The 114280-nt window shown below is 69.3% G+C and carries 98 protein-coding genes, 1 tRNA gene and 2 pseudogenes (1 of these 101 cut by a window edge); 53 read left to right on the top strand and 48 right to left on the bottom strand.

All coding sequences use genetic code 11. The features are described 5' to 3' along the window. The 4 genes from RAH40_RS00505 to RAH40_RS00490 form a co-directional block, all read right to left on the bottom strand. Window positions 1–2118, bottom strand: partial view of an acetate--CoA ligase family protein gene (locus RAH40_RS00505; RefSeq protein WP_306600081.1) — the 5' portion only. 21 nt of this gene lie to the left of the window's left edge; only the first 2118 of its 2139 coding nucleotides appear in the window; its start codon is at window positions 2116–2118; its stop codon lies beyond the left edge, outside the window. Between the two features lie 52 nt (window positions 2119–2170). Beyond that, window positions 2171–2629, bottom strand: a complete 459-nt coding sequence (locus tag RAH40_RS00500; protein ID WP_306600080.1) for a hypothetical protein — start codon at window positions 2627–2629, stop codon at window positions 2171–2173. A gap of 61 nt (window positions 2630–2690) precedes the next feature. After that, on the bottom strand, window positions 2691–3581 hold the full coding sequence (locus RAH40_RS00495) for a polysaccharide deacetylase family protein (RefSeq protein WP_306600079.1): 891 nt from the start codon (window positions 3579–3581) through the stop codon (window positions 2691–2693). A gap of 10 nt (window positions 3582–3591) precedes the next feature. Continuing rightward, a complete protein-coding gene (locus RAH40_RS00490) occupies window positions 3592–4032 on the bottom strand; it encodes an HNH endonuclease (protein ID WP_306600077.1) in 441 nt (146 codons plus the stop codon). Between the two features lie 215 nt (window positions 4033–4247). Between RAH40_RS00490 and pssA the strand changes: the two genes are divergently transcribed. Both pssA and RAH40_RS00480 read left to right on the top strand, forming a co-directional pair. Beyond that, the gene (pssA, locus tag RAH40_RS00485) at window positions 4248–5648 is read left to right on the top strand and encodes a CDP-diacylglycerol--serine O-phosphatidyltransferase (protein ID WP_306600076.1); all 1401 of its coding nucleotides are present in this window, start codon (window positions 4248–4250) and stop codon (window positions 5646–5648) included. 165 nt (window positions 5649–5813) lie between these two features. Beyond that, on the top strand, window positions 5814–6020 hold the full coding sequence (locus RAH40_RS00480; protein ID WP_306600075.1) for a Thivi_2564 family membrane protein: 207 nt from the start codon (window positions 5814–5816) through the stop codon (window positions 6018–6020). Window positions 6021–6090: 70 nt separating this feature from the next. Here RAH40_RS00480 and RAH40_RS00475 read toward each other — a convergent pair whose 3' ends face one another. Continuing rightward, entirely contained in the window at window positions 6091–6342 is a 252-nt protein-coding gene (locus RAH40_RS00475; RefSeq protein ID WP_306600074.1) for a hypothetical protein, read from the bottom strand. A gap of 291 nt (window positions 6343–6633) precedes the next feature. On the opposite strand from RAH40_RS00475, the gene RAH40_RS00470 reads away from it, so the two are divergent. Then, complete coding sequence (locus tag RAH40_RS00470; protein WP_306600073.1) at window positions 6634–6966, top strand: hypothetical protein; 333 nt, start codon at window positions 6634–6636, stop codon at window positions 6964–6966. A 109-nt stretch (window positions 6967–7075) separates the two neighbouring features. After that, window positions 7076–7834, top strand: coding sequence for a phosphatase PAP2 family protein (locus RAH40_RS00465; protein WP_306600072.1), 759 nt, complete (start codon window positions 7076–7078; stop codon window positions 7832–7834). Here RAH40_RS00465 and RAH40_RS00460 read toward each other — a convergent pair whose 3' ends face one another. The 3 genes from RAH40_RS00460 to RAH40_RS00450 form a co-directional block, all read right to left on the bottom strand. Further along, complete coding sequence (locus RAH40_RS00460; protein WP_306600071.1) at window positions 7835–9556, bottom strand: DUF3943 domain-containing protein; 1722 nt, start codon at window positions 9554–9556, stop codon at window positions 7835–7837. 130 nt (window positions 9557–9686) lie between these two features. Then, the gene (tsaE, locus tag RAH40_RS00455) at window positions 9687–10115 is read right to left on the bottom strand and encodes a tRNA (adenosine(37)-N6)-threonylcarbamoyltransferase complex ATPase subunit type 1 TsaE (protein ID WP_306600070.1); all 429 of its coding nucleotides are present in this window, start codon (window positions 10113–10115) and stop codon (window positions 9687–9689) included. After that, entirely contained in the window at window positions 10108–11520 is a 1413-nt protein-coding gene (locus RAH40_RS00450) for an NAD(P)H-hydrate dehydratase (RefSeq protein WP_306600069.1), read from the bottom strand. The genes tsaE and RAH40_RS00450 overlap by 8 nt, the downstream gene beginning before the upstream one ends. Before the next feature lie 51 nt (window positions 11521–11571). Between RAH40_RS00450 and RAH40_RS00445 the strand changes: the two genes are divergently transcribed. After that, the gene (locus tag RAH40_RS00445; protein WP_306600068.1) at window positions 11572–12141 is read left to right on the top strand and encodes a peptidylprolyl isomerase; all 570 of its coding nucleotides are present in this window, start codon (window positions 11572–11574) and stop codon (window positions 12139–12141) included. Between the two features lie 77 nt (window positions 12142–12218). Further along, complete coding sequence (locus tag RAH40_RS00440) at window positions 12219–12614, top strand: cobalamin B12-binding domain-containing protein (protein WP_306600067.1); 396 nt, start codon at window positions 12219–12221, stop codon at window positions 12612–12614. Here the strand turns inward: RAH40_RS00440 and RAH40_RS00435 are convergent. The 3 genes and pseudogenes from RAH40_RS00435 to lexA all read right to left on the bottom strand — a co-directional run bounded on the left by RAH40_RS00435 (window position 12611) and on the right by lexA (window position 15104). Continuing rightward, the gene (locus tag RAH40_RS00435) at window positions 12611–13201 is read right to left on the bottom strand and encodes an outer-membrane lipoprotein carrier protein LolA (protein ID WP_306600066.1); all 591 of its coding nucleotides are present in this window, start codon (window positions 13199–13201) and stop codon (window positions 12611–12613) included. The genes RAH40_RS00440 and RAH40_RS00435 overlap by 4 nt on opposite strands. A gap of 550 nt (window positions 13202–13751) precedes the next feature. Continuing rightward, a pseudogene (locus RAH40_RS22985) lies at window positions 13752–14327 on the bottom strand (ATP/GTP-binding protein); the annotation flags it as partial. A 126-nt stretch (window positions 14328–14453) separates the two neighbouring features. Further along, the gene (gene lexA / locus RAH40_RS00425; RefSeq protein WP_306600064.1) at window positions 14454–15104 is read right to left on the bottom strand and encodes a transcriptional repressor LexA; all 651 of its coding nucleotides are present in this window, start codon (window positions 15102–15104) and stop codon (window positions 14454–14456) included. 204 nt (window positions 15105–15308) lie between these two features. Here lexA and RAH40_RS00420 point away from each other — a divergent pair, with 204 nt between their 5' ends. Together RAH40_RS00420 and RAH40_RS00415 are read left to right on the top strand one after the other, a co-directional pair. After that, entirely contained in the window at window positions 15309–17129 is a 1821-nt protein-coding gene (locus RAH40_RS00420; protein ID WP_306600063.1) for a 2-oxoacid:acceptor oxidoreductase subunit alpha, read from the top strand. Between the two features lie 10 nt (window positions 17130–17139). Then, window positions 17140–18171 carry a 2-oxoacid:ferredoxin oxidoreductase subunit beta gene (locus RAH40_RS00415; protein ID WP_306600062.1) on the top strand — a complete coding sequence of 344 codons (1032 nt, stop codon included), beginning with the start codon at window positions 17140–17142 and terminating at the stop codon, window positions 18169–18171. 3 nt (window positions 18172–18174) lie between these two features. On the opposite strand, the gene RAH40_RS00410 is transcribed toward RAH40_RS00415, so the two are convergent. Further along, window positions 18175–18660: a hypothetical protein gene (locus RAH40_RS00410; protein ID WP_306600061.1), complete on the bottom strand. Its 486-nt coding sequence runs from the start codon at window positions 18658–18660 to the stop codon at window positions 18175–18177. A gap of 120 nt (window positions 18661–18780) precedes the next feature. Here RAH40_RS00410 and RAH40_RS00405 point away from each other — a divergent pair. Then, a tRNA-Ala gene (locus RAH40_RS00405) sits at window positions 18781–18856 on the top strand. Between the two features lie 257 nt (window positions 18857–19113). On the opposite strand, the gene RAH40_RS00400 is transcribed toward RAH40_RS00405, so the two are convergent. Then, complete coding sequence (locus RAH40_RS00400) at window positions 19114–20913, bottom strand: kelch repeat-containing protein (RefSeq protein ID WP_306600060.1); 1800 nt, start codon at window positions 20911–20913, stop codon at window positions 19114–19116. A gap of 275 nt (window positions 20914–21188) precedes the next feature. Here RAH40_RS00400 and RAH40_RS00395 point away from each other — a divergent pair, with 275 nt between their 5' ends. Beyond that, window positions 21189–21326 carry a hypothetical protein gene (locus RAH40_RS00395; RefSeq protein WP_306600059.1) on the top strand — a complete coding sequence of 46 codons (138 nt, stop codon included), beginning with the start codon at window positions 21189–21191 and terminating at the stop codon, window positions 21324–21326. A gap of 753 nt (window positions 21327–22079) precedes the next feature. On the opposite strand, the gene RAH40_RS00390 is transcribed toward RAH40_RS00395, so the two are convergent. From RAH40_RS00390 to RAH40_RS00380, 3 genes are all read right to left on the bottom strand, one after another. Continuing rightward, on the bottom strand, window positions 22080–23324 hold the full coding sequence (locus RAH40_RS00390) for an IS4 family transposase (protein WP_306600058.1): 1245 nt from the start codon (window positions 23322–23324) through the stop codon (window positions 22080–22082). Between the two features lie 389 nt (window positions 23325–23713). Further along, entirely contained in the window at window positions 23714–24700 is a 987-nt protein-coding gene (locus tag RAH40_RS00385; protein ID WP_306600057.1) for a hypothetical protein, read from the bottom strand. A 49-nt stretch (window positions 24701–24749) separates the two neighbouring features. Further along, complete coding sequence (locus RAH40_RS00380; protein WP_306600056.1) at window positions 24750–25376, bottom strand: hypothetical protein; 627 nt, start codon at window positions 25374–25376, stop codon at window positions 24750–24752. 147 nt (window positions 25377–25523) lie between these two features. On the opposite strand from RAH40_RS00380, the gene RAH40_RS00375 reads away from it, so the two are divergent. Together RAH40_RS00375 and hutU are read left to right on the top strand one after the other, a co-directional pair. Next, on the top strand, window positions 25524–25820 hold the full coding sequence (locus RAH40_RS00375; RefSeq protein WP_306600055.1) for a hypothetical protein: 297 nt from the start codon (window positions 25524–25526) through the stop codon (window positions 25818–25820). Window positions 25821–25883: 63 nt separating this feature from the next. Further along, window positions 25884–27545: a urocanate hydratase gene (hutU, locus tag RAH40_RS00370; RefSeq protein ID WP_306600054.1), complete on the top strand. Its 1662-nt coding sequence runs from the start codon at window positions 25884–25886 to the stop codon at window positions 27543–27545. 1 nt (window position 27546) lies between these two features. On the opposite strand, the gene RAH40_RS00365 is transcribed toward hutU, so the two are convergent. After that, on the bottom strand, window positions 27547–29040 hold the full coding sequence (locus RAH40_RS00365) for a metallophosphoesterase (RefSeq protein ID WP_306600053.1): 1494 nt from the start codon (window positions 29038–29040) through the stop codon (window positions 27547–27549). A gap of 421 nt (window positions 29041–29461) precedes the next feature. Between RAH40_RS00365 and RAH40_RS00360 the strand changes: the two genes are divergently transcribed. The 4 genes from RAH40_RS00360 to RAH40_RS00345 all read left to right on the top strand — a co-directional run bounded on the left by RAH40_RS00360 (window position 29462) and on the right by RAH40_RS00345 (window position 32700). Next, window positions 29462–29752, top strand: coding sequence for a hypothetical protein (locus tag RAH40_RS00360; RefSeq protein ID WP_306600052.1), 291 nt, complete (start codon window positions 29462–29464; stop codon window positions 29750–29752). Window positions 29753–29823: 71 nt separating this feature from the next. Continuing rightward, a complete protein-coding gene (locus tag RAH40_RS00355; RefSeq protein WP_306600050.1) occupies window positions 29824–31746 on the top strand; it encodes an ABC-F family ATP-binding cassette domain-containing protein in 1923 nt (640 codons plus the stop codon). A gap of 52 nt (window positions 31747–31798) precedes the next feature. Further along, window positions 31799–32194 carry an MbcA/ParS/Xre antitoxin family protein gene (locus RAH40_RS00350; protein ID WP_306600049.1) on the top strand — a complete coding sequence of 132 codons (396 nt, stop codon included), beginning with the start codon at window positions 31799–31801 and terminating at the stop codon, window positions 32192–32194. Further along, entirely contained in the window at window positions 32191–32700 is a 510-nt protein-coding gene (locus RAH40_RS00345) for a DUF1697 domain-containing protein (RefSeq protein WP_306600048.1), read from the top strand. Before RAH40_RS00350 ends, RAH40_RS00345 begins: the two co-directional genes overlap by 4 nt. On the opposite strand, the gene RAH40_RS00340 is transcribed toward RAH40_RS00345, so the two are convergent. Further along, on the bottom strand, window positions 32697–33788 hold the full coding sequence (locus tag RAH40_RS00340; RefSeq protein WP_306600047.1) for a PLP-dependent cysteine synthase family protein: 1092 nt from the start codon (window positions 33786–33788) through the stop codon (window positions 32697–32699). The two genes, RAH40_RS00345 and RAH40_RS00340, sit on opposite strands and share 4 nt — an antisense overlap. A gap of 131 nt (window positions 33789–33919) precedes the next feature. Between RAH40_RS00340 and RAH40_RS00335 the strand changes: the two genes are divergently transcribed. Genes RAH40_RS00335 through RAH40_RS00325 form a run of 3 tightly spaced genes read left to right on the top strand, consistent with a single transcriptional unit; the run spans window position 33920 to window position 38327 of the window. Beyond that, on the top strand, window positions 33920–35050 hold the full coding sequence (locus tag RAH40_RS00335; RefSeq protein WP_306602323.1) for a hypothetical protein: 1131 nt from the start codon (window positions 33920–33922) through the stop codon (window positions 35048–35050). Further along, the gene (locus tag RAH40_RS00330) at window positions 35047–37884 is read left to right on the top strand and encodes a hypothetical protein (RefSeq protein WP_306600046.1); all 2838 of its coding nucleotides are present in this window, start codon (window positions 35047–35049) and stop codon (window positions 37882–37884) included. Before RAH40_RS00335 ends, RAH40_RS00330 begins: the two co-directional genes overlap by 4 nt. A gap of 20 nt (window positions 37885–37904) precedes the next feature. Further along, window positions 37905–38327, top strand: a complete 423-nt coding sequence (locus tag RAH40_RS00325; protein ID WP_306600045.1) for a thioesterase family protein — start codon at window positions 37905–37907, stop codon at window positions 38325–38327. Window positions 38328–38337: 10 nt separating this feature from the next. Here the strand turns inward: RAH40_RS00325 and RAH40_RS00320 are convergent, their stop codons facing one another. Next, window positions 38338–39753 (bottom strand): caspase family protein, encoded by a 1416-nt coding sequence (locus tag RAH40_RS00320; protein WP_306600044.1) that lies wholly within the window; start codon window positions 39751–39753, stop codon window positions 38338–38340. 131 nt (window positions 39754–39884) lie between these two features. On the opposite strand from RAH40_RS00320, the gene RAH40_RS00315 reads away from it, so the two are divergent. From RAH40_RS00315 to RAH40_RS00305, 3 genes are read left to right on the top strand one after another with little or no spacing between them, the layout of a single operon-like run. After that, on the top strand, window positions 39885–40307 hold the full coding sequence (locus RAH40_RS00315; RefSeq protein ID WP_306600043.1) for a MarR family winged helix-turn-helix transcriptional regulator: 423 nt from the start codon (window positions 39885–39887) through the stop codon (window positions 40305–40307). 7 nt (window positions 40308–40314) lie between these two features. After that, a complete protein-coding gene (locus tag RAH40_RS00310; protein WP_306600042.1) occupies window positions 40315–43539 on the top strand; it encodes an efflux RND transporter permease subunit in 3225 nt (1074 codons plus the stop codon). Beyond that, on the top strand, window positions 43536–44654 hold the full coding sequence (locus tag RAH40_RS00305; protein WP_306600041.1) for an efflux RND transporter periplasmic adaptor subunit: 1119 nt from the start codon (window positions 43536–43538) through the stop codon (window positions 44652–44654). Before RAH40_RS00310 ends, RAH40_RS00305 begins: the two co-directional genes overlap by 4 nt. Here RAH40_RS00305 and RAH40_RS00300 read toward each other — a convergent pair. Together RAH40_RS00300 and RAH40_RS00295 are read right to left on the bottom strand one after the other, a co-directional pair. Then, window positions 44599–45669, bottom strand: coding sequence for an alpha/beta hydrolase (locus RAH40_RS00300; protein WP_306600040.1), 1071 nt, complete (start codon window positions 45667–45669; stop codon window positions 44599–44601). The two genes, RAH40_RS00305 and RAH40_RS00300, sit on opposite strands and share 56 nt — an antisense overlap. An 84-nt stretch (window positions 45670–45753) precedes the next feature. Continuing rightward, window positions 45754–46107, bottom strand: a complete 354-nt coding sequence (locus tag RAH40_RS00295; RefSeq protein ID WP_306600039.1) for an iron-sulfur cluster assembly scaffold protein — start codon at window positions 46105–46107, stop codon at window positions 45754–45756. A 132-nt stretch (window positions 46108–46239) separates the two neighbouring features. On the opposite strand from RAH40_RS00295, the gene RAH40_RS00290 reads away from it, so the two are divergent. Further along, on the top strand, window positions 46240–47889 hold the full coding sequence (locus RAH40_RS00290; protein ID WP_306600038.1) for an FAD-dependent oxidoreductase: 1650 nt from the start codon (window positions 46240–46242) through the stop codon (window positions 47887–47889). Between the two features lie 2 nt (window positions 47890–47891). Then, window positions 47892–48836 carry a YeiH family protein gene (locus RAH40_RS00285; protein WP_306600037.1) on the top strand — a complete coding sequence of 315 codons (945 nt, stop codon included), beginning with the start codon at window positions 47892–47894 and terminating at the stop codon, window positions 48834–48836. On the opposite strand, the gene RAH40_RS00280 is transcribed toward RAH40_RS00285, so the two are convergent. From RAH40_RS00280 to RAH40_RS00260, 5 genes are all read right to left on the bottom strand, one after another. Continuing rightward, complete coding sequence (locus tag RAH40_RS00280; RefSeq protein WP_306600036.1) at window positions 48837–49928, bottom strand: NADH:flavin oxidoreductase; 1092 nt, start codon at window positions 49926–49928, stop codon at window positions 48837–48839. Between the two features lie 25 nt (window positions 49929–49953). After that, window positions 49954–50328, bottom strand: a complete 375-nt coding sequence (locus RAH40_RS00275) for a pyridoxamine 5'-phosphate oxidase family protein (RefSeq protein WP_306600035.1) — start codon at window positions 50326–50328, stop codon at window positions 49954–49956. Between the two features lie 48 nt (window positions 50329–50376). After that, complete coding sequence (locus tag RAH40_RS00270; RefSeq protein WP_306600034.1) at window positions 50377–50895, bottom strand: Rrf2 family transcriptional regulator; 519 nt, start codon at window positions 50893–50895, stop codon at window positions 50377–50379. A gap of 71 nt (window positions 50896–50966) precedes the next feature. Then, window positions 50967–51680 carry a two-component system response regulator BtsR gene (gene btsR / locus RAH40_RS00265; protein ID WP_306600033.1) on the bottom strand — a complete coding sequence of 238 codons (714 nt, stop codon included), beginning with the start codon at window positions 51678–51680 and terminating at the stop codon, window positions 50967–50969. Continuing rightward, entirely contained in the window at window positions 51677–53356 is a 1680-nt protein-coding gene (locus tag RAH40_RS00260; protein ID WP_306600032.1) for a sensor histidine kinase, read from the bottom strand. Before RAH40_RS00260 ends, btsR begins: the two co-directional genes overlap by 4 nt. A gap of 153 nt (window positions 53357–53509) precedes the next feature. On the opposite strand from RAH40_RS00260, the gene RAH40_RS00255 reads away from it, so the two are divergent. From RAH40_RS00255 to RAH40_RS00235, 5 genes are all read left to right on the top strand, one after another. Then, on the top strand, window positions 53510–55321 hold the full coding sequence (locus tag RAH40_RS00255; protein ID WP_306600030.1) for a carbon starvation protein A: 1812 nt from the start codon (window positions 53510–53512) through the stop codon (window positions 55319–55321). A gap of 50 nt (window positions 55322–55371) precedes the next feature. Further along, window positions 55372–56310 carry a DUF535 family protein gene (locus RAH40_RS00250; protein WP_306600029.1) on the top strand — a complete coding sequence of 313 codons (939 nt, stop codon included), beginning with the start codon at window positions 55372–55374 and terminating at the stop codon, window positions 56308–56310. Window positions 56311–56369: 59 nt separating this feature from the next. After that, entirely contained in the window at window positions 56370–57782 is a 1413-nt protein-coding gene (locus RAH40_RS00245) for an OmpP1/FadL family transporter (RefSeq protein WP_306600028.1), read from the top strand. Then, a complete protein-coding gene (locus RAH40_RS00240) occupies window positions 57783–59276 on the top strand; it encodes a serine/threonine-protein kinase (RefSeq protein WP_306600027.1) in 1494 nt (497 codons plus the stop codon). A gap of 223 nt (window positions 59277–59499) precedes the next feature. Then, window positions 59500–59946, top strand: coding sequence for a helix-turn-helix domain-containing protein (locus RAH40_RS00235; RefSeq protein ID WP_306600026.1), 447 nt, complete (start codon window positions 59500–59502; stop codon window positions 59944–59946). A gap of 3 nt (window positions 59947–59949) precedes the next feature. Here RAH40_RS00235 and RAH40_RS00230 read toward each other — a convergent pair whose 3' ends face one another. The 4 genes from RAH40_RS00230 to RAH40_RS00215 all read right to left on the bottom strand — a co-directional run bounded on the left by RAH40_RS00230 (window position 59950) and on the right by RAH40_RS00215 (window position 63566). Next, window positions 59950–61062 (bottom strand): ABC transporter permease, encoded by a 1113-nt coding sequence (locus RAH40_RS00230; RefSeq protein ID WP_306600025.1) that lies wholly within the window; start codon window positions 61060–61062, stop codon window positions 59950–59952. After that, complete coding sequence (locus tag RAH40_RS00225; protein WP_306600024.1) at window positions 61059–61808, bottom strand: ABC transporter ATP-binding protein; 750 nt, start codon at window positions 61806–61808, stop codon at window positions 61059–61061. The genes RAH40_RS00230 and RAH40_RS00225 overlap by 4 nt, the downstream gene beginning before the upstream one ends. Then, window positions 61805–62869 (bottom strand): HlyD family secretion protein, encoded by a 1065-nt coding sequence (locus RAH40_RS00220; protein WP_306600023.1) that lies wholly within the window; start codon window positions 62867–62869, stop codon window positions 61805–61807. Before RAH40_RS00220 ends, RAH40_RS00225 begins: the two co-directional genes overlap by 4 nt. 67 nt (window positions 62870–62936) lie before the next feature. Further along, a complete protein-coding gene (locus RAH40_RS00215) occupies window positions 62937–63566 on the bottom strand; it encodes a TetR/AcrR family transcriptional regulator (protein WP_306600022.1) in 630 nt (209 codons plus the stop codon). Between the two features lie 123 nt (window positions 63567–63689). Between RAH40_RS00215 and RAH40_RS00210 the strand changes: the two genes are divergently transcribed. The 8 genes from RAH40_RS00210 (at window position 63690) to RAH40_RS00175 (ending at window position 70255) form a co-directional block, all read left to right on the top strand. Further along, on the top strand, window positions 63690–64022 hold the full coding sequence (locus tag RAH40_RS00210) for a helix-turn-helix transcriptional regulator (protein WP_306600021.1): 333 nt from the start codon (window positions 63690–63692) through the stop codon (window positions 64020–64022). Between the two features lie 12 nt (window positions 64023–64034). Beyond that, entirely contained in the window at window positions 64035–65336 is a 1302-nt protein-coding gene (locus tag RAH40_RS00205) for a TolC family protein (RefSeq protein WP_306600020.1), read from the top strand. 3 nt (window positions 65337–65339) lie between these two features. Beyond that, window positions 65340–66341 (top strand): efflux RND transporter periplasmic adaptor subunit, encoded by a 1002-nt coding sequence (locus tag RAH40_RS00200; RefSeq protein WP_306600019.1) that lies wholly within the window; start codon window positions 65340–65342, stop codon window positions 66339–66341. After that, a complete protein-coding gene (locus RAH40_RS00195) occupies window positions 66338–69082 on the top strand; it encodes an efflux RND transporter permease subunit (RefSeq protein ID WP_306600018.1) in 2745 nt (914 codons plus the stop codon). The genes RAH40_RS00200 and RAH40_RS00195 overlap by 4 nt, the downstream gene beginning before the upstream one ends. Further along, window positions 69079–69285, top strand: coding sequence for a DUF2892 domain-containing protein (locus tag RAH40_RS00190; RefSeq protein ID WP_306600017.1), 207 nt, complete (start codon window positions 69079–69081; stop codon window positions 69283–69285). The genes RAH40_RS00195 and RAH40_RS00190 overlap by 4 nt, the downstream gene beginning before the upstream one ends. Beyond that, window positions 69285–69476, top strand: coding sequence for a DUF6132 family protein (locus tag RAH40_RS00185; protein WP_306600016.1), 192 nt, complete (start codon window positions 69285–69287; stop codon window positions 69474–69476). The genes RAH40_RS00190 and RAH40_RS00185 overlap by 1 nt, the downstream gene beginning before the upstream one ends. A gap of 4 nt (window positions 69477–69480) precedes the next feature. Then, window positions 69481–69852, top strand: coding sequence for a rhodanese-like domain-containing protein (locus tag RAH40_RS00180; RefSeq protein WP_306600015.1), 372 nt, complete (start codon window positions 69481–69483; stop codon window positions 69850–69852). A gap of 70 nt (window positions 69853–69922) precedes the next feature. After that, a complete protein-coding gene (locus tag RAH40_RS00175) occupies window positions 69923–70255 on the top strand; it encodes a helix-turn-helix transcriptional regulator (RefSeq protein WP_306600014.1) in 333 nt (110 codons plus the stop codon). A gap of 685 nt (window positions 70256–70940) precedes the next feature. Here RAH40_RS00175 and RAH40_RS00170 read toward each other — a convergent pair. From RAH40_RS00170 to RAH40_RS00135, 8 genes are all read right to left on the bottom strand, one after another. Then, window positions 70941–71363, bottom strand: a complete 423-nt coding sequence (locus tag RAH40_RS00170) for an Rrf2 family transcriptional regulator (protein WP_306600013.1) — start codon at window positions 71361–71363, stop codon at window positions 70941–70943. Window positions 71364–71367: 4 nt separating this feature from the next. Beyond that, window positions 71368–71895, bottom strand: a complete 528-nt coding sequence (locus RAH40_RS00165) for a molecular chaperone TorD family protein (protein ID WP_306600012.1) — start codon at window positions 71893–71895, stop codon at window positions 71368–71370. Then, the gene (gene nrfD, locus RAH40_RS00160; protein WP_306600011.1) at window positions 71892–72860 is read right to left on the bottom strand and encodes an NrfD/PsrC family molybdoenzyme membrane anchor subunit; all 969 of its coding nucleotides are present in this window, start codon (window positions 72858–72860) and stop codon (window positions 71892–71894) included. Before nrfD ends, RAH40_RS00165 begins: the two co-directional genes overlap by 4 nt. 9 nt (window positions 72861–72869) lie before the next feature. Beyond that, window positions 72870–73424, bottom strand: a complete 555-nt coding sequence (locus RAH40_RS00155; RefSeq protein WP_306600010.1) for a 4Fe-4S dicluster domain-containing protein — start codon at window positions 73422–73424, stop codon at window positions 72870–72872. A 2-nt stretch (window positions 73425–73426) separates the two neighbouring features. Next, on the bottom strand, window positions 73427–75595 hold the full coding sequence (locus tag RAH40_RS00150; protein WP_306600009.1) for a molybdopterin-dependent oxidoreductase: 2169 nt from the start codon (window positions 75593–75595) through the stop codon (window positions 73427–73429). 61 nt (window positions 75596–75656) lie between these two features. Next, on the bottom strand, window positions 75657–77342 hold the full coding sequence (locus RAH40_RS00145; RefSeq protein WP_306600008.1) for a DUF3373 family protein: 1686 nt from the start codon (window positions 77340–77342) through the stop codon (window positions 75657–75659). Window positions 77343–77367: 25 nt separating this feature from the next. Then, window positions 77368–77745, bottom strand: a complete 378-nt coding sequence (locus RAH40_RS00140) for a c-type cytochrome (RefSeq protein WP_306600007.1) — start codon at window positions 77743–77745, stop codon at window positions 77368–77370. A 197-nt stretch (window positions 77746–77942) separates the two neighbouring features. Next, on the bottom strand, window positions 77943–80252 hold the full coding sequence (locus tag RAH40_RS00135; RefSeq protein ID WP_306600006.1) for a response regulator: 2310 nt from the start codon (window positions 80250–80252) through the stop codon (window positions 77943–77945). Between the two features lie 89 nt (window positions 80253–80341). Between RAH40_RS00135 and RAH40_RS00130 the strand changes: the two genes are divergently transcribed. The 3 genes from RAH40_RS00130 to RAH40_RS00120 are packed head-to-tail and all read left to right on the top strand — an operon-like array spanning window position 80342 to window position 82407. After that, on the top strand, window positions 80342–80965 hold the full coding sequence (locus RAH40_RS00130; protein ID WP_306600005.1) for an MBL fold metallo-hydrolase: 624 nt from the start codon (window positions 80342–80344) through the stop codon (window positions 80963–80965). 55 nt (window positions 80966–81020) lie between these two features. Continuing rightward, window positions 81021–81791 (top strand): slipin family protein, encoded by a 771-nt coding sequence (locus RAH40_RS00125; protein WP_306600004.1) that lies wholly within the window; start codon window positions 81021–81023, stop codon window positions 81789–81791. Between the two features lie 7 nt (window positions 81792–81798). Further along, entirely contained in the window at window positions 81799–82407 is a 609-nt protein-coding gene (locus RAH40_RS00120) for an exonuclease domain-containing protein (protein ID WP_306600003.1), read from the top strand. Between the two features lie 145 nt (window positions 82408–82552). On the opposite strand, the gene RAH40_RS00115 is transcribed toward RAH40_RS00120, so the two are convergent. Together RAH40_RS00115 and RAH40_RS00110 are read right to left on the bottom strand one after the other, a co-directional pair. Continuing rightward, window positions 82553–83998, bottom strand: a complete 1446-nt coding sequence (locus tag RAH40_RS00115; protein WP_306600002.1) for a type IV pilus twitching motility protein PilT — start codon at window positions 83996–83998, stop codon at window positions 82553–82555. A 39-nt stretch (window positions 83999–84037) separates the two neighbouring features. After that, a complete protein-coding gene (locus RAH40_RS00110) occupies window positions 84038–86329 on the bottom strand; it encodes a DNA topoisomerase 3 (protein WP_306600001.1) in 2292 nt (763 codons plus the stop codon). A 50-nt stretch (window positions 86330–86379) separates the two neighbouring features. Here RAH40_RS00110 and RAH40_RS00105 point away from each other — a divergent pair, with 50 nt between their 5' ends. Continuing rightward, on the top strand, window positions 86380–86814 hold the full coding sequence (locus RAH40_RS00105) for a biopolymer transporter ExbD (RefSeq protein ID WP_306600000.1): 435 nt from the start codon (window positions 86380–86382) through the stop codon (window positions 86812–86814). 7 nt (window positions 86815–86821) lie between these two features. Further along, window positions 86822–87637 (top strand): energy transducer TonB, encoded by an 816-nt coding sequence (locus tag RAH40_RS00100; RefSeq protein WP_306599999.1) that lies wholly within the window; start codon window positions 86822–86824, stop codon window positions 87635–87637. A 4-nt stretch (window positions 87638–87641) separates the two neighbouring features. Here RAH40_RS00100 and RAH40_RS00095 read toward each other — a convergent pair whose 3' ends face one another. Beyond that, the gene (locus RAH40_RS00095) at window positions 87642–88091 is read right to left on the bottom strand and encodes an ATP-binding protein (RefSeq protein ID WP_306599998.1); all 450 of its coding nucleotides are present in this window, start codon (window positions 88089–88091) and stop codon (window positions 87642–87644) included. 146 nt (window positions 88092–88237) lie between these two features. On the opposite strand from RAH40_RS00095, the gene ispH reads away from it, so the two are divergent. Together ispH and RAH40_RS00085 are read left to right on the top strand one after the other, a co-directional pair. After that, the gene (ispH, locus tag RAH40_RS00090) at window positions 88238–89956 is read left to right on the top strand and encodes a 4-hydroxy-3-methylbut-2-enyl diphosphate reductase (protein ID WP_306599997.1); all 1719 of its coding nucleotides are present in this window, start codon (window positions 88238–88240) and stop codon (window positions 89954–89956) included. Then, window positions 89956–90531 carry a hypothetical protein gene (locus tag RAH40_RS00085; protein ID WP_306599996.1) on the top strand — a complete coding sequence of 192 codons (576 nt, stop codon included), beginning with the start codon at window positions 89956–89958 and terminating at the stop codon, window positions 90529–90531. Before ispH ends, RAH40_RS00085 begins: the two co-directional genes overlap by 1 nt. A gap of 209 nt (window positions 90532–90740) precedes the next feature. Here the strand turns inward: RAH40_RS00085 and mddA are convergent, their stop codons facing one another. Continuing rightward, window positions 90741–91481: a methanethiol S-methyltransferase gene (gene mddA, locus RAH40_RS00080; protein WP_373432539.1), complete on the bottom strand. Its 741-nt coding sequence runs from the start codon at window positions 91479–91481 to the stop codon at window positions 90741–90743. 124 nt (window positions 91482–91605) lie between these two features. Here mddA and RAH40_RS00075 point away from each other — a divergent pair, with 124 nt between their 5' ends. The 5 genes from RAH40_RS00075 to RAH40_RS00055 all read left to right on the top strand — a co-directional run bounded on the left by RAH40_RS00075 (window position 91606) and on the right by RAH40_RS00055 (window position 100405). Beyond that, window positions 91606–92439 (top strand): SDR family oxidoreductase, encoded by an 834-nt coding sequence (locus tag RAH40_RS00075; protein WP_306599994.1) that lies wholly within the window; start codon window positions 91606–91608, stop codon window positions 92437–92439. Between the two features lie 44 nt (window positions 92440–92483). Beyond that, a complete protein-coding gene (gene polA / locus RAH40_RS00070) occupies window positions 92484–95288 on the top strand; it encodes a DNA polymerase I (protein WP_306599993.1) in 2805 nt (934 codons plus the stop codon). 26 nt (window positions 95289–95314) lie between these two features. Further along, window positions 95315–96469, top strand: coding sequence for an iron-containing alcohol dehydrogenase (locus RAH40_RS00065; RefSeq protein WP_306599992.1), 1155 nt, complete (start codon window positions 95315–95317; stop codon window positions 96467–96469). 144 nt (window positions 96470–96613) lie between these two features. Continuing rightward, on the top strand, window positions 96614–99631 hold the full coding sequence (locus tag RAH40_RS00060) for a ligand-binding sensor domain-containing diguanylate cyclase (protein ID WP_306599991.1): 3018 nt from the start codon (window positions 96614–96616) through the stop codon (window positions 99629–99631). A 342-nt stretch (window positions 99632–99973) separates the two neighbouring features. After that, entirely contained in the window at window positions 99974–100405 is a 432-nt protein-coding gene (locus RAH40_RS00055) for a transposase (RefSeq protein ID WP_306599990.1), read from the top strand. A gap of 450 nt (window positions 100406–100855) precedes the next feature. On the opposite strand, the gene RAH40_RS00050 is transcribed toward RAH40_RS00055, so the two are convergent. Beyond that, a complete protein-coding gene (locus tag RAH40_RS00050; RefSeq protein WP_306599989.1) occupies window positions 100856–102067 on the bottom strand; it encodes a pseudouridine synthase in 1212 nt (403 codons plus the stop codon). A 195-nt stretch (window positions 102068–102262) separates the two neighbouring features. Between RAH40_RS00050 and ppdK the strand changes: the two genes are divergently transcribed. Together ppdK and RAH40_RS00040 are read left to right on the top strand one after the other, a co-directional pair. Beyond that, window positions 102263–104986, top strand: a complete 2724-nt coding sequence (ppdK, locus tag RAH40_RS00045; RefSeq protein ID WP_306599988.1) for a pyruvate, phosphate dikinase — start codon at window positions 102263–102265, stop codon at window positions 104984–104986. Window positions 104987–105087: 101 nt separating this feature from the next. Then, window positions 105088–105687 (top strand): phosphorylase, encoded by a 600-nt coding sequence (locus RAH40_RS00040; RefSeq protein WP_306602322.1) that lies wholly within the window; start codon window positions 105088–105090, stop codon window positions 105685–105687. A gap of 168 nt (window positions 105688–105855) precedes the next feature. On the opposite strand, the pseudogene RAH40_RS00035 reads toward RAH40_RS00040, so the two are convergent. Next, a pseudogene (locus RAH40_RS00035) lies at window positions 105856–107985 on the bottom strand (ComEC/Rec2 family competence protein); the annotation flags it as partial. A gap of 61 nt (window positions 107986–108046) precedes the next feature. Here RAH40_RS00035 and RAH40_RS00030 point away from each other — a divergent pair. Next, window positions 108047–108736: a hypothetical protein gene (locus RAH40_RS00030; RefSeq protein ID WP_306599987.1), complete on the top strand. Its 690-nt coding sequence runs from the start codon at window positions 108047–108049 to the stop codon at window positions 108734–108736. Window positions 108737–108775: 39 nt separating this feature from the next. Beyond that, window positions 108776–110566, top strand: a complete 1791-nt coding sequence (locus tag RAH40_RS00025; RefSeq protein ID WP_306599986.1) for a hypothetical protein — start codon at window positions 108776–108778, stop codon at window positions 110564–110566. Here RAH40_RS00025 and RAH40_RS00020 read toward each other — a convergent pair whose 3' ends face one another. The 4 genes from RAH40_RS00020 to RAH40_RS00005 form a co-directional block, all read right to left on the bottom strand. Next, entirely contained in the window at window positions 110567–111499 is a 933-nt protein-coding gene (locus tag RAH40_RS00020) for a DUF2344 domain-containing protein (RefSeq protein WP_306599985.1), read from the bottom strand. It abuts the gene before it with no gap. Window positions 111500–111886: 387 nt separating this feature from the next. Further along, on the bottom strand, window positions 111887–112951 hold the full coding sequence (locus RAH40_RS00015; protein ID WP_306599984.1) for a hypothetical protein: 1065 nt from the start codon (window positions 112949–112951) through the stop codon (window positions 111887–111889). Between the two features lies 1 nt (window position 112952). Further along, the gene (locus tag RAH40_RS00010; RefSeq protein WP_306599983.1) at window positions 112953–113768 is read right to left on the bottom strand and encodes a RodZ family helix-turn-helix domain-containing protein; all 816 of its coding nucleotides are present in this window, start codon (window positions 113766–113768) and stop codon (window positions 112953–112955) included. After that, window positions 113765–114265 carry an AAA family ATPase gene (locus RAH40_RS00005; protein WP_373432594.1) on the bottom strand — a complete coding sequence of 167 codons (501 nt, stop codon included), beginning with the start codon at window positions 114263–114265 and terminating at the stop codon, window positions 113765–113767. Before RAH40_RS00005 ends, RAH40_RS00010 begins: the two co-directional genes overlap by 4 nt. Window positions 114266–114280: the final 15 nt, after the last annotated feature.

The raw sequence follows: 114280 nt of genomic DNA, 5'->3' as shown, positions 1-114280 counted from the left end.
GAGGCCCTGGAGAGCCTTTTCCATGGTCAGGAAGACCGGCAGGCCGGCCTTCATGAGCGCTTCGCGGTACGGTTCGTAGAGGGCCCCGCCCTCCACCGCCACGCCCACGCGCTTGCCCGATTCCCGCGCCAGGGTGGCCAGCGCCCCGGCGAAGGCATCCATGCCGGCGGGATCCGTGGTGTCCAGGCGCCGCGTGAAGGGCACCAGGCCGATCACCAGGGTGTCGGCGGCGGTGGCCGCCACCAGGCGCGCCGCGGCAAGGTACGCCGCCTCGTCGGCCATGGGCGTGACGTCCAGGGGGAGCCTGGGGTTCACCAGCTCCGAGAGCTTGTGGGCCTCCAGCAGGGCCTTCAGGGACACCACCTCGTTCTCCGCCAGGACGTGGCCCGTGACGGCCCCCTCCAGCAGGTCCGCGCTCGCCACGCTCTCGTAGCCGGCGTTGCTGATCACCGCCACCCGCGCGGGCTTGCCCGCGGGGAAGGCCGACACCCACGCCAGCGCGGCGTCGAAGACGCCCATGCTCTCGCACACGATGATCCCCGCGCGCTTGAGGAGGGCCTTCTGCAGGGCCCAGTCCCCGGCAAGGGCCCCGGTGTGGCTGCTGGCGGCCTTCTGGCCCTCGCTGCTGCGCCCGCCCTTGTAGAGCACCACCCACTTGCCCTTGGCGATCACCTCGCGCGCCGCCAGGGCCGTGGCCAGGAGATCGCCGGGCTGGAAGCCCTCCACGTAGGTGGCGATGACCCGGGTCTGTTCGTCCCCGCCCAGGGCCGCGATGAAGTCCGAGAGGCGCACGTCGATCTGGTTGCCGATGGACACCGCGTAGCGCAGCGGCAGCCCCGGCGCCGAGGACAGGCGCGAGATGAGGAAGGCCCCGCTCTGGCTCACCAGGGAGAGGGAACCGCCCCTGGCCTCCACGGGCAGCTTCTCCTGGGGGATGAACAGGGTGTTCACCCTGCCGTCGCTGCTGAGGAAGCCCAGGCCGTTGGGTCCCACCAGGGCCGGCGTCCACAGGCCCCGGGCCCGGCGCCGGGCCAGGAGGTCCGTGAGGAAGGCGCCGCGGCCTTCGGTGTCGGCGCCGTCGCCCACGCCGCCGGGGACCAGGTACACCACCTGGGCGCCCCCGCCCTGCTCGCAGAGCTGCTGGATGGCGGCCACCGTCTGGGCCGCGGGGAGGCAGAGGATGAGCATGTCCACGGGCCGCGCGGCCAGGTCCTCGATGCCCCCAAGGCAGGGAAGGCCGTCGATCTCGGCGGTGCCGGGCTTGATGGGGAGGATGGCGGCGCGGTCCAGGGTGGAGGTGAGGAGGTTGTCGAGGATCATGCGGCCCGGAGTGCCGGGCCGGGCGGAGATGCCGGCCAGGGCGACGGTGCGGGGCTTGACCAGCAGGTCCAGGAGCTGGGCGGGAGGCAGGCCCTTCGGGGCGGCCGGAGCGGCCTCGCCGAGGCTCCCCACGCCGTCCAGGGCCACGGGCCGGCCCTCGGGATCCAGGACCACGGGGTTCATCTCGAGGAGTTCGGCCCCGCGGCTGTCCAGGAGGTCCGCCAGCGTCCACAGGCCGCGCAGGTAGGCGAGCACGGCGCCCTCGGTGGTGAGCGCCTTGCCCTGGCGCAGGGTGCCCAGCCAGACCCGGCCCAGGTAGTGGGCCTTGAAGTCGGCCAGGGCCTGCTCGGGGGTGACCAGGGCCAGCGGCCACAGGCAGGGGCGGATCTCCTCGCCCCAGGCGTTGGTGTGGAGCCCGCCGATGCCCAGCACCACGGTCCACCCGGCCTCGGGGGTGCGGCGCAGGGCCACCAGGGCCTCCGTGGGCAGGCCCGGCACCTTGCGGAAGTCAACCATCTCCACCACCAGCATGCCCACCCAGGACCCCCCGGCGGTCTTCTCCATGGCCTGGGCGTGGGCCCACGCCGTCTCCGCGTCGAAGGCCTCGAACCGCACCAGGCCGATATCCGACTTGTGCCACACGTCCTGGGCGACGCCCTTGAGCACGACCTTCTCGCCGGCCTTGAAGGGCAGGCGGTCCACGTCCGCGCGGGTCCGGACCAGACCCCGCCGCAGCCCCGGCAGGCCTGCCAATTCCAGCAGGTCGTAGGCTTCCAGCTCGTGGATGAAGGTGCTCATGAAGACTCCGGGCAGCAAACGGGATTATCCCTGGCCCGGCAAGTGCAGGGGGTCACGAACGGGCCTGCGGCTTCGCCCCGGCTGTCCTCTGCTCCAGGTCGTCGAGGAGGTCCTTGTAGTAGCTCGCGTCGGTGTCCGTCTCAACCCCCGCGCCCGTGATGGAACCCGTCGTCGTATCCATCCATTCCTGGTGGATCAGCATCCGGACCACGGCGGTGCCGTCGGGCTGGGGCGTCACCAGCATGGATCCGCCCACCTTGACGATGTGCTTCGAATCGGAGGTCCGGCCTTGAAAGACCCGGGTGAAGCTGATGATGCCCAGGGAACTCTCGGCGGACCGGATGACGTACTGGTGGTCGAGGAGGACCTCGATGGCCCTGGTCATGAGCCCGGCCGCAGGCAGGGTCCGGCAATGGGCCTGCAGGGTGGGAGGCGGCGCCCCGGCCAGGGCGGCGGGGTGGGAAAGGGCGATTCCCAGGGCCAGGAAGGCGTGCAGGGGGAGGCGGGTCATGGGACACCTCGTTCCGGGAAGGATCGTTGAAGGGTAGACCCCCGCCGGCACTGAAGGTTGACTAGCCCCCGAAGCTGACCCACCCGGCCCGGCCCGGAATCTCGATGCGGGAGAGCTCCCGCGCGGGAGGATTCGCGGCCTTCAGCTCCGGCACCCAGTCCGCGTGCGTGCGCACCCGCACCTCCCGGTCCCGCAGGCCCTGGAGGAAGGCCTCGAAGGTGCCGGCCAGGGCGCCCCCTTCCACCTCGGTGTGGAGGGCGTAGACGTTGAGCGCGTCCTCCCGCAGCAGGGACCAGACCTTCTCGTTCACGTCGGCCGCGGTCATGCCGTCCAGGCCCAGGTACTCGTCCAGGGTGGGCAGCGTGGTGGGCACCTGGAGGGTGGCCAGGGTGCGGCCCTTCACCACGGGGTAGAAGGGCGACAGGCCCCGGCAGTCCCCGGCGTAGTCCAGCCCGTACTGCTCCTGGATCTCCAGGGTGGCGTCGTTGCAGCGCCAGGCGGGGCTCACCGCGCCCCGGGCGGCCTCGCCGAAGACCTCCCGGAAGGCGGCGTGGGCGTCCCGGAACCAGGCTTCCAGCCACGGCCGGGACTTGCGGTCCAGGAGGTCGTGGTACTGCACGTGGTCCCAGCCGTGGATGGCCACCTCGTGCCCGGCCTCGCGGGCGCTGCGGATCTCGGCGGCGGCGCGCTTCCAGATGATGGGGGCCGGCAGCAGGACCCCGTACATCATGGTCTTGAAGCCGTAGAGCTTCGCCCCGCCGGTGCGGCGCATCTTCTCCAGGAAGCCCTTGCGGAAGATGCGGCGCAGGGCCTTGCCGGAGTTGTCCGGCCCGAAGCTGAAGTAGAAGCTGGCCTGCATCTTCTGCTTGTCCAGCATCCGCAGCAGGGCGGGAATGCCCTTCAGGGAGCCCTCGAGGGTGTCCACGTCCACGCGCAGCGAAATCGTCTTCATGGGATCGATTCTACGCCGCCGAACCCTCTTTGAGGATCTCTTCGAAGCGCCGGAACAGGTGGGCCCGGGGGCCCTCGGGCACCTTCTTCAGGCGCATGCCGGCCTGGTCCGGGGTCCTGCCGCCCTTGTACTGGTTGCAGGGGAGGCAGCAGGCCACGAGGTTCTGCCAGGTGGAACGGCCACCTTGGCACAGGGGGACGATGTGGTCGATGGTGTCGGCGCGGTTGTGGCAGCCCTCGTACTGGCAGGTGTAGTGGTCCCGCCGCATCACCCTGCGGTCCAGGCGGCCCATGAGGAGCTTGCTCTCGGAACAGGCCTGGGCGTGGGGGAAGATGATCAGGAAGATGGCCCCGAACGGGTCCACGGAGCGGTCCAGGTTGGCGGGGTTGAGCACCTGGGCGCGGCCGGCGGCCACGGCCCGGATCGCCTTCCTGCGGGCAACCTCCATCATGGGCACGTAGTTCCTGTCCACGGCGATAATGGTGTTTGTAAGCGCTTTAGGCTGCAACGCTTGCCCCCGTTTCCTATCGTTTTATTCCTGGCCGGCTCCTGAACTAGTAATCCGATTACCCCGGTTGCCCGGGATGGTATGTGCCTGACCTAGTCTATCCAAAAGGGCACGGCCGGGATACGGCAGTCTTCCTGCGGGGGCGGTATGCTTCGGGAATGGGGATCTTCAATTTCATCTACCGGACCCGTCTCTCCCGAACCCTCCGCCTGATCCGGGTGGGAAGGCCGCCCACCGCGGACCCCCGCGGCCTTCCGGCCATCCCGGTCCCCGCCGCCCGGGTGCGGTGCCTCCTGGAGCCCGCGGCGCTGCGGACCGCGCTCCTGGAGGGCATCGCCGCGGCCCGGCGGCGCATCTACATCACGGCCCTGTACCTCCAGGACGACGCCGCGGGGCGGGAGATCATGGATGCCCTCCATGCCGCGGCCCGCGCCCACCCGGGCCTGGAGATCCGGGTCCTGGTGGACTGGCATCGCGCCCAGCGGGGCCTCATCGGCAAGGCCCGGAGCCGGGGCAACGCCGCCATGTACGAGGCGTATGCGGCCCGGGAGGGCTCCGGCGTGGCGGTCCTGGGGGTGCCCGTCCAGACGCGCGAGGTCTTCGGCGTCCTGCACCTCAAGGGCTTCATCCTCGACGACACGGTGATCTACAGCGGGGCCAGCCTCAACGAGGTCTACCTGAACACGTCGGGACGCTACCGGCTCGACCGCTACCACGTGATGGAGAGTCCGGCCCTGGCGGACTGCATGGTGAACTACCTGCGCCGGGTGGTGGCCAGCCCCGCCGTGACCTCCCTCACCCAGCCGCACCCGCCCGCCACCCGGAGCCTGCGGGGCGCCATCCAGGCCTTCCGCCGGCACCTGCGGGGCGCCCGCTACGAATTTGCCGCGGCCCGGCCCGGCCCCGGGGAGGTCGGCGTCACGCCCCTCTCGGGCTTCAGCCGCTCGCGGAACCCCCTCAACGACACGCTGATGGCCCTGGTCCAGGCCACCGAGCGCAGCCTGACCCTCTACACGCCCTACTTCAACCTGCCCCGGCCCCTGGCCCACGCCGTCTCCCGCCTGCTGGACCAGGGCCGGGAGGTCACCATCGTGGTGGGGGACAAGACCGCCAACGACTTCTACATCCCGCCCGGGGAGCCCTTCCGGTTCATCGGCCTGGTGCCCTACCTCTACGAGGCCAACCTCCGGCGCTTCACCCAGAAGCACCGGGAGGCCCTGGAGAGCGGGCGCCTGATCATCCACCTCTGGCGGCACGACGGGCATACCTTCCACGCCAAGGGCCTCGCCATCGACGGCCGCATCGCCGTCCTCACCGGCAACAACCTGAATCCCAGGGCCTGGAACCTCGACCTGGAAAACGGCCTGGTGATCCGGGACCCCGAGGGCCTGCTCGCGCAGATGCACGCCCTGGAACGGGAGACCATCCTGGCGCACACCACCCGGCTCCGCTCCAGCCAGGACCTGGAAACCCTGGCCAGCTATCCGCAGCCCGTGCGCAAGGCCCTGAAGCGCCTGAACCGGATCCAGCTCGACCGGTTCGCGAACCGGCTCCTCTGACCCCGGGCGCCCCCAATCTGATGGAATGCTCGCCCCGGCCCGGATTCGGAAGCGACTAAGGGTTGGGATCAATCAAAATAGACCCTGGCATCATTCCTGCTCCCTGGAGGGTTCCCATCGTTCCACGTCCCGGTGGGCGAACCAACGACCCCCCAAGGAGACACCATGCCGCTCATCAACCTCGTCATCATCCTGTGCGTGGTCGGAGTCCTGCTCTGGCTCATCAACACCTACATCCCCATGCAGTCGACCATCAAACGGATCATCAACATCGTGGTCATCATCGCGGTCGTGATCTGGCTGCTGTCGGTCTTCGGGATCATCTCCAACATCGGGGATGTGCGGGTGGGACATTCCGGGCGTTACCGCTAGCATTTCAGCTTCGCTTCACCGGCGCCGGCATGGCCGGCGCCGGTTCTGTCCCGGAAGGAATCGAGGGCGGTCAGGGACCGGGTTCCGGCTTAGGCTTGGTCTTCCGGGAGAGGAGGACCGGTTCCGGTTCCTCGGCGAGGGGATCCACGACGGACAGGTACCTGGGAAGCCGGAGAGGGGCCTGGGGCGCCTCGGGGAACCCATGGGCCCCCGTCTTCGGGTTGGGCGGGATGGCGTGGAGGCTCCCCGGGGCGACGGCGACGGCCGGGTCCGAGGCCGTCATGGGAAGGCACAGGAGGAGAAGCAGGTGATGGGTGCGCATGGGGACCTTTCCTGGATGGATCGCCGGGTGATCGGGACGGCCCCTTTCTTCCTGGGCCAGGCAGGGATCGCACCTTTCGGGCCACATGAATAAGTTCTTTATTTGCATTTTTTAATGCAGAATGCCCTGCCGGCGGGAGGTCGTGTCCTTCAATTCGGAGCCCCGCCCCTTTCACATTGATCGACCCGCCCGGGAAACGGGGTCTTCGGGTCGGCATAAATTATTGGATAAGGACAGGTTGGACCGATGGCACGGCACGTGCTCCTCCAGGGTCTTGGCAAAGGAGCCACCATGAAGAAGACCCTTCTGCGACTCGCCCTTCCCGCGGCGCTGGCGATTTTCGCCTGCGCGCCCGGATACACCCTGGTGCCGCAGCCCCAGGGCGACGAGGGCGTGCGCATGTCCCCCGACGCGCCGCCCCGGGCCAGGCGGGAAACCCGCCCCGTCCGCCCCGGCCGGAACCACATGTGGATCAACGGCTACTGGGAACGCCAGAACGACCAGTGGGCCTGGGCCGGCGGCCGATGGGAGGAGCCCGCCCGCAGGGGCTCCAGGTGGATCAAGCCCAGGTACCACCATGAGAAGGACGGCTACCGCTACGAAGCAGGACGCTGGTCCAAGTGATCCATCCCCCCATGGAAGGCAGGCAATCCCCATGCGGGTCCTGTACCCCCTGATCCTTTCGGCCGGACTCCTGTCCGCACAGGCCCCCTCCGCGGACAGGAGTCCCCCGTTGCCATCCCCTCCCGGGGCAACGGGCCCCATCGACCGGCCCTCGAACCTTCCCAGGCTGCTCCTGTCGGACACCCGGCGGGTCCTGGGCTCCAGGTGGGACCGCCAGGACTGGCTGCTGGCGGGGGCTGGCGCCGCCGCCATCCTCGGCACGGCCCTCCTCCTGGACCATCCCCTGGACCGGTCCATGGCCCGCTCCGGCAGTCTCCACGACTGGGACCGCGCCGCCAAGGCCGTGGAGCCCCTCGGCAGCGCTCCGGGCGCCCTGATGGCCATCGGCGTCTACCTCGCCGGCACCGCCTTCCATGCTCCCGAAGTGCGGGCCACGGGCACCGACGCCATGCTGGCCGTCGCGATCTCGGAACTGGCCTTCGTGGTCCCGCTCAAGCTCCTGGCGGGCCGCTCCAGGCCCAGCGCCAACCGGGGAACCCATGACCTCCATCCCTTCTCCGGGGGAGCCTCCTTCCCTTCCGGGCACACGACCGTATCCTTCGCGCTGGCCTCCGTCATCGCCGGGCATGCGGACCGGCCCTGGGTCTCCTGGACCGCCTACGGCCTGGCCGGCCTGGTGGGCGTGGCCCGCATGGAGCAGCGCAGCCATTTCCTTTCGGATGTCACGGCGGGCGCCCTGGCCGGCGCCTTCGTGGGCAAGGTGGTCGTCGCCCACAACCAGGGGCTGCGGCATCCCGGAATCACGGTGTCCCTGGCGCCCGCACTCCTCCAGGGGGGCTACGGGATGACCCTTGCGGCCCGGTTCTGATCACCGGGTCGCGCCGAACCCCGCGAAGCCCAGAAGGCTGTATACCAGGGCCACGGTCCCCACCGTCTGCCGGCTGTCGGCGCGGTCCGGGTAGTGGGCGTCCCGCCTGGAGGCGATGTACTGGATGCCCAGGGCATGGCGGTGGTAGATCCGGAAGGTGAGGCCGAGGTTGAGGCGCTCGATGGCCTCCCGGCCGCCGGGATCGTTGCCCCCGGTGCCGGTGATGTAGTAGCGCCGCCCCGTCAGATCGAACATCACCACGTCGCCAAGGATGAACCGGAAGGCGGCCAGGCCCTGGGGCGCGATTCCGAAGTGGTAGTCCCGGTCCCCCACCTGGGCGACGTTGCCGGCCGCGGCGTAGCCGAAGCCGCCGAGGAGGGAGCCCTGGAAGGAGATCGCCGGGGCCGGTTGCCACTGGAGGGTGGTGCCCACCGAGACCGAGGTGCTCGCCACCCGGAAGATGGTGGGCGCGATGTAGTCGTAGCCCCCGTAGAGTCCCCAGATGCCCTGCAGGTCGTCCCCCAGCTCGTAGCCGGCGCCGTAGAGCAGGCCCCGGATCATGATGCTGTCGACGGGATTGCTCATCTTGCCGAGGGTGCGGAACTCGAACTGGAAGTAGTCGAAGGGCCGGTCGTAGGTGTACGTCCCCTTGCCGGGCAGTCCGTAGTCCAGGGAGAAGTCCAGGGTGGCCTCGTTGCGGCGGGTGGTGGTGGCCACGCCCTGGCTGACCAGGTTCGAGTGGAGGCTGCCGCCCAGCTGCAACCGCCACCGGAGGGCGGGGTTGTTGCTGGGGAACACCGGCTTGAACCGGGTGCCGAAGGCGAAGCGGTTGATGGCCGCGGCCGGGGCCAGCAGCGCGGCGGCGGTCCGGTTCCAGAACCCGGGGTCCCTGCCCTTGCTCTCCAGCATGAGGTTGGAGAGCCGGAAGAGCACCTCCCCGAAGAAGCTCCCGCCGATGCCCGTGGCGATCTGGTCGTTGTAGGACGGCTTGGTGGTCTCCCCTCCGGTCTCCCACAGGAAGCTCCCGGCCTGGTCGTAGAGGAGCGCCTCCCAGTAGGTGAGGCCCGAGGACCGGGCGAAGGTGTGGTAGACGGTGCCCGTGTAGGGATGCATGAACTGGTTCATGGCGAAGGCGTCGGTGTCCACCACCCAGGGTCCGTGGAAGGCGTGGTCCCGCATGGAGGTGAAGGTGGAGCTGTAGACCCGCTTGCCGTCCTCGCGGTCGTTGGGGTGGGCGAGACGGTCGAAGCCGTTGAGCGCAAGGAGGAAGGACGGGATTTCCAGGGCCGGTACGAGGTAGCTCTTCCGGGCGCCGGTCTCCCAGGACATGGCCCCGGGGACGGTACGGCCCTGTTCCTTGAAGGCGCCCTGCCGGGTGATGGAGATGTCCTGCCGGTGGTCCGGCGCAGCCTCGGTCAGCTCGATGACGTCGCCGGCCTTCAGGTCGGCGTAGCCCTCCTTCGAGACCACGACGGTGAACGAGCCCGGTCCCGGGAGGCGCACGGTGTAGCGGCCCTCCGCATCCGTGGTGGCGGTGCCCCCCACCGCGCTGGTGCCCGCGGGCATGACCGTGACCAGGGCGCCCGCCACCGGGGCCTGGCTGGACCGGTCCTTCACGCAGCCCGTGATGTCCCCGGCCCGGGCGGCGCTCCAGGCCGAGAGCGCCACCGCGGCGTGGAGCACCGGGATGAGGAACCTGCGTTCGATCCGTCTGGTTGGCATGCCTCGACCTTCCCGCCCTCGGGCCCGGCTCATGCCGACCCAGGGGGAGAGCAGGTTCCATGCCAGCGGGAAACCGCGCTGTGGCGGGCTTCCACGATCGATGATCAATCACATTGACGGGGCGCCGCCTTCATTTCGAGAGAGGGAGGCTCCAGGTGGCGGTACGCTCGTCCCCTTCTCCGTCCAGCTCCAGGTCGGCCACCCAGTCGGTGGGCCAGGGGCCGGGGCCGCCCGCCCATTCCACCACCAGGTAGTCGGCCGGCGTCACGGTCTCCTCCAGGCCCAGGGTCCAGGCGCCGGCCTCCCCAAGGCGGTACAGGTCCAGGTGATGGATCTGCGCGCCGGGGCAGGCGTAGCGGTGGAGCACGGCGTAGGTGGGGGAGGCCACCTGGTCGGGGTCGCCCCCCAGGCCGGCCACGAAGCCGCGGGTCCAGGTGGTCTTGCCGGCGCCCAGGGGGCCCCGCAGGAGCCACGTGCCGCCCGGGGGCGTCAGCCGGGCCAGCTCGGCCCCCAGGGCCTCCGTGGCCCCTTCCTCCCGCAGGAGGCGTGTCTCAGGCATGGTCGTCCTCCGAATGGATGTCCCGCAGCAGCGCGGCCAGGGACGGGCCCAGGTCGCGGATGAGGATGGGCCCCGGCCCCAGCCGGTCCGCGGCGGCGCCGTGGAGCCAAACCGCGTCCGCCGCGGCCTGGCGCAGGGTGCGCCCGGCGGGGTTCCGGCGCCAGGCCGCCGCCGACGCCGCCACCATGCCGGCCAGGAAGTCCCCGGAGCCGCCCGTGGCGAGGCCGGGATGGCCCGTGGGGTTCACCCAGACCTCGGCCAGGCCGCCCCCGGCCACGAGGGTCTGGGCGCCCTTGAGGACGAGGACTCCCGGCCCCAGGGCCACCTCCCGGGCCCGGACCGTCCGGCCGCCGCCGGGCCCGAAGAGCCGCTCGAATTCGCCGGGGTGGGGCGTGATGACGGTGGATTCCCGGTCCATCCAGCGCGGGCCCTCCCCGGCCTTGAGGGCCGAGGCGTCCACCACCAGGGGGCCGTCCCAGGCGGGCACGTCCGCCACGCCCCCGGGACCCGCGAGCAGCGCGTCGACGCCTTCGGGCAGGGCGCCGTCCCATGCGCGCACCATGGCCTCCGGCACCTGGCAGGCCACCTCGGCGCGCACGGCGGCGTCGGTGAGCACCGTCACCAGGCCCGCCCCCATGCGCAGGGCGCCCAGGGCCGCCAGGACGGCGGCCCCCGACATCCCCGGGGTGCCGGCGCGGATGGCAACATGGCCGAAGTCCCGCTTGTGGCCGTCCCAGCGCGAGGGACGGGGCCGGGGGCGCTCCAGGAGACGCATCCCGGCCTCGGGGGCGCCGTGCAGGGGGATGGGGACGAGGGTGATCTCCCCGCAGAAGTCCCGGGCCGGGCGAAGGCCGTGGCAGATCTTCAGGTGGCCGAAGGCCGCGGTGCGGGTGGCCCGGATGGCGGGGCCGGCGGGTTCTGCCGAGCCCGGGTCGAGGCCCGAAGGCAGGTCCAGGGCCAACACCCGGGCCCCTTCCAGGGCCTCCACCCAGGCGCGGGCGGGACCCTCCAGCGGCAGGCGCGTGCCCAGGCCGAAGAGTCCGTCCACCACCCAGCCCCGGAAGCCGGCGGCGGCCTCCCGCGGGTCGGCGGCGTGGCGGAAGGTTCCGCCCAGGCCGGTCCACAGGCGGGCCTGGAGGGCCGCGTCGCCCTTCCAGGCGGGTGCGGGGTCCAGCGTCCAGACCTCCACCTCCCGGCCGCGGAGCCGCGCCAGGCGCGCCAGGGCCAGGGCGTCGCCGCCGTTGTTGCCGGGACCGGCCAGCACGTGGAGGGGACCGCCGGCGGGCAGCAGCGCCAGCGCGCCCAGGGCCGCGTGCTCCTGGAGCACGAGGGAGGGCACGCCCCAGCCCTGGATGGACCTGTGTTCCAGGTCCCTCATTTCCTGGGCGGTCAGAAGCGGGATCATGCGGGTCTCCAGGATGAGCTAGGATAGATCCACAATCCCATGGAGACCAGCGTGCGAAAAGTCCTGACCGTCCTCTTCCTGGCCCTGCCCCTCCTCGCGGCCAAGCCCAAGGTGGAGATCACCACCACCGCCGGCGCCTTCACCGTGGAGCTCGAGCCCGACGCGACGCCCGTGACCGTGGCCAATTTCATGAACTACGTGAAGAAGGGCTTCTACCCCGGCACCATCTTCCACCGGGTGAAGAAGTCCGCCCCCGCCATCATCCAGGGCGGCGGCCACACCCCCGACCTGGCCAAGAAGCCCACCGACGCCTCCATCAAGTGCGAGGCCGACCTGGCCAAGGCCAAGGGGCTCAGCAACGTGCGCGGCACCATCGCCATGGCCCGGGAGAGCCTGCCCGACAGCGCCAAGGCCCAGTTCTACATCAACGTGAAGGACAACAAGGCCCTGGACTTCAAGGCCCGCAACCTCGCCGACTTCGGCTACTGCGTGTTCGGCAGGGTCATCAAGGGCATGAACGTGGTGGACAAGATCGCCGCCGCCAAGACCAGCACCCAGAAGACCATGACGGACGTCCCCGTGAACCCCGTGACCATCACGGCGGTCAAGGAAGTGCAGTAATCCGTCACAAGTGTCCCGCCGCCGGCCCCCCGCGGACCCGGGGGTAAACTATAATCCAGGCATACGCTGGAGTTGAAATGGCCTCTTCCCCCATTCGTGTGATCATCGCCAAACCCGGCCTCGACGGGCACGACCGCGGCGCCAAGGTCGTCGCCCGGGCCCTTCGGGACGCGGGCATGGAGGTGATCTACACGGGCCTGCGGCAGACGCCCGCCCAGATCGTGGCCGCCGTGGAGCAGGAGGACGCGCAGGTCCTGGGGATGAGCATCCTCAGCGGCGCGCACAACCAGATCTTCCCCGAGGTCATGCGCCTCATGAAGGAGAAGGGCATCGACGACGTGCTGGTGTTCGCGGGCGGAATCATCCCCGACGAGGACATCCCCGCGCTGAAGGACCTGGGCATCCAGGCCATCTTCCAGCCCGGGACGAACACCGACGACGTGGTGGCCTTCATCAACAAGGCCCTTGCCTAGTTGTTGATCCACCGGGTCCCCGCGGGGGGCTTGAAGGTGAAGGTCGCCGCGTCGAAGGGCGCGGGCACGTGGGGCGACAGGAACTCCAGCACCTGGTTCGCCCCGGTGGGATCCACCCAGCTGATGCGCAGGGGCATGCCCCCCTTCCCTTCCAGCCGCACCTTGGGCAGCCCGGGCTTGCGGGGCTCCAGGGTGAAGGCGTCCGGCACGGATCCGGCCTTGACCGTGAAGACCTGGTCCAGGGCGGCGGGGTCCAGCAGGACGTACAGGAGGGGCGCGTCCTTGGCCGCGCTGCGCAGGTCCACCTTCTGGGCGGTGCGGGCCTCGGCGTCGTACTGGATGAGCTTGCGGCCGTCGGCCACGAGCAGGAGGCCCTTGCGGTACTCCACCCGAAGGCGACCGCCCTTGGCCAGGCGGAGGATGCCGGTGCGCTTGAGCTTGCCGAAGACGGCGCTGTCGGACTCCTGGACGAAGCCCGCCTCCACGCGGGGGGCGCCGGTGAAGGCCTTCCACCAGGCGGGGGGTTCCGCCGCCGGCAGGGCCTGGGCCCCGAGGAGGGCGGTCGCGAGGGCCAGCACTTGCCGCATGTCAGGACCTCTTGATTTCCACGGAGACCACTCCGGAGGCGCCCCACGCGGGGGCGGAGCGATGAAGGACCGCGGAGCCCACCTCGGTGCCGTTCTGGCGCACCGTCACCACCACTTCCACGTCGCCGTCCATGGCGAAGGGGGAGAGGGTGAGATGCAGGTCCGCATGGGGACGGGCCTGGGGCACCCGGGGCATGGCCACGGCCACGGGGGCCACGGGGGCCGAGGCCTTGTGCGGGACCGGGGCTGACGGCGGCTTCAGGTGCACCCGCGGGGCCGCCGGAGCGCCCTTGCCCAGGGCGGGGGAGAGCTTCACGTGGAGGGGCGCCATCACCTGGACGGGCACGGTGCGCACCGGGGCGGCGCCGCCGGAGGTCTCGGCCTCGCCCAGGAGGTCCCGGGCCTGGGCCAGGTCCAGGGTGCTCAGCGCCTCCGGGGGGGCGCCGGACTCCCGGTATTCGTCCGGCATGGAGAACTCGGAGGTGTGCAGCGCCGTGGGTGCGGGCTCCGGAGGGAGCTTGACCCCCGCGGCCTCCACCAGGTGGAGGGCCTTGATGTTGGCCAGGGCGAGCTTCGTGATGCCCCGCAGGGTCTCGAAGACGCCCGTGCCGTCGGAGGCGATGGACTGGAAGCTGGTCTTGCCGTCCGGGTTGAGTTCGCGCTCCAGGACGTCCACGGGGATGATGTTCTTCAGGTCGCGCTTGTTCCACTGGAAGATCAGGGGGATGTCCTTGAGGTCCAGCCCCAGCTCGCGGAGGTTGTCCCGCAGGTTCTGGAAGCTCTCCCGGTTGGCGTCGAGCATGGCGGTCTGGCTGTCCGCCACGAACACGATGCCGTCCACCCCCTTGAGCACCAGCTTGCGGGTGGAGTTGTAGAAGACCTGCCCGGGCACCGTGTAGAGCTGCAGCTTGCTCTTGAACCCGCCCACCATGCCCACGTCCATGGGCAGCAGGTCGAAGAACAGGGTCCGGTCCGTCTCGGTGTTCAGGGACACCATCTCCCCGCGGGCCTTCTGCGACGTGCGGCCGTAGATCGTGTTGAGATTGGTTGTTTTCCCGCACAGGCCAGGGCCGTAATACACAATCTTCGTCGTCATCTGACGCGTGGCGTGGTTGAAAAACACCATTTTCTGGGACTCCGGGCTCAAGGTGAGTGTAACGAGAACCCTTCCCCGCCTTCAATCATTTAGGAAAATAGCTGGGAACGCCCGCCCCCGGCTGGCCGGAAGGCGGGCGTTGGGCCGTGCGACGCTTCAGCAGCTGCGCATGACTCCGACCAGGACACCCTGGATGGCGATGCGCTCGGGCGCGAAACATTTGGGCGAGAGATCGGGGTTGTGGGGAATGAGCCAGACGCCCTGGGGGTCCTTCCGGAACTCCTTCAGGGTGGCCTCCTCGCCGTCGATGAGGGCCACCACGCGGTCCCCGTTCCGGTAGTCGCCGCGGCGCTGGAGCACCACCAGATCCCCGTCCAGGATGGAGTCCTCCACCATGGAATCCCCGCGCACCCGCAGGACGAAAAGCTCCTGCCGTTCCCGGTGGATGCAGTTGGGCACCTCGAGGGGGATGGCCCGGGATTCGGGCAGGAGAGGCTGGCCGGCGGCCACGTCGCCGCAGAACGGGACGGACCTGGCGCGCTTCCCGTCGTCATGGCCCCACTCGCTGGAGGAGAGCTCCCGGGGCGCCGCGGCCGGTTCCTGGGCGAGGACGATGTTGTTGCCCTTCCCATGGCTGCGGTCCAGGAATCCCTTATCCATCAGGTGCTGGACATGTTTATGAATGGTGCTTACAGCGCTGGAACCGACACCCTCGGCGATTTCCTTGAGGGTGGGGCTCCGCTCTTCGGTTTCGAGAAACTTCCGAATGAACTGGAGCACCGCAAGTTGGCGTTTTGTAAGGTCCATTGGCTTCATAACCCATAAGATAGACGAAACCCCGACCCCCGTCAATCCCTTTTTTTTCGCCTCGATGTTCAAAAAAATTTCCATGCCCCCCTCAATCTAATCCGACCAATCTGGTAGTATTTACCGAGGCGCCACCCTGTAAATACCCAGGCGCGCGCCATTGTTCGAGCGTCACAATACCGAATCCCTTGGGGAGGTCGAACCATGCTCACGCAATCCGCCACTCTGGAAGCCGTCGACGGGGGAACCCTGGTCAACGATTTTTCGATCGAGGTGGCCACCGTCAATGGTTCCGGCTCCCAGACCGCGAACATCGTGCTCATGCGCACGATCTTCCAGATGGGCGTCCCGGTTTCCGGCAAGAACCTGTTCCCCTCGAACATCGCCGGCCTGCCCACCTGGTTCCAGATCCGGGCCAACCACAAGGGCTACAAGGCCCGCAAGGCCGGCATCGACCTGATGATCTGCATGAACCCCGAGACGGCCAAGGAGGACGTGGCCAAGGTGCGGCCGGGCACGCTGCTCATCTACGACGATCCGCTCAAGCTGGACGCCCTGAGGTCCGACCTCAGCTTCTGCGCCGTCCCCTTCCAGAAGCTGGTCGCCGCCGCCTGTCCCGAGCCCAAGCTCCACAAGCTGGTGAAGAACATGATCTACGTGGGCGTGGCCGCGCAGCTGCTGGGGCTGGACATGGACGAGGTGAAGGCCGCCATCGCCAAGCAGCTGGACGGCAAGCAGAAGGCCATCGACCTGAACCAGGGAGCCGTTCAGGCCGGCTATGACTGGGCCGCCGCCGAGGCGCCCCGCCAGACCCGCCTGAAGATCGTTCGCGACGACAAGACCAAGGGCCAGATCATCATCGACGGCAACACCGCCTGCGCCCTGGGCGCCATGTTCGCCGGCGTCACGGTTGTGGCCTGGTATCCCATCACCCCCAGCTCCTCGGCCATCGAGAACCTCATCGACTACGCCAAGGTCTACCGCAAGGATCCCGCCACCGGCAAGCTGAACGTCGCCATCGTCCAGATGGAGGACGAGATCGCCTCCGCCGGCGTGGTGGTGGGCGCGGGCTGGGCCGGGGCGCGGGCCATGACGGCCACCTCGGGTCCGGGCATCTCCCTCATGAGCGAGTTCATCGGCCTGGGCTACTTCGCGGAATGCCCCGGCGTCTTCCTGGACGTCACGCGCATGGGCCCCTCCACGGGCCTGCCCACCCGCACCAGCCAGGGCGACGTGGAGCTCTGCGCCAAGTGCAGCCACGGCGACACCCTCCACATCTGCCTCTACCCCGGCACCATGGAGGAGTGCTTCCAGTTCACGTACCAGGCCTTCGACCTGGCCGAGCGCTACCAGACGCCGGTCTTCGTGGTCTCGGACCTGGACCTGGGCATGCAGAACTGGGCCTCGCAGCCCTTCGCCTACCCCGAGGGCGACTTCGACCGGGGCAAGGTCCTGGACGAGGATCAGCTCAAGGTCATCCAGGACTGGGGCCGCTACAAGGATGTGGACGGCGACGGCATCTGCCAGCGCACCCTCCCCGGCACCCCCGGCGGCAAGGGGGCCTACTTCGCCCGCGGCACCGGCCACAACCCCTACGCCCTCTACTCCGAGAAGCCCGAGGAGTTCCTGGCGACGGTGGACCGCCTCAAGAAGAAATTCATGAACGCCCGCGCCTCCGTGCCGGAGCCCCTGCTCACCGGTCCCGGCGTGCAGCGCGGCATCCTGGCCTACGGGTCCAGCGATCCCGCCGTGGCCGAGGCCCGGGACCTGCTGACGGAACTCCACGGCAAGGACACCGACTACCTGCGGGTGAGGGCCCTGCCCTTCACCGACGCCGTGGAGGCCTTCATCGCCTCCCACGACGTGGTCTACGTCGTCGAGCAGAACCGGGACGGCCAGATGACGAACCTGCTGCGGGAGTTCTTCCCCCAGCACTCCACGCGGATGAAGAAGGTCCTGCACTACGACTCGACCGCCATCACCGCCCAGACCATCGTCGACCAGATCAACGCCTCCGAGAACTGAGGGCCCGACCATGACCACCGCCACCATCCCCACCAACAAGATCGGCCTCACCCGGCAGGACTACGTGGGCGCCAAGTCCACCCTGTGTCCCGGCTGCGGCCACGACGCCATCACCGCCCAGATCATCCAGGCCGCCTGGGAGATGAACCTCGAGCCCCACCGCGTCGCCAAGCTCAGCGGCATCGGCTGCTCCAGCAAGACCCCCACCTACTTCATGAGCCAGGCCTGGGGCTTCAACTCCGTCCACGGCCGCGCCGCGGCCGTGTGCACCGGCGCCGCGCTGGCCAACCGGAGCCTCATCAACATCCTCGCCAGCGGCGACGGCGATTCCATGTCCATCGGCATGGGCCAGCTGGTGCACATGATCCGGCGCAACGTGCCGGTCGTGTACATCCTGGAGGACAACGGCGTCTACGGCCTCACCAAGGGCCAGTTCAGCGCCACCGCCGACGTCGGCTCCACCCTCAAGCACGGCGACGTGAACGAGATCACGCCCATCGATCCCTGCACCCTGGCCATGGAGCTGGGCTGCGGCTTCGTCGCGCGCAGCTTCAGCGGGAACCCCAAGCAGCTGGGCACCATCCTCAAGGCCGCGCTCGCCTACGAGGGCACCGCCCTCATCGACGTCATCAGCCCCTGCGTGACCTTCAACAACCACGACAGCTCCACCAAGTCCTACAAGAACGCCAAGGACCGGGAGATGCCCCTGCAGGAGCTGGGCTTCGTGCCCTACTACGACGCCGAGGAAGTGGAGATCGAGGCCGGCGAGGCCATGGAGGTGGGCCTTCCCGACGGGTCCCGCCTGACCTTCCGGGCCATCGACAAGGACTTCGACCCCACCGACCGCTTCGCGGCCATGAAGGCCGTGCACGAGGCCCACGACCGGGGCGAGTTCCTCACCGGCATCCTGCACATCAAGACCGGCAAGCCCATCCTCCACGACTTCACCCACACCGTGGACGACGTCCTGGCCACGATCCCCCAGGCCCGGGTCAAGCCCGGCCCCGAGGTGCTGGCCGAGTGCATGCGGGAGCTGATGTAGCCTTCAGCGGCGCTTGGGCGCCGCGCTGATCGTGAGCGTGGACCTGCCCGTGACCCCGATGTGGATCCCGTCCCGGGCGAGCTCCGGATCGTCCACCTTCCGGAATCCGTTGTAGTAGACGGACGGCACGGAGGGCGGCCGCACGTCCGCGGCCGTCATCCCCATGAACTCTCCCAGCTGCTGGGAGTTGGTGGTGCTGTTGGAGCCCATCACGAAGGCCTGGGTCAGCGAAGGCGCCAGATCCAGCCGGAACAGCCGCAGGCGCTCCTGCAGCGTGTCGCCCCACACTTCCACCTGGGCGGATCCCGCCAGCCGCGGCTGCCGGAGCCCCTTCACCCCCGCGACCCGCTTGGCGCGAGGCGCCGGCATTTCCAGGTACCACGGCGTCAGCCGAATCTCCCGGTACGTCGGAGGCCCTTCCGCCGGCGCCTGGAAAAATCCGCCGGCAACCAGCAGAAAGATCAGGAACTTGACAGGTGATTTTCTCATGACCCAAGTGTCCATTCCCGGACGGGCAAGGGCAAGCCCAACCTTTCCCATGCCAAGGCCGAAGCCCCCGCCTGCGCCCCCATTGACGAACCGGCCGCCCCCGGTAGAATGGAACCTCCTGGGGCTGTAGCTCAGCTGGGAGAGCGCCTCGTTCGCAATGAGGAGGTCGACAGTTCGATCCTGTTCAGCTCCACCAAACCTAAACCCTCTAAGTTAATAGCTTAGAGGGTTTTTCTTGCCACGCCATGCCTTCCAGCCTGGAAGCCGTGGGGGAGATCAAGGACGTCCCCGCCGGCCAGCCCTCCCAGGTCCTCCTTCGCCGCCCCGCATCCGCGCGGCCGCGTACCAGCTCATGGCCTCCCGCTACTCCGCGATGGTCAACCAGGTGGCGCTCTACAAGGCCTTGGCAGGCCAGATCCAGGTCCAGAACCGACCTTGGATATTCCCTGCTCCTCACATTTGTGGAAGGAAAAGTTCCGCCGTGAGCAAGCCCCCAGATCCGCCTGCCAGCAGGACCCGACCATCCTTGAGGAGGATGGAGAGGTGGTACGTGCGGGCGGCATTCAAGGGACCGAGTGCCTCCACGATTGAGAGAGCCGGGGCATATCGATAGCCGTTAGGGGTGCCGAGGCCGCCCGTAATCAGCACGGTCCCCTCCGGAAGGAGGTTCGCCCCGGAACCTGCCCCGATCGGATCCGGCAGGTAGCCGGCCCTGCTGAAGGTTCCCGTCTCCGGATCATAGAGTTCAAACAGGGAATAATCCTCAGGAGCTATCGTTCCCATGGCACCCCCGGCGAACAGGACCTTGCCGTTGGGCAGAAGAGTCGCAGTATGGTATGCCCGGCCCACGGCCATGCTTCCCGTACTCACCAGGGTGTCGGCGACGGGATCATAAAGATAGGCTCTCTCTGCGTCCCATGCGCCCCCCCCGGCGAGAAGGCAGCGGCCGTCCGATAAAAGGGTCGCAGAGAAACCCCTATAGCCACGGTAAACGATATTGCTCAATTTGAATGTCCCTGTCTCCGGATCGTAGAGCTCAGCGGTCCAAGGCGTGTACCCGGTTATCTGGCTTGAGATTCCGCCCGTGATGAGGACCCTCCCATCCTTCAACAAGGTGGTCATGGGGGCGCCATTCCGTGGGTCGTTCAAATCGCCGGTGCGGGTCAGGGCCTGGGTGGCAGGGTCGAAAAGATAGGCACGCTCGGAAAGAGGCCAGTGGAACATGTCCGTTGAATACGTCGATTCAGCCAACACCAGCACTCTGCCATCCTTCAGGCAAGTGGCGGCCACGCATGGAACCGGCAGGTCCGGACCTTGGCGAAAGGTGCCGGTGGCAGGGTCGTAGGTCTGTGTCTGGGTGGAAGACCTTCCCGCCACCCATACGTTCCCGGTGGGAAGGAGCACGCCAAAAAGGCTGTCGATCGCCATGGCCCCGGTTGGCACAAAGGGGGAGACCCCTGCGGTGGCCGTGGCCTGAACCCTGTCCCCGGCGGGGTTGACCACGCTGAGCGTGAAGAGGGTGGTGGCATGGACGGGCCCAACCGTAAGCCCGGGCAATCCGCTCGGAATGGGTCCGACGCCCTTATCCACTGCGCCTTCGCCCCCTTCATACGTGGCTTGCAATGTGACCATCCCTCCCGCCAGAACCTTGGCGGGTGTCGCCAGGAACCCGGTGATGCGGGGCGGGGCGACGACCTGGACAGCCACGGTCAGGATGGCGGAGTCCCCGGCACGGTTGGTGACCTTCAGGGTGTAGACGGTGTCCGAGCCGGGAGAAATGGAAGAGGAACCTCCATCGATCACTTCGCCGACACCCTGGTCGATGCTCCCAGTCCCGCCGCTGAATGCATAGGTCAAGATCGCGGCATTGCCGTTGGACAGGATTGGCTGGCTGACCTTGAACGTAGTGATCACGGGAGCGGGGACCACTTCCACCCTGGCCTCCCGGGAAACGGCTTGGCCGGATTGACTGGTTACCGTCAGGATGAAGGTGGTCGTGCTGGAAAGGGGACCCGAGGAATACTCCATTCCGCTTTGGACGGTTCCGATCCCGTTGCCAACCAGGCCGGTTCCGCCCGAGAACTGGGCGGTCAATGTGGTCGAAGCCCCGGCCGTGATGACGGCCTTGGCGGCCGCGAAGGACTGGATGATGGGCGGGGGCGGGGCCGGCGTCCTTCCTCCGCATCCAGTTGCCCAGAGAATCAACAATCCAGTGATGCCCGACAGAAGCTCGGCGGGTTTTGTGGACTTCATTGCCAACCTCCAGAACAATCAGCGGGCCGGGAGGCGAACAGGGTCCGTTGGGATTATGAATTATAAACCTGCATGGCAAAATTCGGCAAAGCCTCCCAAGACCACCCTGGTTTACATTTTTTGGAGTTCCCTGCTCACGCTGCCCTGGGTGCTTTATCGGGGACGGCATGGACACTTGCCCTGTTTCAACCCAGCGCCCTCCTCCTCCAAAGCAGCAGGCCGCGAGGCGCACCATCGTCAGGGCGGCCGCGGCGGCGAGGGTGCCGCGCCAGCCCATGCCCAGGACCAGGACGCCCATGGCCACGGCCAGGCAGCCGATCTCCAGGGCCGTGGCCTCGGTGATGATGCGGGTGCGGCCCGCCAGGATCCAGCGGGTGCGCTGCCAGCTGGGGGCGTATTCCAGGACGGGGTAGGCCAGGAGCAGGCGGGAGGGGACCAGGACGAAGGGGAGAAGGGAGGCGTCCAGGCCCAGGATCTGGCGGTACCAGGTCTTCACCAGTGGCGTGAAGACGATGAGCGCCAGCAGGAGGGTGACGGCGCCGGCCAGGAGCCGGGCCGCGCGGCGAACCTGGGGGGAGGGCCCCCCGTCCGGCGCCTTCAGGGCCACGCCCACTTCCTGGAAGGCCACCCCGCCGCTCCGGAAGAAGAAGGGGAAGGACTGGACCACGGGCCAGGCAGCAAGGCACTGCACCGGATAAGCTCCCCGGCCCATGAAGAGGATCAGGATCAAAGGGCCTGGTTGATCCACGCCCTGATGATTTCAGCGACTTCATGGAGCTCCATTCGTTTTCCCCAGAACAAGGGGGCAATCGCCTGGTAGGCCTGCCTGATCAAGGCCCAGGTTGCTCCACCGCAGGGAAGGAAGGCAGGATCCCCGGCAAATTCAGTCGCTTAATGCAGCCGGGGCCGGGGTTCGAAACCGAGCGCGAACGCGCCGACTCACACCGGCAAAAAAACGGGCCGGGGATGAACGGGGATGGGCGGCAATACTGTTAGCTTAGTTATTTCGTGCATTTCCGTTCACCCAGGGTTCAGTCCTGATGGTGACGCAAGGCCCCATTCGACGGGTTGGGCCCCGCTCTGAACGCTTTACGGTTGGCCAGGGCCTCGTTCTGCGTCATACGCCCCGGGGATTCTGTCGGTGTCGGCAGGGCATGACGCGTTCCTCAAGGAGTTCGTGCAACACCCTTTCGTGGAAGGCGGGGACGGCCCGAGGGGGGGAGAGACGCGATCTGCGTCATTTTCCGCTTGATCACTCTTACGGCATGGACGAACGATAGGCGATCCGGGTCGACCTCCCCCACCTGGGCCGCTTCGTGCATTAGGCCGCGAACGGCGAAATAGGCCATCATCAGCCCGTAGAATTCCTGTCGGACTAGGTCGGGGGTCTTGCTACGAAGGGTGAGCTTCCCGGCTCGGAGATGGGTCTTGAGCCCATCAAAGGCAGTTTCGATCTCCCATCGTTCGGGGTAAAGAGCTGCAAGTTCCGCAGCCGGGGCTCGCGTGGGATCCAGGATGGTCGTGATCAGGCGGTAGACCGGTTCCGGGTTCGGAACACCTGTCAGGGTGTAGTCCACCACCCGGACCACCACCCCATCGCGCTTCTGCTTCTGGTCATTCTGGGACTCATAGACGCGACTAAGGCAACTCCCGTCCTCCAGTTCCTTTTCCCGGGGGAGCACCAGGCTCTTCTTGACGCGCCAAACCAGCTCGGAGCCGGTAGCCCTGGCGGTGTTCCAGGTCCGGAAGCCGTAGAACCCCCTGTCCGCCATACAGAGCATGCCGGGCTGGAGCAGAGGGAGAACTTCTTCGGCCAAGGTCAATTCGCCGGTCAGATAGGGAGCCATCCGGCTGCCGAACAAAACCCGGGTGCCAGTCTCGACTAGGGATAGAAACCGGATTGCCGGAAAAGCACTGTCGCCCTTGGGTCCGGTCTGGACCCCAAAAGCCTCCCGGTTCTCCGCCTCATCAGGTACATCCATCGTGCTGCCATCAAGGCTCACCAGGCGCCATTCGCGAAACCAGGCACCTTGGGTTTCCTCGGTGGCGATGGGCTTGACCACCTCGTCATGGAGAAGCCGGACCGCCTCCCAGCCCAGCCGGGTGCGGGCTTGCGTGATGCTGGAAGGAGCGACGACCCTGGGCTCGGGATGCTTCCCCTGCAGCCATTGAATCCCTTCAAGGAGGCAGCGCAGTACTTCCCGATAGGAGACCTCCATGTATAGGCCAAGGGCGATCACGTAATACATGGCCACATGGGCTGGAAGGTCCCGCTGCCGGGCGCTGGCCTTCCCGGTCCTGTTGAGAACCTCCTCCACCTTGGCCCGGGGGAAGGTCTTGGCTACCACACCAAGACTGATGTAGTCCGCGATACGGCTCCCCACCGGGAGTTTTGCCTCGGTTCTCGCCATGGTCGCCTCTTCTTGAAAAATAAGCATCTATGGCGAATTATCAATATCTGTACTAATAGTATTTGGATGGGCGGGGATGAAAAAGGGATTCAATCACCCGCAATTCGTCTCCTCCATCTCACCTCGACAGCGGGTGCTGGGGTGGGGACCTCCTACAAATCCAGGCCTTGGGACTTCAACTGCAGAATCCGGGCTTAGTGCGCAGCACTTGGCCTGGACGTAAAACGGGGGCGGAAGGTAGTTCCATCTCAGGGCCGCCCATCCTTCCTGGCAAGAGGATCCCGCCAACCCTCACCTGCGATGACCGCAGATCCCCGGACGGATCCGGGATGTCGGTTCTCTGGATCGGCCGGGTCCTTGAACGCGCCTTCTCCCCGGCGAGGCGCTCCTCAGCGTGGAGTTGCTCCCCCCGGCTTCGGCGCAGGGAGGTAGAGGACCCTATCCGGCTGTGTGGGCGCATAGGCGTTGCGCTGCGGGATCTCGACCCGCTGGAAGGGCCGGTAGTCCTTGATCGCCCCCACGCGGCCGATGCGCAGGGTTTCGCGGAGGATGCCGGTGCCGTTGTTCGCGTCGCTGAAGAGGTTCTGGCCGTAGCCCACGCCGGCGGAGCCATTGAGATTCGACGAGAAGTATTTGAGCCCGGTGATGTTCTTCCGGGCATCCCGGATCCAGTCGATGAATACGACCGCATGGCCGCCGGCCGGATGGGTGCTGTAGCTGAGGAAGTCGCCGGGGCGCGCCTCCTCCAGGTCCGTGATGGCGCGGCCCAGGCCGTAGCTGACGATGCCGCGCTGCTCGGAATCGCCCGGTCCTTCGATGTACCAGATCTGCAACAGGTTGAACAGATCGTGGAAGGTCATGCCGTTGAAGTCGTCCGGGTCCAGGCCCTTCTGGATGTTGCGCAGCTTCATCGCCCGCATGAAGACTTCGAAGGTGAAGCCGCAGCAATAACTTACACGGGATCCGTCCGGATAGGCCTTGGCCACGACCATGCCCTTGAACCACTGGTCCTGGGTCACGCCGTTGTAGATGTCGTATTCCCGGGGTTCCCAGCCGCAGTGATAGGGGTAGGAACCATCGACGGGATAGCCGGAGATGACCTTCATCACGTAGGGACCGAGGGAGCCCTCGGCATCGTCCGCCACCTTCTCCTCCAGGGCGTAGGCCTTGGCCAGGGCCTTGTCCACGGGGGAGAAACCGCGCTCGTCCACGGGATAGGGGCGCGGGGTATAGGTGTAGCGGCGGGCGGCGGGACGTTGGCCGACCGGCTCGGGTTGCCGGCAGCCCAGGAAACCGAGGACGGCGAGGGTGGCGAGCAGGATGGACCCCCGGCCGGCGCGGGGAAGATGCGGAATCGAAGGGAGTCTGGCGTCCATCCGGTCACTTTACCAGCGGCGGCGGGATTGGGGATTCAAATGGCCCGTTTCAGAACCGGACGCCCGCGTAGATGCCGACCTGCGCCTTGGGACCCGAGGCCTTGGCCAGCGTGTCGTTGTTGGAGGTGGCGTCGCCGGCTCCGAGGCTCGTCGAGGTGAGGGGGAAGGCGAATTCCAGGACCACGAAGGGCTTCACGACCGGCGCGGGGAAGCTGAAGCCCGCATGGAGGCGGGCCCAGGGCCGCTGGTAGGTGCTGTCGCCATAGCGCACGTTCGCGCCCTCGAAGCGGTATTCCAGGCCCGCGCCCAGGTCCAGGGGGGCCCGCAGGCGGAGCATGGCTCCGGCCGCATAGTACCCGGCCTTGGAATTCACGACCTCCGTCGCGTGGGTGGCGGTGTTCGTGTAGGTCTGCTGGGCCGAGACCTTGGGCTGGTAGGCGGCCGTGAGCTGGAGGCTGGCCGGGCCGAAGCCGAGGACCGTGTACCCGAACCTCGCCGCCACGACCGTGGCGGATTCGGTGCTGTAGTTGACCGAACCTGAGGGGGTCGTGTTGGTGAAGGAATATCCTGGACTTTTGTACGTCTGCTGGCCGGCGAAGAGTCCCACTTCGAAGTTCTGGGCCGAAAGGGGGCTGATCGCGAGAAGGGACGCAGCCAGGATGAGCGGAATCTTCAATGATGCCTCCGGATCAGGGGTGGATTCTCGAGTTTTGCACGTTCACCCGCATAGACCCGGGCATTCCCTGAACGGTTGAAAAGGTGGGTTGAACGGAAATCCCCGGGGGCGGAGTATCCTCAATTCAACCCTTGTAAAGGAACCGACATGAGCTTCGATGGAACCTGGGACCTGACCGTCAATTCCCCCATGGGCGCGAAAACCTTCCGGATCGCCCTCACCACGGAGGGCGGGGCCGTCGCCGGGACCGTGACCGCGGACGGCCAGTCCACGCCCCTGGTGGACCCCGTGCTGGAGGACGGCCACCTCCGCTGGTCCATGAAGCTGCCCCGGCCCATGAACATCATGCTGGACCTGGACCTCACCTGCGGGGGGGACACCCTGGCCGGCTCGGCCAAGGCGGGACACCTGGCCATGGGGGTCACCGGGCAAAGGGCCGTCTAGGGAACTTTTGATCAAGGTCCGTACCCCCCGTGGGAAAATGGGGGGACGCAAAGGACCCCAGCCATGACCCACGCCACCGAAGCCCCCGTGATCCGCGCCCCCCACGGCACCCACCTGCACTGCAAAGGCTGGGTGCAGGAGGCGGCGCTGCGCATGCTCATGAACAACCTGGACCCCGACGTGGCCGAGCGCCCCGAGGACCTCATCGTCTACGGCGGCCTGGGCAAGGCGGCGCGGAACTGGGACTGCTTCAACGCGCTGGTCAAGGAGCTCAAGCACCTCGGCGACGAGGAGACCCTCCTGGTGCAGTCCGGCAAGCCCGTGGGGGTGATGCGCACCCACGCCGACGCGCCCCGGGTGCTCATCGCCAACTCCAACCTGGTGCCCAAGTGGGCCACCTGGGAGCACTTCCGGGAGCTGGACCGGAAGGGGCTGATGATGTACGGCCAGATGACGGCGGGCAGCTGGATCTACATCGGGAGCCAGGGCATCGTGCAGGGCACCTACGAGACCTTCGCCGAGGCGGCGCGCCAGCACTTCGGCGGGACGCTGGCGGGCACCTGGACCCTCACCGCGGGCCTGGGCGGCATGGGCGGGGCCCAGCCGCTGTCGGTCACCATGAACGGGGGCGTGGCCCTCTGCGTGGAGGTGGACCGCACCCGCATCGACAAGCGCCTCCAGACCCGCTACCTCGACGAATGGACCGACGACCTCGACGACGCCCTGGCCCGGGTGGAGCGCTACGTGCGCGAGAAGAAGGCCGTCTCCATCGGCCTCCTGGGCAACGCCGCCGAGGTGCTGCCCGAGCTGGTGCGCCGGGGCGCGCGGCCCCATCTGGTCACGGACCAGACCTCGGCCCACGACGAGTACAACGGCTACATCCCCGCCGGCCTCTCCCTGGAGCAGGCCGCGGCCATGCGCAAGGACGAGCCCGAGGCCTACGTGCAGCGGGCCCTGGCCTCCATGCGCGCCCACGTGGAGGCCATGCTGGCCTTCCAGGAGGCGGGCTCGGTCACCTTCGACTACGGCAACAACATCCGCGCCCAGGCCCAGCGCGCCGGCTGCGGGAACGCCTTCGCCTTCCCCGGCTTCGTGCCGGCCTTCATCCGGCCCCTGTTCTGCAAGGGCATCGGACCCTTCCGCTGGGCCGCGCTCTCGGGCGACCCCGAGGACATCGCGGTGACGGACCGGGCCATGATGGAGCTCTTCCCCGAAAACGAGGGCATGATCCGCTGGATCAAGGCCGCCCAGGAGAAGATCGCCTTCCAGGGCCTGCCCGCGCGCATCTGCTGGATCGGCGCCGGCGAGCGCCACCTGGCCGGGCTCAAGTTCAACGAGCTGGTGCGGGAGGGCAAGCTCAAGGCGCCCATCGTCATCGGCCGCGACCACCTGGACTCCGGCAGCGTGGCCTCCCCCAACCGCGAGACCGAAGGCATGAAGGACGGCTCCGACGCCGTCTCCGATTGGCCGCTCCTCAACGCCATGACCGCCTGCAGCGGCGGCGCCTCCTGGGTGAGCTTCCACCACGGCGGCGGCGTGGGCATGGGCTACTCGCAGCACTCCGGCGTGGTCATCGTGGCCGACGGCACGGAGCGCGCGGACCGGTGCATCCGGCGGGTGCTGTGGAACGACCCTGCCATGGGCGTCTTCCGCCATGCCGACGCCGGGTACGAATCCGCGAGGGAGCACGCCGGGAAGATCGGGCTGCACGTGCCCATGGGCTGAGCTACCGCGTCAGGGTGAAGTGGTCCAGGACCGCTCCGTCCGTGCCGACCTGCCTGAAGTCCACCTTGTCCCCGGTGATGTCCAGCTGCGAGAAGCAGGTGGTCCGCCAGCGGAGATGCACGGGGTAGGGCTTGGGCGGCGTCTGGCCGGGGTAGTCGGGGTGGCCCGGCGGGTAGGGGTAGTCCTTGGGGTTGGCCCCCCCGGCGCCGGTGACGATGTGGATGACGCCGTTGGCCTTGGTCGCGCCGTTCTGGCCGGTGAAGGCCGTGTCCTCCACGAGGTTCGCGGGGTTGCCGAAGTGGGCCCTTTCGGTGGCGCCGGCGGGCCTGGGCGTGAAGCGCAGGGGCCGGGTGCGCTGGTAGCTGTGCAGGTGGCCCGTGAAGACCAGGGAGACCCGGCGCTTTTCCAGGATGGGCCAGATCTGGCGCATCCAGGTCTCGGTGTACTTCCAGCCCGCTTCGTGGCCCACGTTGAACGCCGGGTGGTGGAACACCACGAAGCGCCAGTCCGCGCCTTGGGCGGCCTCCAGGTCCTTGTCCAGCCAGTCCTTGAGCTGCTGCACCAGGACGTCCGCCTCGGGGGTGCGGTCCTGCCAGTGGTGGGCCGGCAGGGTGCGGTGGGAATAGGCCCACTGGGAGTACAGGTTCGAGTCCAGGAAGGTCCAGTGCACGCCCCCCGAGTCGAACGAGTAGTTCGCCATGGCGGGGAAGCGGTCCCTGGCGGCGGCCAGGAACCCCGCGAAGAGGGAGGGCGGGCTCAGCACGGGGGTCATCATCTTGTGGGCGTTGGCGGGGTCGTGGTTGATCCCGAACGCGGGCCCGTTCAGGGGCTGGCTGAAGTAGTAGTAGTAGGCGAGGCCGTTGGGCCTGGGCGTGAAGCTGAGGTGGCCGTTCCTGAACTCGAAGACGCGGTCGGTATCGTTGTTCCCGAGGCACGCGGCCGTCACGGTGTTGCGCAGCACGGTCCCGCCCGCGGAGGCGCCGGGATCGGCGTTGAGGTTCGGGAAGAAGAGCTCCCGGTACTGGCCGGCATGGCCCTCCATGTTGACGATGTCCCCCGGGACCACCAGCAGGTCCGGATGGGCGGCGGCCATCTGCCGCGCCAGGGCGCGGAAGGCATCCTGGCTTGCAGGGCTCGTCGTGACCAGGTCCCCCGCCACCACCACCCGCTGGGGCTGGCCTTTCGCCTTGAGGGCCGTGCCGTGGTCCTGGAAGACGGCATGTCCGTCCCGGGTGACCTGGTAGGCGAACTTCGCCCCCGCCTCCAGCTTCGTCAGATCGGCCGTGTACACGCGGTGGTGGGGTTCGGAGGGCACGTCGACCTTCACGAAGGAGACCGGGCCCGCGGACCGCCACTGCCCCTTCCGGAGCACGTTCACGGCCCACGCCGCATCGGCGTCCCGGGTCTGCCAGAGCAGGGCCAGCCGGTTGGGGGACGGGGCCGGCCCCAGCTGCAGATAGGGGGGCACCAGGAAGGCCCCGGGCACGGCGAGCACGGGAATCTCGCTGGGCTTGGGATGCGTGGCCGGCGGGGTCCCGGGGGTCCGGGGGGTACCGGGGGTCTGGGGAGTCCCGGGAGTCTGGGGAGGCTCGGGGGTAGGGGGAGGCTCGGGGGTCGGGGGAGGCTCGGGGGTCGGGGGAGGCTCGGGAGTCCTGTGAGTCTGGGGGTCCCGGGTCGCGCGGGAACCACCTCCGCCGCAGGCGGAGGCAAGGAGCAGAAGGGAGAGGGGGAGGAGAAGGCTCTTCGACATAATAAATTATTATTTTTATTTTGAGTGCAGGTCAACCCTTAAAATTTAATATTATGCCTTATTGTTATATTTATGTATTGAGATCACCATCACCGATGCATGAATAGATTAAGCATATGCTTGGATTACCTGCCGCCGGAGAATGAAGGCCACACCCGGAGCCGCCATGATCATCCCCGACATCGACGACCTGATCCTGGAGCACGACGACGAGTCCGGCATCGAGGAGCTGGGCCGGCGCGTCCTGGCCCGGGGGCCCTGGACCACGGTGGCGTTCCTCGTGCGCACCCGCGCGCCGGAAGGCGCCTGGGAGGGGCCCCACCTGTGGTTGCACCGCTACCAGAAGGCGGCCCAGGGCTGGAAGCTGGTGAGCCGGTTCCGCACCACCGAACCCGAGCAGCTGGATGCCCTCCTGGGCGCGCTCGAGGGCTGGCGGGAGCTCATCGCGTCCCGCTGAAGGGGCCCCTTCCCCCTTCCCAGGTGAAGCCCGCGCCGCCTCGTGCGATGCTGGAGGGTTCAGGAGTCTCCATGGCCGTCGCCCTCAGTCTCGTCAAGGTCACCAAGCGCTTCGGCGCCCAGCCCATCCTCGAGGGGCTGACCTTCGGCCTGCAGATGGGGGAGAAGGTGGGCCTCATCGGGCGCAACGGGGCGGGCAAGTCCACGCTCTTCAAGCTCCTGGCCGGGGAGGACACGCCCGACGAGGGCGAGGTGGTCCTCACCCAGGGGCTGCGGGTGGCCCACCTGGCCCAGGACCCCCACTTCGCCCCGGACGCCACGGTGCGCAGCGCCCTGGAAGCGGCCCTCCGGGACCACCGGGCCCTCATCGCCCGCCACGGGGAGATCCACGAGGCCCTTCAGGCCGCCACCCCCGACCAGGCCGAGCGGCTCCACATGGAGCTGGACGGCGTGGAGCACCACCTCCACCACATGGGCTGGGACCTGGAACCGCGGCTCAAGGAGGCCCAGACCACCTGGGGCCTGCTGGACCTGGAGGCCACGGTGGAGTCGCTCTCCGGCGGCTGGCGCAAGCGTGTGGCCCTGGCCCAGGCCTGGCTCCAGGACCCGGACGTCATGGTGCTGGACGAGCCCACCAACCACCTGGACCCCGAGCAGGTGGAAAAGCTCGAGCTCTGGCTCCAGGGATTCGGCGGCGCGCTGCTGCTCATCACCCACGACCGCCACCTCCTGGACGGCGTCGTGGACCGCATGCTGGAGCTGGAGAACGGCGGCGTCACCAGCTACGACGGCTCCTACAGCGACTACCTCCTGGAGCGCAGCGACAAGGAGTTCCGGGAGGCCCGGCTCACCGAGCACATGCAGAACCGCCTGCGCCGGGAGCTGGCCTGGCTCCGCCGCGGCGCCAAGGCCCGCACCCGCAAATCCAAGCTGCGCATCCAGGACGTGCTGGACCTGGGCGACGAGGTGAAGGACCGCACCCGCCTGGAGCAGCGCACCAGCCTCACCTTCGCCGGAGGCGCCAACCGCTCCGATTCGCTCCTGTCGGCCGAGAACATCCGCTTCAGCTACCCGGGCGCCGGGGTCGAACTGGCCGGGGGCATCGACCTGGTGCTCCAGCGCCGGCAGCGCATCGCCTTCCTGGGCCCCAACGGCTGCGGGAAGTCCACGCTCCTGAAACTCCTGCTGGGCGAGCTGGAGCCCACCTCCGGCACCATCCACCGCCACCCCAAGCTCTCCATCTCGGCCATCTCCCAGGGCCGGGGCGAACTGCGGGCGGACCTCTCCGTGGCCGACAACATCGCCGAGCGCGCCTCCATGGTCAAGGTGGGCGGGCAGGAGCTGCTGGTGCTGGTGTACCTCACCCGCTTCGGCTTCCCCGCCGACCAGCAGAAGCGCATGGCCGGGACCCTGTCGGGCGGCGAGCGCAACCGGCTCCTGCTGGCCAAGGCCATGCTGCTGCCCTCGGACCTGCTGGTGCTGGACGAGCCCACCAACGACCTGGACATCCCCACGCTCCAGAACCTGGAGGAGGCGCTCCTGGACTACCCGGGCTCGCTGCTCCTGGTGAGCCACGACCGGTTCTTCCTGGACCAGGTGGCCACCCACACCCTGGCCTACAACCCCGAAGGCGAGCCCCGGTGGGAGATGTACGAAGGCAACCCGTCCTCCGTGCGCCGCCTGCGCGCCGAGCGCGCCCAGGAGGCCCCGAGGGCGGAGGCCCCGGGCAAGGCGGCCCGGGCCGAGACCCGGGAGGCCGGCAAGCGCAAGGCGGGCCTCTCCCAGAAGGAGGAGCGGCGCCTGGCGGAGGTGGACGCCGCCATGGCCGCGCTCCACGCCCGCATCCAGGAGCTGGAGGCCGCCATGGCCGACCCCGCGGCCTTCATCACCGCCGACGCCCCCGGCCACAAGGCGCTGCGCGACCGGGACGAGGCCAAGGCCCGCCTGGAGGAACTGGAGCTGGAGTGGCTGGAGCTGGAGGAGAAGCGGGGCTGAAAATCGCCCGCCTTTTCCGATTCCGCGCATGATGGAGGAACGAAAGGCCACCATGCCCCTGCCCCTCCTCCCCGAAGACATCCGCGCGGATCTCGCCGAAGCCGCACTCAAGGGCTTCTTCCTGGTCACCGCCCTGTGGCGCCTGGACCAGCGCCAGGAGATGGCCCTGCTGGGCCAGCCGCCCCGCGCCACCTTCTTCGCCTGGAAGGAAGGCGGCCGGGCCGCCCTCGGCCGCGACACCCTCCAGCGCATCTGCTGCATCATGGCCATCTGGAAGGGCCTGAAGCTCCTCCTCCCCGAACCGGCCCGGGCCCTGGCCTGGATGCGGGAACCCAACGCCAGCCCCCTCTTCGAGGGCCTGGCCCCCCTGGACCTCATGACCCGCGGGCGGGTCCTGGACCTGGCCGACGTGCGCCGGCTCCTGGACGCCCACATGGGCGTCGGATGACCGACCACGTCGCGCTCCTGCGCGGCGTCAACGTGGGCGGCAAGCATCCGCTGCCCATGAAGGACCTGGCCGCGCTCTTCGCCGGGGCGGGGTGCGCCGACGTGCGCACCTACATCCAGTCGGGCAACGTGCTCTTCACGGCGGAACCCGCCCTGGCGGCGGAGCTGCCGGAGCGCATGGCCGCCGCCATCCTCGAACGCTTCGGCATTCCGGCCCCCGTGATCCTGCGCACCCGGGACGAGCTCCTCGACGTGGTGCGGCACAACCCCTGGCCCGGCGACGAGGCGATCCTCCAGGTGCTGTTCCTGGCCGGGGCGCCCCGGCCCCTGGACTCCGGCTCCAACGGGGAGGACAGCTTCGCCCTGCGCGGCCGGGAGGTGTACCTCCGCCTGCCCAACGGCGCCGCCCGCACGAAGCTCACCAACGCCTGGTTCGACAGCCGCCTGGGCACCACCTCCACCGGCAGGAACTGGCGCACGGTGACGAAGCTGCTGGAACTGTTCTAGCGCCCGCAGGGCCTCCCGGCGCCGGTTCCCACGTAGGCGCAGGACGTGTCGTCGCAGCAGGTCATGCACACCCGCTTGCAGGCCTCGAAGCCCGTCAGCTCCACGTCCGGGGACAGGAAGCCCGGCTTCGCCGGCTCCTCCCGCATGAGGTCGGTGCTGAGATACTTCTTGTTGTCGTCGGAGAAGACCGTCACCACCACGGCGTCCGGCCCCAGCTCCTCCTGCACCTTGAGCGCCCCCAGGAAGTTGGCCCCGCTGGAGATGCCCACGCCCAGGCCCAGGCGGCCGGCCAGCAGCTGCGCCATGAGGATGGCGTCGCCGTCGTCCACCGCGATGATGCCGTCCAGGTCGCCCAGCTTGACGATGGACGGGATGAACTCGTCGGAGATGCCCTGGATCCGGTGCTTGCCCACCTTGTGGCCGGTGCTCATGGTGGGGGAGTTGGCGGGCTCCAGGGGGTGGAGCTTCACGCCGGGGTGCATCTCCTTCAGGAAGGCCCCCACGCCCATGATGGTGCCGCCAGTGCCCACGCCCGCCACGAAGGCGTCCGGGGTGAGGCCCTGGAACTTCAGCTGCCACCAGATCTCGGGGCCCGTGGTGGTGCGGTGGGCCTCGACGTTGTCGGTGTTGGAGAACTGGCAGGGGAGGAAGCAGCCCGGGGTGGAGGCGGCCAGTTCCTCGGACAGCCGGATGCTCCCCAGGAAGCCTCCCTCCTCCTTGCTCACCAGGCGGATGGCGGCGCCGAGGCTGCGGATGAGGTCCTTGCGCTCCTGGCTCATCCAGTCCGGCATGAAGATCGTCACCGGGTGCCCCAGGGCCCGCCCCAGGGCCGCGAAGGAGATGCCCGTGTTGCCGCTGGTGGCCTCCGCGAGGGCCGCCCCCGGGGCCAGCACGCCGCGCTGGTAGGCCATCTTCAGCACGTGCAGGGCCATGCGGTCCTTGATGCTGCCGGTCATGTTGAGGTTCTCGGCCTTGGCGAAGATGCGCCGGGGCCGGCCCTTGTACGTGAAGTGCACGGCCAGCAGGGGGGTGTTGCCCACCAGGTGGCCCAGGTCGTGGATGCGGCGGGGGATGTCGAGTGGGATCACGGTGGCCTCGGGCTTCCAGCGTCCCAGGGAAACAATCGGAATTGCCATGCACACAATGCAGTAAAAATTGCCGCTTTCTTTTCGTTTTTTTTGCGCCATATTTAAGCGCTCGGAGGTCGAGCGTGCTGGCGATGTGGGTTCCCGAAATGCCGTTCCAGATGGCCTGTCAGGCGGACGCAGGCCTGAAGGAGCGGCCTTTGGCTTTTCTCAGCCCCGGCGCCCAGCGCACCCCCTGCCTCTGGCTGGTGAACCGCCTGGCCCGGGCCGAGGGGGTGGCCCCCGGCGAGCCCATGGACCAGGCCCTGCGGCGCCTGCCCGGCCTGCGGGTGCTGGACCCGGCCCCCCAGACCTGGTGGGAGGCCCAGGGGCTCCTGGGCGAGTTCCTGCAGCACTGGAGCCCCCAGGGCCTCCTGGGGCGCATGGGCGAGGCCCTGGTGGACCTGCGCGGCACCGCCCGCCTCTACGGCGGGCCCCGGGACGCCGCCAGCCGCATGCAGCGGGACCTGGCGCAGTCCATGGGCTGGACCAGCCAGGGGGGGCTCTCCCAGAGCGCCACGGCGGCGCGCCTGGCCACCCGCACCCCGGAGGCCCTGGCGGAGGTGCCCGACGGCTCCGAGCAGGTCTTCCTGGCGCCCCACCCCCTGGGCCGCCTGCCCGACATCACCCCCCGGGTGCGCTACCGGCTCCAGCGCCTGGGGCTGGCCCGCTTCGGGGACCTGCAGCCGGTGCCCCTGCCCACCCTCAGCCAGATCATGCCCGAGCCCGACGCCCGCCTGGCCCTCTCCCGGGCCCGGGGGGAGGACCGGCCCCGCCTGCCCATGCTGGCCGATCCCCTGGGGGAGTCCCGCCACCCCTGGCGCCTGGAGCCCGCCTGCCTCCCCGAGGAGGTCCCCCTGGCCTTCTGGTGCCTGGAGCGCTTCTGGAACGACGGCCGCTCCCCCCGGCAGCTCACCCTGCGCTGGTGGGACGTGGACGGCGTGGCCCACCGCTGGCAGGCCCCCGCCGAGGCCCTGGCCGAGCCCGCCATGCTCCTGGCCCGCCTCGTGGAGGCCGCCTTCCGCCAGGGGGCCGAACGCCGCATCCTCGTGCACCGGCTGGAGCTGCACATGGCCTGGGGGCTGGGGCGGAGCCGGGGGCTCTTCGAGGCGCCGCTCACCCGCAAGCTGGGCGCCCTGGAGAACACCCTGACCCGGCTCCGCAGGCGCTTCCCCGACAAGCCCGTGCTGCCCGGCTGGGCCCTGGAGGAGGGTGAATCCGCATGACCTTCCTGCTCGCCGTGACCGACTTCTCCACCGGGGAAGGCGTCTACCCCGCGCCCATGGCCGTGGCGCTGGCCCGGCGCCTGGGCTACGGCTGCGTGGCCTCCTGGGACCACGGCCTCCACGGGTGGCCGCGCCTGCGGGAGGAGGCCCTGGCCGCGGGCCTCGCGCCCCTCCTGGCCTCCCGCTTCACCTGGCGGGGCCTGGACTTCGGCGCCCTGCCCCACACCGACCGCGGCTACGCCGAGCTGTGCCGCCTCCTCACGGACCAGGCCCACGGCCGCGAGGGGGACCCGCCCCGGGACTGCGTGCTCCTGGCCGAGACCCTGGAGGGCCAGGAGTACCTGGCCCGGGAGGGCTTCGCGCCCTATCTCCTCGCCCACGCCCGCAACCGGATGGAGGCCATGGCCGCCGCCTCCCGGGGCCTCCCCGCCGCCGCCCCCCAGGTGCTGCGCTTCCGCCGCGAGGCCGGCCTGGAGCTGCACCGCCTCAAGCGCGCCATGGCCGAGCGCTCCACGGTCACCCGCGTGGAGCCTCTGTGGGAGCCCCGGGACGCCGCCGTCACCCGGGCCTCCTGGGAGACCCGCTTTCCCGGCGCGGACCCCGCCATCACCCGGGCCTCGGAGGGGATCCTGGAGAAGGTGCGGGCCTGGCGCATGCACTGGGGCGACTGGGTCATGCCCCGGCCCATGTGCGCGCCCGACCTGGACCTGGACGAGGAGCTCAAATCCAGGCTCCGCCAGGGCATCCCGAAGCGCTACGCCGCGCCGCCCCCGGAGCTGGAGGCCCGCATCGACCTGGAGCTCGACCTCATCCGGCGCAAGCGCTTCGCAGGGTACTTCCTGGCCGTGCACGACATCATCCGCGAGGCCAGGGCCACGCGCACCTGCGGCCGGGGCTCGGGGGCGGCCTCCATCGTCAGCTACCTCCTGGGCATCACCAACGTGGACCCCATCGCCACCAACCTCATGTTCGAGCGGTTCCTGTCGGATGCCCGCGTGGACCCGCCGGACCTGGACGTGGACTTCGCCTGGGACGAGCGGGACGAGGTCATCGCCTCCGTCTTCCGGCGCTACGGGCAGGAGCGGGTGGCCATGGTCTCCAACCACGTGTACTTCAAGCCCAAGGGCGCCCTGCGGGACGTGGCGCTGGCCCACGGCCGCCCCGAGGCCGAGCTCAAGGTCCTGGCCCGCTTCATCCGCGGCTGGGACGAGGGGATGCAGGGCATCCAGGACAACCCCGCCTGGGCCCCCATCCTCGCCCAGGCCGAGGCCCTGCGCGGCCACTTCCACCAGCTCTCCGTGCACCCCGGCGGCACCGTCATCGCCCCCGGGGCCCTGTGGCACCACGTGCCCTTCCAGCCCGCTCCGGCCAAGGAGGGGGTGTCGATCACCCAGTGGGACAAGGACGGCGTGGAGGACTACGGCCTGGTGAAGATCGACCTCCTGGGCAACCGCAGCCTCGCCGTGGTGCGCGACGCCCTGGAGGTGCTGGGGGACCGGGCGCCGGCGCCGCTGCACTGGAACCCCCGCCTGGACCCCGCCACCCAGGGCCTGCTGGCCAGGGGCGACTCCATGGGCGTCTTCTACGTGGAGAGCCCCGCCACCCGCCAGCTGCAGCAGCGCGTGGGCAAGGGCGACTTCGAGACCCTGGTCATCCACAGCTCCCTCATCCGCCCCGCGGCCAACCGCTGGATCGACACCTACGTCCGGCGCAGCCGCGGCGAGGAGGCCTACGCGCCCAGCCACCCCGTGCTGGGGTCCCTGCTGTCGGACAGCTTCGGGGTGCTGGTGTACCAGGAGGACGTGGTGCGCGTGGGCATGGCCATGGCGGGCTGGAGTCACGAGGAGGCCGACAAGCTCCGCAAGGTCCTGGGCAAGGACGACTGCTCCGTGAAGCTGCCGCTGTTCGAGGCGCGGTTCCGGGAGGGCTGCGCCGCCCAGGGCATCCCCCCGGCCGTGGTGGACGAGGTGTGGGACATGGTGCGCACCTTCCGGGGCTACTCCTTCTGCAAGCCGCATTCGGCGTCCTACGCCCAGGTGAGCTTCGAGAGCGCCTGGCTCAAGGCCCACCACCCGGCGGTGTTCTTCGCGTCGGTGATCACCAACCAGGGCGGCTTCTACGCCCCCATCGCCTACCTGGGCGACGCCCGGCGCCACAACCTGGTGGTGCGCGGCCCCGACGCCAACCTGTCGAGGTGGGAGTTCGCCGCCGAGGGGGACCGCGGCCTGCGGGTGGGCCTCATGGCCGTCAAGGGCGCCCAGCGCGGCGAGGTGGAGGCCCTGCTGGAGGACCGGGAGCGCCGCGGGCCCTATGCGAGCCTGGAGGAGCTCCTGGAGCGCGTGAGCCTCTCCGTGCCCACCGTGGAGGCCCTGGGTTCGGGCGGCGCCTTCGACCGCTGGGCCCCCGACGGCGACCGCACGCGCCTCCTGTGGACGCGCCTGGGCGGCATCCCCGAGGGCGTGCGGCCCCGCCCCACCGACCCCTTCGACCGCGCCTCCCTGGAGCTGGAGCTCCTGGGCCTGACCCTGGAGATCCACCCCGCCGCCCTCCAGCGGGCCCGCCACGGCGGCGCCCCCCACCGCGCCGCCGACGTGGCCCGCCCCGGCCACCAGCTGCGCTTCTGGGCCCTGGTGGTGGCCGAGAAGACCGTGCGCACCGAGAAGGGCGACCTCATGCAGTTCGTCACCTTCGAGGACGAGACGGCGCTGTGCGAGGCCGTGGCCTTCCCGGACGCCTACCGCAAACGGAGAAGGCCCTTCCGCGTGGGGGACATCCTGCCGGTGGCGGGGAAGAGCGTGCGGCAGGACGGGCTGGTGGTTCTGGAGGTGGCGTAAACGCCCGGGTACCATGGAGCATGGAAAACGCCCACGCCCCCTATGAACTGTCCCTGGACGTCCTGCCCGAGGACATCGACCAGCTCAACCACGTGAACAACGTCGTGTACCTGCGCTGGGTGCAGGAGGCCGCCATCGCCCACTGGACCGCCAAGGCCTCCCGGGAGGCCCAGGAGGCGCTCTTCTGGGTGGTGGTGCGCCACGAGATCGACTACAAGCGCCCGGCCCTGCCGGGCGACGCCATCATCGCCCGCACCTGGGTGGGCCCGGCCAGCCAACGCACGTTCGAGCGCAACACGGAGATCCTCCGGGCCGGCGACCGCACCCTCCTGGCCCGGGCCCGCACCCTCTGGTGCCCCATGGACCTGCGCACCGGCCGGCCCACCCACGTGAGCGACGAGGTGCGGGCGGCCTTCTCCGTGGAGCCGGCGGCCGGGATCTGAGCCCGGCGGGTCATCGCCTGGGCGGAGCGGCCTCCGGGAGCAGCGCCATGGGGCGGCTCTTGAACCGGACGGCCTCCTGTTTCCAGGTGGCCTCGTCCACTTCGGTGAACTCCGGCGGGCTGGCCTTGAAGTTGGCCTTCCACACCCGGAAGAACCGCGCCAGCTTCCGGGGTTCGTCGATTTCCACGGTGACGCCGTACTCGCTGGCCTCCTGCTGGACGTTCAGGGTGTGCCGGCCCGCCGGGATCACCAGGTCCACGTAGCCGTCGTTCTTGAGGATCGCCGCCTTCCGGCCGTCCAGCCAGACCTCGTAGTTGCCCAGCGCGAAGTTGATGGTGTTGGGCCGCCGGTAGACGGTCAGCCTCATGGCCTTCCGGAGGACCGGGGCCGCCCGGAGCCAGGCGCCGGCCTCGATCCGGATGTTCTGCCGGGATGCGATGTGCCCCGGGGCTTCCACCAGCAGGAGGGACTCGCCCGGGACCAGGCCCGGGAGGTCCAGCGGCGCACCGGGGCCCGCGGTCCCCTTGAACTCGCCGTCCAGGTAGACCTTGGCCTCGGGCGCCTCCACGGCCACTTGGAGGCCGCCCTGCCGGGGGGAGGCGGCCGGCAGGGGCCTCGCCGGAGCCGCGAGGGGCGCCGGGGCCGAACCGGGGCGGAAGAGGAATTCCCCCGTGAGCGAGCTGCTGTCCCAGGGGATCTGCTGATCCCCGGAGTCCCGCTTGACCCCCACCCGCACCCGCTTGAAGACCTGCTCCACGGTCTGGCCGGGCTCCCGGAGCGCCTCCAGGAGGTGCTGGGTGTACAGGCCGTTCCCGCCCAGCCCGTCGTTGGCCGTGCTGCCCGGGGCCGTGGCGTAGGCGACGAAGCTGCCGGCGGGCGCGTCCATCTGGGCCAGCCCCCGGCTGGAGGACCGGAAGGTCCGGGCGAAGGGGTTGTTCCGGCAGGCGTCCAGGACGAGGATGTTCAGCCGGTTCCGGGCCGCCTCCATCCAGCCCAGGATGAAGGCCACGTCCAGGGCCTGCACCGGCACCTCGTGCTCCGCGGCGATGTCGGCCCCCACGGGGATCAGGTAGTTGGAGCCCCGCACGGCCATGCCGTGGCCCGCGAAATAGAACAGGCCGACGCCGCCTCCGGCGATCTTCCGGCCGAATTCGCGCACGGCCGCGGACATTCCGGCCCGGTCGGCGTCCAGGACGAGATCGACCTGGAAGCCGCAGGAGCGCAAGGCCTCCGCCATGGCCCGGCCGTCGTTGACGGGGTTCCGCAGGGGCCCCTCCCGGTAGGCGCTGTTGCCGATCACCAGGGCGATGCGCGGTTCATCCTGCGGCTGAGCCGGGGGCCGGATGGCAATTGCCCGATCGGCCGATTGCTGGGCGAGGGCCAGGGACGTGACCAGGAGCAAGGCCAGGGCCCGGAAGCGGAGCATGGTCACCTCGGAGGGAAGGGGATGGCTCCAGCTTAGTCCACCCGGCAAAAAGTTGGCCATCCGGTCGTTTTTGTTCATACTTGTTGCTTATGCAACTTCTGGTCCCCTGGGATGAAGCCAGCCTGCCTCTCATGCTCTCCGTCGTCCGGAGCCGCCTCCGGCAGGTGACGTGGCGCCTGCTGGCCCCGCACGGGATAACGCCCCAGCAGTACCAGGTGCTGCGGGTGCTCTCGGACGCGCCGGGCCTCTGCCACGGCCAGCTGGCCGGGGCGCTGGGGCTGGACAAGCCCACCGCCACCCGCATGGTCCAGGCGCTCGTGCGCAAGGGCTGGGTGGAGGTGCTGGCCCACCCCAGCCACGGGCGCAAGACGCGCCTGGAGCTGAGCGCCGGGGGGCGGGCCAAGGTGGACAGCCTCGTGGGGTTCCGGACCGCCGTCCGGGAGGGCCTCGAAGCGGGCCTGGACGATGGGGAGCGCAAGGCCGTGCGGGCGCTCCTCCACAAGCTGAAGAACAACCTGGACCACCTGGACGGGGCCCCGTCCGATCTGAGGTAACGCCCCCATGTGGATCGTCCGGCTCGCCCTGCGCCGTCCCTACACCATCGCCGTCATGTGCATGCTCTTCCTCCTCATGGGCGCGCTCTCCATGCGGCGCATGCCGGTGGACATCTTCCCGGCCATCGACATCCCCGTGGTCACGGTGGTGTGGAGCTATTCCGGCCTGAGCCCCGAGGAGATGGAACGCCGGGTGGTCAACGTGAGCGAACGGGCCATGTCCACCACGGTCAACGGCATCGAGCGCATCGAGTCCCAGAGCATCCAGGGGGTGGGGGTCCTGCGGGTGTACTTCCAGCCGGGCACCGACATCGGCGGGGCCATCGCCCAGATCGGCTCGGTGACCAACGCCATCCTGCGCATCCTGCCCCCGGGCATGACGCCCCCCAACATCATCCAGTTCAACGCCAGCAACGTGCCCGTGGTGCAGCTGACCGCGCGCAGCGAGACCCTCTCCGAGCAGCAGATCTACGACCACTCCCTCAACTTCATCCGCATCCGGCTCTTCACCATCCCGGGGCTGTCCACGCCGGCGCCCTTCGGCGGCAGGGGCCGCCAGATCTCGGTGGACATCGACCCCGCCAAGCTCGCGGCCCGGGGCCTCGGCCCCGCCGACGTGGTGACCGCCGTCTCCTCGGAGAACGTCATCGTCCCCGCGGGCCTGGCGCGCCTGGGCGCGCGCGAGCTGCCCATCCTCACCAACTCGAACCCCTCGAGGATCGAGGACCTCAGGAACATCCCCCTCAAGCTGGTGAACGGGTCGCCCGTGTACCTGCGGGACGTGGCCCAGGTGTACGACGGCTTCACGGACCAGACCAACATCGTGCGCATCAACGGGAACCGGGCCACCTACCTGGCCATCCTCAAGAAGGCCGACGCCAGCACCCTGGCGGTGGTGGACGCGGCGAAGGAGATGCTGCCCGTCATCAAGGCCGCCGCGCCCAAGGGCCTGGAGCTGAACTTCGACTTCGACCAGAGCCAGTTCGTGCGCGGGGCCATCTCGGACGTGGTGAAGGAGGGCTTCATGGCCTCCCTGCTGGTGTCGCTGATGATCCTGTTCTTCCTGGGGTCCTGGCGGGCCATGCTGCTGGTGTGCACCAGCATCCCGCTGGCCATCTTCGCGGGCATCATCGGCCTGAAGGTCTCGGGCCAGACCATGAACATCATGACCCTGGGCGGCCTGAGCCTGGCCATCGGCATGCTGGTGGACGACGCCACGGTGGAGGTGGAGAACATCCACCGCAACCAGGCCATGGGCAAGCCGCTGACGGTGGCCATCCTGGACGGCGCCAGCCAGATCGCGGTGCCGGCCATCGTGGCCACCCTGGCGATCTGCATCGTGTTCTTCCCGGTGGTGCTGCTGGTGGGGCCGGCGAAGTACCTCTTCACGCCCCTGGCCATGGCGGTGGTCTATTCCATGCTGGCCTCGTACCTCCTCTCCCGCACCCTGGTGCCCACCCTGGCCCGCATGCTGCTGGAGCACGACCACCACGCCCCCGGGACCCGCCTGGGGCGCTTCAACGCCTGGCGCGAGCGGGGCTTCACGCGCTTCCAGGACGCCTACGGGCGGCTCCTGGACCGGGTCCTGCACCACCGGGTCTTCGTGCTGGGCCTGGCGGTGGCCTTCGCCGTCCTCAGCGTGGGCCTGCTGGGGGTGCTCGGGCGGGACTTCTTCCCGGCCGTGGACGTGGGCCTCATGAAGCTCCACGTGCGCGCGCCCTCGGGCACGCGCCTGGAGGAGACCGAGCGCGTCATCGCCCAGGTGGAGGACGCGGTGCGCGACCTGGTGCCGGCCCGGGAGCTGGCCACCATCAACAGCAATATCGGCGTGCCCAGCGCCTTCAACATGGGCTTCATCCCCACCGACAACGTCACCAGCCAGGACGCGGACGTCTCCATCTCCCTCAAGCACGGGCACCGGCCCACCGCCGCCTACATGAAGGCCCTTCGGGAGGAGCTCCCCAGGCGCTTCCCGGGCGTCGGCTTCTACTTCCAGTCCGCCGACATCGTGAGCCAGGTGCTCAATTTCGGCATCCCCGCCGCCATCGACGTGCAGGTGGAGGGCCCCAACCTGGCCGCCAGCGCCGAGGTGGCCCGGCGCCTGGAGGCCGGCATGCGGCAGGTGCCGGGCGCCGTGGACGTGCGGCTCAAGCAGGTGGTGAACGCCCCGGGCTACCGGGTGGACGTGGACCGCCTGCGCGCGGCCCAGCTGGGCCTGAACCAGCAGGCCGTGGCCAACGGCCTCCTGGTCTCGCTCTCGGGCAACGGCCAGCTGGCGCCGTCCTACTACCTGGACCCCGTCACGGGCGTGAACTACACCGTGGCGGTCAAGACCCCCCTGTCCCGCATGGCGACCCCGCGGGACCTCATGGCCACGCCCTTCAGCCTCCCGGGGGGCTCGGCCCTGTTGCAGACCACGACGTTCCAGGGCGCCGGGCCCGCCTCGCAGCCGCCCTCGGAGCCCCTGTCCAACTTCGCCTCCCTCAACAGGATCAACGTCGCCAGCGAGATCAACCACTACACCGTGCAGCGCGTGCTGGACGTCATGGCGGGCGTGGAGGGCCGCGACCTGGGCTCCGTGGTGGGCGACATCCGGACCCGGATCCGCGACCTCGGCCCCCTGCCCCCCAACACCCGGATCCGCATCCGCGGCCAGTCCGAGGTGATGGTGGAGGCCTTCGTGAACCTGGCGGGGGGCCTGGTCATCGCCATCGCCCTGGTGTACCTCCTGATGGCCGTGCTCTACCAGAGCTGGCTGGACCCCTTCATCATCCTCTTCGCCGTGCCGGGCGCCCTGGTGGGGATCCTCTGGATGCTGGCCTTCACGGGCACCACCCTGAACGTGGAGTCCCTCATGGGCGCCATCATGGCCGTGGGCATCGCCACGTCGAACTCCATCCTCCTGGTGAGCTTCGCCAACGACGTGCGCGTGGCCCATCCGGAGATGACCGCCCTGGAGGCGGCCTTCGCCGCAGGGCGGACCCGGCTGCGCCCGGTGCTCATGACCGCCCTGGCCATGATCCTGGGCATGGTCCCCATGGCGCTGGCCCTGGGCGAGGCCGGCAGCCAGAACGCGCCCCTGGGCCGGGCCGTCATCGGCGGGCTCCTGATGGCCACGGTGGTGACGCTGTTCATCGTGCCGGTGGTCTACAGCCTCTTCCGCAAGAAGCCCCCCACGGCCCACCTCCTGGACGAAAAGTTCCACACCGAGCAGCAAGGAAGTGAAGCATGAGCAACGATCCGACCTTCTCCCGTTTCCGCCTGGGCGGCATCGCCATCCTGCTGGTGAGCGCCTCCGCCATCGCCGTGCTGTGGGGCGTGCAGCGCACCGGTGTTCGCCACGAGGCCCGGCGCCTGCGCTCGGACCAGGAGGCCGGTCCCCGCGTGCGGGTGGCCCTGGCCGGGGGGGACGGCGACGCCCGCACCCTGGAACTGTCCGGAGAGGCCCTGCCCTACCTCTCCACCACCGTCTATTCCAAGGTGGCCGGCTTCCTGCGCGAGATCCGGGTGGACAAGGGCTCCCCGGTGAAGAAGGGCCAGGTGATCGCGGTGATCGAGTCCACCGAGGTGGACAGCGACTTCCAGGCCCTCAAGGCCGACGCCCGGAACAAGCGGAGCTATGCCGGGCGCCTGCGCCAGCTGGGCGCCCAGGGCATCGTCAGCGCCCGGGACCAGGACGACGCGGAGGCCGCGGCCCGCATCGCCGAGGAGAAGCTGGCCAGCCAGGGCGTGCTGCAGGGCTACCGCAACGTCACGGCCCCCTTCGCCGGCGTGGTGACCCAGCGCTTCGCCGACCCCGGCGCCCTCATCCAGAACGCCAGCAACAGCACGTCCTCCCAGCCCCTGGTCTCCCTGGCCCAGGTGGACCACCTGCGGGTGGCATTCTACCTGGACCAGCAGGTGGCCTCCCGGATCCGGGTGGGCCAGGAGCTCACCGTGCGCCCCGCGGACCGCCCCGACCTGGCCCGCGCCGTCAAGGTGGCGCGCTTCTCGGGCGCCCTGGATCCCCGCACCCGCACGCTGCTGGCCGAGGCCGACCTGGACAACCGGGACGGCGCCTTCGTGGCCGGCGGCGCCGTGCGGCTCAGCCTGGGTCTCGCCAGGGAGTCCGGGAGGCTGGAGATCCCTTCCGAAGCCGTGCTCCTGAAGGCGGAACGGACCTACGCGGCCGTGGTGGGCCCGGATTCCCGGGTGGTCCTGCGTCCCGTGGTGCTGGGCGAGGACTCGGGCTCCCGGGTGCGCGTCCTGGCCGGCCTCAAGGCGGGTGAGAAGGTGGTGCTGAACCCTTCCGTCACCCTGGCGGACGGGGACCAGGTGCAGGCGGGGGAACCGGCCGCCCCGAAGTAGCCTCCCCGTCCGGGGCCGGCGCGCTTTCCGCCAGGTTCTGATTGAACCAGGCGTGAACAATCCCATCCAGGGGTTGAAGCCGAAGGGCCAACGAGATGTGGTCCTCCCCCGGAACGATGAGCAGTCGGCTTCCGGCCGGGGCACCCGCACTCAACCGGCGGCTGTGGTCCGGCGGAACCATCGCATCGTCCGCCCCGTGAATGAACAGGATGGGGCCGTTGACGGCCGCCGCGGCCTTCGGCACATCCACCTCGGCCCAGGTGAATCCGGCCTTCCCGGGTGCCTCCTGGATGGCCTTCCGGATCGTACTCTCCGACGCCCACCAGAGCAGCCGCCTGAAAGGAGGGAAGGCGTGGACCATGGTCCCGATCGCGGATTGGGGGTCCGCAAAGGGCTCGATGGCGACAACCGTGGCGATCCTGGGATCGGCCCCGGCCCACTGGAGCGCCACGCTGGCTCCCAGCGACACCCCGATCACGCCTGTTCTCCCCGCCACCAGCCGGCGCGCGACCAGGGCTTCCAGGACGGACCGCATGTCCTCCACCTCGAAGGCGCCGAAGCCGATCCATTCCCCCGACGACCCTCCATGCCCCCTGAGATCCACCATCACGCATCGAAAACCCTGCTGGGCCAGCGAGAGGGCCCAAGGGAGCATCTGCTCCTTCTGCTGCCGGTACCCGTGCAGAAGGATCACGGTCCCCTTGGGCCGGGCCATGAAGAAGTCGGGTTTGTCGAAGGACATCTGGAGGTTGGCTTCGAACGCCTTCTTCGTCTTCTCCACGGAACAGCTGTAGGAGAGATGCCAGTCTCCGGGCTCGACGACCTGCGCATTCAGGAGAACCCCGGGCGTTCGGCTGGGCACCGACACGTCCGTGAAGGCACTGGCCAAGGCGGTCGATTGGAGGGACGGCGCCGATTGAAGATTCGGTGCCCGGACCAACCGCCGGGCCAGGGTGGTATGGGTGCACCCGGTGCCAGCCAGGGCGAGCATCACGAGCAGGAGATGACGGTTCATGACCCCATGCTAGCCTGGGACCCGCGTTCGGCACCGGCCGATCGGCCCGGGACCCATCCTTTTCGCAGGCCTTGAAGGACTGCGCTAACCCAGCGCCGCCTTGAGCGCGCCCAGCGCCAGCTCCGCCGAATGGTAGGAGGCGTCGTCGCTGTCGCCCAGGGCTTCCAGGACGTCCTCGACGTCCAGGGCGGCGGCCTCCGCCAGGGTACGGCCTTGTACCAGGTGGGCCACCAGGCTGCCGCAGATGACGAAGGACTCGCAGCCGTCCGTGGTGAAGCTCCCGGCGGCGACCCGGCCGTCCTCCAGCTTCAGCCATAGGTCCATGGCGTGGCCACAGCCGCCCTCCTGGGCCCTCCCATGCCGGTCCGCCCCTTTCATGGGGGAGAAATTGCCGGGGACCAGCCGGAAGCCGATGGAGGAGGGAAGCACCTTGCGCATCCATCAAGTGTGATGGATTTGTTGGGAAAAGCAGCACCAAACGATGGAACGGCCCGTTCCATATTCCTATTTGGGCATTCAGTGCTTTTGTGGGAAAATGCCAAGGCCCGGCACTTTGAAGGCGAGGAAACCATGGACCAGCCCAAGCGCATCGTCATCGTTGGTGGAGTCGCGGGAGGCGCCTCGGCGGCCGTCCGGGCACGCCGGCTGTCCGAGGGAGCGGACATCGTCCTCTTCGAGCGGGGGCCCCACGTCTCCTTCGCCAACTGCGGCCTGCCCTACCACATCGGCGGGGTCATCCCCGAGCGGGGCAAACTCCTGGTCCAGACACCCCAGAGCCTCATGGCCCGGTTCAACCTGGACGTGCGGGTGGACACCGAGGTCCAGTCCATCGACCCCGGGGCCCGCACGGTGACCGTGCGCAACCTGAAGACCGGCAAGGTGCGGGAGCAGCCCTACGACGCCCTGGTCCTGAGCCCCGGCGCCGAGCCGATCCGGCCGCCCCTGCCGGGCATCGGGGACCCGCGGATCCTCTCCCTTCGCAACCTGGACGACATGGACCGCATCCTGGCCGCCATGTCGGGCGCCACCCGGGCCCTGGTGGTGGGCGCGGGGTACATCGGCCTGGAGATGGCCGAGGCGTTCCGGGAGCGGGGCCTGGACGTGGTCCTGGTGGAGAGGCTGGACCAGGTCATGGCCATCGCTGACGCCGACATGGTCACGCCTTTGCACGGGGAAATCCGGCGCAACGGCGTGGACCTGCGCCTGGGCACGTCGGTGGAAGGCTTCGAGCCGGGCCCGGACGGCCTGGTGGCGAAGCTCTCCGACGGTTCCGAGGTGGCCTGCGGGCTGGCCGTGCTGGCCATCGGCGTGCGCCCGGAGACCGCCCTGGCCCGCGCCGCCGGGCTGGCCCTGGGCTCCACCGGGGGGATCCTGGTGGACGAATACATGCGAACCAGCGACCCCGCCATCTGGGCCGTGGGCGACGCCGTGGAGGTGAAGGACACCGTCCTGGACGGGCCCGCCCTCATCCCCCTGGCCGGCCCCGCCAACCGCCAGGGCCGCATCGCCGCCGACAACATCCTCGGGCGGCCCAGCGTCTACAAGGGCACCCAGGGCACGGCCATCTGCAAGGTCTTCGGCCTGGCTTTCGCCATCACGGGCCAGTCCGAGAAGGTGCTCCGGCGCAAGGGCGTGGCCCACCACAAGGTCTACATCCACCCCGCCGACCACGCCACCTACTACCCCGGCGCGCAGAGCATGTCCCTCAAGCTCCTGTTCGACGCCGAGGGCCACATCCTGGGCGCCCAGGCCGTGGGGGCCGCGGGCGTCGACAAGCGCATCGACGTCATCGCCACCGCCATGCGCGGGGGGCTGACGGTCTACGATCTGGAGGATTCCGAGCTCTGCTACGCCCCGCCCTACGGCAGCGCCAAGGACCCGGTGAACATGGCCGGGTTCGTGGCCGCCAACGTCCTGCGCGGGGACACCGCGCTCTGGGAGCCCGAGGAGCTGGAAACGCTGCGCGGGGACCAGGTGCTGCTGGACGTGCGCACCCTCCAGGAGTTCCAGGCCGGCACCATCCCCGGGGCCGTCCTGGCCCCCGTGGACGAATTGAGGGACCGCCTGGACGACCTGGACAAGGGCAAGGAGCACCTGGTCTTCTGCCAGGTGGGCCTGCGGGGCTACCTCGCCGGGCGGATCCTGTCGCAGCTGGGCTACAAGGTGCGCAACCTCTCCGGCGGCTACAGGCGCTACAAGATGTTCGCGGGCCAGGCCTGACCGTGGAGGACACCCGGCTCCTCCCCAGAATCGTCTGGCCCCTGGCCGCCGCCCTGACCCTCCTGCCCTGGTGCGGGGCCGCCACGGCCCTCCTGGGCGGCGTCATCCTGGCCGTGGGCCTGGGCAACCCCTACCAGGCCCTCTTCAAGCGGTGGACGGGACGGCTCCTGCCGTGGTCCGTCATCGGCCTGGGGGCCGGCATGGACCTGCGGGTCGTCATCCAGGCCGGCATCCACGGCCTGGGCTACACGGTGGTGAGCATCTCCCTCACCCTGGCCCTGGGGCTCTGGCTGGCCCGGCGCATGGGCGTGGCGGGCAACACCGGCCTCCTGGTGAGCGTGGGCACCGCCATCTGCGGCGGCAGCGCCATCGCGGCGGTGGCCCCCGTCATCAACGCCGAGGAGCACGAGACCTCCGTGGCCCTGGGCACGGTCTTCCTGCTCAACGCGGCGGCCCTGGTGATCTTTCCCTTCGTGGGCCACGCCTTCCGCCTCTCCCAGGAGGGCTTCGGCCTCTGGGCGGCCCTGGCCATCCACGACACCAGCTCGGTGGTGGGCGCCGCCCTGTCCTACGGGCGGCAGGCCCTGCAGATCGCCGTCACCGTGAAGCTGGCCCGGGCCCTGTGGATCGTCCCGGTGGCCTTCGGCATCGGCCTGGCCACGAAGCGGGAGCCCGGCGCGGCCAAGGGCAAGCGCCCCTGGTTCATCCTCGGCTTCCTCATCGCGGCCGCCCTGGCCACCTATGTGCCCATCCTCCACGTCCCCGCCCAGTGGGTGGCCAGGGGCGCCAAGCAGGGCCTGGTCCTCACGCTCTTCCTCATCGGGGCCGGACTCACGCCCGCGACCCTGCGCAAGGTGGGGGTGAGGCCCTTCCTGCACGGGCTGCTGCTGTGGGTGATCATCGGCTCGGCGAGCCTGGGGGCGGTGCTTGCCGGGATCCTGAAATAGCTAGACCAGCGAGGCCAGTGCCTCCCGGTGGAAGGGGCTCAGTTCGGAATAGCGCCCCTCCATCACTTTCCTCGCCCAGTCGGGATCGACGATCAGCGCCCGCCCCACGCCCACCAGGTCGAACTCGTCCCGCTCCAGGCGCTCCAGGAGGGTCCCGATGGAGGCCGGCTCGGAGCTCTGGCCCTTGAAGGCCGCCAGGAACTCGCCCGAAAGGCCCACGGAGCCGACGGTGATGGTGGGCCGGCCCGTGAGCTTTTTCGCCCAGCCGGCGAAGTTCAGGTCCGAGCCTTCGAACTCGGGCTCCCAGAAGCGGCGCTGGGAGCAGTGCAGGATGTCGGCGCCGGCGTCCACCAGCGGGGCCAGCCAGCCTTCCAGCTCCGCGGGGGTGCTGGCCATGCGGGCGGTGTAGTCCTGGCCCTTCCACTGGGACAGGCGGAGGATGACCGTGAAGTCCTCGCCCACGGCCTTTCGCACGGCCCGGACGATCTCGGCGGCGAAGCGGGAGCGCTCGGGCAGGGTCGCGCCGCCGTAGCGGTCGGTGCGGCGGTTGGTGGCCTCCCAGAAGAACTCGTCGATGAGGTAGCCGTGGGCGCCGTGCAGCTCCACCGCGTCGAACCCCAGGCGCCTGGCGTCGGCCGCCGCGCTGGCGAAGGCGGCGATGGTGGCGGCGATGTCCTCGTCGCGCATGGGCTCCCCGGCCTCGCGGCCGGGGGCCATGAGGCCCGAGGGGCTGTCGATGCGGCCCGGGCCGCGCGCGCCCTTGGCGCCGGAGACGGCGCCCACGTGCCAGAGCTGGGGCGCCATGACGCCGCCTTCGGCATGCACCGCGTCGATGACCCGCTTCCACCCCGCCAGCTCCGCCTCGCCGTGGAAGCGGGGGGCGTTCGGGTCGTTGAGGGAGGCGCTCCGGGCGACGCCGGTGCCCTCCGAGACGATGAGGCCCACGGAGGCGCGGCGCGCGTAGTAGGCCGCCACCTCCTCCGTGACCACGCCCCCCGGCGAGAAGGACCGGGTCATGGGGGCCATGACGATGCGGTTCTTCAGCTTCAGGGACTTCACTTCGAAGGGGCGGAACAGGGCGCTGGCGGACATGGCGGCGTCTCCTTGGCCTTTCATTCTAGAGCGTCTGGGTGACGGCTTCCGGAGTTACTGCCAGCGCAGCCCGGGCCCAGCTGAACTTGGCCTTCATGACGTCGAAGTCGGGACCGGAGGCGATGAACGCCGCCCGGCCCTTGATGAGGAACCCGGTGCCCGGGCCGTGCTGGCCGGGGACCTTGGAGGAGCCCAGGGTCACCAGCACCTGGTCGTTGAAGGCGACGTTGGCCTCGGTGCGGGTCATGTAGCCGGCGGGGATGAGCAGGCGCCCGTCCTCGGTGGCGCGGACGTAGCTGTTCCACGTATTGACCATGTGGGGGCCGTCCTGGCCCAGGGTGGCGATGGCGACGACGCCGTCCTTCGTGAGCACTTCCAGCAGTTTTTCGGGCATGACCATGTCGGCCTCCTGAGTGGGGGGGGTTGATCGTCCAGTCCTGAGGGCTGGCTAGGTTGTTTGGGTCCGGGCCTGCTTGCGGGACTGGAACCAGGTGCCGGTGCCCGCGAGGAATTCGTCGGGAGCCTTCTTTTCGAATTCGCAAATCAGGTCCGCCAGGGTCCTGGATGCCAGGTGGTCCTGGAGGACCTGCTCGGCCTTCAGCATCACCGCGTGGATGCGGCAGGTCCCGGCCGTGGCCCACTCGGGGGCCGTGGCGCCGAACAGGGCGCAGTTGGCGCGGATCTCGGCGCAGGCGAACAGCTTGCGGTCCGGGTCCACGGCCGCGAGGACCTCCATGACGGAGATCCGGTCCGCGGGCCGGGTCAGGGTGAAGCCCCCCGCGATGCCTTCGCGGGCCGCCACCAGGCCGGCCTTCCTGAGCCGGGTGAAGAGCTTGGCCAGGAAACGCTCAGGGACCTTCTGGAAGGTGGCGAGGTCCTTCACCGAGGCCGGCTCCGGCCGGGTGGCCAGGATGAGCAGCGAGTGCAGGGCATACTCGGCGCCGGCGCCATAAAGGGACGAACTCAAACTAACACCTCACGAGGAGTAGTTTCCGACAACGCCGCACCCCCCGTCAACCCATTTCCACAGAACATGTTTCAGATTCCGAGGCGTTCCTTCAGTTCCGCAAGGTAGCGCCGCGTCACCGGCACCTGCTGGCCGGACCTCGTCCTCAGCACCACCGAGGCCGGGTCCCCCTTCCCCACGACGTCCACGTGGTCCAGGTTCACCAGGAACTGCTTGTGGACCCGGGCCATGCGGGGGACCTTGGCCTCCAGGAGGCTGAGGGTGAGTTCGGTCAGGTACTCGGCCCTGGCCGTCACCAGGTGCACCCCGGTCTCGCTGGAGCGCACGAATTCCACCTCCCCGGCGGCCACGAGCTTCGTGCCCTGGGCGCACACGCAGGGGATGCGCTCGATGGCCGGGCTCTGGAAGACCGGCTTGCGGCCCTCGCCCAGGTAGCGGCGGACCTTCTCCACGGTGCGGGCGAGGCGCTCGGCCTGCACGGGCTTGAGGAGGTAGTCCACGGCGTTCTCCTCGAAGGCCTTGAGGGCGTACTCGTCGTGGGCGGTCACGAAGACCACGCAGGGCATGAGCTCGGGCTCGATCATGGACACCAGCTGGAAGCCGTCCACCTTGGGCATGTGGATGTCCACGAAGAGCACGTCGGGGCGCGTGGCCCGGATTGTGCGCAGGGCCTGGATGGCATTGGGGCAGGCCCCCACCACGGCGATCTCGGGCACCTCCCCCAGCAGGGCCTCAAGCTCCTCGCGGGCGTTCTGCTCGTTGTCCACCACCACGGCGCGCATCATGCGGCACCCGTCTCGGCGGGGACGGCGATGGAGACGCGGGTGAGCCGGTCGGGATCGCAGTGGACGGTGAGCCCCTTGCAGCCCCGCACCAGGGTTCGGACCCGCCTGTCCACGATGCTCATGCCCAGGCCGCCCCCGGGGCCGGCGGCGGCGAAGTTGCCCCCGTCGTCCTCCACGTCGATTCGCACGCAGGCGCCGTCCGCGTAGGCGTGGATGCGCACGGTGCCGGGCTCGAGCATCTCGGCGATGCCGTGCTTGATGGCGTTCTCCACCAGGGGCTGGAGGGTGAAGGTGGGGAGCTTCACGTGGAGCAGCGCCGGGTCCACGTCGACCTCCACGGTGAGCTGGTCCTCGTAGCGGGCCTTCTCGATCTCCAGGTAGGCGTTGACGTGGGCCAGCTCCTCCTGGAGGGTGGAGAGGCCCGAGTTGCGCTTGAGGTTCATGCGGAAGAAGTCCGCCAGGTGGTCCAGGAGGGCCCGGGCCCGCGGGGCGTCCCGGCGCATGATGGCCTGGATCGCGGCCAGGGAGTTGAAGAGGAAGTGCGGGTTGATCTGGGCGTGGGCGAGCTTGAGCTCGGCGAGCACCAGCAGCTCCTTCTGCTCCTGGTAGTGGGCGCGCACCAGCTGGCTGGCCAGGAGGTTGGCGAGACCCTCGCCCAGGGTGCGGTTGATGGTGAGGAAGCGCTTGTGGGCCTTCTCGTAGAGCTTGATGGTGCCGATGACGTCGCGCCCCACCAGGAGCGGCACCACCAGCACCGACCCCAGGGGGCAGTCCTCCTGGATGCTGCAGTGGTAGGGATCCCGCACCCCGTCCAGGAAGACCACCTCGCCGTTGGCGATGGCCTTGCGGGTGGAGTCGGACATGATGGGCGTGCCGGGGCGGTGGTGGTCGGAACCCGGGCCGGTGAAGGCCAGGACGCTCTCGCGGTCCGTGATGGCCACGGACCCCACGCCGGTCTCCTCCTGGATGATGGTGGCCAGGCGCGGGGCCACCTCCGGGCTGAAGCCCTTGGCCAGAAGGTCCAGGGTGCGTTCGGCGATGCGCAGGGTGCGCCGGGTGGAGGCGTTGCCGGCCAGGTCGTAGATGTCCCGGCGGTCCCGCAGGATGCTCATGAAAAGCGCCGCCCCGCAGGAGTTGGCCAGGATCATGGGGAGGCCGATGACCTTCACCAGGGCCCAGGCCTCCGCGAAGGGGCGGGCCAGGACCAGGATGACGACCATCTGCAGGACCTCGGCCACCAGCATGGTGAGCCCGGCGGTGACCGGGCTCAGGGCCCGGTCCTGGAAGGCGGACCGGGCGCAGTAGAGGCCCACGAGGCCCCCGATGAGGCCTTCCATGGTGGTGGAGACCCCGCAGGCCACGGCCGTGAAGCCGCCGAAGGTGAAGCGGTGCAGGCCGCTGAGCAGCCCCACCGCGGTGCCCAGGAAGGGCCCGCCGATGAGCCCGGCCAGCACGGGACCGATGGCCCGGGCGTTGGCGATGGCGCCGTGGACCTTGACCCCCATGTAGGTGCCGCCCACCGAGATCAGCGTGAAGAACACGAACAGGGCCGCCTTCTGGCCGAAGCCCAGGGGCTCGGCCTTCCGGAGGCGGTAGGCGGGGGACTTGCAGTAGACGTAGGCCACCAGGAGGAAGAACGACACCACCTGGATGAGGGGGAACAGCAGCTTGAGCACGGGCAGGCTCCGCAGGATTGTCGGTCAGGGCGGAAAAACGACCGGATACCGCCTCGATTTGTCGCCTGGGACCCTTGGCGGGTCCCCGGGCCGGGGAGGCCTCCATTATGGACTCATCCGTCTTCAATTCCATTCCCATAAGGAGGAGCCGATATGAATGCCCTGACCCTCGTGTTCGTTACGCTGTGCATCTTCGCACTGGCGTACCGGTATTACGGGATCTTCCTGGCCACCAAGGTCCTGAACGTGGACGCCGACCGCGTCCCGCCCGCCATCGCCCTGGCCGACGGGCACGACTACCACAAGACGAACAAGTTCGTCCTCTTCGGGCACCACTTCGCGGCCATCGCGGCCGCCGGGCCGCTGCTCGGCCCCGTCCTCGCGGCCCAGTTCGGCTGGCTGCCGGGCACCCTGTGGATCATCATCGGCTGCGTGCTGGGCGGCGCCGTGCACGACATGGTCGTGCTGTTCGCCTCCGTGCGCTACAAGGGCAAGAGCCTGGCCCACATCGCCGAGAACGAGATCGGCCGGCGCGCCGGCACCGTGGCGGGCTTCGCCATCCTCTTCATCCTCATCCTGACCCTGGCCGGCCTCTCCATCGGGGTGGTCAACGCCCTGTTCAACAGCCCCTGGGGCACCTTCACGGTGCTGATGACCATGCCCATCGCCCTCTACATGGGCGTGCACATGTACATCCTGCGCAAGGGCGACGTGCTCGGCGCCAGCATCATCGGCGTCGTGGCCCTGTTCCTCACCCTCCTGGCCGGCCCCTACGTGGCCGCCAATCCCACCCTGGCGCGCTGGCTGACCCTCACCAAGAACCAGCTGGGCATCATCATCCCCGCCTACGGCTTCATCGCCTCGGCCCTGCCCGTGTGGCTCCTGCTCTGCCCCCGGGACTACCTGTCCACCTACCTGAAGCTGGGCGTGATCATCATGCTCGTGGGCGGCATCGCCTGGGTCCACCCGAACCTGGTCAACGCCCCCGTCACCCAGTACATCCACGGCGGCGGCCCCATCATCCCCGGCACCGTCTACCCCTTCATCTTCATCACCATCGCCTGCGGCGCCCTGAGCGGCTTCCACGCCATCATCGGCACCGGCACCACCCCCAAGATGATCGCCAGCGAGAAGGACATCCTGTTCGTGGGCTACGGCGCGATGCTCGTGGAAGGCGTGGTGGCCATCATGGCCCTGATCGCCGCCAGCGTCCTGATGCCCTCCGACTACTTCGCCATCAACGCGGTGCCCAAGGCCTATGCGGCCCTCCACATGACTCCCGTCCACCTGCCGGCCCTGAGCCAGGCGGTGGGCGAACAGCTCCAGGGCCGCCCCGGCGGCGCCGTCTCCCTGGCGGTGGGCATGTCCTACATCTTCTCCTCCATCCCCTTCATGAAGCACCTGGCCGCCTACTGGTACCACTTCGCCATCATGTTCGAGGCGGTCTTCATCCTCACCGCCGTGGACACCGGCACCCGCGTGGGCCGCTACATGCTGCAGGAGATGCTGGGCAAGGTCTGGCCGAAGTTCGACGAGAAGAAGTGGATGCCCGGCATCATCGTCACCAGCCTGCTCTTCACCACCGCCTGGGGCTACCTGGTCTACACCGGCGACATCTCCACCATCTGGCCCCTGTTCGGCATGGCCAACCAGCTCCTGGCCACCTGCGCCCTGATCGTCGGCACGACCATGCTCATCCGCCACGGCAAGGCCCGCTACGCCTGGACCACCGCCGTTCCCGGCCTGTTCATGGTCCCGGTCACCTTCATGGCCGGCGTCCAGAACATCCTCTACAACTACCTGCCCAAGGGCCTCTGGCTCCTGGTGGTGTTCTCCGTCGTGCTGATGGTCCTCATGGCCATCGTGTTCGTGGAGGCCTTCATCAAGTGGTTCCAGCTCCTGAACGTCAAGGACTTCATCAAGGACCGGCACGGCGTGCTGGTGCTGGCGGAGACCGAGGAATAGCGTGAAGCCAGGGGGCCCGGAAGGGCCCCCTGGTGTATCCTGGGTCTCCCATGGAACCGCAACTCACGAGCACCTGGAAGGTCAGCCGCAGGGCCTGGTCCCTCAGCCACGAGATGTACAAGGCCAACCGGCGGAAGTTCAAGCGGAACCTGCGGTGGGCGGTGACGGCGGCGGTGCGCCAGGCGGTCACCCGGCCCTGGTTCGAGTTCCTGGCGACCCCTGGCATGGCACCCTTCGTGCACGCCAACCCGCGCCTGGCCTTCCGGCCCATGAACACCTACATGTCCAAGGCCTGGTCCTGGGAGCGCCGCACCAAGGTGGTCCTGGAGACCTATGAATTCATCAACTCCATGAAGGGCGTCCTGCGGGACGCCATGCTCCGGCCGGAAGGGCGGATCCTGGCGGCCGTGGACCTGGGCAAGGGGCTGGAGGCGCGGTTCCGCCTGGGTTTCGATCCCAAGTTCCGCAAGGAGGGCGAGCTGTGCCTGTTCCTGGAGCTGTCGGCCTTTGAGGGGCCGGTGATGGGCATGGCCCTCTCCCTGGAGCACCTGGCGGGCAGCCGCTGGGTGGCCTACGTGGGCGCCATCCAGGGGCGCCTGGGCGGCGGGGAGGACGTCGTGAAGGTGGCCACCAAGGCCATGCACGGCCTCCGGCCCAAGTTCCTCATGGTGTTCCTGGCCCAGGAGATGGCCCGCGCGCTGCGGGTGGGGCGGCTGCTGGGGGTGGGCAACCGGATCCAGGTGTACCGCGCCAACCCGTTGCGGATCCTGCACGCCTCCAAGGACGTCCGCTTCGACTACGACGCGCTGTGGAAGGAGGCGGAGGGAGAAGCGGCCGAAGAGGGGTGGTTCCAGCTTCCCCTGCGCACCCCGCGGCGGGCTGAGGAGGACTTCCCGTCCAACAAGCGCGCCATGTACCGGAAGCGTTATGCCCTCATGGACGAGCTGAGCCGCCAGATCAAGATCCAGCTGGCCCCCTTCGGAGCCTGAAGATCCCTGCCCGCAAAACCGGCCAAACAGGGCATCATGGTAGGTTCTCAAGGAATAAAGTGACCCCGAAGCCCTCGACCCCCATCCGCGCGGCCGTCCTTTTCGGACTGGCGGGATGCGCGTTGGGGGCCCAGGGGGTCCTGGCGCCCATCGGGATCATCCTCTCCGAGCAGTCCCGCACCGCCTTCAGCGTGCAGGGCGCGGGGGCCCGGGCCCTGGGCCTGGGCGGGGCCTTCATCGGGGTGGCCGACGACGCCACGGCGGTGACCTTCAATCCCGCCGGGCTGGCCCAGATGGTGAAGCCCGAGATGAGCTTCGTGGGCCAGGGCTTCAACCGGCGCGGGGCCTTCCAGGACGCCCAGACCCTCTCCGGCAGGCGCACCCTGGTGGTGGACGACTCCCTGGTCTCCAGCACCCGTTTCGACCCTCTCCTGCTGTCGGGCACCCTCCCGCTGCGGGTGGACGGGAGGACCCTGGCCATCCAGCTCTCCATCCAGCGCCTGATCCCCCTGCGGGAAGGGAATTCCCGGGCCATGCAGGAACGGCCCCAGGACGGGTCGGCCCCCGTTCAGCTGCACCAGAGCATCGACCAGACGGGGCAGATCGACCTCTACTCCTTCGCCACGGCCTACGAGGTGTCCCAGCGGATCCTCCTGGGCTTTTCCGTGAACTACTGGCGGGGCGACTGGAACCTCGGCTCCAGCAGCACCAGCGCGTCGGCCGGCACCACCAGCTTCGTGCACTACACCCAGAGCAACCACATGGAAGGCTCGAACGTCACCCTGGGCCTCCTGTGGCGCTGGGAGACCTGGAGCCTGGGGATCAACCGCAGCACGTCCTTCCACGCGGACTACACCTACAGCGCCTCCTACCTCTCCAGCGCCACGCCCCAGGTCACCGCCCCCCCCTACACCACGGGCCTCCACTGGCCCTCCACCACCGGGGTGGGGCTGGCCTACCGCCCCGCGGACGGCTGGCTCGTGGCCCTGGACCTGGTGCGGACCCCCTGGTCCGAGGCCCGCTACATGAGCGGCCGGGAGAACCTCAACGGCCTCAACTTCTTCGACATGTCCAAGGGGAACCGGACGCCGGACGCCACCCAGTTCCACCTGGGGGTGGAGCGCATCCTCCTGGCCCCCTCGGGCAACGTCATCCCCCTGCGCTTCGGCTATTCCCGTGAACCCCAGCCCGTCACGGACCGCCTCACGGGGCAGCAGCGGGTCATGCAGGGCGTGAGCGCCGGGTCCGGCCTCAAGCGGGGGCGCTTCACCTTCGATGCGGCCTACCGGTACGGATGGGGCAGGCGCCGGGCCTCCCAGTTCCTGGACGCCGACCAGCTCCTCACCAACAGCCACGCCAAGTCCCTGGGCACTGAGAACATCACCGAGCACCGGCTGGACTTCAGCTTCATCGTCCAGTTCGAACGGCGCCCCGTGCAGGACTTCCTGCGCCACCTGTTCGTGGGGGGCTGAGTGCACCCCTGCCTCGTCCTGCCCGCCCTGGTCCTGCTCCAGACCCAGCCCACGTTCTACGCGGCCTGGGAGGACGGCCGGGACGCCGAGGCCGCCCGGCACTTCGAGGCGGCCCTGGCGGCCTATCAGCGGGCGGCCGAACTTCATCCCCGGTCCGCCCGGCAGGTGATCATCTACGGCAACAACGTGCTCCAGGGCTTCTATCCCTACACGCGCATCGCCCGGTGCTGCATCGAGCTGGGCCGGTGGGATGCGGCCGACCAGGCCCTGGCCCAGGCGGAACGCGAAAGCGAACCCAGGGAGGAGCGCCAGGCCCTGGCCGCGCGCGTGCATCGTCCCCGCCCCGCCGAGGTGGCCCCGTCCGCGCCCCCGGCACCCGCCCCCGCGCCCGTGAAGGCCGCCGAACCCGCCCCGGCCCCGCCGCCGGCGGTGGCCGCGCCTCAGCCCGCGCCCCCGCCTGAACCTCCCAGGACGGCGGAGCCGCGCCCCGTGGAGCGCCCCCCGGCATCGGTGCAAGCCCCTCCCGCCCGGCCCGTTCCCGAGCCGCCCAGGGCCCCCGAGATCCAGATCCGCCAGCGCCACGGCGTCTATCCCTGGCTCCTGGGCGGGCTGGCCGCGGCGGTGCTGGGCCTGTGGCTCGCCGGTCGACGCAGGCGGCCGGCCCTTGACGAGGCCTTCCGCCAGCCGGCGCAGGTGGGCCCGTACCACATCGAGCGGCTGCTGGGACGGGGCGGGTTCGCGTCCACCTACCTGGCCCGCAAGGAGGGCGACAAGCGCCCGGTGGCCCTCAAGCTCCTCCACCCCTTCCGCCAGGACGATCCCGAGTTCCTGGGACGTTTCCGGCAGGAGGCGCGCCTGGGCTCGCTCCTGGACCACCCCAACATCGTCCGTCTCCTGGACCAGGGCCCCCGGGACACCACCCCCTGGCTGGTCATGGAGTACGTGGAGGGCCAGCGCCTGGACGTCTACCTCAAGGAGCGCGGGCAGCTGCCGCTCGCCAAGGTCCTGGACCTGGCCCGGCAGGTGGCCTCGGCCATGGCCCACGCCCACGGCCGGGGCGTCACCCACCGGGACCTGAAGCCCGGGAACATCCTGATGCTGGGGGACCAGGTCAAGGTGATGGACTTCGGCATCGCGCGGATCCTGGACTCGGCCACCCTCACCACCACCTACGCCTTCCTGGGCACCCCCTCCTACGCCGCCCCGGAGCTCCAGCTCAAGACCCAGGTGGGTCCGGCCGCGGACCGGTATTCCTTCGGCATCCTGCTTTTCGAACTGATCAGCGGGCAGACCCCCTTCCGGGGCGAGACCCCCTTCGAGATCCTGGACCAGCACCGCAGCGCCGAACTTCCGGACCTGGCCGCCCTGCGCCCCGACGCGCCCCGCCCCCTGGTGGACCTGGTGCGCCGCCTGGCCCGGAAGAATCCTGACGAACGCCCAGGCGATGACGAGGTCTGCGAGATCCTGGATGCCCTGGCCGGGGCGAAAATTTGAAGTTGCGAACAAATCTCTTGACCGGGGCCCGATCAGAGTTAAATTATACATCGAATAAAATTCCGCTTACGGAGCGGAGTTCCTCATCGTTCAGGTAACAGACCTGCAAGTTGGAGGCGCAGATCCTGCCACCCCCGGGTGGTTGGTCCCTGCGCCTATTGTGTATTCACGCGAGCCCGGGATTCCCTCGCCTTCCCGGTTCCAAGCCCCAGGAGATTCCACCATGGCCATCACCACCCTCGATTCCGACTCCAACGGCGCCCTCGCGACCCTGGGCGACCGCATCAAGTCCGTGCGCCGCACCTGGAAGTGGTCCCAGCAGGAGATGGCCGAGGCCCTCCGCGTGGACCAGGCCTCCATCTCCTTCTGGGAACGCGACAAGATCCGGCCTTCCGGTTCGGCCATCGTCGCCCTGGCCTCCCTGTTCCGCACGAGCGTGGACGCCCTGGAAGGCGGCAACGAGTTCAACATTCCCGATTCCCCTTCCCTGCCCGGCTCCACGGACCGCGAATTTCCCCGGAGCGTCTGCCTGCCCATCGGCAGCAAGGAGATGGTCATGGTCGTGGACCTGGCGGACGGTTCCTCCAAGGGCGATCCCGTTTCCGAAGCCATGATGACCCTGGCCATGGGGGTCAAGGCCAACCGGCGGGTGTGGGTCGTCATCGAATAGAGGTCAGAGGGACCGCCGGAACAGGAGGGTTCCGGCGGCCAGCGCAACCGACCCGATCGCGCAGAGGATCAGGAAGTCCGGCAGCGCGACCAGGACCGGGGCGTCCCTGACGATGAGGGAGCGGAACCCGTGGACGGCGTAGGTCATCGGATTGACCCGCGCCAGGAGCCGCAGCCAGCCGGGGAAGGCCTGGACGGGGTAGACCGCCCCGCTGGAGAAGAACAGCAGGGTGTTCAGGAGCCCGGCCAGCACCTTGGGCAGCATCACGTCGTCCACCCGGGCGAACATGGCGATGGAGAGGGTGTTGAAGGCGAAGGCCGTGGCCGCCATGAGCGCCAGGACGGCCAGGATCGTGACGGGGTGCAGGAGGAGATCCAGCCCCGCCAGCAGGGAGCCCAGGGCCGCGAAGAGGCCGCCGCAGATCATGGCCTTGGCCGAACCGGCCAGGACCATCCCGAGGACCAGCTCCAGCCGCGTGATGGGCGTGACCAGGAAGCCCTCATGCACCCCCCGGTTCTTGTCCTCCATCCAGAGCATGACCCCGCCGAACAGGACCGAAAGGAAGATGGCCAGGGTCAGGGTCCCGGGGAACAGGTACTTGATGTAGGCGATGTAGGGGTAGAGCTCGACGCTCTCCAGGGCCAGGGACCCGCTCCCGTGGAGGGGCGCCGGCGGGGCGGCCAGGGCGGCGGTGATCCCGGCGAGCTTTCCCGACAGGGCCGCGCTCACGGCCTGGTCCGAGTTGTCCAGCAGGATCCCCACGTGGGGGTTGTCGCCGTTGAAGACGCGCCGGCTCAGGTCCGCGGGCAGGATGACCGCCGCGTTGAGGCTGCCCGCCTGGATGGCCTCCCGGGCCGCCTTCTCGTCGGCGAACGGCAGGGTGGTGAACATCCCCGTGCCGCTGGACGTGGCGGCCAGGGCCTCCCTGAACCGGAGCGCGTGGGGGCCGTGGTCGCGGTCGACGACCCCGATCCGCGTGCCCGTGATGGGCCCGCCGAAGACGTTGCCCATGATGAGCAGCTGGACCAGCGGGCCCAGCACGACCACGAAGATGAGCACGGGCGCGTGGAAGAACTTGCGCAACTCCCGGCCGGCGATGGCGGCGATGCCGTTCATGGCCGCGCTCCTTTCAGGTCGTGGCCGGCGTAGCGCACGAAGACGTCGTCCAGCGTGGCGCCGTCGCCCACGCTGCGCTTGAGGCTGGCCGGGGTGTCCAGGGCCGCGAGCCGGCCCTGGTCGATGATGGCCACCCGGCCGCAGAGGAAGTCGGCCTCGTCCATGTAGTGGGTGGTGATCAGGAGGGTGATGCCCCGCTCCGCGTTGATGCGCCGGAGGAGCTCCCAGACCCGCACCCGGGACACGGGGTCCAGTCCGGTGGTGGGCTCGTCCATGAAGAACACCTTCGGCTCGTGGATCAGGCCCCGGGCGATCTCCAGCCGCCGGCGCATGCCCCCCGAAAGGGCGCGGGTCATGGCCCCGCGCCACTCCGTGAGCTCGACCGCCTCGAGCAGGTCCCCGATGCGGCGTTCCCGGTCCGCACGGCCGACGCCGTAGAGCTGGGCGTAGACGATCAGGTTCTCCTCCACCGTCAGGTCCAGGTCGCTCGTCATGGCCTGGGGCAGGACCCCGATGCTCCGGCGGACGTCATCGGGCCGTCGGGCCAGGTCGTGCCCGTTGATGCGCACGCGCCCGCTGGTGAGGGGAATGAGCGTGGTCATCATGCGGATCAGGGTGCTCTTGCCCGCGCCGTTGGGCCCCAGCAGGCCGAGTACCTCCCCGGAACCCACCTCGAAGCTGATGCCCTTGACGGCCTCGAAGGCGCCGTAGCGCTTGACGACGTCCTCCACCTGGACGGCCGTCATCGGGGCCTCCCCGGCACGATCACGTCGGCGGACATGCCGGGCACGAAGACGCTGCCCGGGTTGTCGATGCCCAGCTTGAGCCGGACGGCCCGGATGTCCCGCCGGCTGGAGCCCGTGTCGCGCTGGGTGGCGAAGTCCGCCTCCGCGGCCTTCACCAGGATCCGCCCCGTGACCTGGCTCCCGGAGGGCATCCTCACCTCCAGCCGGTCCCCGGCCTTCAGGGCGCCCGCCCGGGTTTCCGGAATCGCCGCCAGGACCCAGGTCTGCCGGAGATCCACCAGCGTCGCGATGGCCCCCCCGGCCGCCAGGATCTCTCCCTGCCGGACGGCAAGGATGCCGATCCTCCCGTCGCTGGGCGCCAGGACGCGGGCGTAGGCCAGGCGGGTTTCAGCCCCGGCCGCCAGCGCCCGGGCCGAGGCCAGCTGGCCCAGGGCGGACCGCACGTTCTCCCGGGCCGCGACGCCCTGGTGGGTGCGGGCCTCGGCGCTGCGCACCGCCGCCTCGGCCTGGGCGACGCCGTTGCGGGCAGCCTGCTCCCTCGCCTCCGCGGCCTCCTGGCCGCGGAGGGCGTCGTCCCGGTCCTGGGCAGAGACGGCGCCCGCCTGGGCCAGGACGAGCATGCGCCGGGCCAGGTCCTGCTGCTTCCGGCCATTGGCCGCCGCCTCTGCGAGGGTCGCCTTCGCCATGTCCAGAGCCGCCTGGGCGCCGGCCAGGCCGTGCCGGGCCTCCCCCGCCGAGCTGGCCGCGGCCTCCCGGGCGGCGTCCACCTGGCTCTCCAGGCTGCTGGCCTGGGCCTGGAAGGACCCCAGGGAGGCCGCCAGCTCCGCCGGGTCCAGGAGGGCGATCACGTCCCCTGCCCTCACGTCCTGGCCTTCTTCGACGAGCAGCTTCGCCACCCTCCCGGCCGTCTGGGAACTGATGAGGATCTGGTTGGCGTCCACGGTGCCCGCCAGCACGAGCGGTGCCGGGGCCACGCGCGAATGGATGGAAACCCCCGCGCCCACCGCCAGGAGGGCAGCGAAGGCGGTCAGGATCCGCCGGGTGGTTCTGGAAAGACTCATGGTGTTCCTCTCAAGGCAGGCTCCCGCCCGCCGGCAAGCCGGGTGGTCGATTCGTTGGGTGTGAAGGTTAGGGCCTCAGGCTCCGGAGAACCCGGTCGAAGACCAGGCGGAGGGTCGGGTCATCCAGCTTCAGGGGGCGGCCCTGGCCGGGTCCCCGGGCCTCCCCCTTGGCCTCAAGCCTCAACAGTTCATAAAGCGGAGCGTAGGCCAGGGACCAGAAGATCCCCTTGGGGAAGTTCGCCTCCCCGGCGGCCCCCATGCCGAAGTCGGACAGCTCCCCGCGGGCGATGGCGGTGGTCACGAAGGTCCCCATCGCCTCGAACAGCGGGATGTTGGGCAGCTCGCCGTAGGTGGCCATGAGGGCGGAGTGGCGCACCTGCTCCAGGAACCGCCAGGCGAGCTGGTGCTCCCGGAAGAACCGGATCCGGTTCCGCCACTGGATCCAGAGCCCCTCCTCGAAGGGGGCCAGGGGGTCGAAGTCCTCCAGGAAGGCGTCCGTCAGGGCCTGGTTCTGCTCCACCCACAGCTGGTACAGCAGGTCCTCCCGGTCCTTGAAGTGGATGTAAAGGGTCGCGGGGGACACGCCGGCGGCCCGGGCCAGCTTCTGCATCGAGAAGCCGTCGATGCCTTCGACGACCAGCATCTCCACCGCCATCCTGCGGATCTTCTCGGCCTTGCCCGGGTCCCTGGGTCGCATCGTCACCTCAGGATCAAAAGTAAACGAACGTTCATTTATGGTCAAGGGGCCCGATTGAATTTTCTGCAATGCCGGGTTGACAGGGTTCAGAACTCTATTATTCTATGGTTGTATAGATAAAGGATGAACCAGTTGACTCTCACCCAGCCCATGATCAGCGACGTCAGCAGGCTCTTCGCCGCCCTGGGCGACGAGTCCCGGCTCCGGATCCTCAAGGTCCTCGTGGATGCCGGCCAGCCCATGTCCCAGGGCGCGGTGGCCGAGGCGGCGGGCCTTTCCCAGGCCAACGCCAGCAAGCACCTCATCCACCTCGCCCGGGTCGGGCTCGTGAACCGGGAGCCCAGCGGCAACCTCGTGCTCTTCACTCCCGTCTCCCCCCTCGTTCCCGACGTCTGCGACCTGATGTGCGCCCACGTGGCCGCGCGCGTCAAGGCCGCCTATTCCTCCATCTCCTAGGAGTCCCGTTCCATGTTTGCACTCGCGAAACGGCTCGTTCCGTCCCTGGTGGCCCTGGCGGCGACCGCCCAGCAGCCCCTCACCATCCAGGACGCCATCCGCAAGGCCTGGACGGGCCAGGCCGGCCTCCAGGCCGGCGAAGCCCTGGTGGACCGCGCCCGCGGGGAGGCCGAGGCCCTGCGCGCGCTCAACCTCCCCACCGTCAGCCTCGGCGCGGGCCTCACGCGCACCACCGAGCCCATGATGGTCTTCGGCATGCACCTCAACCAGGCCCGCATCGCCCAAACGGATTTCATCCCCGACCGCCTCAACCACCCCGACGCCGCCACCGGTTTTGGCGCCACCCTGACCGTCACCCAGCCCCTCTATGCCGGCGGGCGCCTGGACGCGGCCGCCCGGGCCGGCGCCGCCATGGCAGGCAGCGAGGCGGCCTCCCAGTCCCACCGCCGCCAGCAGGTGGCCTTCGCGGTGGCCCAGGCCTACTTCGGCGCCCAGGTGGCCGAGCAGGGCCTGCGCTACGCCGAGGACACCCTCAGGCAGGCCCAGGAGACCGAACGGTTCGTGTCCGCCCGGGTGGACCAGGGCCTGATGCTCCGTTCCGAAGGGGACCGCACCCGCGCCTTCCGCGCCCAGAGCGAGGCCGGCGTCGCCGAGGCCCGCAACCGGGTGGCCTCGGCCCGCTCCGGCCTGGCCCTGCTCATGGGCGGGGAGGCCGCGGGCCCCCTGGCCACCGCCGTGGACGCGCCCCTTCCGGCCCTGCCCGCGGCTCCCGGCCGCCGGGGCGACCTGGAGGCCCTGAAGCTCCAGGGGCAGGCCGCCCGCGAAGGCGTGGCCGCCGCCCGCGGCAGCCTGAAACCCGAAGTGGGCCTCAGCCTCGCGGCCGGCACGGCCCGCTACGCCGTGGGCGAAGGGGGGAACTGGACCACCGCCTCCCTGGGGGCGAAGTGGACCTTCTCCTTCTCCGACACGAAGCGGGTGTCTTCCGCCAGGGCCCAGGCCCGGGCCGCGGAGCTGGGCCTGAAGTGGCAGGAGCAGCAGGCCTCGCGCGAAACGGACGAGGCCCGGCGCTTCCTGGAAACGGCCCAGGCGAAGATCGCCTTCGCCAAGGTGGCGGTGGAGGCCTCGGAAAGCGCGAGGACCATCCGCATCGCCCGGCACCGCGAGGGGCTCGTGCCCCTGGTGGAGGTGCTGGACGCGGAGGCCGGGCTCTCCGGCGCCCGCACCCTCCTCCTGAACAGTGAACTGGAATGGCGCCTGGGCGGAGCCCAGCTCGCCCTGGTCCTCGGACAACCCATTGAAGGCGTCACGGAGTAGATGATGAAACGCACCCTGATCCTGCCCATCACCGCCCTGCTGGCGGGCCTCGCCTGCGGCAAGCACGAGGCCCCCCAGGCCCCCCCCATGCCCGCGGCCAAGGTGCGCCTGGCCGCGGTGGACCCCGCCGGCGACGCCGGCTGGATCGCCGCGACCCTGACCGCGACCCGCCGGGCCACCCTTTCCACCCGCATGGCGGCCTCGGTCACCCGGGTCTTCGCCAACGAAGGCCAGCACGTGGCCGAAGGCGCCCTCCTGGTGAGCCTCTCCGACGGGGACCTCCAGGGCGGGCTCAAGGCGGCCGAGACCGCCGTGGCCGCCGCCCAGGCCCACCACCGCCGGATCGAGGCCCTCTCGAAGATCAACGCCTCCACCCCCAGCGAGCTGGAGATGGCCGCCACGAACCTGGCCCAGGCCCAGGCCGGCCTCGCGGGCGTGAAGGCCAACCTCGCCTACACCCAGATCCGCGCTCCCTTCGCGGGCATCGTGCAGAGCCGCATGGTCAACGAGGGCGCCTTCGTGGGCCCCGGCCAGCCCCTGGTGGAGCTCGAGGGCCAGGGCGCCCTGGAGTTGGAGGGCACCGTGTCCGAACAGGAGGCCAGGAGCCTGCGCATCGGCCTGAAGGTGCCCTTCGAGGCCGACGGCAAGCCCGGCACGGCCGAGATCTCGGCCCTGTCCACCGGCGGGGACCCCGTGTCCCACCGGGGCACGATCCGGGCCCGCATCCTGGGCGCCACCGGATTCCGGTCCGGCGCCTTCGCCCGCATCAAGTCGCCGGGCGCGGCTCCCGAAGGGCTCTCGGTCCCCAGGTCCGCCCTGGTGGTCCGCGGCGAGCTCTCCGGGGTCTTCGTGGCCCGGGACGGCAAGGCCGAGCTGCGCTGGCTCTCCCTGGGCGATGCGCGGGGCGCCGCGGTGCCGGTGCGCGCGGGCCTGAAGGCCGGTGAGCAGGTCATCGACAATCCCGGCACCCTCGTGGACGGCCAGCCCGTCGAGGTGTCCAAATGACCGACGCTCCCAAGCTGGGCCTCGCCGGCAGGATGGCCAAGGGCTTCCTGCGCAGCAAGCTCACCCCCCTCATCGTCCTCGCCTCGCTCATGCTGGGCGTCATGGCCGTGGTCCTCACGCCCCGCGAGGAGGAGCCGCAGATCATCGTCCCCATGGTGGACCTCTACGTCCCCTTCCCCGGGGCCAGCCCCCGCGAGGTGGAGGCCCAGGTCACCACGCCGCTCGAGAAGCGCCTCTGGGGCATCCCGGGCGTCGAGTACCTCTACGGCACGAGCCGGCCCGGCATGGCCCTGGTCACCGTGCGCTTCAAGGTCAACGAGCCCCAGGAGCCCAGCCTGGTGAAGGTCCACCAGGAGCTGGCCGCCCACCCCGAGATCTTCCCCGCCGGGGCCATGAAGCCCATCGTGCGCCTGCAGACCATCGACGACGTGCCCTTCCTCACCCTCACCCTGCACGGCGAGGGGCAGACCCCGGGCCAGCTCAGGCGCATGGGCGAGGTGCTGGCCCGCGAGCTCTCCACCGTGCCCGACACGGCCCAGGCCCGGGTCATCGGCGGGGCGCGGCGCATGGTTCGCATCGAGCCCGACCCCGACAAGCTTCGGGCCCTGGGCATGTCCCTGGCCGAGCTGCAGCCCGCGCTCCAGAGCGCCGAGGCCCAGCTGCCGGCGGGCGCCCTGGTGGACCACAACCGCCGCACCACCCTCGAGGCCACCGGCTTCGTCCTGGAGGCCCGGGAGCTGAACCGCCTGGTGGTGGGCGTGCGCAACCAGAAGCCCGTCTACCTCGCCGACGTTGCCTCGGTCTCCGACGGACCCGACCCCGAACCTCCGGTCGTGCTCTACGGCGCCAAGGGAAGCCTCGAGAACGCCGTCACCGTCGCCCTCTCCAAGCGCGCCGGCTCCAACGCCACGGCGCTGTCCCGCCTGGCCCTGGACAAGGTCGAGGCCCTGCGCGGCTCCGTCCTCCCCCGGTCCCTCAAGGTGGACGTCACCCGCGACTACGGCGAGACCGCCGGCGACAAGTCCAACGAGCTCATCGAGCACCTCCTCATCGCCACCCTGTCGGTCATCGCGCTGATACTTCTCGCCATGGGCTGGCGGTCGGCGGTGGTGGTGGGCGTGGCGGTGCCGGTGACCCTCGCCCTCACGCTGCTCCTCACCTACCTCCTGGGCTATACGCTCAACCGGGTGACGCTCTTCGCCCTCATCTTCTCCATCGGCATCCTGGTGGACGACGCCATCGTGGTGGTGGAGAACATCCACCGGCACATGCACCTGCCCGGCCCGCGCAAGTCCTTCGCCACCACCGTGGTGGAGGCCGTGGACGAGGTGGGCAACCCCACGATCCTGGCCACCTTCGCCGTCATCGCCGCCATCCTGCCCATGGCCTTCGTGCGGGGCCTCATGGGGCCCTACATGCGCCCGATCCCCATCGGCGCCAGCCTGGCCATGATCTTCAGCCTGGCCATCGCCTTCGTCATCAGCCCCTGGGCCGCCCTCAAGATCTTCCGCAAGGAGGCCCACCTGCCCGAGGTGGACGAGACCGGCCTGCACCCGGCCACCGACGAGAACGAGCCTCCCGAACCCGACCACGACCACAACATCGCCCCCGAGGACCTCAGCACGCGCATCTACCGCAAGGTGATGCGGGCCCTCCTCACCAGCGGCAAGGTGCGCCTGGGCTTCCTGGTTGCGGTTCTCGCCATGCTGGGCGGCGCAGGGGCCCTGGTGGGCACCGGCGTGGTCAAGGTCAAGATGCTGCCCTTCGACAACAAGTCCGAGTTCATGGTCCAGCTGGACCTCCCCGCGGGCACCCCCCGCGAGGATTCCCTGGCCCTGGGCCAGCAGCTGGCCAGGAGGCTCATGCAGGAGCCCGTCGTCAAGGACGTGCAGGTCTACGCCCAGGAGGCCGCGCCCTACACCTTCGTGGGCATGGTGCGCCACAGCTTCCTGCGCCAGGACGCGAGCCAGGTGGACATCCAGGTGAACCTGGTCGCCAAGGGCGACCGCAAGGAGCAGAGCCACGCCATCGCCACCCGGCTGCGGCCCGAGCTGGAGAAGTACACCGTTCCCGCCGGCGCCCGCATGAAGGTCGTCGAGATCCCCCCCGGGCCTCCGGTGCTGGACACCGTGGTGGCCGAGATCTACGGCCCCACCCCCGCCGAGCGCGCCCGGTACGGCGGCGAGGTCCTCAAGGCCTTCCGGTCCGTGGACGGCGTGGTGGACGTGGACTCGACCCTCAATCCCACCGATCCCAAGATCAGCCTCGTGCTGGACCGGGAGAAGGCCGCCCTCCACGGCGTGGCGCCCGCCCACGTGATCCAGACCCTCTCCATGGCCGGCCAGGGCTTCCCCGCCGGGAGCTTCCACGTGCTCGACGGCTCCTCCCAGGTGCCGGTGGTGGTCCAGCTGGCCTCCTCCCGCCGGCGAGACCTGCGCGACCTGCTCCAGCTCGCGGTGCCCGGCGCCAAGGGCATGGTGCCCCTCTCGCAGCTGGTCACGGTCCAGGAGGGCCTCGAGGAGGCCGACATCTTCCACAAGAACCTCATGCCGGTCTCCTACGTCTTCGGGGACCTGGCCGGGAGGATCGAGAGCCCCGTCTACGCGCTGGCCGCCCTCGGGAAGAAGATCGACGCCATCCCCGGCACCCAGGGGGCAACGTCGTGCAGCGCTTCGTGGGCGTGCAGAGCGCCGACGTCCTCAAGAACGCCCTCGAATCCGCCAACTAGGGAGACCCCATGAACGTCGACCGCATCGTCCACATCTTCGCCGGAAGCATGATCATGATCAGCCTGGCCCTGGGCCACTGGGTGAGCCCCTGGTGGTTCCTGCTCACCCTCTTCGTGGGCGTCAACCTCTTCCAGAGCGGCATCACCAACTGGTGCCTGATGTCGCGCATCCTGGCCAAGGCGGGCGTGCCCACCCAGGGAAGCTGCGGCCTCTGATGCTGACCCTCCTCCTCGCCAAGCGCCTGGCCCTGGGAATCCTCATCGGAGGCGGCCTGGGCCTGGGATACTGGAAGCTCATCGGGTGCTCCACCGGCACCTGCCCCCTCACCGCCACCCCCCTGCGGGCCATGCTCTACGGTGCCGTCATGGGCACCATCTGGGCCCTGGGCGGCTCCTCCCGGTCCTGACGCCATGCCCCAGCTTTCCCACGCCGAGTTCACCCTCCTGGCCGCGCTCCTCGTGGGCCTGGCCTGGTTCCTCCTCCTGCGCAACCGCAACCGCCAGCCGCCGCTCACCCAGCAGCAGGTGGCCGAACTGCGCAGGCGGGGGGCCCTGATCCTGGACGTGCGCTCCGTGGGGGAGTTCTCCCAGGGCCACGCCAAGGGCGCCCGGAACATTCCCCTGCCCCTCCTCAAGGACCGCCTGGGGGACCTGGACCGGAAGAAGCCCATCCTCGCCTGCTGCGCCTCCGGCGCCCGCAGCGCCTCGGCCTGCCGGATCCTCCTGAAGGCGGGCTTCCAGGACGTGCACAACGTCGGCTCCTGGACCGCCCTGAAGCCCTGAAAAACAAGGCCCTTCGCCTGGACAGGCCGGGATCCCGACAGTATGCTTGTATGCGTAAACTGGAGATTGAATGGACCATCCCCCCTTGAGCGACCCCATGATCGAGGAAGTGAGCCGTCTCTTCCTGGCCCTGGGGGATCCGTCCCGGCTCAAGATCCTCCGGTGCCTCCTGGAAGCCAAGGACCCCATGAGCCAGGGCGCCATCGCCGAGGCCACGTCGCTCTCCCAGGCCAACGCCAGCAAGCACCTCGCGTTCCTGGTGCGGGTGGGCCTGGCGAACCGGGAGCCGCAGGGGAACGTGGTGTTCTTCACGCCGGTGATGCCCCTGGTGGGGGACGTGTGCGACCTGGTGTGCGGGCATGTGGCGGAGCGGGTGAAGGCCGCGTACCACGCGCTGGGCTGAGGCGTTTCTTATTCAGGAACCAAGGGCGGCCTGGTGACATGGGATTCCTCAAACAGGGGCGGCATGGATTGTGCCCGCCTCTTCCGAGGAGAACCAAGATGTACGCTGGAATCAGCCTCCATAAACGAAGTGACGCCGAATTGGGAGCCGTTCACGGCGGAATGTTCGCAAGTTCCATGGGATACGGCAGGCCGCTGGTATCTCCGGCCTGCCCTCCCACGTTCACCTCGCGTGGCCTGGGGACAGCAATGGGTCAGGGAGCCATTGGCGGGGCCGCGAAGGGAGCCCTATCTGGAGGTCCCGGAGTCCTTGGTGGTGCTGTCAGTGGAGGCCTTGCGTCCGGAATCGGCTACAGCGCCACCCACCACGGAGGAATGGCTTCCATGCCTTCTTCGAACATCAATTCCTGGATGGTTCAGGGCCGCTGGAATTCCCACCCGCAGTTCATGTGATGACAAATCCGAATCACCTCCATGGCCTCATTTGGGCACTGGTTGGTGTTGCTGCAGCATCCATGTTCCTGCCCCGACCCACCTGCCCGCGTTGCGGGAGAAGGAAACCTGTCCTGCACGGATTCCGCAGCTTCCGGAACTGGATCATGGGCAGATGGCATTGCCCGAACTGCAATGCACTCATCTCCCACAGAGGCCGCATCCTCCCATGAGGGGTGGAAGGCGCCGCGGTGTCAACGGGAGGCGCTTTCCGGCAGGAACCGCCCCAGGTCCCCCACCGTCAGCCGGGTAAGTTCCGAAGTCATCCGCTCCCGCACCTCCCGGCAGCAGGTCCATGCGGCGCAGTCCACCCGGCCCGTGCATTCGCCGATGCCCAGGAGGCAGGAGCTCCGCCATTCCGGTCCGTCCAGCACATCCACCACCTCGGCCAGGTGGATCTCGCCGGCGGGGCGCGTCAGCCGGAACCCGCCGTTGCGTCCGCGAACGGACTGCACCAGGCCGGCCTTCTGGAGGACCTGGAGCACCTTGCCCAGGAAGGGACGGGGCGCGCCGGTGCGGGCGGAGAGGTCCCCTACCAGCCGCAGGTCCCCCGGCGGTCCCTCCAGGAGAGCCATGGACCGGAAGGCGTAGTTCACCGAATGGGAGAAGGAATGCATGGGGTCACCCGAGGAGATCGGCGCAGAGATCCGTCGCGCCGGCGAGGACCTCTCCGGCCGCTGCGTAGAAGGGGTGAACGCCGGGCCTGCCCAGTTCCAGGGCGACGCTGCCCGCAAGGGGCTGGAGGTGGCAGGTGAAGAGTCGGCCCGTGGGCAGCTCCGGCTCCTCGGCCCGGCGCAGGAGGTGGCCCAGGAGGAGGAGCAGCACGCCCAGGTGGTCCGGCGGGACGCCGGGGTCGGGGTGGATGCCGGCGGCCTCGAAGATGCCGTCCAGTTCCAGGAGCACGCCCTCGTCCCGCAGCTGCCCGGTCCTGACCGCCGAGAGCTCCAGGCGGATGCCCCGCCCCGCCAGGAAGAGCCCGGCGTAGGCGACGTCCAGCTCGCCGGAAGGAGCCGCGGCCAGGGCCTCCAGCCCCCGGCGCAATCCGGGCGGCGCCCAGGGCGCCCCGGCGAAAGCCGCCCAGTCCGCGGTGGCGCCGGGAACCAGGAAGACCTCGCCCAGCGTCTCCAGGAGGTCGGGGAAGGCCGTCACTTGAACCCGCTGGCCTGGCCGGCGAAGACGAAGACGTAGCGCAGGACGTAGCCGCCGAAGATCACCAGCCCCGCGGCCGTCATGGCCAGGCGGTGCGTGATGTGCAGGGTCCCCTTGCCGAGGAGCACAGGCTTGAACTCCCACAGCTCGATGGCCAGGGGCAGCAGGAGGCCCGCGCCCATGAAGAGCACCCAGAAGACGAAGGTGAAGGGGCCGCCGAGGACGAGGGCGAGGGCCTCGCGAACGGCCAGCACCGAGAGCTCTCCGTGGATCAGGTACGGCACGACAATGAAAAACTCCAGCAGGATCAGGCAGATATCAAGGGTGTACAGGAACCGGAACTCGGCGACATCCTTGGGGCCCTTCTGCACCACCCGCGCCAGGATCAGAACGGCGGTGCCGGTGCTCAGGGCGCTGAAGAGGAAGAGCTGGGCCACGAGGTTGGTGTTCCAGAAGGGCCGGGCCTGCACCGCGCCCAGCAGGACGCCCGTGTAGATGCCGACGCCGATGGCGAAGGGGAAGCCCAGCATGGCCAGGCGCCGCTTCCACGCGCCCAGGTCGCGGTTGAGGGCCAGGAGCCGGGGCCGCCAGGGGGTCTTCGCCGGGATGCGCGCGAAGAGCCGGTTGCGCTCGTCCTCCGTGAGCCAGGCGAAGAGGTTCACCAGGGTGATGCCGGTGAAGACCAGCAGCAGCCAGGACCCGATGGACATGGGCGATTCCCACCGGAAGGTCACGAAGAGCTTCCAGAAGCGCCACCACTTCCCCAGGTCGAAGACCAGCAGGAAGGACCCCAGGGCCACGGGCCAGGGCGCCAGGAGGGCCCCGATCCGGGCGATGCGCGGGTAGGCGGGGACGCCGTCCACCTGCAGCCAGGTGCAGAAGGCGGACACGAAGAAGATCCCCGCGGAGAGGCCGCCGAGGAACAGGTAGTTGACGATGAGGAATTCCCAGACAGGTTCATGCATGGTTGGCTCCTACAGGAGGTAGTACAGCTGGGGGCCGTTGCCCGTCTGGGGTTTGAGGACGCGGTACCGCCGGCTCTCCAGCAGCGCGTGCAGCGCGCTCCCGGAGTCGTTGAGGTCGCCGAAGGTGCGGACCTTGCTGGGGCAGGTCTCCACGCAGGCGGGGAGCTCGCCCCGGTCCACCCGGTGGGAGCAGAAGGTGCACTTGTCCACCACCTTCGTCTCCTCGTTGAAGAACCGCGCGTCGAAGGGGCAGGCGATCATGCAGTACTTGCAGCCGATGCAGTCGGCCTCCCGCACCTGCACGATGCCGTCCTCGCGCTGGAAGCTGGCCCCGGTGGGGCAGACCCGCACACAGCTGGGGTTGTCGCAGTGGTGGCACTGCTCGGGGTCGAAGGAGGCCCGCAGCCGGGGGTAGGCGCCGCCGTGCTCGGCGTTGATGCGGTTGCGGAAGACGCCCAGGGGGACGTCGTTCTCGGCCTTGCAGGCGACGATGCAGGCCTTGCAGTCGATGCATTTCCTGGAGTCCAGGACCATCGCGTAGCGCTTGACGGGATTCTTGGCCATGATCACACCTTCACCACGTTGACGAACGTCTCGTGCATGGCGGCGTTGCCGCTCACCTTGTCCCAGGCGGTCTCCAGCAGCACGGCGTCGGCCGCGCCCACGTTGTGCACCAGCTTGAGCCAGGGGGACCTCTTCCCGAACCCGTGGAGCATGAACACGCAGTCCGGGCGGATCTCCTCGGTGGCCCGGGCCTTGATGCGCACGGTGCCTGCGGTGCTGGTCACCTGGACCAGGTCCCCGGTGCGGATTCCCAGGCGGGTGGCCTGGTCCTGGTTGATCCAGAGGTCGTTCTCGGGGACCTGCTCGTGGAGCCACGGCAGGCCGGCCAGGGCGGCGTGGGTGATCGTCGCCTTGCGGCCCAGGATCATGCGGAACTTACCGGAGGGGGGCTGGGCGGGGGAGGCGTAGACCGGCAGGGGGTCGTGGCCCGCTTCCGCCAGCCGCTCCGAGAAGATCTCGATCTTCCCGCTCTTGGTGACGAAGCGGTAGGCGGCGTTCCGGGTCGTGCCGTACTTGGGCTCGCTGAAGGCCACCACTCCGTGCTTCTTCATGTACTCGAGGCCGTTCTCCACGGGGAGTTCCCTGGCCTCGGCCTCGATCCACTGGTCGATGGTGTAGTCGAAGTAGTCCGCGAGCCCCAGGCGCCTGGCGAGGCCCTGGGCGATGTCCAGCATGGGCAACGTGTCGTGGATCGGCTTGATGACCTGCTGGCGCAGCACGGCGGCGGGCCAGATGCCGGGCATCACCTCGATGGGATCGGTGCGCTCCAGGTAGTGGCTCTCGGGGAAGACCACGTCGGCGTACCAGGCGGTGTCGCTCATGGCGATGTCCACCACGCCGATGAAGTCCATGCCCTCCATCATCTTCAGCGTCTTCCCCTGGTCCGGCACGGCGTTGAGCGGGTCCTGCTTGTAGATCATCCAGGCCTTCACCGGGTAGGGCGCGCCCTTGAGGACGTTCTCCCGGGTCTGGAGGTAGACGCCGTCCTTCGCGGAGGCCAGGGGGAAGTTCTTCTCCACCTCGTCCACTCGGCCGGCCTTGGGATCGTCCCAGGGCAGGAACATGAACTCGCCCTTGGCGACCTTCCGGTTGGGCACCATGCCCCCTTCCCGGTCCCAGTTGCCCACGATGGTGTTGAGGATGGCCTGGGCGCGCCGCATCTGGAAATCGTTCTGGTACCAGCTGGAGCGGCGCCCCGCGTAGAACACGGCCCGGTGGCCGGCGTCGGCGAACTCCCGGGCGATGCGGGTGATCTCCCGGGCGGGGATGCCGGTCTCGGCCTCGGCGAATTCGGGCGTGTAGGGCAACACGTGCTCCACCAGCCGGTCGAAGCCCAGGGTCCACTGGTCCAGGAAGGCCTTGTCGCAGCGGTCCTCGCGGATGATCACGTGGATCATGGCCAGGATGAAGGCCATGTCGGTGCCGGGCTTGATGGGGTACCACTCGTCGGCCTTGGAGGCGGTGACGGTGAAGCGCGGGTCGAGGTAGACGAACTTCGCCTTGCGCTCCATGACGCCGCCGATGAGGTCCATGGTGTCGGGGGTGATGATGCTCTCGAAGCGGTTGGCCCCGGCCATGATCACGTACTTGGCGTTCTGCAGGTCGAAGCTGGGCACCGTCCCGAAGGTCATGGAGTAGGCCAGGTTCACCGAGGCCAGGCAGAGCGAGGGGTGCCGCAGGATGTTGGGGCTGCCGAAAGCCAGGCCCAGGTTCTTGAAGAACACTTCCTGGAAGCCCTCGGTGCTTGACCAGAGGGTCCCCTCGGGGCCGTGCTTCGCCTTGGTCTCGGCGAGCTTTTTCGCTGCGAAGTCGAAGGCCTCGTCCCAGGACACGGGCTTCCACTTGCCTTCGCCCCGCGCTCCGGCGCGGATCAGGGGCTGCTTGAGCCTGTCGGGGTCGTACACCTGCTGGATGGCCGCGTTGCCCCTCGCGCAGAGCATGTTGCGGGACTTGGGGTTCTCGGGATTGGGGTTCAGCTTGTGGATGCGGCCCTTGCGGACGGAGGCCAGGACCGAGCACTTGTTGGGGCACAGCTCGCAGGTGGTCGGGATCCCCAGGGGGACCGGGGGTTCCGCGGCGCGCCTGCCCTTCCCGAAGAATTTCGGGCAGGCGATGCTGGTGGCGGCGAAACCGCCGGCGCCGACGATCTGCAGGAACAGACGGCGATCCATGGGACCTCCTCAGGGAATGCCTTTCCCGGCGATCCTCGAAGGAGGATCGCCGGGAGGAAGATCAGAACTTCACTTCAAGGGAGACGTAGGTGTTCTTGATGCCCGAAGGCGCCGCGTACTGGAGCATCGGGTTGTTGTTCAGGTCGTACGCGTTCTCCCAGGTGCCGGACATGGGGGCGGGGGCGATGTGCCAGCCGCTGAAGGCATGGGTGTACTTGTAGTCCAGGTAGCCCACGCGCAGGGCCACGTTCTTCACGAATTCCCAGTGGACGTAGGCCTCGATCACGTCGCCGCGGGTGGAGAGCTTCTCCGTGGCCTCGCCGGTGGCGGGGCTGTAGGTGAACCATTTGGGCGAGCCGTGGTTGAACTCCAGGCCGAAGCCCAGGTTGTCCTTCACGTCCCAGCGGGCGCCCACGTAGTAGGCGGTGGCGGTCTGGCTCTTGTTCGCGTCGCCCAGGAGGCCGCCGAAGCCGGTGAGCTGGTAGTTGGCGCCGCCCATGGCCGCGGGCATGTCCCAGTAGGCGCCGTACTGGCTGGTCCTGCCGTTGGGGTTGCTCTTGATGCTGCCGAAGCTGGCGAAGTAGGTGAAGCTGTCGCCGATCTTGTGCTTCCAGGTGGCGGTGACCTGGTCCATGTCGCCCAGGTTGTTGGTGGCCGTCACGTACTGGATGCTGGGCATGCCGCCCATGCCGGGCTGGGCGGGCACCGGGAAGTTGTTGAGCTCGCCGAAGGGGATGTCCGTCATGTTCCCGAACCGGTTGAAGCCCAGGTAGAAGTTCGCGCTGTGCACGGTGCCCAGGCCCTCGAAGAGGAGGGGGATGTCGAGCATCGCGCCCAGGACGGTGCTGTCCTTGAGGTTGCCGATCCGGTTGACCTGCATCGCGGCGCCCGCGGGGTTGGCCATGGTCGCGTTGGTGAAATTGAAGCCCACGGGGGCGTAGGTGGACTTCACCAGCCCGCCGCCGCCGAAGCCGCTCTCGTAGCCCACGCCGTAGCACAGGCCCAGGAGGGAGTGCTCGGGGAAGCCCAGCTTGTCCAGATGGAACTTCCAGCCGATGCCGTCGACCATGGCGTTGACGGCCAGGGCCTGGGGCGTGGCCTGGCGCTCGCCGCCTTCGCGCACCTCGAACGGAGGCCCGTCGGAGGTGTTCTGGCGGCCGATGGACAGCACGCCCAGGGCGGGCCAGTCGTACACGAAGCTGGCGCGCTCCACCTTGAGGGTGTCGTTGCCGGGCACCTTGCCGCTGTTGAAGGAGTTCTGCACGGTGTTGGGCGAGCCGTTGAAGATGGGCACGTCGGCGCCGCCGTGGATCTTGTACATGGTCAGCCGGCCGAAGATCTTGCCGTGTTCGCCGATGGCCATGCCCATGCGCAGCCGCAGGCGCGTGGACCACTGGGTGGAATTGTCGTAGTCCTGCTCACCCACCTGCTGGGCCATGGGCATGAAGGGGTACGGGTTGGAGGCCGATGGGGAGGGGTTCTGCACGAACCCCATGAACTGCTGGTAGGGCTTGAAATGCCACTTGGCGCTGTCGAAGCGCGTGCGGAGATCGCCGCCCCAGGAGATGTTGTCCTGGGCGACCTTGGTCTCCACCTTGACGAGGGTCTTCTCCTGGTCCCTGGATTTCTCCTCCAGGACGGCCACCTGCTTCTTGAGTTCGTCGAGCTGCTTCTTCACGTCCTCCTGGGCGGCAAGACCCATGGGAGCGAGGACGGCGAGGGTGAGGGCGATTCGGGAAATGCGCATGGTTCGGCTCCAGAGCAGGGGAGGATCAGCCGCCGCAGGTTTCGGGCTGGGGGGAATCGGAGGCGTGGTTGATCAGGAAGGTCTTGATGTCCAGGATCTGTTCGGGGGTGCCGTACTTCGGCGAGAAGCCCTCGCCCGTCCTCCCGTGCTTGCCGGCGTCGAAGACCTTGCGCCACTGGGCCTGGGTCTTGGAAAGGGGGGTCACCACAGCGGCCTTCCCGTTCTCCACGTGGCAGGACTTGCAGTTCTTCTTGAAGAAGAACTTCCCCTTGGTGTCGCTGCCCTTGGGCTCCGCGGCGAGGGGGGCCGCCAGGAGGGCGGCCAGCGTGAAGATCGATAGTAATTTCATGAGTTTTCCTTTCTTCCGGGCGCCGAAGCGCGTGTTGAGGTAGAGGTAACCCAAGGACTCGAAGGGAGGCCTTGTGGTGAAAGATTTCGGATCCGCGTGAACGCCCGTGGGCGTCGGCGATTCGATATGGATTGCTCGATTGAAAGGATTCACACCTGCGTCGGGAAGGCTCGCACCTTCCGGAATAGAAGATCGCGCCATCGTGTTTATAGCGCAAGAATATTTTTTTATTAAATTGTATAACTAGATAGTTATGTTTCCTCGCCCGGAAGGCTCCGCCCCACCAGCCGCCGGACCTCCTCCAGCAGCTCCCCGCGCCCGTAGACGCCCTTCTGCAGGGCCTTCACGACCCCGGCGTTGCGCAGCGCCACCCGGTCCGCGGCGGTGAGCTCCCGCGCCGTAACGGCAACAAGGGGAATGTCGGCCCATTCCGGACGCTCCTGCCGGGCCACCAGGAACTCGAAGCCGTCCATGTTCGGCATCATGAGATCCAGGAGGATGGCCTCGGGCCTGCGCTCCGCCATGCGTTCCAGGGCCTGGAGGCCGTCCCCGGCGGTGGCGGTCTCGAAGCCCTGGGACCGGAGGATCCGGGCCATGGCCTCGCGGGTGGGCGGATCGTCCTCCACCACCAGCACCGAGGCCGGGGGTTCCGGGGCCAGATGCCGGGCCAGCACGCGCCGGAGGCGGTCGCGGTCCAGGGGCTTGTTCAGGTAGTCCACGGCGCCCAGGGAGAGCCCCTTCTCGGCTTCGTCCAGGATGGTGAGCATGACGACGGGGATGCCGGCCAGTTCGGGGTCCGCCTTGAGGGCGGCCAGCACCTCCCAGCCGTCCATGCGCGGCAGCAGGACGTCCAGGACGATGAGCCCCGGCCGGAGCTCCCGGGCCAGGGCGAGGCCTTCCCGCCCGTCCCGGGCGCACCGCGCCGAATAGCCGTCCCTCGCCAGCAGCCGGGACAGGGAATCCAGGAGGGACGGATCGTCGTCCACCAGGAGGACGGTGCGCCCCCGCTGCTGCGGCGGCGCCCCGGGCTCATTCCGGAGGGACTCCCGGGTGGGCCGCAGGGGCAGCAGGATGGTGAAGGTGGACCCCTGCCCGAGGGCGCTCTTCACGCGGACGTCCCCGCCCATCATCTGACAGAACTTCCGGCTCAAGGACAGGCCCAGGCCCGTTCCGCCGAAGCGCCGGGTGGTGGAGTCGTCCCCCTGGATGAATTCGTTGAAGATGCGCTCCACCTGCTCGGGGGCGATGCCGATGCCGGTGTCGGTCACGGAGAGGCTCAGCCAGTCGCCCTCCAGGCGCCCATTCACGTGGATGGCGCCGCCCCGGGTGAACTTGCAGGCGTTGCTCAGCAGGTTCAGGAGCACCTGGCGCACCTTGGTGGGGTCGCCCACCATCCCGTCCAGGCCGGGCCCGCAGTCCAGGCTCAATGCGTTTCCGTTCTGGGCGGCGAGGCTCGACACGGTGCCCAGGACCTCCTCCAGCAGGTCGCGCACCTGGAACGGCTCGTTCACCAGCGTCATCTTGCCCGCCTCGATCTTGGCCAGGTCGAGGATGTCGTTGATGAGGTGCAGGAGGTGGCGCCCCGCCTGGTCAACCCGGGCCGCGTCCTCGAGGATGTCGGCGGCGCCCGCGTCCTCGGCCTCGTTCTTGATGACCTCGCTGTAGAGCAGGATGGCGTTCAGCGGCGTGCGCAGCTCGTGGCTCATGTTGGCCAGGAAGGAGCTCTTGGCGCGGCTGGACGCCTCCGCGCGGTCCTTGGCGACCTGGAGCTCGCTGTTGGCCTGCACCAGCTCCCCGGTGCGCAGGGCCACCTCCCGCTCCAGGTGGTCCCGGTGGCCGGCGAGCCTGGCGTCCTGGTCCTGGATGCGGGCCAGCATCGTGTTGATGCTCTCCGCCAGCAGGCCCAGCTCGTCGCCGCTCCCCTTCAGGGCCCGCAGGCCGTAGTCCTGGCTCGACGAGACGCGGGTCACGACCTCCACGAGGCCCAGGATGGGCCGGGTGAGCACGCCCTGGAACCGGGACGCGAACAGGAAGGTGGCGACGCCCATCAGGAGCGTGATGGCCGCGAGCACGATCCCGGCCCAGACGATCCGGCTGATGAACTCCCCCTGGTCCGATTCCAGGTACAGGACCCCGATGGGGTGGCCCTCCTCGCTCCGGATGAAGCAGGTCATGGCCAGGTTCCCCGAGGCGGTGGCCTTCACCTCCTCCCGGGCGCCGGCCACCGGCAGGAAAGGCTCGTACAGGGGGGACCCGGCAGGATAGCGGGCCAGGACGGACCCGTCGGAGCGGTGGATGCGGGCCGTCGTGAGGTGCTTGTGCTCCTTGAGCACGCCCAGGATCTTGGAGGCCGGGGTGGGCACGTCGAAGGCGACGGAGGGGCTCGCGTTGTAGGAGATGATGCTCCCCAGGCTCCGCAGGTCGCCGGCGGCGGCGGCCCGCAGGGACCAGGCCTCGAAGGCCAGGAAGCACAGCGCCGACAGCACCATCGCCAGGCCCGCCGTGAAAAGGAGCATCAGGGTGACCCTGCTGCGCAAGGACTGGGGAGCGAGGAATTCCATGGGACCTCGAGGGTGGGCGTCACGGAAATGGGCTTTGAGGGATAATCTAGTCGGAAAGGGGCGCCGTGGACAGCCCTTCCGGAGATGCCGTGCTCAAGCTCGAATCCTTTGCCGTAGGCCCCCTGGGCTGCAACTGCACCCTCCTCTGGAATCCCGGGACCGCCCAGGGCGTCGTGGTGGATCCCGGCGGCGAGGGGGCCCGCATCGCCCTCAGGGTCCAGGCCCTGGGCTTCAAGGTGGCCGCCCTCCTCCACACCCACGCCCACTTCGACCACGTCGGGGCCACCCGGGAGCTCCAGGAGCTCTGGCAGTGCCCCGCCCTGCTCCACCCGGCGGATCTCTTCCTCCTGGACGCCCTGGACATGCAGACGGGGATCTTCGGAATGGACGCCATCCCCCGCCCCGACACCGCGCCCCTGGCCGAGGGCGACGTGCACGGCGGCCTGGCCACACTGCATACGCCAGGGCACACGCCCGGCTCCTGCTGCTTCCACGGCGAGTTCGAGCGCGGGGGCGTCGTGCTGGCCGGGGACACCCTCTTCCAGGGCGGCGTGGGCCGCACCGACCTGTGGGGGGGCAGCTGGGAGCACCTGGAGCAGAGCATCCAGCGCGAGCTGTACGCGCTGCCGGACGCCACCCTCGTGATCCCGGGGCACGGCCCGGCCACCACCATCGGGGAGGAGGCGGCGGGCAACCCGTACGTCCGCCGATGAAATAGGCGCCGGCCCTCGCCGGCCCTGCGAGAATGGTGTGAACAAGGAGGTTCACATGCCCGCACAACTCGCAGGTCTCGGCTGCACCTTTCCGATCATCCTGGGCGTCATCTTCTGGCTGGCGTCCTGCATCCGGGTGATCAACGAGTACGAACGGGCGGTGATCTTCACGCTCGGCAAGGTGGGAGCCGTGCCCAAGGGCCCGGGACTCATCTTCGTCCTGCGCCCCTTCCAGCGCGCGGTGGTCGTGAGCCTTCGCACCGTGGTCCTGGACGTGCCCAGCCAGGACATCATCACCCGGGACAACGTGAGCCTGAAGGTGAGCGCGGTGGTCTACTTCAAGGTCCTGGACACGAAGCAGGCCATCATCGGCGTGGAGAACTACTACTTCGCCACCAGCCAGATCGCGCAGACCACGCTCCGGTCGGTGCTGGGCGAGGTGAGCCTCGACGAGCTGCTGGCCGCCCGCGAGAAGCTGAGCGTGCGCCTGCGCGAGATCATCGACCGCTCCACGGAGCCCTGGGGCGTGGAGGTCACCAGCGTCGAGCTGAAGTCCGTGGACCTGCCCGAGCAGATCCAGCGCGCCATGGGCAAGCAGGCCGAGGCCGAGCGCGAGAAGCGCGCCAAGGTGATCGCCGCCGAGGGCGAGCTCATGGCCTCCACCCAGCTGCTGGAAGCCGCCGACAAGATCAGCCAGAACCCCGTGGCCATCCAGATGCGCTACCTCCAGACCCTCACGGAGATCGCCGTGGAGAAGAACAGCACCATCGTCTTCCCCCTGCCCATGGAGCTCATGAAGGCCTTCGAGAAGTTCGCGGCGAAGTAGGGGATACGTGGCGCTTTCCGCTTCCGCCCTCGTCGCCGTCGTGGACACCGAGACCACGGGCCTCTACCCTTCCCGGGACCGCCTCGTGGAGATCGCCGTGGTGCTGCTGGAAGTGGAGACCGCCACGGGGCGCCTGCTGCGCACCCTGGACGCCTACCAGGAACTGAACGACCCCGGCATGCCCATCCCCGCCATCGCCACCTCGATCCACGGCATCACCGACGCCATGGTCCGGGGCCGGCGCATCGACCCGGCCCGGGTGGCCGCGCTCCTGGCCCGGGCCGACCTGGTGGTGGCCCACAACAGCGGCTTCGACAAGGGCTTCGTGCGCCAGGTGATGCCCCAGGCCGACACCCTGGTGTGGGGCTGCTCCTGCCGCGGCATCCCCTGGCGCAGGCTCCACCCCGCCCTGGAGAGCACCCGCCTCCAGCACCTGGCCGAGCGGCTCCGGATCCCTTCGGGCACGGCCCACCGGGCCATGGGCGACGTGGAGACGACGATCAACCTCGTGCTGCTGCCGGACGGTGACGGAAATGCGCACCTCCTGCACCTCATCACCCGCAAGCTGGCGCCGATCCGGTCGCCGCGAAGCTTGAGGACAGGCCCGCCAGCCTAGCTCTTCCTCGGCGAACCTCGGCCACCTCGGCGATGCCTTTCTTCCCTCGACTCCTGCGGCGCATGGATTCGAAGCGCCGCAGGGTTGTTGAAACAGAAGGCATCGCCGAGGTGGCCGAGGTTCGCCGAGCAAGGAGCGGGAAGGATCAGTGTTCCGTCACGAGCTGGCCGGCCTCCCTCGGATCGAAGTCGATCTCGGCCCGCTGGCAGGCGGCGATGAAGGACTCGCGGTCGTGGCAGCGCAGGTAGGCCTCCATGGGGTCCACCTTGCCGGACTGGATGAGCGCCACCAGCGCCTCGTTGTGGGAGGTCTGGCCGTAGCGGCTCTGCTTCATGGCGTCGGCGAGCTGGCCGAGGCGGTCGCCGCGGATCAGGGAGGCGATGCCGGGGTTGTTGAACAGCGTTTCAAGGGCCACCACCTGGCCCCCGCCGGCCATGGGCAGGAGGGTGTGGCCCAGGATGGCCGTGAGGGTCTCCGAGAGCCGGGCCAGGACGCGCCGGCGCTGGTCCGGGGGGAAGAAGCCCGCCAGGGTGGACAGGGTCTCCTCCTGGGTGGCGGTGGCGAGGGTCGCGATGACCATGCGCCCGGTCTGGGCGGCCTGGAGGCACAGGTCCAGGGTCTGGCCGTCCCGGATCTCGCCCGCGGCGAGGATGTCCGGCGCCTGGCGCAGGGCGGCGCGCAGGGCCTGCTTCTGGCGCACGGGGTCGCAGCCCACCTCCCGCTGCCGGATGAGGCAGGCCCCCGGGGGGAACTCGAACTCGATGGAGTCCTGGATGGTGACGGCGAAGCTCTTGCGGCTGGCGTTGGCCAGGGCCAGGAGGCAGGCCTGGGTGGTGGACTTGCCGCTGCCCATGGGGCCGGTGAGCAGGATCAGGCCCTTGTTGAGCCCGGCCAGGCGCCGCACGGTGTCGGGCAGGCCCAGGCTGTCGGGGTCGGGCACCTCCCGCGGGATCACCCGCACGGCGATGCTGGGGCCGGCGTGGCCATGGAAGAGGCTCACCCGCAGGCGGCAGGGGAGGCCCGGGTCGGTGCGTGCGAATTCCGTGTCCTGGCCGGCCAGGAAGGCCTCCCAGACCTTGGGCGGAACCCAGGTCTGCACCAGTTCCTGGAGCCGCTTGGCGGAGAGCTTCCCGTAGTCGCCCAGGGACTTCACCTCGCCGCCCATCCGGACCAGGGGGGGCTCGTCCGCGCCGAGGTACAGGTCCGAACCGCCGCCGGTGAGCAGGGTCAGGATGAGCGGATCGAGGCTGTCCAGGGCCGTGGCCACCGCGCCGGTCTCCGCGGCCGAGCGGAACCGCGCCACCACGAAGCGGGTGCCCAGGCTGGTCCGGCAGAGGAGCACCTGGAACCTGACGCCCTCCATGACGTAGTCGAAGCTGACGTTCTCCCCGCGCAGGTAGGCGGTGGAATGGTCCTCGGGCAGGATCTCCTTGGCGAGGCCGTCCAGCACGGTCCCAAGAAGCTCCTGGGAGCTCAGCGCGATGCGGTGGCCCCCCGCCACCTCCACCACGGGGGAATCGCCCGGATCCAGCCGCAGCACCGCCGCGCCCTTGTTCACCATCTGCATCAGGAACTTGTCGATTTTTGCCATGGCGACCGCCGTAAACCGTTGGAAGGTCCGCCCATGATACTAGTTTTCAGGAGCCGCCGCAGGGGTTGATTCCGGGAGGCTGAGGGCCTCGACCGTGCCGCAGGGGGAGCAGCGGCGGAAGTACTGCCCCCGGGTGGTGGAGCGGATGATGCGCATGGGCTGCCCGCAGCCGGGGCACAGGCCCGGTTCGGGCAGGCCCTCGGGCTGGTCCGCGGCCCAGGAGCCGCACAGCACGCACACCTTCGAGCCGGCCTTGGTGGTGCGCAGGGGGCCCTGGCACAGGCGGCAGGTCTGGGCGGGCTTGCCGTCGGCGGAGGTCTCGTAGGCCACGCGGCACTCCGGATCCTTGGAAGCCGCGCATTTCACGTAGTTGCGCCCCTCCCACTCCTTGAGGTGAAGGGGGGACCCGCAGCGTGGGCAGGCGCCCACCACGGGGCCCGAGGGAGGCCGCGCCGAAGCCGCGGGCGCCGCCGCCTTGATCTGCCCCACCACGTCCTTGACGAAGTCCCGGATGCCCTCCATGAAGGCGTCCCTGCTGGCCTCGCCGCGGCGGATGCGCTCCATCTGCGCCTCCCATTCCCCGGTGAGCTGCGGGCTGCGCAGGGGCTCGGCCCGGATGCTCCTGATCAGGTCGATGCCCTTGGGCGTGGGGGCCAGGATGTTGCGCTTGCGCTCCAGGTAGGCGCGCTTGAGGAGGGTCTCGATGATGTTGGCGCGGGTGGCGGGCGTGCCCAGTCCGCAGTCCTTCATGGCGCCCTTGAGCTCGTCGTCGTCCAGCTCCTTGCCGGCGCTCTGCATGGCGCCCAGCAGATCGGCCTCGCTCATGCGCTTGGGGGGGGAGGTCTTGCCGGCCTTGGGGAAGAGTTCCTTCGTCTCCACGGCCTCGTCCTTGGCGACGGCGGGAAGGGTTCCGGCCTCCTCCTCCTCCTCGGGCTCCTCGCCCTCCTCGGCCTTGGCCTCCTTCTTCGGGCGGGAGTGGGGCGGATCCACCTCGGACCATCCCAGGGCCTTGACCACGGTGCCGGTGGTCTTGAAGGACTCCTTCTCGATCCTGGTGACGATGGTGGTCTTGGCCTCGACCCGGTCCGGCCAGAAGGCCGCCAGGAAGCGCCGGGCGATGAGCTCGTAGATGCGGAGCTTGTCGCCCGTGAGGTTCTTGGCGGGGTTCTCGGTGGGAACGAGCGCGGTGTGGTCCTCCACTTCCTTGTCGTTCACGAAGCGCTTGTCCAGCTTCTGGGGCCACCGTTTGCGCAGGTCGTCCACGAAGGGCCGCAGGGCCTCCAGCTGGCCCGTGGCCAGGGAGCGGATCCAGGCGGGGATCTTCACCGCGTCGGCCTCGGTGAGGCACCGGGAGTTGGTGCGGGGGTAGCTGATGAGCTTGGCCTCGTAGAGTTCCTGGGCCACGGCCAGGGTGTGCTCGGCGGTGAGACCGAAGCGCTTGTTGGCTTCCTTCTGCAGGTTGGTGAGGTCGTAGAGGAGCTCGGGCTTCTTCTTCTCGGTGCGCGCCGTGACCGACGCCACGCGCCCCGGTTTGCCCTTGAGGGCCTCGGCCAGGGCCCTGGCGGCCTCCTCGGTGTCGAAGCGGTCCTGGTCCCGGCCGTCCTCCTTCCGGAACCACTTGCCCTTGTAGGCGCCTGCCCCGGCCTGGAACACGGCCCACAGGGTCCAGAAATCCCTGGGCACGAAATTCTGGATCTCCAGTTCCCGGTTCACCAGGAGGGCCAGGGTGGGGGTCTGCACGCGGCCGATGGAATAGACGCCCTCGCCGCCGGCCTTCTGCTGCACCAGGGTCTGGGCCCGGGTGCAGTTGATGCCCACGAGCCAGTCCGCCTCCTGGCGGCAGCGGGCCGCGTCCCGCAGGCCCGCATAGGCGTCGCCGGGCTTCATCCGCCCGTAGGCCTCGCGGATGGCGTCGTCGGTGAGGCTGGAGGTCCAGAAGCGGTGCACGGGCTTGGTGGCCCGGGCCAGCCGGTACACCAGGTCGAAGATCAGCTCCCCTTCCCTCCCGGCGTCGGTGGCGTTCACGATGTCGCCGACGTCGTCCCGGTTCATGAGGCGTTCCACCACATCGTACTGATCCTTGGTGGAGGCGATGGGCGCGTAGCGGAACTCCGGGGGGAAGAAGGGCACGCTGTCCATGCGCCAGCGCTTGAGGGCGGGATCGTAGCCTTCAGGGTCCAGGGCCTCCACCAGATGACCCACGCACCAGGTGACGATGACGCCGTTGCCCTGGATGAAGCTCCGCCCCGTGCCCTGGATCCCCAGCGCGGCCGCGATGGCGCGGCCCATGCTGGGTTTTTCGCTGACGATGAGGCGGATCGGAGTGGCCATGGTCTACCATTCTATGTCGAAGGTGTAGACTGGTGCAGAGGTAAGGGCGAATGGCATTCACTCCCGGTTCCAAGCGCGGCCAGATGGCGGATATCAACATGACGCCGATGATCGACGTGATGCTGGTGCTTCTGATCATCTTCATGGTGGCCGCCCCCATGCTCACCACCGGCGTGGACGTGAACCTCCCGGAGAGCCGCACCGGGAAGAACCTGGAATCCGAGGCCCTGGTGGTGACCCTGGCCCGGGACGGCCGCATCGAGTTCGAGAAGCACTTCGTCCAGGAGGGCGTCCTCAAGGCCCAGCTGCGCCAGCGCGCCGCGGAGAGCCGCAAGCGCCCCGTCATGGTCCGGGCCGACCTCAACATCCCCTACGGGCGCGTCATCACGGTGGTCGACGCCATCCGCGAGGCGGGCTTCACCCAGGTGGGCTTCGTCACCTCGGCCTCCACCGCCCCCGCGGGATCCGAGCCCATGGAACGCTGAGGCGCCGGTGAGCCAGGAACTCTACGCCTACCTCCACGAACGGGCCCTGCTGGGCAAGCAGGGGCTCAGCCTGGGGATCGGCGTGAGCGTCGCCGTCCACGTGCTGGTGGTGGGCGCCATCCTCTTCACCCCCAAGGCGCCCCCCCCGCCCGAAGAGACCAAGGTCACCTGGGTGCGCCTCCCCGCCGCCGGCGTCGAGGGCGTGGCCGGAGGCGAAGGCCCCCTGGAGCAGGGCAAGGAGGGCGAGCGCCAGCGCCGGGTGGAGGAGGTGGCCCCCAAGCGCAGCGAGCCCACCGGCTACAACGCCTCGCCCAACGCCTTCGGCACCAAGGCCTCCAAACCCCTCCAGGGCACCAGCACCAATCCCGACAGCATGGGCAAGGCCCCCGTGGCCTCCAAAGGCAAGACCCCCAGCCTCAACCCTTCAACCGGAGCCTCGGGCTCGGGCGGGGGGGGCGGCATCGGCGCGGCCACGGGCATCCCCGGCCTCAAGGCCTCCAACGGCGTGGCCGGAGGCACCGGCCTGGTGGGGGAGCTGGACGGCGACTTCCCCTTCATGTGGTACCTCCAGCAGGTGCAGAGCCGGATCACCGGAAACTGGAACCGCGTCACCTCCAGCCAGGGCCGGGTGCAGATCTACTTCCGCATCCGCAGGGACGGCGGCCTCGACGGCGCCCGCATCGAGATCCCCAGCGGGAACGCGAACATGGACCAGAGCGCCCTGATGGCCGTCCGCCGGTCCGATCCGTTGCCCAGGCTTCCGGACGGGTTCGAGGGGAGTTCCCTGGGCGTGAGGTTCTGGTTCACCTACCTGGGCAACTGAACCTTCAGTTCGCCTCTGCCGCATGATCGGCTGTTCGCCGTAGCTTCACCAGCAGGAGGGTGCTGCCGCCGGCATCCGTCTCCATCACCACCTGGTCCATCACCTGCTTCATGAAGAACACCCCCCGGCCGCAGGGCTTCAGGAGGTTCTCGGGCAGGTTGGGGTTGGGCAGGGCCGCCAGGTCCACCCCCTTTCCGGTGTCGCGGATGCGGATCTCCAGCCGGTTGGCCTGGGGGGTGAAGGTGACCTCGATGTTCTTGCGCTTGTCCAGCTTGTTCCCGTGGCGCATGGCGTTGCCGATGCCCTCCTGGATGGCCAGCCAGACGCGTTCCCCATCCTCGTGCGAGAAATTCATATGTTTGAGCAATTCCGAGCCCACCACCTGAATCAGGTCGATGAACCTCAGATCCGTGTTGCAGGTGAGGGAGACGGGAAGCAGGGGAGCAGCGGTCATGTACAAATATCCTTGGGCATCGGGAACCCTTGCTTCAAGTTAATTGGAAAACCCGGAGAAATGCCAGGAAATAACACCTGCCCGGCGGAGGCGGGGAACGGTAGACTGGAACCCTGACCGGATTGGTCTGGATTGGAGCAGGGCAGATGAAGGTGATCGTGGCCAAGACGGCGGGGTTCTGCTGGGGCGTGCGCAGGGCCATGGATGCGGTGCTGGAGGCCTCCACCCGCAGCAGCTCGGGCCCCGTCCAGACCCTCGGCCCCCTCATCCACAATCCCCAGGCCCTGGAGCTCATCGGCCGCCGGGGGGTGTCCGTGGCCGCGGCCCCGGAGGAGGTGGCCTCGGGCACCGTGGTCATCCGCGCCCACGGCATCCCCATTCAGTCCCTGCGTGGCCTCAAGGAGCGCCAGCAGCGGGGGGAGCTCACCATCGTCAACGCCACCTGCCCCGAAGTGGCCAAGGTGCACAGCAAGATCAAGAAGTGGAGCCCCAAGGGCTACTTCACCGTCATCCTGGGCACCCACGGCCATGCCGAGAGCGTGGCCCATCAGAGTTTCGCCGACAGCGGCAGCGCCATCGTGGCGAACATGGACGAGGCCCGGGCCCTCCCGGACGAGGTGCTGGAGAAGGTCCTGGTGGTGGCCCAGACCACGTTCACCACCAAGGACTTCCAGGAGATCTCCGAATACATCCGCGGGCGCTCCAAGGAGTGCATCGCGGAGAACACCATCTGCGAGGACACCTGGACCCGCCAGGAGGAGGCGCGCAACCTCGCCCGCACCGTGGACTACGTCATCGTCGTGGGCGGCAGGGCCTCCTCGAACACCAAGCACCTGGCGGAGCTGGCCGTGCACTACGGCAAGCCCGTGCAGTACGTGGAGACCGCCGCCGAGCTGGACCTGGACCGCTTCGACGGCATCGCCACCGTGGGCGTCATGGCCGGGGCCTCCACCCCCACCTGGCTGGTGGAGGAGGTGGTGGACATCCTCGAGCAGCACGGCAAGGGCCCGGAGCGCTATACCAAGCTCCTCGACGCGGCCTTCGGCACCCCCATGAAGCTCGCCGTGGGCGCGGCCGCCCTGACCCTGGGCGTCCACGCCTGGACCGGCCTGCCCCCCTCCTGGAAGTACGCCGCCATCACCGCCCTCTACGTGCTGACCATGTTCCTGCTGGCCCCGTACCTCAACCCCCTGGGCCTGGGCTCCAAGGGCCCGGCCCGGGCCCGCATCCTGGAACGGAACCGCACCCTCATGGTGGGCACGGCCCTGGCGGCCCTGACGGTGGCCCTGGTGCTGGCGGCCACCCTGGGCCTGGGTTCCCTGCTGGTGGTGGCCGCGGCCTCGGTGTTCGGCATGGTCTACAAGCGCAAGCTCCAGCTGGGTGACATGACCGTGAGCATCCAGGCCATCCCCGGCTCCAAGGACATCCTCGTCCCCGCCGCCCTGGCCGTGGTGGCGCTGGCGCTGCCGCTCTGGCACCATGGCCTGGCCTGGGGCCCCCGGGTCTGGGCCGGCATCCTCCTGGTGGCCGTCCTGGGCTTCGCCCGCACCACCCTGTTCAATCTCAAGGACATGCAGAACGATCAGATCCTGGGCAAGGAGACCCTGCCCATCGTCTTCGGCCGCCGCACCACCAAGATCCTCCTCCTGGCCGCCCTGGCCCTGGCCGGCGTCGCCGTCCTCGCCGCCACCATGAGCGTCCCGTCCCGCCACGGCTGGATCCAGGCGGGGATCATCCTGGTGTGCCTGGCCTACCCGGTGGTCCACCTGTGGCTCTTCCAGGAGCGGTTCTCCGCGGGCAAGCCCCGGTTCGAACCCTGGGTGGAGCTGAGCTTCTACATGGCCGGCCTCCTGGCGTTGTTCTAGTGCTGGAACGGCTCCTCGCCTCGGTGACGAGCGCCGCGGTGCAACTGGCCCTGCTGGCGGCGCTCTGGGCCGGGGGCATCCGGGGCGGATTCCCGTTCCAGGTCCTCGTCACGGTCCTCCTCGCGTCCACCCTCTTCATCGCGTGGAGGCGCCGCCCCTACGACCGGGCCCGCCTGGGCTTCCTCCTGACCCACCTCGGCCCCGCGCTGCTGCTGGCGGGCCTCGCCGGCCCCCGCTGGGCGGTGGTTCCGGGCCTGGCCTGCCTGGCCGTGGGCATCCCCTGGATGTTCTGGATCAAGCCGCTCCTGAGGCCGAAGAAGGACAAGGCTCCGCCTCCGGCCTGGGAGCGCCTCACCCTCCAGGGCACGCGCATCCTCTTCCTGGCCTGCGGCGCCGTGCTGGCGGTCCCCGCCCTGCGCAAAGCCGCGCCGGCGCCGTGGCTCCTGACCTCCTGGCTCATCCTCGCCGTGGCCCTGCACCTGCACCATGTGAAGGCGCTCAAGGGCCGCAAGGCCCAGTTGGCAGGGTTGGCGGGGTGGGTGCTCTGCATGGCCGCTTTTCTGACCCTTCGCTGATAGGTTTTGGCCCGTCGAGGGTGGGCAGCCGTCTATTAATTGCCTTTCTCGGCGATCCTCGGTTCCTCGGCGGCTCGGCGATAGGTTTTTTGCTGAATTTGCCTCAACGATTGGGCAATGAACAAACGGTTCGGCCGCTCATAAAAAGTGCTTATCGCCAAGGAACCGAGGATCGCAGAGGAAGAAAATCATACCCTATGTTGTTCGGTTCATTCCTTCCCCGCCCGGCGCCAGGGCACCGGAAAGAATCGGGGCACTTCGCGCCTGTAGGCCGCGTAACGGGACCCCAGGGACCGGAGGAGGTCCTTCTCCTCCAGGGCCGTGCCCACGAGGATGTAGACGGTCATGGCCCAGGCGAAGACCAGGTGGCCCACGGTCATGCGGGGGGTGGCCCAGAAGGTCGCCAGGAAGCCGAGCATCAGGGGATGGCGGACCCGGGCATAGAAGGCCGTGAGGCGGAAGGCCGCCTCCTGGTGGGGGACCCCCCGGAACCGCGCCCAGACCTGGCGCAGCCCGAAGAGGTCGCCGTGGCTGATCAGGAAGGTGCTCGTCACCACGAGGGCGGCTCCGGCGCCGAATCCCGCCTGGACCGCCAGGCGAAGGACAGGCTGCCGCAGGTGCCAGACCTCCGCGGGCAGGGGCCGCCACAGCCAGAAAAGCAGCGCCAGGGCGGCGCTGGAGAGAAGAACGTAGGTGCTCCGCTCCAGGTGGGGCGGCACGAGCCGCAGCCAGGCCCGCTTGAAGCCCGGGCGGGCCATGAGGCTGTGCTGGCAGCCGAAGACCGCCACCAGGGCGAAGTCCACGGCCAGGGCCTGCCACCAAGGGCCCGCAGGGCCTACCGAGACGGATCTTGGAACGCCGAAGTCCCCAACGAAGGCCATGAGATAAAAAAAAGAACCCAAAAATACCAAATAACAGAATAATCCATAAATAAGTGACGCAAAACCCATCCGCCCTCCAGAACGAAGCCATTCTAGGTCCTCCCGGGGGGCCTCGCCAGGGGTCCCGCACCGGGTTCATGCGGAACCCGTCCGCAAATCCACGCTACCCTGGCCGCATCTCCTTGGAGGACGCATGCGGCGCTGGGTGCTGATCACGGGTTGTTCCACCGGCATCGGCCGGGCGCTGGTGGAGGCCTGCCGGCGGACCGGCTGGAGCGTGGTGGCCACGGCCCGGCGCCTGGAAAGCCTGGCGGACCTCCCGGACGGGGAGGACCTGCTGCGCCTGCCCCTGGACATCACCGACGCCGCCAGCCTCGCCTCGGCGGCGGAGGCCTGCAGGCCCCTGCGGCTCACGGCCCTCATCAACAATGCCGGCTACGGGCAGATGGGGCCCCTGGAGCTGCTTCGGGCGGATGAGATGCGGGCCCAGTTCGAGACCAATGTGGTGGGCCTGCACGCGGCCACGTGCGCCTTCCTGCCCCTGATCCGGGCCGCCGCGGACCCCGGGGAGGGCCGCATCGTCCACGTGGCCTCCATCCTGGGCCGCATGAGCGTGCCCATGGCGGGGGCCTACAGCGCCTCCAAGCACGCGGTGGTGGCCCTGGCCGAGACCCTCAGGCTGGAGGTGGCCCCGGCGGTCCGGGTGATCCTGGTCGAACCGGGGGCGGTGCGGTCCGGGTTCCGGGAGACCCTCGCCTGGGCCATGGGCGACCTGCCCGCGAGGATCAAGGGGACGCCCTTCGCGCCCGCCATGGAGGCCTACCTGGACCGCCAGCGCACCCACGCCGCCAGCCACGGCCTCAGCGCCCAGGCCTGCGCGGCCCGCATCGTCTCGGCCATGGAGCGGGCGGATCCGCCCCGCCGGATCCTCATCGGCAGGGACGCCTTCTGGGCGACCCTGGGCAAGGCGCTCCTGCCCGGCACCGCCTGGGACTGGGCGGTGCGCAAGGCCTTCGGCCTTTCCTGACCAATCCAGGTGACAGGCCGGGGCCGCGCGACCAAACTATCCCCATGTCCGAAGACCGCCTCTACCTGATCGACGCCTTCGCCCTGATCTTCCGTGCGTACTACGGCAACCTCCGCATGAAGAACGGCGCGGCCCTGACCATGGCCCGCATGCTCCTGGCGCTGGTGGCCCAGCACAAGCCCACCCACATCGCCGCCGTCTTCGACCGGCCCGAGCCCACCTTCCGCCACGACATCTACCCGGAATACAAGGCCAACCGGGCCGAGATGCCCGAGGACCTGCGGCCCCAGGTGCCGCTCATCCGGGACCTCATCAAGGCCCTGAACATTCCCATCGTGGAGCTTTCGGGCTTCGAGGCCGACGACGTCATGGGCACGCTGGCCCGCCAGGCCTGCGCGGCGGGGCTTCCGTCGGTGATCGTGAGCCCGGACAAGGACCTCCTGCAGCTGGTGGACGACGCGGGCTGCATCCAGGTCCTCAACAACCGCGACGGCGAGGTGTGGATCGACCGCGCCGGGGTGAAGGAGCGCTTCGGCGTGTGGCCCGAGCAGGTGGTGGACGTGCTCACCCTCATGGGCGACGCGAGCGACAACGTCAAGGGCGTGGAGGGCATCGGCGAGAAGGGCGCCCGGGACCTCGTGGAGCAGTACGGGAACCTGGACGCCATCGTGGAGCACCGCGCCGAACTCAAGCGCAAGGCCCACCGGGAGGGCCTGGAGGCCGCCCTGCCCCGCCTGGAGCTGGTGCGCCGCCTGGTGACGGTGGTCACGGACCTCGTCCTGCCGGTGACCCTGGAGGACCTCGCCTACAAGGGCGTGGACCAGGCCCAGGCCCGGGCCGCCTTCAAGGCCCTGGGCTTCGAGCAGCTCACCAAGGAGTTCACGGAGGTGGGCAGCGCCAGCGCGCCGTCGGCGGCCCGCGCCTACCGCGCCGCGGCCACGAAGGCCGACCTGGTGGAGGCCGTGGCCCGGTGCCGGGAGGCCGGCACCTTCGGGCTGGACACCGAGACCACCTCCATCGACCCCACGCGGGGCCACATCGTGGGCCTGAGCCTCGCCTGGAAGCCCAATGACGGCCTCTACGTGCCCCTGGCGCACCTCAAGCCCGGCTCCGAGGACACCGCCGGGTCCCTGCCGGGGCTCCTGCCGGACTCGGGCCTCCCGGAGGGCCTGCTGGACCTGCGGGGCGAGCCCGGCGCCTTCTTCCGTGAACTGGCCCCCTACCTGGACCCCCGCAACATCCCCTTCGAGGAGGCCCTGGAGGTGCTGGGGCCCCTCTTCCTGGACGTGTCGGTGGGCAAGGCCGGCCAGAACCTGAAGTACGACCTGCAGGTGCTCAAGCGCCATGGCATGCCGGTGCGGGGGCTGGCCGACGACAGCATGGTGCTCAGCTTCCTGGTGGACTCCCGCCTGCGCCACAACCTGGACGACCTCTCCTCCCGCCACCTGGACCTGCGCCCCATCCCCTTCGAGGCGGTGGTGGGCAAGGGCAAGGCCCAGAAGCGCTTCGACGAGGCCGACTTCGGCCAGGCGGTGCAGTACGCCGCCGAGGACGCCGACCTGGCCCTGCAGCTCTGCCGCAAGCTCAAGCCGCTCCTGACCCCCGACATCCTGAGGCTCTACGAACAGGTGGACCTGCCCCTGGTGGAGGCCCTGGCGGACCTGGAGCTTGACGGGGTGCGCCTGGACGTCGGGGTCCTCGAACACCTGGCCAAGGCCATGCGCGTGGACCGGGACGCGGCCGCGGACCGCGCCTTCGAGCTCGCCGGCGAGGCCTTCAACCTCAACAGCCCGACGCAGCTGGGGAAGATCCTCTACGAGAAGCTGAACCTGCCGGTGCTCAAGCGCACCGACAAGACCAAGGCCCCGGCCACGGACGAGGACGTGCTGACCGAACTGGCCCTGCGGGAGGACGGGGAGATCGCCCGGGTGCTGCTGCGCCACCGCCAGACCCAGAAGCTCCTCTCCACCTACGTGGAGGCCCTGCCGCTGATGGTGAGCCCGGTCACGGGCCGCCTCCACACCCGGCTCCACCAGGCCGCGGTGGCCACGGGGCGCCTGGCCTCCTCCGACCCCAACCTCCAGAACATCCCCGTGCGCACCGAGGAGGGCCGGGCCATCCGCGGCGCCTTCGTGCCCAGGAAGGGCTGGGTCTTCCTGGACGCCGACTACAGCCAGATCGAACTGCGGGTGGTGGCGGCCCTGGCCGGGGACCCCGTGCTCCTGGGGGCCTTCTCCCGGGGCGAGGACATCCACCGCCGCACGGCCTCGGAAGTGATGGGGGTCGACATGGAGGCCGTCACCTCCGGGCAGCGCAGCGCCGCCAAGGCCGTGAACTTCGGCCTGCTCTACGGCCAGGGCGCCTATGCCCTGTCGGCGAGCCTGGGCATCAGCTTCAAGGAGGCCAAGGCCTTCATCGAGCGCTACTTCGAGCGCATGCCCAAGGTCGCCGAATGGATCGAGGCCACCAAGGCCAGGGCCGTGGAGGAGGGCCTGGTGCGCACCCTTTGGGGCCGCGTCCGGCGCATCCCCGACCTGCAGTCCCCCAACCAGGGCCTCAAGGCCCAGGCCCTGCGGGAGGCGGTGAACACCGTGGTGCAGGGCACCGCCGCCGACCTCATGCGCCGGGCCATGGTGCGCCTGCACCGGTCCCTGGAAGCCGGGGGCCTGGAGTCGCGGCTCCTGCTGCAGGTGCACGACGAGCTCCTGGTGGAGGCGCCCCCTGCCGAAGCCGATGCCGTCTCCGCCCTGCTCAAGGACGCGATGGAGGGCGCCGACGACCTGGGCCCCCTGGGCGTGAAGCTCGCGGCCGAAGTCCGGCGCGGAAACAGCTGGCTGGAGTGCAAGTGAACCGTTGAACCCATTCGCGAGGCACCATGCAGAACTTCACCTTCCACAACCCCACCCGCATCCTCTTCGGAGCCGGCCAGATCGGCTCGTTGCGCCGCGAGGTGCCCCACGGCGCCCGCGTCCTCATGACCTACGGGGGCGGCAGCATCAAGGCCAACGGCGTCTACGACCAGGTCCGCAAGGCCCTGGAGGGCTTCGAACTGCTTGAATTCGGCGGCATCGAGCCCAACCCCACCTTCGAATACCTCATGAAGGGCGTGGAGCTGGCCCGGGCGGAGAAGGTGGACTTCCTGCTGGCCGTGGGCGGCGGTTCCGTCATCGACGGCACCAAGTTCATGGCCGCCGCCGTGCCCTGGCAGGGCAATGAGTGGGACATCGTGAGCCGCCACATGGCCCCCCGCGCCACCCTGCCCCTGGGGACCGTCCTCACCCTCCCCGCAACCGGCACCGAGTCCAACTGCTTCGCCGTGGTGACCCGGGCCGCCACCCGGGACAAGATCGCCTTCTCCTCGCCCCTGCTCTTCCCGAAGTTCTCCATCCTGGACCCCGAGACCACCTTCACCCTCTCCCCGCGCCAGATCGCCAACGGGGTGGTGGACGCCTTCGTGCACACCGTGGAGCAGTACCTCACCTACCCGGCCGACGCGCCCCTCCAGGACCGTTTCGCCGAGGCCATCCTGCGCACCCTCATCGAGGAGGGGCCCCGGACCCTGGCCGACCCCACGGACTACGCGGCCCGGTCCAACGTCATGTGGTGCGCCACGCTCGCCCTCAACGGCCTCATCGGCTCCGGGGTGCCCCAGGACTGGGCCACCCACACCATCGGGCACGAGCTCACCGCCTTCCACGGCCTGGATCACGCCCAGACCCTGGCCATCGTCCTTCCGAACCTCCTGTGGGTCCAGCGGACGGTCAAGCGGGAGAAGCTCGTCCAGTACGCCACCCGGGTGTGGGACTTCCACGACGGCAACGAGGCCGTCCGGCTGGAAAAGGGCATCATCGCCACCCGGACCTTCTTCGAGGCCATGGGCAATCCCACCCACCTGAACGCCTATGCGGTGGGGGAGGAGCGATTCGGGGAGATCGTCGACCGCCTCCAGGCCCGCAAGGCCCTGCCCATGGGCGAACGGAAGGACATCACCAGCGAGAAGGTCCTGGAGATCCTCGCCCTGGCCCGGTAGGCCCACTTGAACATCCCGCTGAAGGCAAGTATGTTCTTCTTGAACAATATCCCAACCGATCCCGCCCTCCCGCCACGCAACTGAACCCCAAGGAGGTCATCCATCCGTACGGTCCTGGGCCGCGCAGTCGCAGGCTCGATCCTCTTGCTGCCCCTCCTCGGAGCACCCGCCGCCGGGCGAAAGGTGCCGCCGGGGGTCTTCTCGTTCCAGAGCTATGGGGTCGAGGACGGGCTCACCAACCTCAGCGTCTACAGTTTCACCCAGGACGCCGAAGGCTACCTGTGGGCCGGCACCGAGGACGGGCTCTACCGCTACGACGGACACCACTTCCAGCTCTGGGGCCAGAGTCTCAAGTCGAGCATCATCTGGGAGATGGCCGCATCTCCCACCGGGGGCCTGTGGGTCGGCACGGATGACGGCATCTTCCGGCTGGAAGGCCGGGACCTCAAGCCCGTGGAGGGCCTGCCCCGCCAGCGGTCCCCGTTCCTGGCCCTGGGCTCCAACGGGAATGCCGTGGCCGTCCAGGGCAAGGCCGTGTTCGGAAGGCACGGGAACGAGCCCATGGCCGTGGTGAAGACCCTGCCCGACCAGATCACGTCCGGATGGGCCTCCCGGGACCTGCGGACCCTGCTCCTCACCACGGAGACCCAGCTCTGGCGCCGGCTCGCGGGCGCGTGGAGCAGCCTGGACCTGCCGCCCACCTTCCACGGCACCGGCTGCCGGATCCTCCAGGACCGCTCGGGCCGGATCTTCCTCCGGGACCGCAAGAGCCTCTGGCGCCGGAACGGCTGGGACGCCTCCTGGGTCGACCTCTCCTCCAAGCTGCCCAGCAACACCTACAACCCCTACCCCCCCATCGAGGACAGCGCGGGCCGGATCTGGGTGGGCACCTCCAAGGGACTGGTGTGCTTCGACGGGGACGAGGCCTGGACCCTGGGCGAGTCCAAGGGCCTTCCCGGCGGCTGGGCCTCCCTCACGTACCTGGACCGGGAGGGCAACCTCTGGGTGACCAGCGAGGGTATCCACAAGCTCAAGGGGCGCTCCCTCTGGACGAACTTCGGCCTCCACCAGGGCCTGCCCTCCCCTTCGGTGTGGGACATCGGCCACAGCGCCGACGGAAGGGTCTTCGCCTGCACCGACAGCGGCGTGGCCGTGCTCAAGGGCGAGACCTGGAGCGTGCTGCACGGCACGGAGGGCCGCACCCTCCTGTCCGGGGGCGGCAACGGCCGCGAAGCCCTCTGGTTCGGCGGATCCGGAAAGAACGAGGACTTCAACACCGTCTTCCGCCTGGACCTCAAGACGGACCGCGTGGAGAAGATCTCGATCAAACCCTGCAAGACCAGCAACCTGATCCTCACCATCGCCAGCGCCCCGGAGGGCGGGGCCTACCTGGGTTCGCGCACCGACGGCGTCTACCAGGTCTCCCGGGACAGGGGGGGCTGGAAGACGGAGCACCTGCCCTTCCCAGGCCACCAGGCCGAGGAGAGGGTGAATTCCCTCCGCAAGGACCTGGGCGGGGGCCTCTGGGCCGCCGGCGAGCACGGCCTGTATTTCCTGGAGAACCGCAAATGGACCCGCCTGGGCCGGGAGCAGGGCCTGCTCGGCACCAACTGCGCCAGCCTGGCCCGGGACCCCCGGGGCTTCATGTGGGTCTCGTACCTCGACGCCAAGGGCATCAGCCGCCTGGCCCGCGTGAACGGCGCCTGGCAGGTGGCGGAGTCCCGCACCCAGCCCGAAGGCCTTTTCAGGGACAGCATCCTGAGCATGGGCTTCGACCCCAAGGGCATCCTCTGGCTCGGCACCGGCGGGGGCATGAAACGCTGGGACGGCAAGGACCTCGATGTCTTCAGCAAGAGCGACGGCCTCATCAGCCAGGACCCCATGGCCAACGGCCTCACCATCGACCCCGACGGAGGCCTCTGGCAGGGATTCGCCAACGGCATCTCCTACTTCCAGCCCCGGGCCTACCAGGGCCCGCCCCCGCCCCCCGTGGCCAAGATCCAGGAGATCACCGACCTGCGCCGCGAGCACGCCGTGGACGAAGCCAGCCCCCGGATCCCCTACGCGAACCGCACGCTCTCCTTCCACTTCTCCGGCCTCTCCTTCCAGAACGAGAGCCGCATCAGCCACGAGGTGCGTCTGGTCGGCCTGGAGAACGAGTGGCGCGAGACGCGGATCTACGAGGCGCGCTATCCCGCCCTGCCGGCCGGCAACTACCGGTTCGAGGTGCGCAGCCGCTTCAATGACGGCCCCCCCGGGCCGGTGGCCGGGTTCTCCTTCCGGATCCTCCCGCCCTGGTGGGGAACCTGGTGGTTCCGCACCCTCTCGGCCCTCGCGGCCGGAGGCGTGGTCCTCCTGGGCTTCCGCCGGCGCACCGCCCAGCTCCACCGGCGCAACGCCGCCCTGGAGGCCATGGTCGCCACCCGCACCGAGGCCCTGGAGGCCTCCAAGAAGCAGCTGGAAAAAGCCAACCGGGCCCTGGAGGAGGCGTCCCTGGTGGACCCCCTCACCGGCCTCCACAACCGCCGCTTCCTGGACCTCTCCCTGCCCACCGACGCCCTCCAGGCCCAGCGGGCCTTCCGGGAACACCTTGACACCGGCCAGGACCCCCTCCTCAACAAGGAGGACATCCTCCTGTTCCTGATGGACATCGATCACTTCAAGTCCGTCAACGACACCCACGGCCATCTGGCCGGCGACCTGGTGCTCAAGCAGCTCTCCGAGATCCTCAGGGCCAACACCCGGGCCACCGATTCCCTGGTGCGCTGGGGCGGCGAGGAATTCCTGCTGGTGGCCCGGCGCACCCGGCGCAGCGGCGCCCCCGCCATCGCCAACGGACTGCTGGAGGCCATCCGTGCCTGCACCTTCGTGCTCCCCGGCGGGGTGGAATTCCAGAAGAGCTGGTCCATCGGCTTCACCGCCCTCCCCGTCCACCCCCACCACCCCGAGCTCGCCGACTGGCAGCAGGCCCTGAAGCTGGCCGACCAGTGCCTCTACGCCGCCAAGAACACCGGCCGCGACCGCTGGGTGGGGGCCCTCATGCCCCCCGACGGCGATGTCTCGCTCCTGGAGGGCATGAAGACCTGGGATGTGGGCTGGGCCGCGTCAAAGGGCCTGATGGACGTGACCAGCTCGGAGCCCGGCTTCGTGTGGCCTGGCTAGTTCGACTGTGGCGTCTGGAAGCCGGGTGGGCCGGGTCCCCCCATTTCGCCCGGTTTCGTTGTCGCCGGCAAGCCGGCGCCAACGGAGAGATCCCGACCTGGGACGCGAGGAGCATGTTCACACCCACCAACTCCGATGGGTGCCTCTGGCCGCTGCATGAGCGTTGGCTCCCCGGGCTGGCCTATGGTTTTGAAGGCCAGCTGCCAGTGGAGCAGGGTTCAGTCCGGGTCGCGCCGACGCTGATTTGGATTTGGGCGCCCGGTCTCTCTCCTGTCGCTGAGCCGGCCCCATGGGGAACCCATGGGGTTGGGTTCACACAGAAGGTCCACCACGGAGGGGATGATGGAGGCACTGGACCCTGAAAGCGAGGCCCGGTTCGACGCCTTTTCGAACCAAGTGGCCGAAGCCTTGCGCTTGTCCGGATGGTCCGGTTCGCAAGGAGCTTTGTGCGGGTATTGCAGTGGGCTCCTGCTTCCCGGGGAGCGCAAAAGCATGGAGCCCATCGCGGCCAGACTGGATCCGGGGCGCCCTGAAGCCTGCTATGCCTCCATCCAGCGGCTCATCACCGACTCCGAGTGGGATGCCCAGGTCGTGCTGGATTTTAGCCGGGCTTATGCCCTGCCATTCATCTCCTCCAGGGGCCGAATCGAGGCGTGGATTGTCGATGACACGTCCTTTCCCAGGCAAGGCCGACATTCCGTGGGTGTGGCCCACCCAAACTGCGGCTGCCGGGGCAACCATCAGAACTGCCAAGTGGCGAAAACGTTTCGCTGACCAATCACGTCGCGGCGCTGCCCGTGGCCTATCGACTCTACCTGCCTGAGGCCTGGACGCGAGATCCCTCCCGATGCCGCAAGGCTGGCGCACCTCATCCGAATGCTGATCCTGCGGTTACCCCGATGCCCTTTCTGCGGCCGCACCGGCACACCCCGTTCACCACCTCGATCCTGGACCGTCGCTTAGTTCGGCATGGCCATGGCCTAATCAGCATCGGCCCCTTTGGCATTCGCCAGACTCAACTCGCAGCAGGCCCTCCGAGCCATAGGCCGGCCCGGGGAGCCTGTGCCGGCAGGGCTGCTTCGGCAATCCATCGGAGTTGGCAGGTGCCAACACAGGCCTCCAACCTGGTCGATGGCTTTCCGTTGGCGCCGGCTTGCCGGCGACAACGAATCGGGGCGCGATGGGGGGACCCGGCCCACCCGGCTTCCAGACGCCACAGTCGAACTAGAGGGCCTTCAGCGCCGCGAGTTCCTGGGGATTCAAGAACTTCCACTCGCCGGGCTTGATCGCGGGATCGTCCAGGGGACCGAACTGGATGCGGCGCAGCTTGGACACCGGGTGCCCCACTGCGGCAAACATCTTGCGGATCTGCTGGTTCTTGCCTTCGATGAGGGTGACGCGCAGCCAGGGGTTGTCCGCCTTCTCGGCGATCTCGATGCCGCAGGGCTTGAGCCGCCGCCCGTCCAGGCGGAACCCCTCCCGGAACTCGTCCAGGGTCTCGGGCTTGGGCATGCGGTGGATCTTCACCAGGTAGACCTTGGGCACATGGAACTCGGGCGCCATGAGCCGCTGCGCCAGGGCCCCGTCGTTGGTGAGCAGGAGCAGCCCTTCGGAATTGAAATCCAGTCGCCCGACGGGATACACCCGCGCGTCAACCCCGTGGATGAGCGCCATGACCGTGGGCCGCCCCTGGTCGTCCTTCACGCTCGTGACGTAGCCCTTGGGCTTGTTCAGAAGGATGTAGACCAGGTTCTCCCGGGTGATGGGCTGGAGGTCCACCGTGATCTCGTCCCGGCGGGCATCCGCGCGGGTGCCCAGCTCCGTGACGGTGACCCCGTTCACCTGGACGCGCCCGTCCAGGATGATCTGCTCGCAGGCCCGCCGGGAGTCCACCCCCGCCGCGGCGAGGATCTTCTGAAGGCGGTCGCCCGATTGGACGGTTTTGGGCTTGGCGCCCGGCTGGGCCTTGGCGCGGGGCTTGAGGCCGGATTTGGCCGGGGCGCCGCTGCGCGAGGCAGGCCGCTCGCCGGTGCGGGTCGCAGGCCGCTCGCCGGTGCGGTTCGCAGGCCGCTCGCCAGTGCGGGTCGCAGGCCGCTCGCCGGTGCGGTTCGCAGGCCGCTCGCCAGTGCGGGTCGCAGGCCGCTCGCCGGTGCGGTTCGCAGAACGCTCGCCGGTCCGGGAGGAAGGCTTGCCCTCGGGGCGGGAAGCGGGGGTCTCGTCAGGCCAGTAGGCAGGGTTCACTTCGTTCCGGAAGTCGGGTTTGGCGGCGGTCCGGGGGGCCGGCCTGGAACCGGTCCTGGGCGCGGGCTTGGCCCCCGTCCGGGAAGGGGGCTTGGAACCGGCCCGGGATACGGGCTTGCCGCCGGTGCGAACCGGTCCCCCAGGCTTCTTTGCGCTCACTCGCTTCTTCGAGTCCTTGCGGGGGGGGGTCGCCATGGGTGTGCCTCCAGCGTCATCACGACGCGAATCGATCATCATCTCACATCCAGCGCCTTCCTCAAAGCGTTATTTACCAACCTAACCCTGCTGTTCGGAGCAGTTATGACGACTGCCCGGTCCGGAATTAAGGCAGGACTTTTCCCGTCAGTCGGCTAGACTGGAGCCTAATTTGGTTTTTTCTCCGAGGAGCTTATGACAAAACACGTATACACCTTTGGCGGAGACCGGAACGAGGGCAACGCGACCATGCGTAACCTCCTCGGCGGGAAGGGCTGCAACCTCGCCGAAATGGCCGGCCTCGAGATCCCCGTGCCCCCCGGTTTCACCGTCACCACCGAGGTCTGCACCCTCTACATCGCGGGCGGCCAGACGCTTCCCCAGGACGTCAAGGCGCAGGTCCTGGAGTCCCTCAAGTGGCTCGAAGGCAACCGCGGCCGCAAGCTGGGCGACGTCGAGAACCCCCTCCTCCTTTCCGTGCGTTCGGGCGCCCGCGTCTCCATGCCCGGCATGATGGACACCGTCCTGAACCTGGGCCTCAACGACCAGACCGTCGAAGGCCTGGCCAAGGCCAGCAACAACCCCCGCTTCGCCTACGATTCCTACCGCCGCTTCATCATGATGTACTCCGACGTGGTCCTGGGCGTTCACAAGGACCTCTTCGAGCATGAGATCGAGAAGCTCAAGGCCAGGACCGGCAAGAAGCTCGACACCGCCATCACCGCCGAGGAGTGGAAGGACCTGACCGTCGTCTTCAAGGCGATCGTCCAGAAGGAACTCGGCAAGCCCTTCCCCCAGGATCCCATCGAGCAGCTCTTCGGCGGCATCTGCGCCGTGTTCGACAGCTGGGAGACCGACCGCGCCAAGATCTACCGCCGCCTGAACCGCATCCCCGACGACTGGGGCACCGCCGTCAACGTCCAGACCATGGTGTTCGGCAACATGGGCGACGACTGCGGCACCGGCGTGGCCTTCACCCGCGACCCCGGCACCGGCGAGCCCTACTTCTACGGCGAATACCTGATCAACGCCCAGGGCGAGGACGTGGTCGCCGGCGTGCGCACCCCCCAGCCCATCACCAAGGCCCAGGCCGAGGGCACCGGCCACCAGAGCCTCGAGGAGGCCATGCCCGCCGCCTTCAAGGAGCTGCTGGCCACCTGCAACCGCCTTGAGCGCCACTTCAAGGACATGCAGGACCTGGAGTTCACCATCGAGCGTGGCCAGCTGTTCATGCTCCAGACCCGCATCGGCAAGCGCACCGCCCTGGCCTCCATCCGCATCGCCATCGACCTGGTGGACGAGGGGATGATCGACAGCAACACCGCCCTGACCCGCATCGATCCCGACAGCCTCAACCAGCTGCTGGCCCCCGTGTTCGATCCCAAGGAGAAGGCCTCCTTCAAGAAGGACGGCAAGCTGATGGCCAAGGGCCTGAATGCCGGCCCCGGCGCCGCCGCCGGCCGCATCGCCCTGAGCGCCGAGCAGGCCGAAGAGCTGGCCAAGACCGGTCCCGTCGTCCTGGTCCGCATCGAGACCTCCCCCGAGGATCTGGCCGGCATGGTCGCCGCCAACGGCATCCTCACCGCCCGCGGCGGCATGACCAGCCACGCGGCCGTGGTCGCCCGCGGCATGGGCAAGCCCTGCGTCTGCGGCGCCTCCGCCCTGAACATCGACGTCAAGGCCGGCACGGTCAACGTCGGCGACATCACCCTCAAGGCCGGCACCGACTTCATCTCCATCGACGGCTCCACCGGCGAGATCTTCGCCGGCCAGCTGAGCGCCTTCCCCTCCGAAGTGAACCAGGTGCTCGTCGAGAAGAAGCTCAAGGCCGAGGACAGCGAGCTGTTCGGCCGGTTCATGAAGATCATGACCTGGTCCAACGCCGTCCGTAAGCTCAAGGTCCGCACCAACGCCGACACCCCGCACGACTCCGACGTGGCCCGCGCCTTCGGCGCCGAGGGCATCGGCCTGTGCCGCACCGAGCACATGTTCTTCGAGGGCGAGCGCATCATCGCCGTGCGCGAGTTCATCCTCGCCAAGGACCTGGAGGCCCGCAAGGAAGCCCTCAAGAAGCTCCTGCCCATCCAGCGCCAGGACTTCGAAGGCATCTTCGAGGCCATGAACGGCCTGCCCGTCACCGTGCGCCTCCTGGATCCCCCCCTCCACGAGTTCGTGCCCCACGACGAGGCCGGCCAGCTCGAAATGGCCAAGGTCATCGGCGTCAGTGCCGCCGAGGTCAAGCACCGCGTGGAGAAGCTGCACGAGTTCAACCCCATGATGGGCCACCGCGGCTGCCGCCTGGGCATCACCTACCCCGAGCTCATCCGCATGCAGATGCGCGCCATCAGCGAGGCCGCCATCGCCGTGGGCCGGAAGGGCATCGTCGCCCTGCCCGAGGTCATGGTTCCCCTCATCGGCACCGTCAAGGAGCTGGCCTTCACCAAGGCCGAGATGCTGGACGAGCTGGCCGCGGTGAACAAGGAGCAGGGAACCGATTTCAGCTGCCCCATCGGCACCATGATCGAGATCCCCCGCGCCGCCATCACCGCCGACAAGGTCGCCACCGAGGCCGAGTTCTTCTCCTTCGGCACCAACGACCTCACCCAGATGGGCTTCGGCTACTCCCGCGACGATTCCGGCTCCTTCCTGCCCGAGTACGTCTCCAAGAAGATCCTCGAGGACGACCCCTTCCAGAGCCTCGACCAGGAAGGCATCGGCGAGCTGGTCCGCATCGCCTGCGAAAAGGGCCGCTCCACCCGCCCCGGCATCAAGCTGGGCGTCTGCGGCGAGCACGGCGGCGACCCCCGTTCGGTGAAGTTCTTCCACCGCGTGGGCCTGAACTACGTCAGCTGCAGCCCCTACCGCGTGCCCATCGCGATCCTGGCCGCCGCCCAGGCCGTCCTGGAAGAGAAGAAGTAGTTCCTGCGGCAGACAGATGAGAAGGGGCGCCCAGGCGCCCCTTTTCATTTGGGGGCCAGGAGACCGGAGCAACCCGCAAGGCCCTGTCGTACCATGGGCCCATGCCCCCCCGCCCCTCCCTCCTCCTCGCAGCCTTCCCCCCCGAACTCGCCGGGTGGGACGCCACCCCTCCCGCCGGCTGGCGGGTGGCCTGCACCGGCGTCGGGGCGCTCACGGCCGCGGTGGCGACCGTTCGGTTGCTGTCGGAGCTGGATCCGGAACGCGTCCTGTTCGTGGGCACCTGCGGGTCCTACGACGCGCGGCTCCAGCCGGGGGACGCCGTCTGGGCCTCGGAGGCCCTGGCCATCTCCCTGGATGAGCTGGAGGGGCGGGCCTACCGGCCGGCCATCGAAGTCGTCCGGTGGCCCGCGACCCTCGTGCCGGCCCTGCCCTTCCCGGCCCATTCCGTGGCGGTGCCGCCGGGAATTACGCGCACGGAGGAGGGGGCGCGGCGCCTGGGGGAGCTGGCGGCCGTGGAGCACCTGGAGCTCACGGGGGTCTTTGCGGCCTGCGCGGAGGCGGGCGTGCCCTGCGGGGCCGTGCTGGCGGTGGCGAACCGCGTGGGGCCCGAGGCGCACCGGGAGTGGCGGGAGAACCATGAGCGGGTGAGCCGGGAGCTGATGGCGCGCCTGGCTGGGCTGGGGGTCTTCGGGGGGCGGTGAGGCCAGGAGGAGGCTCCGGCCCCTGCCCGTCTCCACGAGCCAGCCCGCGGGCACGGCCTCGGCGCGGATGCCCAGGCAGTCCCCGGTGACGAACAGGTGGGCGCCGGCCAGGGCTTCCAGGGCCTCGGGGTGGGGGTGGCCGAAGACGTTGCCGCGGCCGGCGCACACCAGGGCCAGCCGCGGGTCCAGGGCCGCGGTCCAGGCGGATCCGGAGGCGCTGCGGCTGCCGTGGTGGCCGGCCTTCAGGAGCCGTCCGGGGGCGGGGGGACCGGGGTCCCCCAGGTCCAGGAGGTCGCGCTCCTGGGTGGCCAGGGCGTCGCCCATGAGCCAGAGTTCCCGGCCGCGCCAGGCCACGCGCAGGACGAGGGAGTTCATGTTCACGTCCCGCAGGGCCATGGGGCCCGGCGGCCACCGCACGGAGAAGGAGGCCCCGCCGCGGTTCCACGCGTCGCCGCGGCGCAACGGGAGGGCGCGTAGCCGGGAGGGCGCGGCGCCGAAGGGCTCCCACTTCGCCGGGGCCATGGCCGGCCGGCTCACCGAGGCCAGGGGCCAGAGGCTCTCCAGGGCCTCCCACCCGCCGGCGTGGTCCTGATGGGGATGGGTGAGGATGAGGTGGAGGGGCTCCCGGACGCCGCGCCGGGCCAGGACCCGCGCGATCCTCCGGGCGGAGCCGGCGTCGGGGCCGGTATCCACCAGGGTGGCGTCGCCGCCCGGGACGCGGATCAGGAGGGCATCGCCCTGGCCGACGTCCAGGGCCTCGATGCTCAAGGCGCGGGGAGGGCTTCCGGTGCCCCTGGAGGCCAGCAGACCCAGGGAGCCCGCCACCAGGGCCGCGGTGAGCCAGCGGGTGCGGCGGAACCCGGCATGGAGCTGCGCCAGGAGGACCCAGCCCAGGCCCAGGGCGGCCCAGGGCCAGAGGGTGCCCGTGGCGAGGGGGACGACGCGGGCGAAGGCGGGCACCAGGGTCCCGCCCACCCAGGCCAGGACGTGGCCGAGGGGCGCCACGGCCCAGGGCGCCGGCAGGAAGACCAGGGCGAGGCACAGGAGCGCCAGCACGGCCACCACGGGAAGGAGGGCCAGGTTGGCGGCGGCGGACCACAGGGGAGCGCCCCCGTGGAACAGGGCCAGCAGGGGCAACGTGGAGAGCCAGGGGGCCAGCACCCTCGCCAGGGGCCCGGCGAATCGCCCCGCCAGCGGCCCCAGGAGCCCGGCCAGGGGGCGGCTGCCCCACAGCAGGCCGGTCAGGGCGAGCCAGGACAGGAGGAAGCCGGGATCGCACCCGGCCGCGGGGTGGACCAGGAGCCACGCCACCAGCGCGCCGTGGAGGGTCACGACCTGGGGGACCTTCCACCCGGTGCCCCTGGCCGCGGCCCAGGCGAGGCCCATGAGGAAGCCGCGCCACACCGGGGCGGTGAACCCCACCAGGGCGCAGTAGGCCAGGCCCCCCGCCATGGCGGCGGCGGGGCTGCCGCGGCCCAGGGCGCGCCGCCACAGGGCCTCCAGGCCCGCCATGACGAGGGACACCTGCAGTCCGGAGACGACGAGGGTGTGGATGGTCCCGCTCTGGACGAAGGGGCTGAAGGCCTCCCCGTGGGCGGGAGGGATGCCCAGGGTGAGGGCGCCCCAGAGGTCCCGGGCCGGGGCGGAGAGCGGCAGCGCGAGGAACCTCGCGTGGACCCAGGCGCGCAGCGCCAGCAGCGGGGAGGGCCGGGGCGGGCCCAGGACCTCCAGCACCAGGGACGAGGGCAGGCGCAGCCTCCGGGGGGCCCCCGCCTCCCGGGCGCGCCACCGCGGGCGCTCGGCGAGGAACCCGGGGCCTGCCTCCACCCGCTGGAGGTCGGCCCCGAAGGCCACGGGGGTGCCCGGCGGGGGCGGCGGCACGCCCGAGGCGGGAAGGTCCAAGGGAAGCGCCAGGCCCCGCAGGGCCTCCGGCGCTTCGACGCGCAGGGCCCCGGCCCGGGAGCGGCCCCGCAGCGCCCAGGGCGCCGCCAGGACGCCCCGGATCCGCGCGGGCCCCGCGGGAAGCGCGCATTCCCACCGGGCCAGGCGCCCCAGCCCGCCCAGGGTGCCCCAGGCCAGGGCGATGGCCAGGCAGAGCCCGATCCAGCGCCGGCGCGGCGCCAGGGGCAGGGAACAGGCCACGGCGGCCCACCCCGCCAGCCGCGCCCCCAGGGGGAGCCTGCCGTCCCAGGCTTCCGGCAGGGCCCACGGAACGGCGCAGGCGGCCCCCAGGGCCCAGGGAAGGGCCCAGAAACCGTCGCCGCTCAGGCGCTGCCAAAGTTCGTCCCGGGAAAGCATGGAGCCGAGTCTACGCGAGGGGGCGATCCATGAGAAAATGGCTGTTCATGCGGGATTCCAAGTGATCCGAAACCACCTTTTCAACGTCGCCGCCTGCCTCGCCGTGTCTTGGGCCTCCCTGGGCGCCTGGAGCCCCGCCTTCCATGAAGTGCAGACAGGGCGGGCCGCCCGGCTCCTGCCCAAGCGCATGGCGGCCTTCCTCGCCACCCACGCGAGGGAGCTCGTCAGCGGCGCGCGGGGGCAGGCCAACGACCAGGTGCCCACCGTGGAGGACGTGGAGGAGCAGTTCCGCCGCATCGTGGCCCTCACGGAGGATCACAAGCGGCCGGAGCGCATTGCCAGGGAGCTGGGCGTCCTGGCCCACCAGGTCCAGCTCCTCATGGACCCCTCGGCGGTGGTGGGCGTATCGTCGCTGCGGGAGTCGTTCCAGGCCTACGGCGACGAGAAGCTTCCGAAGCTCGTGCTGAGCCGGGAGCCCTTCTGGGCGGTCACGTCTCCCCTGGACCCCCGGCCCAGGCTGGTGCAGTGGGCGCAGGTCAAGTTCGACCGCAACCAGGCGCTCCAGGAATGCTTCGACGAGGCGACCGGGCGCAGGAAGGGGGGATGGGACGAGCTTTCAGTGCCCTTCGCCCAGCTCCAGCTTTCCTATTCCAATGGGATCAACGGCACCGCCAATATCTGGATCCAGTTGTGGCGGGCCGTCGGCGACCAGTGGGACGCCCCCGGCGATGAAAGCATAGCCAGGGACTAGTCTTTTCGATATCTTCCTATCATCACCATGGAGACAGGAATGGCCTCGTATACCCGGCTCGGCTCGTACATGCTTTCCAGTGAACTCACGGCCGACCCCATCGGCAGGATCCACCGCGGGCTCTCCCTTTCCGGCAGCGCCTTCGAGAAGCACCACCTGCTGCGGACGTTCACCGACGAGCTCGTGGACGCCGGCATCGGCGCCCGCATGGGGGAGGCCGCGCGGGTGGCCGGAATCCTCGCCGGCAGCCGCGGCTTCGGCGCCAACTACCATGCCGAGCCCGGCAGGACGCCCCACGTGGTCTGCGACTACGTGCCCGGGCGCAGCCTGGCGCAGGTGCTGAGGAAGACCCGCGAGGAGCAGATCCCCCTGGGGGTGGACCATTCCCTTTCCGTGATCCAGGGCCTGGCCATGTCCCTCATGGCGCTGGCCGCCAAGGATCTCCACCACGGCGCCCTGAGCCCCCACAGCATCTGGGTGAGCTTCGAAGGCGCCACGCAGATCGTCGACGCGCCCTACGCCGGCATCCTGGCGGGGCTCCTGCCCAAGGCCAAGGGGCTGGAAAAGGAACTCGCCCCCTACCGCGCGCCGGAAGCCAGGAGCCCGCTGCAGCAGGACCTCTTCGCCCTGGGCGCCGTGCTCTTCGAGCTGCTGACCCTGGAGAAGCTCCCCGCGCCTGAAGCCATCCCCGCGGCGCTGTCCCGCGCCACGCTGAAGGCGGCCATGGAGGACGGCCCCCTTCCGGCCGAGATCGCGGGCCTCCTGAACCGGCTGCTGGTGGACCCCTCCGCCTTCCCTTCCATGGGCGAATTCAACAAGGAGCTCGAGCGCGTCCTCTACGACGGCGACTACAGCCCCACCACCTTCAACATGGCCTTCTACATGCATACGCTCTTCCGCGAGGAGGCCGAACAGGACGGCCAGTCCATGAAGGCGGACCAGGGCGTGGACTACACGCCGTTCCTGCCTTCCGAGGGCGCGTCGCGCAGCGTCCTGGTCAACGCCGACGGGCAGAGCCGGGTGAAGTACTTCGTCTACGCCGGCGCGGCCGCCGTGGCCATCCTCGGATTCTTCGGCTACAAGTACCGCGAGCTCCGGTCCGAGAACAACGCCATCCAGGTCAAGCTCGCCGAACTCCAGCAGCTGAAGGCGGCGAACGAGAACAAGCTCATGGACATCGCCAAGCAGGAGGAGTCCCAGAGGATCCTGCAGGAGCAGCTCGCCAAGAAGGCAACGGAGGCCAAGACCACCGAGGAGCGCGCCAAGGCGAAGAAGGACCTGGAGGAATCCAAGGCCAAGGCCCTGGAACTGGGCCGTCAGAAGGACGAGGCCCTGAAGAAGCAGCAGGAGTTGACCAACCAGGGCAACACCATCGCCCTCAACGCCCAGAAGGCCGCGCCCGCGCCGCAGCCCGCGCCGCCGCCGGCGCCGGCCCCCGCCAAGCAGGAAGCCCCGGCCCCGGCGGTGGTGGCCACTCCCGCGCCCCAGGCGCCGCCCCCCGCGGCCGCCGCGCCCGCGCAGCAGGAGGCGGTGGAGACGCCCGCCGCCCTCGTGCGCCGCGTCAGCCCCACGGCGCCCCGCATCGCCAACAAGGCCTTCCTGCCCGCCAATGTCCGGGACAGCGACATCAAGGTGATCCTGAAGATCTTCGTGGACGCCCAGGGACACCCCGTGAAGGTGGTCATCGTGCAGGGCGTGGCCGGGCCCTTCGGCTACAACGACGCCGCGCAGAACGCCGCCCTGGCCTCGGGCTACGCCCCGGCCACGAAGAACGGCAAGCCCACCACGGGCTGGATGACCCTCGAATACAACTTCGGCAGGGCGAAGTAGCTACCCGCCCAGGATGATCGGATCGTCGTCGTCCCCGTCCACGATGCGGATGTGGGACCCGGCGTCCAGCAGGACGGCGTCCTCGAACATGTTGTGCAGCTTGGGTTCGTAGCGGTCGGCGTCCAGGAGGCGCGGGTCCGCGGCCAGCTGCAGCCCGGTGCGCTCCAGGGAGGCGACGCCGGCGGGATCGACTCCCAGGATCGCCCCCAGGAGCTTCTGCGGATTGGGGGCCTGGCCGGAGGCGATGCGGGTGGTGAAGGCCAGCGCGCCGTCCTTCCAGGCCATGGCCTCCACGAGGGAGCGGATCTCCACGCGCTTGACGCCCTTGTGGCCGCCGGTCTTGCCGGATTTCTCCATCTCGAAGCGTTCGGAGGCCATGAATTCCGCGGTGGCGAAGAGGGCCCGCTCGAGCAGGTCCGCAGGGCACTGCCAGCGCCAGGAGGCGGAGCGGCACAGGTCGGACACGGGCGACGCGTAGTTGGGGACGATCTCGCACTGGAGGACGGTGAGGCCCGCCGGCGCGTGGGCGTTGATGCAGCCGGGCAGTTCCGAAAGCGGCATCCCGGCCCCATGGGCCAGCACCGCGTCGGCCCATTCCCCCCGGCCGGGAACGCCCAGGGGCAGCGGGTGCCCCAGATGCAGGGCGGGCCGGGGCACCTTCTCGAGGCCCATGGCAAGCGGGAGCCCCGCGTCCAGGATGGCCCGGGCCAGCTGGGACGCCAGGGCCGGCGGGTGCTGCCCGCACGCGGGCTCCGAGACGGCGAAGCGGAGCCGGAGGGTCCTTCGGTTGGGATCCGTCTGCCAGCGGTTCATGCGGCGGGCCCTGGAGGTGGCCACGTCGGCCCGGAGCCGCGCGCGCACGGGCTCCCAGGCCGGCCCCGCGAGGCGGAGGAGGGCCAGGGCGTGTTCGAGCTGGCCTTCCAGCTCAAGCATTTTCAGAACCCGGTCCAGGGCGGCCGCTTCGGGCGGTCCGGTGGAAACCATGTCCTGGAAGGCCTTCAGCGGCGCATGTGCGGAATCTCGGGAGGCCTCGTCCATAGCGTTCCAGTGTAACCAGGGCTGGTGGCGGGTCCAGGGTCCGGGTTTTCCGCGAAGGCTGCTGATTTCTCGGTGGGGAATTCCAAAGTCGCCATGAGAATCAGGTAAGAGAAGGACTGCTGCGTTCTTTGTGCAGGGAAAATATTCACGGGTGGGATGGCCCAATTCCCTAATGGATACGCCATTCTTCCCAGATTTCCCCCGGATGATACAAGGCTCCGGGAAAAAATTGCCACGATTCACATCATGAATCGATGTTCACAGTGGCCAGGGGAAGCCGCGTCACTTGGGCTGCTTGGATTCCAGGAAGCGCTTGGCCTCCCGCCGGAGGATCTCGGCGACGCCCTTGTCCCTCATGAGGAGCTTCAGGTCCATGTCGATGAGGCGCTTGAGGAGGTTCAGGGAAAGGGCGATGGGCGTCTTGGGGTTGAGCACCAGGGCCTTCACGATGACGTATTTCTTGAGCCAGTCCCGGTTCGTGGCGATGATCCGGATGACTTCCTCGTTGATGGTGCGCATCTGCGCGATGAAGGCGATCTCCCCCTCGGTTATCCGCGGATTGCGGATCACGTTCACCTGGATGAGGCGGTTGGCCTCGCGGATGAGGAGGGTCCGCTCCTCCTTGCCGCCCTTGATGGCGAGCATGATCTTCTGGTTGGTGCGCAGGCGCATCACGCGCTTGGTGAGCGAGAGGGGGATCTCGTTGCCCTCTTCGTCCAACACGGGCGCCAGAATGGCCCGCACGGGGGCTTCCAGCTCCTCGGGCGTCTCCACCGGAAGGGGCAGCTCGGCCCAGGCCTTGTCGAGCCTGCCGGCCTCCACCTCGTCGATGATCTCCAGGCGCTCCTCGGCGACCTCCTTCGTCACCAGGCGCAGCACGTCCCGCCGGAACTCGTTGACCCGGCGCTTGATCTGGTACTCGGCCTCCGGATGGGTCTCCAGCAGATCCAGGATCACCGGGCGTTCCAGCCAGAGCACCTGGTTGTTCAGGGGGATCTCCAGCACGGCCCCCGGCAGGAACGGCACCACCCGCTCCATCCAGGCGGAGTTCATGTCCGGGTGCAGCAGGGCCGTCTCCAGCAGGGCCGGCTCCTTGCGGTGGATGAGGATGAGTCCCAGGGGATCGGGCGGATCCTGGGGCCCGAGGATGGCGTTGGAGAGCAGGCTCTCCGGCATGGCCTTCACGGTCTCCACCGCGGTGTCGGCGAAGGGGGTCTCCTTGAAGACGGCGTGGCTCAATGCCTGGAGCAGGTCGATGGGCGGAACCGGGAGATTGCCCGCCACCAGGGACCTGGCCATCGCCTCGGGCAGCTGGCCATCCACGAATTTCTGAACGATCAGATGCACGTCATTCCCCTTCCTGGTCGGTCTCCGGAGCCGTGGGCGGGTTCCTGGCCTCCGTGCTCTCGGGGACGATCCATTCCCCATTCTCGCCGAATTTCCCCGTCCACGGTTCGCCGACGGCGGTTCCGTGGCGGATCCTGCGGCCCGCGACGTCCAGCACCACGACGCCGCCGTTGTCCACGGTGATGGAGAAGGGCCCCTTCACCCGCAGGCGCCAGGGGTCCGACACGCGCAGGCTGCGCTTCTGGGCGGGGGCGCCGCCGGGGGCGACGGTCACCTCGCAGGTGTCCTGGGCGCGCAGGGACACCAGCACGCCCTCCTCGTTGACGGGCACTTCGGGCAGGACTTCGCCCACCACGGGATAGGGGCCCTCCGGCTCGGCGGGCTTCCAGCGCGCGGGGCCGGTGCGGTCCACCTGCACCTCGGCCTGGCCCCGGGGGCGGCGCAGGTTGCGCCCGGGCACCACGAGCCAGAGCACCAGCAGGAGCGTGCCGGCGCTGAGCGCGCCCATGAGGATGCGCTCCTGGTGCTCACGGCGCGGGTCGGGCGGTTCCTGCTCCACCAATCCGGGAAGCTGGTTCCACTGTTCGGAGTAGGCCTCGGGGTCCACCCCCAGGCGCTCGGCGATCTGGCGCGCGTAGGGCCGCTCCCGGCCCGGCGGGACCCGGTCCCAGGCCTCGGCCTCCACCGCCTCGAGGACACGCACGCTGAGGTTCAGGTCGAAGGCCAGGGCATGCAGGGAGAGCCCCTGGGCGATGCGGGCCTGCCGGATGGCGTCGCCGATGCCGGTGGCGTGGGGCGCCCCCTCCGGCCCGCTCAAGGCTTCCAGCCCACGGGGACCTCGGCCACCATCCGCCCCAGCTGCTCGCGCCGCTCGTCACGGTTGAGACGGCGGTCGTCCATGGTCCCGCGGTGGGCCATGGCGTCGCCCAGGGTGGACTGGAGGTCGTCGGGCGTCACGAAGTCCCTGCCGTCGAGCCAGGCCTCCGCCCGGGACAGCGCCAGCCAGTGCCCCGCGGCCCGGGTGGAGCAGAAGCCCCGGTTCTCGCGGATCCGCGCCACCACGCGCTCGGCGTAGTCCAGCGCGCCGTCGGAGGCCCGCACCTTGCGCACCTCGGCCCGGGCCCGGCGCCAGCCGTCCAGATCCATGGCCGGTTCCAGGGACTCCAGGATCCCGGAGCCGGCCTCGCCCCGCAGGACGAGCCGCTCCGAGACCGGATCGGGGTAGCCCAGGTGGAGGACGCAGGCGAAGCGGTCCATCTGGCTTTCCGGAAGGGGGAAGGTGCCCGAGGTGTCCATGGGGTTCTGGGTGGCGATGACGAAGAAGGGGTC

This window comes from Geothrix sp. 21YS21S-2, assembly GCF_030846775.1.
In the GTDB taxonomy this organism is placed as follows: domain Bacteria; phylum Acidobacteriota; class Holophagae; order Holophagales; family Holophagaceae; genus Mesoterricola.
This window is presented reverse-complemented; position numbering and strand designations above follow the sequence as displayed.

Excerpts from the sequence above, each read along its gene's own strand:
- tsaE (WP_306600070.1), bottom strand. The coding sequence starts at position 10,115 with ATGCCTGAGACACGCCTCCTGCGGGAGGAAGGGGCCACGGAGGCCCTG.
- RAH40_RS00360 (WP_306600052.1), top strand. The coding sequence starts at position 29,462 with ATGATCATCCCCGACATCGACGACCTGATCCTGGAGCACGACGACGAG.
- RAH40_RS00415 (WP_306600062.1), top strand. The coding sequence starts at position 17,140 with ATGACCACCGCCACCATCCCCACCAACAAGATCGGCCTCACCCGGCAG.
- RAH40_RS00055 (WP_306599990.1), top strand. The coding sequence starts at position 99,974 with ATGGAGGCACTGGACCCTGAAAGCGAGGCCCGGTTCGACGCCTTTTCG.
- RAH40_RS00500 (WP_306600080.1), bottom strand. The coding sequence starts at position 2,629 with ATGACCCGCCTCCCCCTGCACGCCTTCCTGGCCCTGGGAATCGCCCTT.
- RAH40_RS00075 (WP_306599994.1), top strand. The coding sequence starts at position 91,606 with ATGCGGCGCTGGGTGCTGATCACGGGTTGTTCCACCGGCATCGGCCGG.
- RAH40_RS00175 (WP_306600014.1), top strand. The coding sequence starts at position 69,923 with ATGGACCATCCCCCCTTGAGCGACCCCATGATCGAGGAAGTGAGCCGT.
- pssA (WP_306600076.1), top strand. The coding sequence starts at position 4,248 with ATGGGGATCTTCAATTTCATCTACCGGACCCGTCTCTCCCGAACCCTC.
- RAH40_RS00220 (WP_306600023.1), bottom strand. The coding sequence starts at position 62,869 with ATGAGTCTTTCCAGAACCACCCGGCGGATCCTGACCGCCTTCGCTGCC.
- RAH40_RS00025 (WP_306599986.1), top strand. The coding sequence starts at position 108,776 with ATGGCCTCGTATACCCGGCTCGGCTCGTACATGCTTTCCAGTGAACTC.
- RAH40_RS00450 (WP_306600069.1), bottom strand. The coding sequence starts at position 11,520 with ATGATCCCGCTTCTGACCGCCCAGGAAATGAGGGACCTGGAACACAGG.
- RAH40_RS00125 (WP_306600004.1), top strand. The coding sequence starts at position 81,021 with ATGCCCGCACAACTCGCAGGTCTCGGCTGCACCTTTCCGATCATCCTG.
- RAH40_RS00320 (WP_306600044.1), bottom strand. The coding sequence starts at position 39,753 with ATGCTCCGCTTCCGGGCCCTGGCCTTGCTCCTGGTCACGTCCCTGGCC.
- RAH40_RS00020 (WP_306599985.1), bottom strand. The coding sequence starts at position 111,499 with ATGCTTGAGCTGGAAGGCCAGCTCGAACACGCCCTGGCCCTCCTCCGC.
- RAH40_RS00135 (WP_306600006.1), bottom strand. The coding sequence starts at position 80,252 with ATGGAATTCCTCGCTCCCCAGTCCTTGCGCAGCAGGGTCACCCTGATG.
- RAH40_RS00190 (WP_306600017.1), top strand. The coding sequence starts at position 69,079 with ATGAACGTCGACCGCATCGTCCACATCTTCGCCGGAAGCATGATCATG.
- RAH40_RS00440 (WP_306600067.1), top strand. The coding sequence starts at position 12,219 with ATGGCCTCTTCCCCCATTCGTGTGATCATCGCCAAACCCGGCCTCGAC.
- RAH40_RS00330 (WP_306600046.1), top strand. The coding sequence starts at position 35,047 with ATGACCTTCCTGCTCGCCGTGACCGACTTCTCCACCGGGGAAGGCGTC.
- RAH40_RS00225 (WP_306600024.1), bottom strand. The coding sequence starts at position 61,808 with ATGACGGCCGTCCAGGTGGAGGACGTCGTCAAGCGCTACGGCGCCTTC.
- RAH40_RS00470 (WP_306600073.1), top strand. The coding sequence starts at position 6,634 with ATGAAGAAGACCCTTCTGCGACTCGCCCTTCCCGCGGCGCTGGCGATT.
- RAH40_RS00375 (WP_306600055.1), top strand. The coding sequence starts at position 25,524 with ATGAGCTTCGATGGAACCTGGGACCTGACCGTCAATTCCCCCATGGGC.
- btsR (WP_306600033.1), bottom strand. The coding sequence starts at position 51,680 with ATGATGCGCGCCGTGGTGGTGGACAACGAGCAGAACGCCCGCGAGGAG.
- RAH40_RS00280 (WP_306600036.1), bottom strand. The coding sequence starts at position 49,928 with ATGTCCGCCAGCGCCCTGTTCCGCCCCTTCGAAGTGAAGTCCCTGAAG.
- RAH40_RS00480 (WP_306600075.1), top strand. The coding sequence starts at position 5,814 with ATGCCGCTCATCAACCTCGTCATCATCCTGTGCGTGGTCGGAGTCCTG.
- mddA (WP_373432539.1), bottom strand. The coding sequence starts at position 91,481 with ATGGGTTTTGCGTCACTTATTTATGGATTATTCTGTTATTTGGTATTT.
- RAH40_RS00145 (WP_306600008.1), bottom strand. The coding sequence starts at position 77,342 with ATGCGCATTTCCCGAATCGCCCTCACCCTCGCCGTCCTCGCTCCCATG.
- polA (WP_306599993.1), top strand. The coding sequence starts at position 92,484 with ATGTCCGAAGACCGCCTCTACCTGATCGACGCCTTCGCCCTGATCTTC.
- RAH40_RS00210 (WP_306600021.1), top strand. The coding sequence starts at position 63,690 with ATGAACCAGTTGACTCTCACCCAGCCCATGATCAGCGACGTCAGCAGG.
- RAH40_RS00050 (WP_306599989.1), bottom strand. The coding sequence starts at position 102,067 with ATGGCGACCCCCCCCCGCAAGGACTCGAAGAAGCGAGTGAGCGCAAAG.
- RAH40_RS00095 (WP_306599998.1), bottom strand. The coding sequence starts at position 88,091 with ATGACCGCTGCTCCCCTGCTTCCCGTCTCCCTCACCTGCAACACGGAT.
- hutU (WP_306600054.1), top strand. The coding sequence starts at position 25,884 with ATGACCCACGCCACCGAAGCCCCCGTGATCCGCGCCCCCCACGGCACC.
- RAH40_RS00155 (WP_306600010.1), bottom strand. The coding sequence starts at position 73,424 with ATGGCCAAGAATCCCGTCAAGCGCTACGCGATGGTCCTGGACTCCAGG.
- RAH40_RS00325 (WP_306600045.1), top strand. The coding sequence starts at position 37,905 with ATGGAAAACGCCCACGCCCCCTATGAACTGTCCCTGGACGTCCTGCCC.
- RAH40_RS00230 (WP_306600025.1), bottom strand. The coding sequence starts at position 61,062 with ATGAACGGCATCGCCGCCATCGCCGGCCGGGAGTTGCGCAAGTTCTTC.
- RAH40_RS00355 (WP_306600050.1), top strand. The coding sequence starts at position 29,824 with ATGGCCGTCGCCCTCAGTCTCGTCAAGGTCACCAAGCGCTTCGGCGCC.
- RAH40_RS00255 (WP_306600030.1), top strand. The coding sequence starts at position 53,510 with ATGAATGCCCTGACCCTCGTGTTCGTTACGCTGTGCATCTTCGCACTG.
- RAH40_RS00040 (WP_306602322.1), top strand. The coding sequence starts at position 105,088 with ATGCCCCCCCGCCCCTCCCTCCTCCTCGCAGCCTTCCCCCCCGAACTC.
- RAH40_RS00385 (WP_306600057.1), bottom strand. The coding sequence starts at position 24,700 with ATGGACGCCAGACTCCCTTCGATTCCGCATCTTCCCCGCGCCGGCCGG.
- RAH40_RS00295 (WP_306600039.1), bottom strand. The coding sequence starts at position 46,107 with ATGCGCAAGGTGCTTCCCTCCTCCATCGGCTTCCGGCTGGTCCCCGGC.
- RAH40_RS00335 (WP_306602323.1), top strand. The coding sequence starts at position 33,920 with ATGTGGGTTCCCGAAATGCCGTTCCAGATGGCCTGTCAGGCGGACGCA.
- RAH40_RS00065 (WP_306599992.1), top strand. The coding sequence starts at position 95,315 with ATGCAGAACTTCACCTTCCACAACCCCACCCGCATCCTCTTCGGAGCC.
- RAH40_RS00275 (WP_306600035.1), bottom strand. The coding sequence starts at position 50,328 with ATGGTCATGCCCGAAAAACTGCTGGAAGTGCTCACGAAGGACGGCGTC.
- RAH40_RS00395 (WP_306600059.1), top strand. The coding sequence starts at position 21,189 with ATGCCCAGGACCAGGACGCCCATGGCCACGGCCAGGCAGCCGATCTCC.
- RAH40_RS00345 (WP_306600048.1), top strand. The coding sequence starts at position 32,191 with ATGACCGACCACGTCGCGCTCCTGCGCGGCGTCAACGTGGGCGGCAAG.
- RAH40_RS00200 (WP_306600019.1), top strand. The coding sequence starts at position 65,340 with ATGAAACGCACCCTGATCCTGCCCATCACCGCCCTGCTGGCGGGCCTC.
- RAH40_RS00215 (WP_306600022.1), bottom strand. The coding sequence starts at position 63,566 with ATGCGACCCAGGGACCCGGGCAAGGCCGAGAAGATCCGCAGGATGGCG.
- RAH40_RS00290 (WP_306600038.1), top strand. The coding sequence starts at position 46,240 with ATGGACCAGCCCAAGCGCATCGTCATCGTTGGTGGAGTCGCGGGAGGC.
- RAH40_RS00420 (WP_306600063.1), top strand. The coding sequence starts at position 15,309 with ATGCTCACGCAATCCGCCACTCTGGAAGCCGTCGACGGGGGAACCCTG.
- RAH40_RS00410 (WP_306600061.1), bottom strand. The coding sequence starts at position 18,660 with ATGAGAAAATCACCTGTCAAGTTCCTGATCTTTCTGCTGGTTGCCGGC.
- RAH40_RS00490 (WP_306600077.1), bottom strand. The coding sequence starts at position 4,032 with ATGATGGAGGTTGCCCGCAGGAAGGCGATCCGGGCCGTGGCCGCCGGC.
- RAH40_RS00475 (WP_306600074.1), bottom strand. The coding sequence starts at position 6,342 with ATGCGCACCCATCACCTGCTTCTCCTCCTGTGCCTTCCCATGACGGCC.
- ispH (WP_306599997.1), top strand. The coding sequence starts at position 88,238 with ATGAAGGTGATCGTGGCCAAGACGGCGGGGTTCTGCTGGGGCGTGCGC.
- RAH40_RS00185 (WP_306600016.1), top strand. The coding sequence starts at position 69,285 with ATGCTGACCCTCCTCCTCGCCAAGCGCCTGGCCCTGGGAATCCTCATC.
- ppdK (WP_306599988.1), top strand. The coding sequence starts at position 102,263 with ATGACAAAACACGTATACACCTTTGGCGGAGACCGGAACGAGGGCAAC.
- lexA (WP_306600064.1), bottom strand. The coding sequence starts at position 15,104 with ATGGACCTTACAAAACGCCAACTTGCGGTGCTCCAGTTCATTCGGAAG.
- RAH40_RS00435 (WP_306600066.1), bottom strand. The coding sequence starts at position 13,201 with ATGCGGCAAGTGCTGGCCCTCGCGACCGCCCTCCTCGGGGCCCAGGCC.
- nrfD (WP_306600011.1), bottom strand. The coding sequence starts at position 72,860 with ATGCATGAACCTGTCTGGGAATTCCTCATCGTCAACTACCTGTTCCTC.
- RAH40_RS00235 (WP_306600026.1), top strand. The coding sequence starts at position 59,500 with ATGGCCATCACCACCCTCGATTCCGACTCCAACGGCGCCCTCGCGACC.
- RAH40_RS00250 (WP_306600029.1), top strand. The coding sequence starts at position 55,372 with ATGGAACCGCAACTCACGAGCACCTGGAAGGTCAGCCGCAGGGCCTGG.
- RAH40_RS00495 (WP_306600079.1), bottom strand. The coding sequence starts at position 3,581 with ATGAAGACGATTTCGCTGCGCGTGGACGTGGACACCCTCGAGGGCTCC.
- RAH40_RS00300 (WP_306600040.1), bottom strand. The coding sequence starts at position 45,669 with ATGAACCGTCATCTCCTGCTCGTGATGCTCGCCCTGGCTGGCACCGGG.
- RAH40_RS00390 (WP_306600058.1), bottom strand. The coding sequence starts at position 23,324 with ATGGCGAGAACCGAGGCAAAACTCCCGGTGGGGAGCCGTATCGCGGAC.
- RAH40_RS00310 (WP_306600042.1), top strand. The coding sequence starts at position 40,315 with ATGTGGATCGTCCGGCTCGCCCTGCGCCGTCCCTACACCATCGCCGTC.
- RAH40_RS00195 (WP_306600018.1), top strand. The coding sequence starts at position 66,338 with ATGACCGACGCTCCCAAGCTGGGCCTCGCCGGCAGGATGGCCAAGGGC.
- RAH40_RS00315 (WP_306600043.1), top strand. The coding sequence starts at position 39,885 with ATGCTCTCCGTCGTCCGGAGCCGCCTCCGGCAGGTGACGTGGCGCCTG.
- RAH40_RS00110 (WP_306600001.1), bottom strand. The coding sequence starts at position 86,329 with ATGGCCACTCCGATCCGCCTCATCGTCAGCGAAAAACCCAGCATGGGC.
- RAH40_RS00170 (WP_306600013.1), bottom strand. The coding sequence starts at position 71,363 with ATGCATTCCTTCTCCCATTCGGTGAACTACGCCTTCCGGTCCATGGCT.
- RAH40_RS00205 (WP_306600020.1), top strand. The coding sequence starts at position 64,035 with ATGTTTGCACTCGCGAAACGGCTCGTTCCGTCCCTGGTGGCCCTGGCG.
- RAH40_RS00305 (WP_306600041.1), top strand. The coding sequence starts at position 43,536 with ATGAGCAACGATCCGACCTTCTCCCGTTTCCGCCTGGGCGGCATCGCC.
- RAH40_RS00150 (WP_306600009.1), bottom strand. The coding sequence starts at position 75,595 with ATGGATCGCCGTCTGTTCCTGCAGATCGTCGGCGCCGGCGGTTTCGCC.
- RAH40_RS00400 (WP_306600060.1), bottom strand. The coding sequence starts at position 20,913 with ATGAAGTCCACAAAACCCGCCGAGCTTCTGTCGGGCATCACTGGATTG.
- RAH40_RS00350 (WP_306600049.1), top strand. The coding sequence starts at position 31,799 with ATGCCCCTGCCCCTCCTCCCCGAAGACATCCGCGCGGATCTCGCCGAA.
- RAH40_RS00180 (WP_306600015.1), top strand. The coding sequence starts at position 69,481 with ATGCCCCAGCTTTCCCACGCCGAGTTCACCCTCCTGGCCGCGCTCCTC.
- RAH40_RS00115 (WP_306600002.1), bottom strand. The coding sequence starts at position 83,998 with ATGGCAAAAATCGACAAGTTCCTGATGCAGATGGTGAACAAGGGCGCG.
- RAH40_RS00105 (WP_306600000.1), top strand. The coding sequence starts at position 86,380 with ATGGCATTCACTCCCGGTTCCAAGCGCGGCCAGATGGCGGATATCAAC.
- RAH40_RS00460 (WP_306600071.1), bottom strand. The coding sequence starts at position 9,556 with ATGCCAACCAGACGGATCGAACGCAGGTTCCTCATCCCGGTGCTCCAC.